Origin of the sequence: Streptomyces sp. NBC_01803, from assembly GCF_035917415.1 — a bacterium.
GTDB lineage: Bacteria > Actinomycetota > Actinomycetes > Streptomycetales > Streptomycetaceae > Streptomyces.
Genome location: NZ_CP109073.1, coordinates 913194 through 1028536, shown reverse-complemented (window position 1 = coordinate 1028536; position 115343 = coordinate 913194). Strand labels below are relative to the sequence as shown.

Sequence of the window (115343 nt, the reverse complement as noted above, 5' to 3'; positions counted from 1 at the left end):
CTCAGCGAGCCGATCCGGGCTGCCCCTGGTGGTCCCGATTCGGCTGGAAGCGCGGGCGCTGGAAGCCCAGGCACGTGCGGGTACCTTGCCACCGCTGCTGCGCGAACTGGTTCGCACCCCGCCCCCGCGGCAGTCCGTCGACGGTGCTGTGCAGTCCGCCGGTCAGTCCTCCCTCGCCCAGCGGCTCGCCGGACTGACCGACGACGCGCAGCATGAACTGTTGCTCGACCTGGTGCGCACGAGTGTCGCCACCGTCCTCGGCCACGAGTCGGCCGAAAGTGTCGATGTAAGGCGGCAGTTCACCGACCTGGGCTTCGACTCACTCACCTCGGTGGAGCTGCGCAATCTGCTGAACACGGCGTCCGGCCTGCGCCTGCCCGCGACCCTCGTGTTCGACCACCCGACGCCCATCGCCCTGGCCGACCACCTGGTGGGCGCCCTCGGCGGCACCGCCGCACGGACGGCGGACAAGGGCGCCGCCCTCGTTCCGGTGTCGTCCTCCGTCGATGACCCGATCGCGATCGTCGGCATGGGCTGCCGATACCCCGGCGACGTGTGGTCCCCCGAGGACCTGTGGCGGCTGGTGGCCGGCGGCAGCGATGCCATCGGTGGCTTCCCGACGGACCGGGGCTGGAACGTCGACGCGCTGTACCACCCCGACCCGGATCACGGGGGCACGAGTTACACCCGCGAGGGCGGATTCCTCTACAACGCGGGGCAGTTCGACCCGGCGTTCTTCGGTATCTCGCCGCGCGAGGCGCTGTCGACGGACCCGCAGCAGCGCATGCTGCTCGAAGTCTCGTGGGAGGCAATGGAACGGGCGGGCATCGACCCCACTTCGGTGCGGGGGAGCCGGACCGGCGTGTTCGTCGGCGTCATGTACCACGACTACGGCACGCGCGCCTCGCTTGCCCCCGATGCCTTCGAGGGGCAGCTCGGCATCGGTTCGGCGGGCAGTGTCGCCTCGGGGCGGGTGGCTTACACGTTTGGGCTTGAGGGTCCTGCGGTGACGGTGGATACGGCGTGTTCGTCGTCGTTGGTGGCGTTGCATCTGGCGGCGCAGGCGTTGCGGCAGGGCGAATGCACCATGGCCCTGGTGGGCGGCGTCGCGGTGATGGCAACGCCGAATGTCTTCATCGAGTTCAGCCGCCAACGCGGTCTGGCCGCCGACGGCCGATGCAAGTCCTTCTCGGCGGCTGCGGATGGGACGGGCTGGTCCGAGGGTGTCGGCATGCTGCTTGTGGAGCGGCTCTCCGACGCGCGCCGCATGGGGCATCCGGTGTTGGCGGTGGTGCGGGGTTCGGCGGTGAATCAGGATGGTGCGTCGAATGGTCTGACGGCTCCGAATGGTCCGTCGCAGCAGCGGGTGATCCGGCAGGCGCTGGCGAACGCCGGGTTGTCGGCGGCGGATGTGGATGCGGTGGAGGCGCATGGCACGGGTACGTCGCTGGGTGACCCGATCGAGGCCCAGGCGCTGATCGCCACCTATGGCCAAGAGCGCGCGGAGGGCCGGCCGTTGTGGCTCGGCTCGATCAAGTCGAACATCGGGCACACGCAGGCCGCCGCCGGCGTCGCCGGAGTCATCAAGATGGTGATGGCGATGCGGAACGGTGTCCTGCCATCGAGTCTGTACGCGGACGAGCCGTCGCCGCACATCGACTGGTCGGCGGGCGCGGTGCGGCTGTTGTCGGAAGCCGTTGCCTGGCCGGAGAACGGCCACCCGCGCCGGGCGGGCGTGTCCTCCTTCGGCGTGAGCGGCACGAACGCGCATGTGGTGCTGGAGCAGGTCCCGGCCGAGCCGGTTGAGTCGGCCGGGGTGCCGGCCGGGGTGAGGCCGAGCAGCGATGAGTCGACGGCACCTGTGGTGCTGTGGCCCCTGTCGGCGAAGGACGAGGCGGCGCTGCGTGCCCAGGCTCGGTGCCTGCGGGATCACGTTGCCGAGCAGGGCGAACTGCGTCCGGTCGATGTGGGCTACTCGCTGGCGACGGCGAGGGCCGCGCTGGAATTCCGTGCTGTGGCAGGCGGCCGGGACCGGGACGAACTGCTGGAAGCCTTGTCCGCTATCGCCGATGGGCGGCAAGCGGCGGGAATCGCCCGCGGCCTCGCCGTGCCGGGCCGGAAGAGCGCCTTCTTGTTCTCGGGGCAGGGGAGTCAGTGGGTGGGGATGGGCCGGGAGTTGTATGGGGTGTTTCCGGTGTTCGCGGATGCTTTTGATGAGGTGTGCGCGTGTGCGGACGCTTTTTTGGGTCGGTCGTTGCGGGGTGTGGTGTTCGGGGGGGCGGGGGAGGGGCTTGGCGGTACGGGGTTTGTGCAGGTGGGGTTGTTCGCGGTTGAGGTGGCGTTGTTCCGGTTGCTGGGGTCGTGGGGTGTGCGGCCTGATGTGGTGGCGGGGCATTCGGTGGGGGAGTTCGCGGCGGCTTGTGTGGCGGGGGTGTTCTCGTTGGGGGATGCGGTTCGTCTGGTGGTGGCGCGTGGGCGGTTGATGGGTGAGTTGCCCGCGGGTGGGGTGATGGTGGCGGTTGCGGCGTCGGAGAGTGATGTGGTGCCGTTGCTGGCGGGTTTCGGGGATCGGGTGAGTATCGCCGCGGTGAATGGTCCTGCTTCGGTGGTGGTGTCGGGGGATGCGTCGGCTGTGGGTGAGGTGACGGCCGGGCTGAGGGGCAGGCGGCTGGCGGTGTCGCATGCTTTCCACTCTCCGTTGATGGAGCCGATGCTGGCCGCGTTCCGTGCGGAGCTGGAGTCGGTGGCGTTCCACGCGCCCACGCTGCCCGTCGTTTCGACCCTGACGGGTCGCCTGGTGGCGGATGAGGAGCTGACCGCCCCTGACTACTGGGTGCGGCAGATCCGCGAGCCGGTCCGTTTCGCGGATGCTGTTGAGGCTCTGGTGGGTCAGGGTGTGAGCGCGTTTGTGGAGATCGGCCCGGGTGGGACCCTTGCCGCCCTGGCGAAAGAGATCCTGGACGGGGACGCCACCGTCGTTCCGTTCCTCCGCCCGGGGCGCCCCGAGGACGTCAGCGTGGCCTCCGCCATCGCCGAGCTGCATGCGTGCGGGGTACGGGTGGACTGGGCGGGGGTCTTCGCGGACAGCGGTGCTCGGTATGTCGACCTACCGACCTACGCCTTCCAACGGCAGCGTTACTGGCTGGAGAGCCGAACGATGTCGGACGACCTGACGGGCGCGGGGCTTCGCTCGGCGGACCACCCGCTGGTTCGGGCAACGGTGGCGGCTGCCGACGACGGAAGCGTGCTGCTGTCCGGCCGGCTGTCGCTGGCCGAGCAGCCGTGGTTGGCCGATCACGTGGTGATGGGTGCCGTATTGGTGCCGGGGACGGCACTGGTCGACCTGACCCTCCGCGCCGCGCAAGAGGTGGGATGCGACCGCATCGAGGAGCTGACCTTTGAGAGCCCGCTGTTGGTGCCCGAGCAGGCGGCGCTCCAACTCCAGGTCCTCGTGGACAGCAGTCACACGGTGCACGTGTACTCACGCCCCGACAGTGCCGAGCCATCCGACCCATGGACGCGCCACGCCACAGGTGTGGTCTCCGAGGCACAGGGCGAAGCGCCGAGCGCCCTCGAACCGTGGCCGCCCGTGGGTGCGGAGCCGGTCGAGATTGACGGCCAGTACGACGGGTTGGCGGAACTGGGGTTGGTGTATGGGCCGGTGTTTCGTGGGTTGCGGGTGGTGTGGCGGGTGGGGGAGGAGGTTTTTGCTGAGGTTGGGTTGCCTGAGGGTACGGATGTGGCTGGTTTTGGTGTGCATCCGGCGTTGCTGGATGCGGCGTTGCATGGGCTTGGTTTGTTGGGTGGGGATGGTGGGGCCCGGGTTCCGTTCTCGTGTGCGGGTGTGAGGGTGTTCGCTTCGGGTGCGTCGGTGTTGCGGGTGCGGTTGGCGCGGGTTGGTGTGGATGCGGTGTCGCTGGTGGCGGTGGATGGTCGTGGTCTGCCGGTGGTGGTGGTGGAGTCGCTGGTGTTGCGGCCGGTGTCGGCTGAGCAGGTTTCGGCTGCGGGTGGGGGGATGGACTCGGCGTTGTTCCGGGTGGCGTGGCAGGCGCTGCCGGTTGCTGAGGCGGTGCCGGTGGTTGAGGCGGTGCCGGTGGTTGAGGCGGTGCCGGTGGTTGGGGCGGTGCCGGTGGGGGTCGGGGTTTCCGCGGGTGTGCCGGGCCCGGGCGGTGTTTCTTCCGGTGGTTCCGGTGGTTCCGGTGGTGTGGTGGTGGTGTCGTGGCCTGGGTTTGAGGGGGCTGAGGCGGGTGTGTTGTGGGCTGTTGATGTGGTGCGGGGGTGGCTTGGGGGTGAGGGGTCTGGTGCTGGGCGGTTGGTGTTTGTGACGCGGGGTGCTGTGTCGGTTGGTGGTGAGGGTCCGGATGTGGTGCAGGCGGGGGTGTGGGGTCTGGTGCGTTCGGCGCAGTCGGAGCATCCGGGCCGGTTTGTTCTGCTGGATCTGGACCGGGACACGGAGCTTGGGTCGGTGTTGCCGGCGGTGCTGGTTTCGGGTGAGTCGCAGGTTGCTGTGCGGGGTGGTGGGTTGTGGGTGCCGAGGCTGGTGCGTGGGCCGGTTGTGGGGGGTGGTGGTTCTTCGTTTGGTGGGGGGCCGGTGCTGGTGTCGGGTGCGTCGGGTGCGCTGGGCGGGTTGGTGGCGCGGCATCTGGTGGTTGCGCATGGGGTGGGTGAGCTGTTGTTGGTGGGTCGTCGGGGTGTGGGTGAGGAGCTGGTTGGTGAGTTGGTGGGTCTGGGGGCGCGGGTTGAGTCGGTGGCGTGTGATGTGGGGGACCGGGAGGCTTTGGCGGGGGTGCTGGCCGGGCGTTCTTTGAGTGGTGTGGTGCATGCGGCGGGGGTTGTTGAGGATGGTGTTGTCACTGGTCTGTCTGCGGAGCAGGTTGGTCGTGTGTTGCGGGCGAAGGTGGCGGGGGCGTGGAATCTGCATGAGCTGACCGCGGGTATGGGGTTGTCGGCGTTTGTGGTGTTCTCTTCGGCTGCGGGGATTTTCGGGAGTCCGGGTCAGGGGGCTTATGCGGCGGGGAATGCCTTTGTGGACGCGCTGGCCCAGTACCGGTATGCCAGTGGTCTGCCCGCTACCTCTCTCGCCTGGGGCCCGTGGGCGAGCAGTGAGGGGATGGCGGGTGGTGAGGTACTGGAGCGGATGGCCCGCAACGGGGTGACCGCGCTGTCCGACACCGAAGGACTCGCCCTCTTCGACACCGCCACCGGTACGGGCATCACCGACCCGCTTGCCGTCCCCATCCGCCTCGATCTTCCGGCATTGCGGGCCCGCGCCGCGACGAGTCCGCTTCCCGCGCTGCTCAAAGCGCTGGTCCGTGTTCCGGTGCGGCGCCAGATCGCGGCCGGGACGGCCACGGTTCCCGACCTGTCCCAGCGGCTGGCCGGCCTCCCCGATACCGAACAGCACAAACTCCTCCTCGACATCGTCCGCGAACAGGTCTCGGCGGTGCTCGGTATTCCCTCCTCCTACTCGGTCCGGCCGGGACAAGCGCTGCGGGATATGGGATTCGATTCGCTCACGGCGATCGAGTTGCGCAACAGGCTGGCCATGGGAACGGGGCTGCGGTTGCCGAGCACCCTGATCTTCGACTACCCGACCCCCGGCGATCTGGTCGAGCACCTTCGAACCGAGTTGGCCCCGAGCCGCTCCCAGGTTTCCGCTGTCCTCGGTGAGTTGGACCGGCTGGAATCGGCGCTCCTCAACACCGCACCCGACGACGACGGACGAACGGCCATCACCTCCCGTCTTCGCTCACTGATGACGCGCTGGGTGGATACGGAGCCTTCGTCGGCGGAGGACGACGAGAACCCCACAGCTCGTGACGCCGTGGAACTCGAAACCGCCAGCGATGACGAGGTATTCGAGTTCATCGGCAAGGAATTCGGCATCTCCTGACGGAATCGGCCGGGCTCCAGCCGGCCCGGCCATTTCCGCCCCCCACACTCACCTCTTTCGGTAAGGGGCACCCCTGGTGAACAACGAGCAGAAATTGCGCTACTTTCTCCGGCGAGTGACGACGGAGCTGCACGAGGCCCGGGAGCGACTTCAGGAGATCGACGAGGCGCAGCGCGAGCCGATCGCGATCGTCGGGATGAGCTGCCGCTATCCCGGCGGCGTGCGTTCGCCCGAAGACTTGTGGGAACTGCTCATGAAGGGTGGTGACGCGATCTCCGGGTTCCCGACCGACCGTGGCTGGGACCTGGAAGCGTTGTACGACCCGGACCCGGACACGCGGGGAACGACCCATGTGCGCGAGGGCGGTTTCCTCGATGGCATCGACATGTTCGACGCCGACCTCTTCGAGATCTCGCCTCGCGAGGCGTTGAGCATGGACCCGCAGCAGCGCATGCTGCTGGAGGCGTCGTGGGAGGCCATCGAACGCGCCGGGATCGACCCGGCCTCGTTGAAGGGCACCCGGACCGGCGTGTTCGCGGGCGTCATGTACCACGACCACGCCACCGTGCTTCAGCAGGCGGCGGAGGACGTCGAGGGCTATATCGGCACGGGCGGCGCGGCGAGCGTGGTCTCCGGGCGGGTGGCTTACACGTTTGGGCTTGAGGGTCCTGCGGTGACGGTGGATACGGCGTGTTCGTCGTCGTTGGTGGCGTTGCATCTGGCGGCGCAGGCGTTGCGGCAGGGCGAATGCACCATGGCCCTGGTGGGCGGGGTCACCGCTATGACGACTCCGACATCCTTTGTCGAGTTCAGCCGTCAGCGGGGTCTGGCGGCGGATGGCCGGTGCAAGGCGTTTTCGGCGGCTGCGGATGGGACGGCGTGGTCCGAGGGTGTCGGCATGCTGCTTGTGGAGCGGTTGTCGGATGCGGTGCGCAGGGGGCATCCGGTGTTGGCGGTGGTGCGGGGTTCGGCGGTGAATCAGGATGGTGCGTCGAATGGTCTGACGGCTCCGAATGGTCCGTCGCAGCAGCGGGTGATCCGGCAGGCGTTGGCGAACGCCGGGTTGTCGGCGGCGGATGTGGATGCGGTGGAGGCGCATGGCACGGGTACGTCGCTGGGTGACCCGATCGAGGCCCAGGCGCTGATCGCCACCTACGGGCGGGAGCGGTCTGCCGAATGGCCTGTCTGGTTGGGGTCGTTGAAGTCGAACATCGGGCACACGCAGGCGGCTGCGGGTGTCGGTGGTGTGATCAAGATGGTGATGGCGATGCGGCACGGCGTGCTGCCGCGCACGCTCCACGTCGATGAACCGTCGCCGCATGTCGATTGGTCGGCGGGGACGGTGCGGTTGCTGACCGAGTCCGTCGCCTGGCCGGAGACCGGCCACCCGCGCCGGGCCGTCGTCTCGTCGTTCGGGTTCAGCGGCACCAACGCCCACGTCATCGTTGAGCAAGCCCCGACGCAGGTTCCCCCGGTAACGGCCGTGCGTGCTCTTCCTGCGACGCGCACGCTGCCGCTCGTGCTATCGGGCAAGAACGCGACAGCGCTTCGGGCCCAGGCCGAACGCCTGGTCGCACATGTTGAGAACCATCCCGAACACGAACTGCCCGACCTCGCACTGTCTCTCGCCACGACCCGGAGTGCCCTCGACCACCGGGCGGCGGTGATCGCTTCGGATCACGGCGACGTGAAGCGAATTCTCAACGCCCTGGCCGATGGCGATCCGACGAACGGCCTTGTCACCGGCGTGGCGGCGCCTGGGCGTCGGGTGGGGTTCCTGTTTTCGGGGCAGGGGAGTCAGTGGGTGGGGATGGGCCGGGAGTTGTATGGGGTGTTTCCGGTGTTCGCGGATGCTTTCGATGAGGTGTGCGCGTGTGCGGATGCCTTGTTGGGTCGGTCGTTGCGGGGTGTGGTGTTCGGGGGGGAGGGGGAGGGGCTTGGCGGTACGGGGTTTGTGCAGGTGGGGTTGTTCGCGGTTGAGGTGGCGTTGTTCCGGTTGCTGGGGTCGTGGGGTGTGCGGCCTGATGTGGTGGCGGGGCATTCGGTGGGGGAGTTCGCGGCGGCTTGTGTGGCGGGGGTGTTCTCGTTGGGGGATGCGGTTCGTCTGGTGGTGGCGCGTGGGCGGTTGATGGGTGAGTTGCCCGCGGGTGGGGTGATGGTGGCGGTTGCGGCGTCGGAGAGTGATGTGGTGCCGTTGCTGGCGGGTTTCGGGGATCGGGTGAGTATCGCCGCGGTGAATGGTCCTGCTTCGGTGGTGGTGTCGGGGGATGCGTCGGCTGTGGGTGAGGTGACGGCCGGGCTGAGGGGCAGGCGGCTGGCGGTGTCGCATGCTTTTCACTCTCCGTTGATGGAGCCGATGCTGGCCGCGTTCCGTGCGGAGCTGGAGTCGGTGGCGTTCCACGCGCCTGCGTTGCCTGTCGTTTCGACCCTTTCGGGTCGCCTGGTGGCGGATGAGGAGCTGACCGCCCCGGACTACTGGGTGCGGCAGATCCGGGAGCCGGTCCGTTTCGCGGATGCTGTTGAGGCTCTGGTGGGTCAGGGTGTGAGCGCGTTTGTGGAGGTCGGCCCGGGTGGGACGTTGGCGGCGTTGGCGCGGGAGTTGGTGGATGAGTCGGCGGTCGTGGTTCCGGTTCTGCGGAAGGATCGGGCGGAGGATGTCGCGCTGGCGGGGGCTGTTGCCGAGTTGCATGTGCGCGGTGTGGGCGTGGACTGGGCGGGGGTCTTCGCGGACAGCGGTGCTCGGTATGTCGACCTACCGACCTACGCCTTCCAACGACGGCACTTCTGGCTGGAAGCCCGACGAGTCAGTGGTGACCTGACAGGGGCCGGTCTGGAGGCGGCGGATCACCCGCTGCTCGGTGCCGCCGTGATTCTGCCTGAGGGTGAAGGCGCGGTTCTGACCGGTCGGTTGTCGTTGGCCGAGCATCCGTGGTTGGCGGATCACGTAGTGATGGGCTCGGTACTCGTGCCGGCGACGGCCTTTGTCGATCTCGTCCAGCATGCCGCCCGGGAGATGGCCTGTGACCTTGTTGACGAGCTGACCTTCCAGAGCCCGCTTGTCCTTGTCGAGGACGAGTCCGTTGAGATCCAGGTTCGCGTCACTCCCACTGCCCCTGATGACTGCTGGACCGTCAAGGTTTTTTCGCGGCGTGTGGGTGGGGAGTGGGTGTGTCACGCGGTGGGTTCGGTGTCGGCCGGGTCTGGTGCGGGTGGTGGTGTGGGGTTGGAGTGGCCGGTGGTGCCGGCGTCGGGGGTGGACGTTGGCGGGGTGTATGAGGGGTTGTCCGGCGCGGGGTTGGTGTATGGGCCGGTGTTTCGTGGGTTGCGGGTGGTGTGGCGGGTGGGGGAGGAGGTTTTTGCTGAGGTTGGGTTGCCTGAGGGTACGGATGTGGCTGGTTTTGGTGTGCATCCGGCGTTGCTGGATGCGGCGTTGCATGGGCTTGGTTTGTTGGGTGGGGATGGTGGGGCCCGGGTTCCGTTCTCGTGTGCGGGTGTGAGGGTGTTCGCTTCGGGTGCGTCGGTGTTGCGGGTGCGGTTGGCGCGGGTTGGTGTGGATGCGGTGTCGCTGGTGGCGGTGGATGGTCGTGGTCTGCCGGTGGTGGTGGTGGAGTCGCTGGTGTTGCGGCCGGTGTCGGCTGAGCAGGTTTCGGCTGCGGGTGGGGGGATGGACTCGGCGTTGTTCCGGGTGGCGTGGCAGGCGCTGCCGGTTGCTGAGGCGGTGCCGGTGGTTGAGGCGGTGCCGGTGGTTGGGGCGGTGCCGGTGGGGGTCGGGGTTTCCGCGGGTGTGCCGGGCCCGGGCGGTGTTTCTTCCGGTGGTTCCGGTGGTTCCGGTGGTGTGGTGGTGGTGTCGTGGCCTGGGTTTGAGGGGGCTGAGGCGGGTGTGTTGTGGGCTGTTGATGTGGTGCGGGGGTGGCTTGGGGGTGAGGGGTCTGGTGCTGGGCGGTTGGTGTTTGTGACGCGGGGTGCTGTGTCGGTTGGTGGTGAGGGTCCGGATGTGGTGCAGGCGGGGGTGTGGGGTCTGGTGCGTTCGGCGCAGTCGGAGCATCCGGGCCGGTTTGTTCTGCTGGATCTGGACCGGGACACGGAGCTTGGGTCGGTGTTGCCGGCGGTGCTGGTTTCGGGTGAGTCGCAGGTTGCTGTGCGGGGTGGTGGGTTGTGGGTGCCGAGGCTGGTGCGTGGGCCGGTTGTGGGGGGTGGTGGTTCTTCGTTTGGTGGGGGGCCGGTGCTGGTGTCGGGTGCGTCGGGTGCGCTGGGCGGGTTGGTGGCGCGGCATCTGGTGGTTGCGCATGGGGTGGGTGAGCTGTTGTTGGTGGGTCGTCGGGGTGTGGGTGAGGAGCTGGTTGGTGAGTTGGTGGGTCTGGGGGCGCGGGTTGAGTCGGTGGCGTGTGATGTGGGGGACCGGGAGGCTTTGGCGGGGGTGCTGGCCGGGCGTTCTTTGAGTGGTGTGGTGCATGCGGCGGGGGTTGTTGAGGATGGTGTTGTCACTGGTCTGTCTGCGGAGCAGGTTGGTCGTGTGTTGCGGGCGAAGGTGGCGGGGGCGTGGAATCTGCATGAGCTGACCGCGGGTATGGGGTTGTCGGCGTTTGTGGTGTTCTCTTCGGCTGCGGGGATTTTCGGGAGTCCGGGTCAGGGGGCTTATGCGGCGGGGAATGCCTTTGTGGACGCGCTGGCCCAGTACCGGTATGCCAGTGGTCTGCCCGCTACCTCTCTCGCCTGGGGCCCGTGGGCGAGCAGTGAGGGGATGGCGGGTGGTGAGGTACTGGAGCGGATGGCCCGCAACGGGGTGACCGCGCTGTCCGACACCGAAGGACTCGCCCTCTTCGACACCGCCACCGGTACGGGCATCACCGACCCGCTTGCCGTCCCCATCCGCCTCGATCTTCCGGCATTGCGGGCCCGCGCCGCGACGAGTCCGCTTCCCGCGCTGCTCAAAGCGCTGGTCCGTGTTCCGGTGCGGCGCCAGATCGCGGCCGGGACGGCCACGGTTCCCGACCTGTCCCAGCGGCTGGCCGGCCTCCCCGATACCGAACAGCACAAACTCCTCCTCGACATCGTCCGCACCCACGTGAGTGCCGTCCTTGGCCACACGCCGGACGTTGTGCAACCGGGGCAGAACTTCCGTGAGTTGGGGTTCGACTCGCTGACCGCGGTCGAACTGCGCAACAGGCTCGGTGCGGCCACTGGTGTTCGGCTTCCCGCCAGTCTCGTCTTCGACTATCCGACCCTCGATGCGCTGGGCGTTCACCTCAAGGAGCGCTTGGTCGGGTCCCAGCAGGCCAGTGCCGCAGCGGCCGTCGTGGCCTCGCGGGCCTCACGGGCCTCGGCGGACGAGCCGATCGCGATCGTGGGGATGAGCTGCCGTTACCCAGGTGGGGTACGGACACCGGAGGAGCTGTGGAAGCTGATGACCTCCGGTACGGACGCGATCTCCGAGTTCCCCACCGACCGTGGGTGGGACCTGGCGGCGCTGCGGGGCGGTGACGGTGACGGCACTCGTTCGAGCACGACCACCAAGGGCGGATTCCTCTACGACGCCGGGGACTTCGACCCCGCTCTCTTCGGTATCTCGCCGCGTGAGGCGTTGGCGATGGATCCGCAGCAGCGGCTGCTGCTGGAGGCGTCGTGGGAGGCGTTCGAGCGCGCCGGGATCGACCCGACATCCGTGAAGGGCACCCCGATCGGTGTGTTCGCCGGAGTGATGTACCACGAGTACGGCTCCTGGCTGCAATCCGTTCCCGAGGACATCGAAGGCTTTATGGCTACCGGCAGTTCGGGAAGCGTGATGTCCGGGCGGGTGGCTTACACGTTTGGGCTTGAGGGTCCTGCGGTGACGGTGGATACGGCGTGTTCGTCGTCGTTGGTGGCGTTGCATCTGGCGGCGCAGGCGTTGCGGCAGGGCGAATGCACCATGGCCCTGGCCGGTGGCGTCACGGTCATGGCCAGGCCGGCGGCCTTTGTCGAGTTCAGCCGTCAGCGGGGTCTGGCGGCGGATGGCCGGTGCAAGGCGTTTTCGGCGGCTGCGGATGGGACGGGCTGGTCCGAGGGTGTCGGCATGCTGCTTGTGGAGCGGTTGTCGGATGCGGTGCGCAGGGGGCATCCGGTGTTGGCGGTGGTGCGGGGTTCGGCGGTGAATCAGGATGGTGCGTCGAATGGTCTGACGGCTCCGAATGGTCCGTCGCAGCAGCGGGTGATCCGGCAGGCGCTGGCGAACGCCGGGTTGTCGGCGGCGGATGTGGACGCGGTGGAGGCGCATGGCACGGGTACGTCGCTGGGTGACCCGATCGAGGCCCAGGCGCTGATCGCGACGTATGGCCAGGAGCGTGCTGGTGATCGGCCGGTGTGGCTGGGGTCGTTGAAGTCGAACATCGGGCACACGCAGGCGGCTGCGGGTGTCGGTGGTGTGATCAAGATGGTGATGGCGATGCGGCACGGCGTGCTGCCGCGCACGCTGCATGTCGATGAGCCGTCGCCGCATGTGGACTGGTCGGCTGGTGCTGTCAGTCTTCTGACCGAGGACGTGGCCTGGCCGGAGACCGGCCACCCGCGCCGAGCTGCCGTCTCGTCGTTCGGGTTCAGCGGGACCAACGCCCACGTCATCGTTGAGCAGCACCCGGTTGAAGCCGTTGAGCGACCCGATCGTGAGGTGGGCACGGTTCCGTGGCTGCTGTCGGCCAAGGACCCATCCGCGTTGAGGGAACAGGCTCAACGGCTTCTCGCACACGCCGAGAACCTGACCTCCGACCAGGCCGTCGCGGACATCGCGTTGTCGTTGGCGTTGTCGCGTGCTCATGTGGAGCATCGGGCGGCTGTGGTGGGTTCGGATGTGGATGGCCTGTTGAGTGGTCTGCGGGCGTTGGTGCGGGGTGAGTCGGCCCCCGGCCTGGTGCGCGGAACCGCCGTTCCCGGTGGCCGTACGGCGTTCCTGTTTTCGGGGCAGGGGAGTCAGTGGGTGGGGATGGGCCGGGAGTTGTATGGGGTGTTTCCGGTGTTCGCGGATGCTTTTGATGAGGTGTGCGCGTGTGCGGACACCTTTTTGGATCGGTCGTTGCGGGATGTGGTGTTCGGGGGGGAGGGGGAGGGGCTTGGCGGTACGGGGTTTGTGCAGGTGGGGTTGTTCGCGGTTGAGGTGGCGTTGTTCCGGTTGCTGGGGTCGTGGGGTGTGCGGCCTGATGTGGTGGCGGGGCATTCGGTGGGGGAGTTCGCGGCGGCTTGTGTGGCGGGGGTGTTCTCGCTGGGGGATGCGGTTCGTCTGGTGGTGGCGCGTGGGCGGTTGATGGGTGAGTTGCCCGCGGGTGGGGTGATGGTGGCGGTTGCGGCGTCGGAGAGTGATGTGGTGCCGTTGCTGGCGGGTTTCGGGGATCGGGTGAGTATCGCCGCGGTCAATGGTCCTGCCTCGGTGGTGGTGTCGGGGGATGCGTCGGCTGTGGGCGAGGTGACGGCCGGGCTGAGGGGCAGGCGGCTGGCGGTGTCGCATGCTTTTCACTCTCCGTTGATGGAGCCGATGCTGGCCGCGTTCCGTGCGGAGCTGGAGTCGGTGGCGTTCCACGCGCCCACGCTGCCCGTCGTCTCGACCCTGACGGGTCGCCTGGTGGCGGATGAGGAGCTGACCGCTCCCGACTACTGGGTGCGGCAGATCCGCGAGCCGGTCCGCTTCGCGGATGCTGTTGAGGCTCTGGTGGGTCAGGGTGTGAGCGCGTTTGTGGAGGTCGGCCCGGGTGGGACGTTGGCGGCGTTGGCGCGGGAGTTGGTGGATGAGTCGGCGGTCGTGGTTCCGGTTCTGCGGAAGGATCGGGCGGAGGATGTCGCGCTGGCGGGGGCTGTTGCCGAGTTGCATGTGCGCGGTGTGGGCGTGGACTGGGCGGGGGTCTTCGCGGACAGCGGTGCTCGGTATGTCGACCTACCGACCTACGCCTTCCAACGACGGCGTTACTGGCTGACGGCCGGGCCGCAGCACGGTGATCTGTTCAGCGCTGGCCTGGAGGTGGCCGGACACCCGCTGCTTGGCGCGGCGGTGGCGCTCCCGGAAGGTCGAGGTGCCATTCTCACGGGTCGGTTGTCGTTGGCCGAGCATCCGTGGTTGGCGGATCACGTAGTGATGGGCTCGGTACTCGTGCCGGGCATGGCGCTGGTGGATCTCGCCCTGCGTGCCGCACGCGAGGTCGGCTGCGATCACATCGAGGAACTCACCTTCCCCAGCCCCTTGGTGGTTCCCGAGCATGACGCGCTGGAGATCCGGGTGACGGTGGGCGATGTCGACGAGTCGGCATCACATGCGGTCAAGGTTTTTTCGCGGCGTGTGGGTGGGGAGTGGGTGTGTCACGCGGTGGGTTCGGTGTCGGCCGGGTCTGGTGCGGGTGGTGGTGTGGGGTTGGAGTGGCCGGTGGTGCCGACGTCAGGGGTGGACGTTGGCGGGGTGTATGAGGGGTTGTCCGGCGCGGGGTTGGTGTATGGGCCGGTGTTTCGTGGGTTGCGGGTGGTGTGGCGGGTGGGGGAGGAGGTTTTTGCTGAGGTTGGGTTGCCTGAGGGTACGGATGTGGCTGGTTTTGGTGTGCATCCGGCGTTGCTGGATGCGGCGTTGCATGGGCTTGGTTTGTTGGGTGGGGATGGTGGGGCCCGGGTTCCGTTCTCGTGTGCGGGTGTGAGGGTGTTCGCTTCGGGTGCGTCGGTGTTGCGGGTGCGGTTGGCGCGGGTTGGTGTGGATGCGGTGTCGCTGGTGGCGGTGGATGGTCGTGGTCTGCCGGTGGTGGTGGTGGAGTCGCTGGTGTTGCGGCCGGTGTCGGCTGAGCAGGTTTCGGCTGCGGGTGGGGGGATGGACTCGGCGTTGTTCCGGGTGGCGTGGCAGGCGCTGCCGGTGGTTGGGGCGGTGCCGGTTGCTGAGGCGGTGCCGGTGGCTGAGGCGGTGCCGGTGGTTGAGGCGGTGCCGGTGGGGGTCGGGGTTTCCGCGGGTGTGCCGGTGGGGGCTCCCGGTGTTTCTTCCGGTGGTTCCGGTGGTTCCGGTGGTGTGGTGGTGGTGTCGTGGCCTGGGTTTGAGGGGGCTGAGGCGGGTGTGTTGTGGGCTGTTGATGTGGTGCGGGGGTGGCTTGGGGGTGAGGGGTCTGGTGCTGGGCGGTTGGTGTTTGTGACGCGGGGTGCTGTGTCGGTTGGTGGTGAGGGTCCGGATGTGGTGCAGGCGGGGGTGTGGGGTCTGGTGCGTTCGGCGCAGTCGGAGCATCCGGGCCGGTTTGTTCTGCTGGATCTGGACCGGGACACGGAGCTTGGGTCGGTGTTGCCGGCGGTGCTGGTTTCGGGTGAGTCGCAGGTTGCTGTGCGGGGTGGTGGGTTGTGGGTGCCGAGGCTGGTGCGTGGGCCGGTTGTGGGGGGTGGTGGTTCTTCGTTTGGTGGGGGGCCGGTGCTGGTGTCGGGTGCGTCGGGTGCGCTGGGCGGGTTGGTGGCGCGGCATCTGGTGGTTGCGCATGGGGTGGGTGAGCTGTTGTTGGTGGGTCGTCGGGGTGTGGGTGAGGAGCTGGTTGGTGAGTTGGTGGGTCTGGGGGCGCGGGTTGAGTCGGTGGCGTGTGATGTGGGGGACCGGGAGGCTTTGGCGGGGGTGCTGGCCGGGCGTTCTTTGAGTGGTGTGGTGCATGCGGCGGGGGTTGTTGAGGATGGTGTTGTCACTGGTCTGTCTGCGGAGCAGGTTGGTCGTGTGTTGCGGGCGAAGGTGGCGGGGGCGTGGAATCTGCATGAGCTGACCGCGGGTATGGGGTTGTCGGCGTTTGTGGTGTTCTCTTCGGCTGCGGGGATTTTCGGGAGTCCGGGTCAGGGGGCTTATGCGGCGGGGAATGCCTTTGTGGACGCGCTGGCCCAGTACCGGTATGCCAGTGGTCTGCCCGCTACCTCTCTCGCCTGGGGCCCGTGGGCGAGCAGTGAGGGGATGGCGGGTGGTGAGGTACTGGAGCGGATGGCCCGCAACGGGGTGACCGCGCTGTCCGACACCGAAGGACTCGCCCTCTTCGACACCGCCACCGGCACGGGCATCACCGACCCGCTTGCCGTCCCCATCCGCCTCGATCTTCCGGCATTGCGGGCCCGCGCCGCGACGAGTCCGCTGCCCGCCGTCATGCGGGGCCTCGTTCCGCAGCCCGTTCATCGGGCCGCCACGTCCGGCGCGGAGGCGCGCGGTGCGCTGGCGGAGCAACTGGCGGACGTGACGGGGGAGAAGCGATACCGCATCCTGCAACGTGCTGTCCAGGGCGAGGTCGCCGCCGTGCTGGGACACGCTTCCGCCGATGCCATCGGGCCCGGTCAGGCGTTCCAGGACCTCGGCTTCGACTCCCTCACCGCTGTGGAGCTGCGCAACCGCCTTTCCCACACGACGGGGCTGCGCCTGCCGGCCAGTCTCCTCTTCGACTATCCGACCCCCGCGACGCTCGCCGAGCATCTCGACGCCGCTCTGCCGGTGCGTGAGCGAGGCAGCGGTCCTTCGCTTCTCGAAGAGATCGACCGGCTCGAAGCGGCCCTGTCCGCGCTGGCGGTGCGTGCTCGCGCCGACCACCGGACGCGCGGCACGGTCGCGACCCGGCTGGAGGGTCTGCTCTCCAAGTGGCGGACGGGCGACGCCGATCCGCACGGCGGCACCGACGATCCCCGGGACTCGGCCCAGACGGTGGAGACCGCGACCGATGACGAACTCTTCGACCTGCTCGACAACGAGCTCGGTAGCTGAGCCACAGGCGCCGGCGGACCTCCGCACGCGCTGACAAGCACCGAACACCCCCTCCCCCTGCGGACACCCGCTGCCCCTCGGCTGCCCCTCGGCTGCCCCTCGGCACACCCACGGCACACCCTCGGCCCGATGAGGAACCGATCACGTATGACTGACGACAGCAAACTCCGCGACTACCTCAAGCGTGCCACTGTCGATCTGCGACAGGTGCGTCAGCGCCTGCGTGAGGCGGAGAGCCGTAATCACGAGCCCATCGCCATCGTCGGAATGAGCTGCCGCTATCCCGGCGGGGTCACGACGCCTGAGGAGTTGTGGCGACTCGTGGCCGAAGGCCGCGACGCGGTCTCCGGGTTCCCCACCGACCGTGGCTGGGATCTGGATGCCCTCTTCGCTCCTGATCCTGAGGCACCGGGCACGAGTTACACCCGCGAGGGCGGATTCCTGCACGATGCCGCCGAGTTCGATCCGGCTTTCTTCGGGATCGGCCCGCGCGAGGCGCTGGCGATGGATCCGCAGCAGCGGTTGTTGCTCGAAGCCGCCTGGGAGTCGGTGGAGCGGGCCGCTATCGCGCCGACGGCGTTGCGCGGCAGCCGGACCGGCGTGTTCGTCGGCGTGATGTACCACGACTACGTGGCGCGACTGGCCCGTCGGCCCGACAACCTTGAGGGATACATCGGCACGGGGAACTCAGGCAGCGTCGCCTCCGGCCGGATCGCCTACACGCTGGGTCTCGAAGGGCCGGCCGTCACGCTCGACACCGCCTGTTCGGCTTCCCTGGTCGCGATCCACCTGGCCGTCCAGGCCCTGCGGCAGAACGAGTGCGAACTGGCCCTGGCCGGTGGTGTGACGGTGATGGCGTCACCGAGCACGTTCATCGAGTTCAGCCGGCAGCGCGGGCTCGCGCCGGACGGCCGGTGCAAGGCGTTCTCCGAGGCGGCGGACGGTACCGGGTGGTCCGAGGGCGTCGGCATGCTGCTGGTCGAACGGCTCGCGGACGCCCGCCGCAACGGGCACCCGGTGCTCGCCGTCATCCGGGGCTCGGCCGTGAACCAGGACGGTGCGAGCAACGGGCTGACCGCGCCCAACGGCCCCTCCCAGCAGCGCGTCATCCACCAGGCGCTGGCCAACGCCCGCCTCACCGCCGCTGACATCGACGCCGTCGAGGCCCACGGCACCGGCACCGCGCTCGGTGACCCGATCGAGGCGCAGGCGCTTCTCGCCACCTACGGGCGTGAGCACGGTGACGAACGGCCGCTGTGGCTGGGCTCGTTGAAGTCGAACCTGGGCCACACCCAGGCCGCGGCCGGCGTGGGGGGCGTCATCAAGATGGTGATGGCCCTGCGGCACGGCGTCCTGCCGCGCACCCTGCACGTCAACGAGCCGACACCGCACGTCGATTGGGCGTCCGGCGGGGTCCGGCTGCTGACCGAGACGGTGTCCTGGCCCGAGACCGACGCCGAACGGCCGCGCCGCGCCGCCGTCTCCGCGTTCGGGGTCAGCGGCACCAACGCCCATCTTGTCCTGGAACAGCCGCAGGAGGAGTCGGACACCGCCGAGCGTGCGGAGGCGGACCGCCGTCCGCTGCCGGTGATCCCGTGGGTGCTGTCGGCCCGGGACGAGGACGCCCTCGCGGCCCAGGCCGGACGGCTGCGCGACCACCTTGCCGAGCACCCGGATCTGGACCCGGCCGATGTCGGGTTTTCGCTCGCCACCTCCCGCGCCATGTTCGGCCGCCGCGCCGTCGTGTTCGGCGCCGACCCGTCCGTCCTGTCCGGCCTGGCCGGCAACTCGCCCGCGCCCGGCGGCGCGGCGCTGGTCAGCGGCACGGCCGAGAACGCAGCCGCCCGCCAGGTGGCGTTCGTGTTCCCCGGCCAGGGCTCGCAGTGGCCCGGGATGGCCCTGCGGCTTCTGGACGAATCCCCGGTGTTCCGCGACCGCCTGCACGCCTGCGCCGACGCCGTCGCCCCGCATGTGGACTGGTCGTTGCCCGACGTGCTGCGGCAAGTGCCGGGCGCTCCCGGGCTGGACCGCGTCGATGTCGTGCAGCCCGTCCTGTTCGCCGTCATGGTGTCCCTTGCGGAGCTGTGGCGTTCGCACGGCGTCCACCCGGCCGCCGTCGCCGGGCACAGCCAGGGCGAGATCGCCGCCGCCTGCGTGGCCGGCGCGCTCTCCTTGGACGACGCGGCCCGGGTGGTCGCCCTGCGCAGCCAGGCCCTGATCGCGCTCGCCGGGCGGGGCGGCATGATGTCCGTCGCCCTCCCGCTGGAGCGCCTCGGCCCGCGCCTGGAGCCGTGGGGCGAGCGGCTCTCCGTGGCCGCCGTCAACAGCCCTTCCTCTGTTGTTCTTTCCGGTGATCCCGAGGCGCTGCGTCACCTGCGCGACGAGTTGACCGCCGATGAGGTGCGCGCCCGGCTGATCGCCGTGGACTACGCCTCGCACGGCCCGCAGGTCGAGGCGGTACGCGACCGCGTCCGCGCCGACCTGGCGGACATCGCGCCGCGCTCCGCCCCCGACGTGCTCTTCTACTCCACGGTCACCGGCGAGCCGCTGGACACCGCCGAGTTGGATGCCGATTACTGGTACCGGAACCTGCGGCGGACCGTCCGCTTCGAGCAGGTCACCCGGGCGCTGGTCGGTGACGGGCACGGCTCGCTGATCGAATTGAGCCCGCACCCGGTGCTCACGGTGGGGATGCAGGAGACTCTGCACGCGATGGGAAGCCCGGCGGTCGCGCTGGGCACGCTCCGCCGGGAGGAGGGCGGACTCGACCGGTTCCTGCGGTCGACCGCCGAGGCACACGTGAACGGTGTCGCCGTCGACTGGCGGGCCGTGTTCGCGGGCACGGGCGCCCGCACGGTTCCGCTGCCGACCTACCCGTTCCAGCGGCGCCGGTTCTGGCTGGACGCTCCGCCCGCCGCCGGGGACGCGGCCGGTCTGGGCCTGGCCGCGGCGCACCACCCGATGCTGGGCGCGGTCGTCACCCCGGCCGACGCCGATGGCCTGGTCCTGTCCGGGCACTTGTCCGCCCGCACCCACCCGTGGCTGGCCGACCACGTGGTGCTGGACACCGTGCTGCTGCCGGGCACGGCCTTCGTCGAACTCGCGGTCCAGGCAGGCGATCACGTCGGCTGCACCCGGTTGGAGGAGCTGACGCACCATGCGCCGCTCGTCCTGCCCGAGCACGGTGGCGGGGGCGTCGCCGTGCAGGTGTCGGTCGCAGGGGCCGACCCGTCGGGGCGGCGGGCGTTCGGCGTCTGGTCACGGCCGGACGACGCGCTGCCCGACGCCGCCTGGACGTGCCACGGCACCGGCGTACTCGCCCCCGGCGTGGGGGAGTCGGACGAGCGGGCGGGGGAGGGGACGGACGAGTTGGCCGTGTGGCCGCCGCCCGACGCGACGACCATCGACCTCACCGGCTTCTACGACCGGCTCGCCGAGCGGTCGTTCGGCTACGGCCCGGCCTTCCGCGGGCTGCGGGCCGGGTGGCGGCGCGGTGACGAGGTGTTCGCCGAAGTCGCCCTGCCGCAGGGCGTGGACGCGGTGGGGTTCGCGCTGCATCCCGCGCTGCTCGACGCCGCCCTGCACGCCGTCGGGTTCGGCCCGCTCGGCGACACCGAAGGCGGCCGGCTCGCGTTCGCCTGGGAGAACGTGCGCCTGCACGCCGCCGGGGCAACGGAGTTGCGCGTCCGGCTCGCCCCCGCCGGGCCGGACCGGGTGGCGCTGACGGCCGCCGACGGAACGGGCCGCGCCGTGCTGTCCGTGTCCGCGCTGACCTTCCGCACGGCGGCTCCCGAGGACCTGCGGGCGGCCCGTGCCACGCGGCACGACGCGCTGTATCGCGTCGACTGGACGCCGCCGCGGCCGGACGCCGCCGCGGCCGTCCCCCACAACGCGCGCTGTTGGGCCGTCCTCGCCGATCAGGACGGCCTCCGGGCAGCGGCGCGCGCGCTGCGCGCCACGTCGCACCCCGATGTGGCCGCGCTCGCGGAGGCCGTCACCGCGTCGGGCACCACCCCGCCCGACGCGGTGATGGCCGAGATCCCGCGCACGCCCGGCGACGGCGGCCCGGAGTCGGTGCGTGCCACGGTCCGGCGGGCCCTCGCACTGCTGCGCTCGTGGCTCGCGGAGGAACGGCTCGCCGCGTCCCGGCTGGTGCTGCTGACGCGCGGCGCGACGCCGCCCAACGCCGGGGCGGCGGGCGGTGATCTCGGCCACGCGGCCGTCTGGGGCCTGGTCCGCTCGGCCCAGTCCGAACACCCCGACCGGCTTGTCCTGGTGGATGTGGACACCGAGGAGCACGGGGAGCACCGGGAGCACGGGGAGCACGGGGAAGGCGAGGGCGTCTACGGTGCGGTCGCCGCTGCCGTCGCCACCGGCGAACCTCAACTCGCCCTGCGCGCGGGCGGAGACGGCGCCCACGAGGTGCTGGTGCCGCGCCTCGCGCACGTTCCCGCCGACAGCCCGGGGGAGGGGGCCGCCGCGGTCGGGGCCGCGGCGCCGCTCGATCCGGACGGTACCGCGCTGATCACCGGTGGCACGGGCGCGCTCGGCCGCCTGGTCGCCCGCCACCTCGTCACCGTCCACGGCGTACGCCACCTGCTGCTGACCAGCCGCCGGGGCCCCGACGCCGAGGGCGCCGACGCGCTGCGCGAAGAACTCGCCGCGCTCGGCGCCGAGGTGACCATCGCGGCCTGCGACGCAGCCGACCGGGCCGCGCTGGCCGACCTGGTGAACGGCATCCCCGGGGAACGGCCCCTGACCGCCGTCGTGCACGCGGCGGCCGTGGTCGCGGGCGGCCTCGTCGAAACGCTCACCGACGACGAACTCGACCGCGTACTGCGGGCGAAGGCCGATACCGCCTGGCATCTGCACGAGCTGACCCGGGAGTCGGGCGGCGGCCCGGCCGCGTTCATGCTGTTCTCCTCCCTCGCCGGGATCGTCGGCGGCGCCGGGCAGGCCGCGTACGCGGCGGGCAACGCGTACCTGGACGCCCTCGCCCACCACCGGGCCGCCGAGGGCCTGCCCGCCGTCTCCCTCGCCTGGGGCGTGTGGGCCGAGCGCGGCGAGCAGACCCGCCTGGCGGCCACCGACCTTGCCCGCATGGCCCGTTCCGGCGTCGTGCCGCTGCCCGTGGACGAGGCGCTGGCGCTGTTCGACACGGCGCTCACCGCCGGAACGACCGACCCCGCGCTGGCGCCCGTCCGGCTCAACTTCGCCGCGCTGCGCGCCCAGTCGGACGCGACGGGCGGGGTGCCCGCACCGCTGCGCGGCCTGATCCGCACTCCGGGGCGCCGCCTCGCCGCCCGGGGCGCGGACGCCGGACACACCGGGGAAGCACGGCGCCTGGCCTCCCTGGCCCCGGACGAGCTGCGCGATCACCTGCTGGACCTCGTGCGCGCCTGCGTCGCCGCCATCCTCGGCCACGACGCCCCGGACACCGCCGCCCAAAGCATCGCGCCGACACGGGCGTTCAGGGAGCTGGGCTTCGACTCCCTCGCCGCCATGGAGCTCCGCAACCGGCTCGGCGCCGCGACCGGACTGCGGCTGCCGCCCACCGTCGTCTTCGACCACCCCACGCCCGCCGCCCTCGCCGCCCACCTGGCGACAGCGGTCGGCGGCGCGGCCGGCGCGCGGGCCGGTGCCGCGACCACGGCACCGGCCGGTGCCGGGAGCGCGCGGACCGACGACGACCCGATCGTCATCATCGGGATGGCCTGCCGCTTCCCCGGCGAGGCGCACAGCCCCGAGGCGCTGTGGCGGTTGCTCGCCGACGGCGGCGAAGCCATCACCCCGTTCCCCGCCGACCGGGGCTGGGACCTGGACGCGCTGTACGACCCGGACCCCGGCGCCCCTGGCCGCTGCACTGTCCGCGAGGGCGGATTCCTGCACGACGCGGGCGAGTTCGACCCCGAGCCGTTCGGCATCTCACCGCGCGAGGCACTCGCCATGGACCCGCAGCAGCGGCTGCTGCTGGAAGTCACCTGGGAGGCCGTCGAACGCGCGGGCATCGCCCCGACCGCGTTGCGCGCCACCCCGACCGGGGTCTTCGCCGGGACCAACGGCCAGGACTACACGGCCGGTCTGGCGCAGCCGGGCGGCGACGGCCGGACCGGCGCCGACGAGGGCCATCTGCTGACCGCCAACTCCGCGGCTGTCCTCTCCGGCCGGATCGCCTACACGCTCGGGTTGGAAGGACCGGCGATGACGGTGGACACGGCCTGCTCGTCGTCCCTCGTCGCGCTGCACCTGGCCGCTCAGGCGCTGCGCCGGGGCGAATGCTCCCTCGCGCTCGCGGGCGGCGTGACCGTGATGGCCACGCCCGGCGCGCTCATCGGGTTCAGCCGGCAGCGCGGCCTGTCACCGGACGGCCGCTGCCGCGCGTTCGCCGCTGACGCCGACGGCACCGGTCTGTCCGAGGGCGCGGGCGTGCTGCTGCTCGAACGGCTGTCCGACGCCCGCCGCAACGGGCACCCCGTGCTCGCGGTGGTGCGCGGCTCGGCGATCAACCAAGACGGCGCGAGCAACGGGCTGACCGCGCCGAACGGCCCCGCCCAGCAACGTGTTATCCGCCAGGCGCTCGCCGACGCGGGACTGACGGCCGCCGACGTGGACGCGGTCGAGGCACACGGCACGGGCACCCGGCTGGGCGACCCGATCGAGGCCGAGGCGCTGATCGCCGCCTACGGCCAGGACCGGCCCGCCGAACGGCCGTTGTGGCTGGGGTCGGTGAAGTCGAACCTGGGCCACACGCAGGCCGCCGCCGGGGTGGCCGGGGTCATCAAGACGGTGCTGGCCCTGGAGCACGAGGAGCTTCCCCCGACCCTGCACGCAGCCGAGCCCTCCCCGCACGTCGACTGGACGGCCGGAGCCGTGAGGCTGCTGACGGAAGGTCAGGTATGGCGGCGGCCGGAGGGCGGCGGTGCGCGCCGGGCCGGGGTGTCGTCGTTCGGAGTCAGCGGCACCAACGCCCACGTCATCATCGAGCAGCCCCCCGAACCCCCGGCCCACGCGGCGCACTCCGGCGACAGCGACAGGGACAGCGACAGGGACAGCGACGGCGACGGCGACGGCGACGGTGGCGGTGGCGGTGGCGCGCTCGCACCGGTCCCGGTGCCGTGGGTGGTGTCCGCCATGACGCCCGGGGCGCTGCGCGCCCAGGCGGCCCGGCTGCACACGCACCTCGGCGCCGCGACACCCGGTCGGCGGCACCCGGCCGATATCGGCCGCGCCCTGGCCACCACCCGGGCCGCGCTGCCCCAGCGGGCGGCCGTCGTCGCCGCCGACCGGGACGGGCTGCTGGCCGGGCTGGCCGCTCTCGCCCGGGGCGAGACCCCGCCCGGCACCGCCACCGGAACGGCCGCGCCGGACGGGCGCGTCGCGTTCGTCTTCGCCGGTCAGGGAGGCCAGCGTGTCGGCATGGGCCGCGAGTTGCACGCCGCGCATCCCGTGTTCGCGGAGACGTTCGACGAGGTATGCGCCGCGCTCGCCCCGCACCTGGACAACGAACGGCCCCTGCGCGACCTCGTCTTGAGCGCGGACAAGGATGACGACACCGCGCTCAGCGAGACCGGGTGGGCCCAACCCGCCCTGTTCGCCCTGGAGGTGGCGCTGTTCCGGCTGCTGCGCTCGTGGGGCGTGCGGCCCGCGCTGCTCACCGGTCACTCCATCGGCGAACTCGCCGCCGTCCACGCCGCCGGGGCCCTCTCCCTCCCCAACGCGGCTCGCCTGGTGGCGGCCCGGGGCCGGCTGATGCAGGCCCTGCCGCCCGGCGGCGCCATGGTCGCCGTGCGGGCCTCGGAGGCCGACGTGCTGCCGCTGCTGGTCGGCCACGAGGAGCGGGTGGGCATCGCGGCGATCAACGGCCCGGCGTCCGTGGTGCTTTCCGGCGAGACCGAGGCGGTCACGGCGATCGCGGCCCGTCTCCCGAGCGCCAAACGGCTCGCCGTGTCCCACGCCTTCCACTCACCGCTGATGGAGCCGATGCTCGCGGAGTTCCGCGCGGTCGCCGCCGGCCTGACGTTCGCCGAACCCCGCGTCGCCGTCGTCTCCACCGTCACCGGCCGGCCGCTGACCGCCGCCGAACTGGCCGACCCCGACCACTGGGTGCGGCATGCGCGGCAGACTGTCCGGTTCGCCGCCGCGCTCGACGCGATCGCCGCCGTTCCCTCCCTCGCGGCCTGCGTCGAGCTCGGCCCGGACGGCTCGCTCAGCTCGCTCGCCCGGGACATCCTGGGCCGGGACGTGGCCGCCGTGCCCCTCCTGCGTCCCGGCCGCCCCGAGGACCTGTCCGCGACTACGGCCATCGCCCGGCTCCACGTGTCGGGCGTCGGCGTGGACTGGGACCGGTACTTCACCGGCCGTGGCGGCACCACCGCCCATGTCCCCCTGCCAACCTACGCCTTCGAGCACAAGAGCTACTGGCTCTCCGCCCCGCCGCCCGGCCCCGCCACCACGCCCCCCGCCGACGCCGCCGAGTCGGCGTTCTGGGACTCCGTCGAGCGCGCCGATGTGGCGGCGTTGACGGAGCAGCTCGACGTCCCCGGCGACACCCGGCTCGACGCCCTGCTGCCCGCCCTCTCCGACTGGCGACGGCGACAGCGAGACCGCTCGGCCGCCGACCGCCGGCGCTACCACGCCGTGTGGCGGCCGGTCCCCGGCGACCGGAACGCGCCGTCCCTGACCGGTACATGGGTGCTCGTGACCCCCGACGGGCCCGAACACGAACCGACTGTCGCAGCCGTCGAGGCGGCCCTGACCGCGCACGGCGCCGACGTCGTGCGGCTCATCACCCGCGTCGGCGACAACCCGGCGGCCCTGGCCGAACGGCTCCGGTCGCACACCGACACCAGTACCGACGCCGATGCCCTCGGGGTGCTGTCCCTGCTCGCGCTGGACGAGTCCCCCCACCCCGCACACCCCGCCCTGCCCACCGGCCTGGCGCTGAACACCGCGCTCATCCGGGCCCTGGAGGGCGTGCCCGCCCGGCTGTGGTGCGTGACACGCGGCGCGGTCGCCATCGGCCGCTCCGACCGTGTGACCAGCCCGGGCCAGGCCATGATGTGGGGACTCGGCCGGTCGGTCGCGCTCGAACTCCCCGACGTCTGGGGCGGAGTGATCGACCTCCCGGAGGCGCACGAGCTGACCGGACACGCCGCCCGTCGACTGGCCGCCGCGTTGAGTGGCGGGAAGAGCGGAAACCGCGGGAAGAGCGGGAAGAGCGAAAACACCGGGCACAGCGGTAACAGCGGGGTCGGCGAAGACCAGATCGCCGTCCGGGCGTCCGGTGCCTTCGCCCGCAGGCTCGTGCGCGCACCACGCGCCGCGCGGCCCGGCGGCGCGGCGTGGCGCCCGCGCGGCACCGTACTGATCACCGGCGGCACCGGCGCGCTCGGCGCCCGGGTCGCCCGCCTGTTGGCGAACGGCGGCGCCGCGCACCTAGTGCTGACGAGCCGTCAGGGAACGGGTGCGGCCGGTGCCGCCGAGCTGGCCACCGAGATCAAGGCCCACGGCACCCGGGTGACCATCGCGGCCTGCGACGTGTCCGACCGCGACGCGCTGGCCGCGCTCCTCACCGCGCACGGCGACGGCCTCACCGCCGTCGTCCACGCGGCCGGGGCACCGCAGTTCAGCCCGGTGCGGGAGCTCTCCCCGGACCGACTGGCCGCCGTGCTCGCCGCCAAGGTCGCCGGCGCGGCACACCTGGACGAACTGCTGGGCGACCGGCCGCTGGACGCCTTCGTGCTCTTCTCCTCCGTGGCCGGGGTCTGGGGCAGCGGCAACCAGGGGGCGTACGCCGCCGCCAACGCCTACCTCGACGCCCTCGCCGAACAGCGCCGCGCGCGCGGCCTGTCCGGCACCGCCGTGGCCTGGGGTCCCTGGGCCGGCGGCGGCATGGCGGGCGGCGAGGACGCCGAGGCGCATCTGCGGCGCCGGGGTCTGCCCGCCATGGCCCCGGAGACCGCGCTCGCCGCCCTCCAGCAGGCCCTTGATCAGGACGAGACAGCGGTGACCGTCGCGGACGTCGACTGGTCGCGGTTCGCACCGTCGTTCACCATCGCCCGGCCGAGCCCGCTGCTGTCCGAGCTGCCCGAGGCCCAAGTCGCCGGCGAGACAGACCGCGAGGCGGAGACGGAGGAGTCGGCCGTCCTGCGCGAACGGCTCGCCGCCCTCCCCCGGCCCGACCGCGATCGCACGCTTCTCGACCTCGTGCGCACCGAGGTCGCCGCCGTACTCGGCCACCCCGACGCCCAAGCCATCGCGCCCGCCCGGGCGTTCCAGGAGCTCGGCTTCGACTCCCTGACCGCTGTCGAGCTGCGCGACCGGCTGACCACGGTCACCGGCCTGAGCCTGCCCACCACGCTTGTCTTCGACCACCCCAACGCCACCGCGCTCGCCGCCCACTTGTCCGCCCGGACCGGTGACGAGGCGGCCCGCCCGGCAACCACCGTGGCGCGCGCGGCCACCGCCGCCGCGCCCGCCGACGAGCCGCTCGCGATCGTCGCGATGGGATGCCGCTTCCCGGGTGGCGTTCGCACGCCCGACGACCTGTGGGAGCTGCTGGCGTCCGGCGCCGACGCCGTCTCCGGCTTCCCCACCGACCGGGGCTGGGACCTGGACACCCTCCACCACCCCGACCCGGAACACCCGGGCACCACCTACGTCACCGAGGGCGGATTCCTGCACGACGCGGCCGAGTTCGACGCCCCGTTCTTCGGGATCTCGCCTCGCGAGGCGCTGGCCATGGACCCGCAGCAGCGGCTGTTGCTGGAGACCGCGTGGGAAACGCTGGAACGTGCCCGCCTCGACCCAGCCACCCTGCGCGGCACCAGGACCGGAGTCTTCATCGGCTCCGGCCACCAGGGCTACGGGGCCGGGCTGCGCGCTCTGCCCGAGGGCGTCGAAGGCCATCTCCTGACCGGCAGTTCGAGCAGCGTCATGTCCGGACGCATCGCCTACGCGCTCGGGATCGAAGGCCCGGCGGTGACTGTGGACACCGCCTGCTCGTCCTCGCTGGTGGCGCTGCACCTGGCCGGCCAGGCGCTGCGGCAGGGCGAATGCACCGTGGCCCTGGTCGGCGGTGCCTGCGTGATGTCCAGCCCCAACGCCTTCGTGGAATTCAGCCGCCAGCGCGGCCTGGCACCGGACGGCCGGTGCAAGCCGTTCGCGGCGGCGGCCGACGGCACCGGCTGGGGCGAGGGCGTGGGCATGCTGCTCGTCGAGCGGCTGTCCGACGCGCGGCGCGCCGGGCACCCCGTTCTCGCGGTGGTGCGCGGATCGGCCGTGAACCAGGACGGCGCGTCCAACGGCCTGACCGCGCCCAACGGCCCCGCCCAGCAACGTGTCATCCGGCAGGCCCTCGCCAACGCCCGTCTCACCGCCGCCGAGGTGGACGCGGTGGAGGCGCACGGGACGGGAACAGCCCTCGGTGACCCCATCGAGGCCCAGGCGCTGCTGGCCACCTACGGCCAGGAGCGGCCGGGCGAACGCCCGCTGTGGCTCGGCTCGTTGAAGTCGAACATCGGCCACACCCAGGCCGCGGCCGGAGTCGCCGGGGTCATCAAGACGGTGCTCGCACTGCGCAACGGCCTGCTGCCGCGCACCCTGCACGTCGACGAGCCCACCCCGCACGCCGCCTGGGCCTCCGGCGCGGTCCGGCTGCTGACCGAACCCGTCCCATGGCCGGAGGGTGAACGGCCGCGCCGCGCCGCCGTCTCGGCGTTCGGCGTCAGCGGCACCAACACCCACGTGATCATCGAAGAGGCCCCCGCCGAGACGGAACGCCCGGCTCCGGCGGCCGGGATCGCGGTGCCCCCGCGCCACATCGCCTGGGCGATCTCCGGAGCCGACGCGCCCGCGCTCCGCGCACAGGCCCAACGGCTGCTGGCCCACGCCCACGCCCATCCCGGCCTGCCGGTGGGCGACCTCGCCCACGCCCTGGCGCGCGGTCGCACGGCGATGCACCACCGGGCCGTCGTCGTCGGCCGCGACCGCGCCGGACTGCTCACCGGCCTGGAAGAGCTGACGAAGCACCAGCAAGGCACCCTCCCGGCCGGCCTCGTGCGCGGGACCGTGGGCGGCGGACGGCTCGCGCTGCTGTTCTCCGGGCAGGGCGGCCAACGGCCGGGCATGGGCCGCGACCTGCACGCCGCGTACCCGGCCTTCGCCGACGCTTTCGACGAGACGTGCGCCCACTTCGACAGCCATCTCGAACGGCCCCTGCGCGACATCGTCTTCGGGGACGACCCGGCCGCTCTGGATCAGACCCTCTCCACCCAACCGGCCCTGTTCGCCGTCGAGGTGGCGCTGTTCCACCTCCTCGCGTCCTGGGGAGTCCGGCCCGACCTGCTGGCCGGGCACTCCATCGGGGAGCTGGCCGCAGCCCACGCGGCGGGTGTCCTGCGGCTCCCCGACGCCACCGCGCTCGTCGCCGCCCGCGCCCGGCTGATGCAGAACCTGCCCGAGGGCGAAGGAGCGATGATCGCCGTCGAGGCATCGGAGGCCGAAGTCACGCCACTGCTCGCCGCCTGCGCCGACCGGGCGGGCATCGCGGCGGTCAACGGCCCCGCGTCCGTGGTCATCTCCGGAGCCGACGATGCCGTGAGCCACGTCGCGGACCTCCTCGCGGACCAGGGACGACGGGTCAAGCGGCTGTCCGTCTCGCATGCTTTCCACTCGCCGCTGATGGAGCCGATGCTGGCCGAACTGCGAGCGGTGGTACGTGAGATGCCGTTCCACGCGCCGACCGTGCCGCTCGTCTCCACTCTCACCGGACGCCCGGCCGACGCGGCGGAGCTGCGCGACCCCGAACACTGGGTGCGCCACGCCCGGTGCGCGGTCCGCTTCCACGACGCCGTGCGCGCGCTGGCCGACGAGGGCGCCACGACGCTGCTGGAGCTGGGACCCGGCGCCGTGCTGACCGCCATGGCCGAGGAAGCCCTGGACGACCGCGCGCCCGCCGTCACCGCCCTGCCCACCCTGCGCCCCGACCGCCCGGAAGAGGAGACCCTCCTCACGGCGCTCGCCGGTCTGCACGTGCGGGGGCTGCCGTGCGATCTGGCCCAGGCCCTCCCCACCGCCACCGGCGGTGAGACGATCGACCTGCCGACCTACGCCTTCCAGCGCCGCCGTTACTGGCTCGGCGGCGGTGACTCGACCGGCCAGAGCGAGCAGAGCAACCAGACCGGCGAAACCGGCCGGGGCGGGGACGCGGGGCAGGCGGCCCCGGCGGACGCCGACTTCTGGCAAACCGTCGACCACGGCACCCCGGAAGCGCTCGCGGAACGGCTCGGCATCGGCACCGGGGCGCCCCTGGGCGACGTGTTCACCGCCCTGTCGGCATGGCGCCGGGAGAGCAAGGACCATTCGACACTGGACGGTTGGCGCTACCGCGTCACATGGAGGCCGATCACCGGACCCGCTCCCGCCGGGGCGGGAACACTCCACGGAACCTGGCTGCTCGTCACATCGGGTACGCCCGACCAGGACGCCACCGTGGCGGCGTGCGCCGACCTCCTGCGGGCGCGCGGCGCGCGGCCGATCCCGGTCCGCGTCACCGACCAGGGCGCCGGCCGGGCGGCCCTCGCCGCCCTCCTCGCCGAGGCGACCCGACCGAACGGCACCACGCCCCCGCCGGTGACCGGCGTGCTGGCCCTCCCCGCCCGCGACGGGCGCGAGTCGGCTCTGTTCGTGGCCCAACTCGCCCAAGCTGTCAGCGATATCGGCATGGCCGCCCGGCTGTGGTGCGTCACGCGCGGCGCCGTCTCCATCGGCCCCTCCGACCCCCTGCGCCACCCGGAGCAGAGCCTGGTGTGGGGCCTCGGGCGCGCCGCCGCCCTCGAGGAGCCGCAGCGCTGGGGCGGCTTGATCGACCTCCCTGACGCCGATGCCGATGCCGACTCCCACTCCGTGAGCCCGCGCGCGCTCGGCCGCCTGGCCGATGTCCTGGCGGACGGCGAGACGGAGAACGACCAGTACGCGATCCGCGACTCGGGGGTGTTCGTGCCCCGCCTGACCCGTGCGCGGACGACGCCGAAGCCGACGCCGAAAGCGAAGGGGAACGGGTGGGTGCCGCGCGGCACCGTGCTGATCACCGGCGGTACCGGCGCCCTTGGCGCCCACGCGGCCCGCTGGCTCGCGGACCGGGGCGCCGAGCACCTGGTTCTCACCAGCAGGCGGGGCGGCGCGGCTACGGGCGCCGCCGAGCTCCGCGCCGACCTCGAAAAGCGCGGCGCCCGCGTCACCATCGCTGCCTGCGACGTCGCCGACCGCGACGCCCTCGCCGAACTCCTGGACGAACTGGGCGAGTCCGACGCCCCGACCGCCGTGGTGCACGCGGCCGGCCTGCCCCAGTTCACGCCGCTCCACGACACGGGCCCGGCCGAACTCACCGCCGTGCTCGCCGCGAAGGCCACCGGCGCCGCCCACCTGCACGAACTCCTCGGTGACCGGCCGTTGGACGCCTTCATCATGTTCTCCTCCGTCGCCGGGGTGTGGGGCAGCGGCAGCCAGGCCGCGTACGCGGCGGCCAACGCCTACCTCGACGCCCTGGCCCACCACCGCCGCGCCCGGGGCCTGCGCGCCACCTCGATCGCCTGGGGACCCTGGGCGGACGGCGGCATGGCGACGGACCACGGAGCCGAGGAACACCTCAGGCGGCGCGGACTGAACGCCATCGCGCCCACGCTCGCGATCGCCGCGCTCCAAAGCGCCCTGGACCGGGACGAGACCACCGAGGTCGTCGCGGACGTGGACTGGCTCCGCTTCGCCCCCGCGTTCACCATCGGCCGTCCGAGTCCGCTCCTCGACGGGCTCCCCGAGGTGCGCACGGCCCTTGCCGCCACCACGGGTGCCGGCACCGGCGGAGACGAGTCCGGCACCGCCGACGACGGAACGAGCGAACTCGCCCGGCGCCTGGGGCGGATGGCCCCTGCCGAGCGACGGGAGATCCTGCTCGGCATCGTGCGGGCCGAAGCCGCCGCGGCCCTCGGCTACGCGGAAGCCGACGCGATCGAACCGGAACGCGCCTTCCGCGACCTGGGCTTCGACTCGCTCACCGCGGTCGAGCTCCGCAACCGCCTCGCCACCGTGACCGGTCTGCGCCTCCCGGCTACCGCTGTCTTCGACCACCCCACCCCCGACGCCCTGGCGGACCACCTGCGCGCCCGACTCGCGCCGGTGAGCACCGGCACGGCAGCGGACCGGGAGCCGGGCGGGGCGGAGGAGAACGAGATCCGCCGCGTCCTGGCGTCCATCCCGCTCCACCGCCTCAGGGAGGCCGGAATCATGAACGCCCTGCTCCGCCTGGCTGCCCCCGCCCCCCGGCCGGAACACCCCCACACCGGAACCGACACGGATTCCATCGCGGCGATGGACGTCGAAGAGCTCGTCCAACTGGCCCTCGGCGACAGCGAATCCTGACGAACGCCTGAACAGGGAGCACACCTTGACCATGTCTGACGACCGCCTCATTCAGGCACTGCGGGCTTCGCTGCAGGAGACGGAGCGCCTGCGGCGAGAGAACCAGCACCTCACGGACGCCTCCCGTGAGCCGATCGCCATCGTCGGAATGAGCTGCCGCTTTCCCGGAGACGTCCGATCCCCGGAAGACCTCTGGGAATTGGTGGCGAGCGGGCGGGACGCCATCGGCCCGTTCCCGGAGAACCGGGGCTGGGACCTCGACGGGCTCTACGACCCGGATCCGTCGCGGCCCGGTACCTGTTACGCACGCGAGGGCGGATTTCTCTACGACGCACCGGAATTCGACGCCGAATTCTTCGGGATCTCGCCGCGCGAGGCGCTGGCGACCGATCCCCAGCAGCGGCTTCTGCTGGAAGTGGCATGGGAGGTGTTCGAGCAGGCCGGGATCGACCCGACGACGCTGCGCGGCTCCCGCACCGGCGTGTTCGCCGGAAACAGCGGGCAGGACTACGCGCGCCTGTCCGCGTCACCGGACGACTGCGACGGATACCTGGGCATCGGCAACATCGCGGCCGTGATCTCCGGCCGCCTCGCCTACGTCTTCGGCCTCGAAGGCCCGGCCGTGACCGTGGACACCGCCTGCTCGTCGTCGCTGGTCGCCCTGCACCTCGCGGCCCAGGCACTGCGCCGCGACGAATGCTCGATGGCACTGGTCGGCGGCACCACCGTGATGTCGACGCCCGGTGCTTTCATGGAGTTCAGTCGGCAGCGCGGCCTCGCGCCGGACGGCCGATGCAAGGCGTTCGCGGCCGGCGCCGACGGCACCGGCTGGTCCGAGGGCGTGGGCGTGCTGCTCGTGGAGCGGCTGTCCGATGCCCGGCGCAACGGGCACCGCGTGCTGGCCGTGGTGCGCGGCTCCGCGATCAACCAGGACGGTGCCTCCAACGGCATGACCGCGCCCAACGGCCCCGCCCAACAGCGCGTCATTCGTCAGGCGTTGGCGAACGCCGGGCTGTCTGCGGCCGATGTGGACGCGGTGGAGGCGCACGGCACGGGCACGTCGCTGGGTGACCCGATCGAGGCCCAGGCGCTGATCGCCACCTACGGACAACACCGCCCGGCCGAACGGCCCCTGTGGCTGGGGTCGTTGAAGTCGAACATCGGGCACACGCAGGCCGCCGCCGGGGTGGGTGGCGTCATGAAGATGGTCATGGCGATGCGGCATGGGCTGCTGCCGCGCACGCTGCACGCGGACGAGCCGTCGCCGCACGTGGACTGGTCGGCGGGGACAGTCCGGTTGCTGACCGAGCCCGTCGCCTGGGCGGAGAACGGCCACCCGCGCCGGGCCGCCGTCTCGTCCTTCGGCGTCAGCGGCACCAACGCCCATGTGATCCTGGAGGCGGAGCCGCGGAACGCGCCGGAGGCGTCCGCTCCCGCCGCCGAGCCGTGTCCCGTGCCCTGGCTGCTCTCGGCCCACAACGCCGACGCGCTGCGCGAACAAGCCGCACGCCTTCGTGCGTTCGTGACTGGCCGGCCCGACCTCGACCCCGCCGACATCGCGCTCTCGCTGGCCACCACTCGCGCCGCCCTGCCCCACCGCGCCGCGGTCACCGGCACCGACCGTGACGAACTGCTGCGCGGCCTCGAACACCTCGACATCCAGGGCGTCGCGCGGCGCAAGGGCAAGAAGACGGCGTTCTTGTTTTCGGGGCAGGGGAGTCAGTGGGTGGGGATGGGCCGGGAGTTGTATGGGGTGTTTCCGGTGTTCGCGGATGCTTTTGATGAGGTGTGCGCGTATGCGGATGCCTTGTTGGGTCGGTCGTTGCGGGGTGTGGTGTTCGGGGGGGAGGGGGAGGGGCTTGGCGGTACGGGGTTTGTGCAGGTGGGGTTGTTCGCGGTTGAGGTGGCGTTGTTCCGGTTGCTGGGGTCGTGGGGTGTGCGGCCTGATGTGGTGGCGGGGCATTCGGTGGGGGAGTTCGCGGCGGCTTGTGTGGCGGGGGTGTTCTCGTTGGGGGATGCGGTTCGTCTGGTGGTGGCGCGTGGGCGGTTGATGGGTGAGTTGCCCGCGGGTGGGGTGATGGTGGCGGTTGCGGCGTCGGAGAGTGATGTGGTGCCGTTGCTGGCGGGTTTCGGGGATCGGGTGAGTATCGCCGCGGTGAATGGTCCTGCTTCGGTGGTGGTGTCGGGGGATGCGTCGGCTGTGGGTGAGGTGACGGCCGGGCTGAGGGGCAGGCGGCTGGCGGTGTCGCATGCTTTTCACTCTCCGTTGATGGAGCCGATGCTGGCCGCGTTCCGTGCGGAGCTGGAGTCGGTGGTGTTCCACGCGCCCACGTTGCCTGTCGTTTCGACCCTTTCGGGTCGCCTGGTGGCGGATGAGGAGCTGACCGCCCCGGACTACTGGGTGCGGCAGATCCGGGAGCCGGTCCGCTTCGCCGACGCCGTGCAGGCCCTGACCGACCGGAACGTCACCGCGTTCGCCGAGATCGGCCCCGGCGGCACCCTCGCCGCGTTGGCGCGGGAGCTGGTGGACGAGTCGGCGGCCGTGGTTCCCGTCCTGCGGAAGGATCGGCCGGAGCGTCTGTCCGTCACAACGGCCCTGGCCGAGCTGCACGTTCACGGAGTGCCGGTCGGCTGGGCGGACGTGCTCGCCGGAACCGGCGCCCGGCCCGTCTCCCTGCCCACCTACGCCTTCCAACGAAAGCGCTACTGGCTGGACCCCACGACCCCACCCGGCGAACGTCCTTACGCGCCGGGCGACAGTGAGCCGGCGGAGGCCGACTTCTGGGCCACCGTCGAACGCGAGGACCTGGAGGCGTTCACCGAGCACCTTCACCTCCCGGGCGACGCCACGCTCCCCGCCGTGCTCCCCGCCCTGTCCACCTGGCGCCGCCGACGTCGCGAGCGGACCACCGTCGACGGCTGGCGCTACCGCGTCGCCTGGAAGCCCGCCCCCGCCCCCGCCCCCGCGCTCGGCACGGCCGAGCCGACCGGCCGCGCCTGGCTCGCCGCGCTGCCCGCCGACTGGGAGGACGACCCCTGGACGTCCGCCGTCGTCCACGTGCTCCAGGACCGGGGCGCCGGGGTCGTCCCGCTGGCCGTCGCCCCGGGAACGGACCGCGCCACGCTTGCCGCCCAACTCGCCGCCGTCACCGGGACCGTCGACGGCGTGCTGTCACTCCTCGCCCTCGACGAGAAGCCGCACCCCACCCGGGGCGCGGTGGCACCGGCCGGGCTGCTGGCCAACCTCACGCTGATCCAGGCACTCGGCGACGCGGGCATCGACGCGCCCCTGTGGTGCGCGACGCGCGGCGCGGTGTCCATCGGCCCGTCCGACCCGCCCGCCACCGTGGCGCAGGCCCAGACCTGGGCGCTGGGCCGGGTCGCCGCCCTCGAACACCCACAACGCTGGGGCGGACTCGTGGACTTGCCCGCCACGCTGGACGAACGCGCCGCCCGCCGCTTCACCTCCGTGCTCACCTCGGGCGCCGCGCCCGAGGACCAACTCGCCATCCGGACCTCGGGCGTGTACGTCCGCAGACTGATCCGCGCACCGCACGCCCCGCAGACCCCGGACACCACCGCCCCGCGCGGCACGGTGCTGGTCACCGGCGGAACGGGCGCGCTGGGCGGGCATGTCGCCCGCTGCCTGGCCGCGAACGGCGTCGAACACCTCGTCCTCACCAGTCGGCGCGGTCCGGACGCCGAGGGCGCCGCCGAGCTCACCGCCGAGTTGGAGGGCCTGGGCGCGCGAGTCACCGTCGCCGCCTGCGACATGGCCGACCGGGACGCCGTCGCCGCGCTGCTCGACCGGATCGGTGACGGCCTCACGGCCGTCGTGCACGCCGCCGGGGTCGGCACGCCCGGGATGCTGGCCGACACCACCGCCGACGAGTTCGCCGCCGTGCTGGCCGCCAAGGCGACCGGTGCCGCGCATCTGGACGAACTGCTGGCCGACCGGCCGCTGGACGCCTTCGTCCTCTTCTCCTCCATCGCGGGCGTGTGGGGGAGTGGAGGTCAGGCCGCCTACGCCGCCGCCAACGCCGCCCTCGACGCGCTGGCCGAACAGCGCCGGGCACGGGGGCTGGTCGCCACCGCCATCGCCTGGGGGCCGTGGGCCGACGGCGGTATGGTCACGGACACCGGCGCCGAGGACCGGCTGAGGCAGCGCGGTCTGCCCGCCCTGCCCCCGGAGTCCGCGCTGACCGCGCTGCGCGCCGCCCTCGACGCGGACGAGACCAACGTGACGGTCGCGGATGTCACATGGGAACGCTTCGCTCCCTCCTTCACCCTGCTGCGGCCCAGCCCGCTGCTGTCCGACCTGCCGGAGGCGCGGGCCGCGATCGACGCGACGGCCGACGCGAGCACACCCGGAGGCGCGGACGGGGCCGGTGCCGAAGTGCCGCCCTTTGTGCGGAGCTTGACCGAGCTGCCCGAGACCGGGCGGCGGCCCGCCGTGCTGGATCTGGTGCGCGGCACGGCGGCCGTCGTCGTCGGGCACCGCGACACGGCGGCCATTCCCGCCGAACGGGCGTTCCGTGAGCTGGGTTTCGACTCGCTCACCGCCGTCGAACTGCGCGACCGGCTGGCCCGTGCCACCGGGCTACGGCTTCCGGCCACCCTCGTCTTCGACCACCCCTCGCCCGCCGCGCTCGCCACCCATCTGTACGCCGCGCTCACCCCCGACGGCGCGGCGGCGACCGCCGCCGTCGCACCGGCCCCGGCGGCCGAGGACCCCATCGCGATCGTCGCGATGAGCTGCCGCTACCCCGGCGGCGTCGGCACGCCGGAAGACCTGTGGCGGCTGGTCGCCGACGGGCGCGACGCCGTCTCCGGCTTCCCCACCGACCGGGGCTGGGATCTCGATGCCCTCTACGACCCCGACCCGGACCGGCCCGGCTCCTGCTACGCGCGCGACGGCGGATTCCTCTACGACGTGGGCGAGTTCGATCCCCTGTTCTTCGGGATCTCCCCGCGCGAGGCGCTCGCCATGGACCCGCAGCAGCGAGTGCTCCTCGAAGTCACGTGGGAGGCACTGGAACGGGCCGGGATCGACCCGGCGTCGGTCAGCGGCAGCCGGACCGGCGTGTTCGTCGGCACCGGCTACCAGGACTACGCCGCGCGGCTGGTGAACGCGCCGGACGACCTCGAAGGCTATGTGGGCACGGGCAGTTCGGCCAGCGTCGTGTCGGGCCGCATCGCGTACACCTTCGGCCTCGAAGGCCCGGCGGTGACCGTGGACACCGCCTGCTCGTCCTCGCTGGTGGCGCTGCACCTGGCCGCTCAGGCGCTGCGGCAGGGCGAGTGCGCGATGGCCCTGGTCGGCGGAGTCACGGTGATGTCGAGCCCCAGCGCGTTCATCGAGTTCAGCCGCCAGCGCGGCCTGGCCGCCGACGGGCGCTGCAAGTCGTTCGCGGCGGCGGCCGACGGCACCGGCTGGGCCGAGGGTGCCGGGATGCTGCTGCTGGAACGGCTGTCGGACGCCGAACGCAACGGGCACCCCGTGCTCGCGGTCGTGCGCGGCTCGGCGATCAACCAGGACGGCGCGTCCAACGGCCTCACCGCCCCCAACGGCCCCGCCCAGCAGCGCGTCATCCGCCAGGCCCTCGCCAACGCGGGCCTCGCACCGGCCGAAGTGGACGCGGTCGAGGGGCACGGCACCGGCACGGTGCTGGGCGACCCGATCGAGATCCAGGCGCTGCTGGCCACCTACGGCCAGGAGCGGCCGGGCGAACGCCCGCTGTGGCTCGGCTCGTTGAAGTCGAACATCGGCCACGCCCAGGCGGCGGCGGGGGTCGGCGGCGTCATCAAGATGGTGCAGGCGCTGCGCAACGACCTGCTGCCGCGCACCCTGCACGTGGACGAGCCGTCGCCGCACGTCGATTGGTCGGCGGGCGGCGTGCGGCTGCTGACCGAGCCCGTGCCATGGGGGCGGAACGGCCACCCGCGCCGTGCCGGGATCTCCTCTTTCGGCGTCAGCGGTACCAACGCGCACGTCATCGTGGAGGAACCCCCCACCCCCGCCCCGGCATCGGAGCCGGCGGAGTCCGCCGACCCGGTCGCCGATCCGCCGCCCGTCGTGCCCTGGCCGCTCTACGGCGGCAGCGCCGACGCCCTGCGCGCCCAGGCCGCCCGGCTACTGGCCCGGCTGGCCGGGGAACCCGACCCCGGCCTCTCGGCGCACGAACCCGCCGACGTGGCCTGGTCCCTGGCCACCACCCGGGCCGCGCTGGAACACCGGGCCGTCATCGTCGGCGGACCCGACCCGGCCGCCGCGCTCGACGGGCTGCGCGCCCTGGCGGCGGGGGAGCCCCACGCCACCGTGGCCCAGGGCCGCGTTGTCCAGCCGCCCACCATCGCGTTCCTCTTCTCCGGGCAGGGCAGCCAGCGGCCCGGCATGGGCCGCGAACTCTACGCCGCCTACCCGGCATTCGCGGACGCCTTCGACGCGGCGTGCGCCGAGCTCGACCGCCACCTCGAACGGCCGCTGCGCGACGTCGTCTTCGGCGCCGACGCGGGGACGCTCGACGAGACCGGCTGGGCGCAGGCCGCCCTGTTCGCCGTCGAGGTCGCGCTGTTCCGGCTCGCCGAATCGTGGGGCGTGCGCCCGGCCGCGCTGGCGGGCCACTCCATCGGGGAGTTCGCCGCCGCGCACGTCGCGGGCGTCTGGTCCCTCGCGGACGCCGCCCGGCTCGTCGCGGCACGCGGTCGGCTGATGCGGGCGCTGCCGCCCGGCGGCGCGATGGTCGCGGTCGAGGCGGCCGAGGACGAGGTGCGGACGCTGGTCGCCGACCACGCCGGGCCGGTGAGCCTCGCGGCGGTCAACGGGCCCTCCTCCGTGGTCGTCTCCGGGGCGGAGCACGCCGTGCTCGACCTCGCCGGCACCCTCGCGGCACAGGGTCGCCGCACCAAGCGGCTGGCGGTCAGCCACGCCTTCCACTCGTCGCTGATGGACCCGATGCTGGACGAGTTCCGCGCGGTGGCGGCCGGGGTGACGGGCCACGCGCCCCGCGTCCCGATCGTCTCCACCCTCACCGGACGCCCGGTCGGCGCCGAGGAGTTGGCCGATCCGGACTACTGGGTCCGGCACGCCCGGCACGCCGTGCGGTTCCACGACGCGGTCCGCGCCCTGACCGACGGCGGCGCCACCGCGTTCCTGGAGATCGGCCCCGGCGGCGTCCTCGCCGCCCTCGCCCAGAGCGCCCAGAGCGCCCAGAGCGCCCACGGCGCCCCGGACGCGCGCGACGTACGGGACGCGCGCGACGTACGGGACGCACGGGACGCGGCAGGCGGCAGGGGCGGTGAGCCGGTCGCCGTGGCCACCCTGCGCCCGGACCGGCCCGAGGCCGCCTCGTTCACCGCCGCGCTCGCCCAGCTCCACGTGCTGGGCGCGCCGGTGGACTGGACCCGTCCCCTCGCCGCGCACCGGCCGCGCCGCGTGGACCTGCCCACCTACCCCTTCCAGCGGCAGCGGTACTGGCTCGACACCCGCCCGCCGGCCGGCGACCTCCACGGCGCCGGGCTGCGGTCGGCCGGCCATCCGCTGCTGGGCGCCGCCATCACGCTCCCCGACGGCGACGGCGCGCTGCTCACCGGGCGGATCTCCCTGGTGGACCAGCCCTGGCTGGCTGAACACCGCGTCGGAGGCAGGGCGTTGCTGCCCGGTACCGCCCTGGTCGACCTCGCCCTGCGGGCCGCGCGGGAGGCCGGCGCCGGACAGGTCGAGGAGTTGATCCTGGACACCCCGCTGGTTCTCCCCGAAGAGGGCGGCACCCAGCTACAGATCACGGTCGGCGGCGCGGACGACACCGGGCGCCGCCCGATCCGCCTCCACTCCCGGCCCGACGACGGCGACCCGGCCGCGCCCTGGACCCGGCACGCCTCCGGCACCCTCGCCGAGGCCGCGCCGAGTCCGGTCGCCGGGCCGGGATCCGACCTCGCCGCCTGGCCCCCGCCCGCCGCCGAGCCCGTCCCCGCGCACGACTGCTACGACCGGCTCGCGGCCCTCGGCTTCGGCTACGGACCCACGTTCCAGGGACTGCGCGGGCTGTGGCGGCGCGGCGACGAGGTGTTCGCCGAGGTCGCGCTGCCCGACGGCACCGCCGTGGAGGGCTTCGGCGTCCACCCGGCGCTGCTCGACGCGGCCCTGCACGCCGTCGGCTGGGGCGGGTTGCTGCCCGACACCGGCGAGGCGCGGGTGCCGTTCTCGTTCACCGGGGCCGCCCTGCACGCCACCGACGCGACCGCGCTCCGCGTCCGCCTCGCGGCGGCCGGGCCGGAGGCCGTGACGCTGCTGGCAGCGGACAGTGCCGGGCGGCCCGTCGTCCACGTCGACGCCCTCCGGCTGCGTCCCGCACCCGCCCCGGCCGGCGCGACACGTCCCGCGCCCGACGCCCTGTTCCACCTGGGCTGGACGCCGCTGCCGCTGCCCGGCGGGAGCGAACAGCAGACGGAACCGCTGCCGCGCTACCGGGCGTTGGCTGACCTGACCGCCGATCTCGACGCGGGCGCGACACTGCCCGCCGCTGTCCTCATCCCCCAACTCCCCGGCGATCAGGGCGCCGAGGGCGCAACCCGGCCCACGCCCGAGGCCGCGCACCGGGCGACCCGGAACGCGCTCGCCCTCCTCCAGGGCTGGCTCGCGGACGAACGGCTGGCCGCCACCCGCCTGGTGCTGGCCACCAGCGGTGCCGTCGCCGTCAGCCCGGCCGACCCGGCGCCCGACCCGGCGCGGGCCGCCGTCTGGGGCCTGGTGCGCTCCGCGCAGTCCGAGCACCCCGGCCGCCTCGTGCTGGCCGACCTCGACGGGCACCCGGCGTCCGCCCGCGCGCTGTCCGCCGCGCTCGCCCACGACGAGCCGCAACTCGCCCTGCGGCAGGGCAGCGCGTACGCGCCACGCCTCACCCGACCCGAGACCGGTGACCTGCTCGTCCCGGAACCCGGCGCCTCCGCATGGCGGTTGACCGCGACCGGCGGCGGAACGCTCGACGCGCTGGCCCTGGCCGACAACCCGGCCGCCACCGCCCCCCTGGGCGAGGGCCAGGTCCGCGTCGCGATCCGCGCCGCGGGCGTCAACTTCCGGGACGCGCTGATCGCCGTCGGCATGTACCCGGACGAGACGGCCCGGCTCGGCAGCGAAGGCGCCGGAGTCGTCGTGGAGACCGGCCCGGGCGTGACCGGACTCCGGCCCGGCGACCGGGTGTTCGGGATGATCGCCGAGGCGTTCGGCCCGCTCGCGGTGGCCGATCACCGGATGGTGACGCGGATGCCCCGCGGCTGGACGTTCGCCGAGGCGGCCTCCGTTCCCATCGTCTTCCTCACCGCCTACTACGCGCTGGTCGACCTGGCCCGGCTGCGGCCCGGCGAATCCGTGCTGATCCACTCCGCCGCCGGGGGCGTCGGGATGGCCGCCACCCAGCTCGCCCGGCACCTGGGCGCCGAGGTCTACGGCACCGCGAGCCCCGCCAAATGGGCGGCACTCGAACCGCTCGGCCTGGACCCCGGTCGCCTCGCGTCCTCCCGCACCCTCGACTTCGAGGAGCGCGTCCGGGCGGCGACCGGCGGACGCGGCGTGGACGTCGTCCTCAACTCCTTCGCCGGGGACTATGTGGAGGCGTCCCTCCGCCTCCTCGGCGGCGGTGAAGGCGGCCGTGGTGGACGCTTCCTGGAGCTGGGCAAGACCGACATCAGGGACGCCGTCGAGGTCGCCGCCGCCCAACCCGGCGTCCACTACCGGGCGTTGGACACCATCGAGGCGGGGCCCGACCGGATCGGCGCCATGCTCACCGAGCTGGTGGGGCTCTTCGAACGCGGCGCACTGCGACCGTTGCCCCTCACATGCTGGGACGTGCGCGAGGCCCGGGAGGCGCTGCGCCACCTCAGCCAGGCCCGGCACACCGGCAAACTCGTCCTCACCGTCCCGGCCGACCCCGCCGCCGACCCCGGGGGCACGATCCTGATCACCGGCGCGTCCGGCGCCCTCGGCACGCACGTGGCCCGCCACCTGGTGACCGAATACGGCGCCCGCCGCCTACTGCTGGCCAGCAGGCGCGGCCGGGACGCGGCGGGCGCGGACGCGCTGCGCGACGAACTCGCCGCGCATGGCGCCGAGGTGACGTTCGCCGCGTGCGACGTCGCCGACCGCGACGCGCTGGCCGCGCTGCTCGCCGCGCACGGCGACGGCCTGATCGCCGTCGTCCACGCGGCCGGTGTGCTGGACGACGGGCTGATCGGCGCGCTCACCCCGGACCGGCTGGCGCGCGTGCTGCGGCCCAAGGCGGACGCGGCCTGGCATCTGCACGAGCTGACCCGGCATAGGGACCTGTCGGCGTTCGTGCTGTTCTCTTCCGTCGCCGCCACACTCGGCAGCGCGGGGCAGGGCAACTACGCGGCGGCCAACGCCTTTCTCGACGCCCTCGCCGCGCGGCGCCGCGCCGAGGGGCTGCCCGCCGCGTCGCTCGCCTGGGGTCCCTGGGCGGACGGCGGCATGGCCGGGGCGCTGACGGAGCGGCAGCGCGAGCGGATGGCCCGCTCCGGCCTGGTGTCGTTCGACGCGGCCGAGGGCCTGGCACTGTTCGACGCCGCGAGGACCGGCCCGGCCGCCGTCGCCGTCCCGGTGCGGTTCGCCGCCACCCCGGCGAACGGTCCCGCGCGCGGGACCGGGGACGTGCCGCACATCCTGCGCGGGCTGGTGCGCGGCCGGTCCGTCCGCCGCGCCACCGCCGCCGACGCGCCCGGTGGTAGCGGTCCTGAAGTGCTGCGGCAGCGGCTCGCCGGACTGGACGAGGCCGAGCGCGGACGCCACCTGCTCGACCTGGTCCGCACCCAGGTGGCGGCGGTCATCGGCCTCCCGGGACCGCAGAACGTCGAGGAGGAACGGGAGTTCAAGGCCCTGGGCTTCGACTCCCTGACCTCCGTGGAGCTGCGCAACCGGCTGGCCGCCGCCACCGGCCTCCGGCTCCCCGCCACCCTCGTGTTCGACTTCCCGACACCGCTGGCCCTCGCCGGACGCGTCCGCGATGACCTCGCCCCCCGGCCGGCCGACCAAGCGGCCTCCGTGTTCGGCGAGATCGACCGCCTGGAAACCGCCGTCGCCGCGCTCGGCGCCGACGACCCCGGCGTCCGCACCCGCGTCCGGGCCAGGCTCGGCGGCCTGCTCGCTCTCCTCAACGGCTCCGGCCCCGGGCCCGAGGGCGCCGACGACGGCGGGGCGCCGAAGAACACCGACGAGCAACTCCAGACAGCCACCATCGACACCATCTTCGCGCTGGTCGACCAGGAAATCGGCAGGTGAAAGGCAACATGCTGGAGCGGAACCACCAGTCCGACCAGAACGGGCCCAACGGACCCGACGAGCGGAGCCGGGAGAGCCGGGAGCGGCAGGAGCGGCAGGAGAACGAACAGCGGCTGCTCGACTACCTCAAGCGTGTCACCGCCGACCTCAAGCAGACCAAGTCGCTGCTCCAGCAGGCCGAGGCCAAGGACACCGAGCCCATCGCGATCGTCGCGATGAGCTGCCGCTACCCCGGCGACGCCGACACCCCCGAACACCTGTGGCGGCTGGTCGCGAACGGCACCGACGCCGTCACCGGCTTCCCGACCGGCCGGGGCTGGGACCTCGACGCGCTCTACGATCCCCAGCCCGGCCGCCCCGGCACCTGCTACACCCGCGCGGGTGGATTCCTGCACGACGCCGACCGGTTCGACGCCGCGTTCTTCGGTATCTCGCCGCGCGAGGCGCTCGCCATGGACCCGCAGCAGCGGCTGCTGCTGGAGATCACCTGGGAGGCGTACGAGCGGGCCGGCATCGACCCGGCCACCCAACGCGGGTCCCGCACCGGCGTGTTCGTCGGCCTCGCCTACCAGGGCTACGCCACTGACGGCGAGAACCTGGAAGAGCTGTCCGGGCACCTGCTCACGGGCACCGCCCCCAGCGTCGCCTCGGGCCGCATCGCCTACACCTTCGGCCTCGAAGGCCCGACCGTGTCCGTCGACACCGCCTGCTCGTCCTCCCTCGTCGCGCTGCACCTCGCCGTTCAGGCGCTGCGGCAGCGCGAGTGCGCCATGGCCTTCGCGGGCGGCGTCGCCGTCATGGCCGCCACCGGCATGTTCACCGAGTTCAGCCGCCAGCAGGGCCTGGCCGCCGACGGCCGCTGCAAGTCGTTCGCGGCGGCGGCCGATGGCACCGGCTGGGGCGAGGGCGCCGGGATGCTGCTGCTGGAACGGCTCTCCGACGCCCACCGCAACGGGCACCCCGTGCTCGCCGTGGTGCGCGGCACCGCCGTCAACCAGGACGGCGCGTCCAACGGCCTCACCGCCCCCAACGGCCCGGCCCAGCAGCGCGTCATCCGCCAGGCCCTCGCCAACGCGGGCCTCGCACCGGCCGAAGTGGACGCCGTCGAGGCGCACGGCACCGGCACCGCGCTCGGTGACCCCATCGAGGCCCAGGCGCTGCTGGCCACCTACGGCCAGGAGCGGCCCGCCGAACGCCCGCTGTGGCTCGGCTCGTTGAAGTCGAACATCGGGCACACCCAGGCCGCCGCCGGGGTCGGCGGCGTCATCAAGATGGTGCAGGCGCTGCGCAACGACCTGCTGCCGCGCACCCTGCACGTCAACGAGCCGACCCCGCACGTCGACTGGGCCTCCGGCAGCGTCCGGCTGCTGACCGAGCCCGTGCCATGGGCGGAGAACGGCCACCCTCGCCGCGCCGGCATCTCCTCCTTCGGCGTCAGCGGCACCAATGCCCACGCCATCGTGGAACAGGCCCCCGCCGCACCCGAAGTCCCGGTGGAGCGAGTGGAGCGACGGCGCTTCACCGCGCACGACACCCCGATCGCCTGGCCCGTCTCGGCCCACAGCGCCGCCGCCCTGCGCGGCCAGGCCGAACGGCTGCTCGCTCACCTCCTCGCCATCCCCGAGCCGGACGCCGCCGACATCGGTCACACGCTCACGACCGGCCGCGCCGCCCTGCCCCACCGCGCCGTGATCACCGGCCGTGACCTGGCCGGACTCACCGCCGGCCTGCGCGCGGTGGCCGAGGGCGCCCCGGCGCCCGGCACGGTCACCGGCCGGACCGGACCGGCGGGCGGTACCGCCGTGCTGTTCGCCGGGCAGGGCGGCCAACGCCCCGGTATGGGCCGGGACCTGCACGCGGCGTTCCCCGTCTTCGCCACCGCGTTCGACGAGACGTGCGCCGAACTCGACCGCCACCTCGACCGGCCACTGCGCCCGGTCCTCTTCGGCGACGACGCCGCGCTCCTCAACGGCACCGGATACGCCCAACCCGCCCTGTTCGCGGTCGAGGTGGCGCTCTACCGGCTGGTCGAGTCGTGGGGCGTGCGGCCGGCGGCGCTGGCCGGTCACTCGGTCGGGGAGTTCGCCGCCGCCCACGCCGCCGGAGTGCTGTCGCTCGCGGACGCGGCGGCGCTGGTGGTGGCCCGGGGACGGCTGATGCAGGCCCTGCCACCGGGCGGCGCCATGGTCGCGGTCCGGGCATCCGAGGAGGAAGTCCGGCCACTGCTCGCCGAGTACCCGGACACGGCGGCCATGGCCGCCATCAACGGCCCCGCGTCCGTGGTCATCTCCGGTACCGAGGCGACCGTGGCGGAGATCGCCGACAAGCTCGCCGCACGCGGCTGCCGCACCCGGCGGCTCGCCGTGAGTCACGCCTTCCACTCCCCGCTGATGGACCCGATGCTGGCGGAGTTCCGGTCGCTGGCCGGCAAGGCCGTGTTCCACGCGCCCACCGTCCCGGTCGTCTCCACGCTCACCGGTCGCCGGGTCACCGCCGACGAACTGGCCGACCCCGCCTACTGGGTGCGCCAGATCCGCGAGCCGGTCCGGTTCGCGGACGCGGTGGCGACGCTCACCCGCGAGGGCGTGACCCGGCTGGTCGAGGCCGGTCCCGGCGGCGGACTCGCGGCACTCGCCCGCGACATCGTGCCGGAGGACACGGGCGTCGTCCCGCTGCTGCGCACCGATCGGCCCGGCCCCGAGGCCGTCACCGCCGCCTTCGCCGCGCTCCACGTCCACGGCGTGCCGTTGGACTGGGCCCCGCTGTTCGCCGCGCACCGGCCGCGCCGCGTCGAACTGCCCACCTACGCTTTCCAGCGCGGCGGTTACTGGCTGCGGAGCGTCCCACGCGATGCCGCCGACGCCGAGTTCTGGGAGTCGGTGGAACGCGAGGACCTCGCCGCCCTCACCGAACGCCTCCAGGTTCCGGACGACGCCCCGCTCCGTTCCGTCCTGCCCGCGCTCTCCACCTGGCGACGCCGCCGCCGGGCCCGCTCCACCGGGGACGACTGGCGCTACCGCGTGACCTGGACGCCCCTCGACACCACGCCGCCGACCGCCCGCCCGGCCGGGCGGTGGCTGGTCGCCGTGCCCGCCGGACGGGACGGCGACGACCATGTGGCGGACATCCTGCGGGCGGTGGGGTCACAGGGCGCGGACATCGTGCCGGTCGCCGTCGGTCCGGGCGATGGTCGGGGGGTGGTCGCGGCCCGGTTGGGCGGGTGTGGGGATGTGTCTGGTGTGTTGTCGTTGTTGGCGCTGGATGTCGATGGTCTGGTGTTGACGCTTCGGCTGGTTCAGGGTCTGGCGGATGGTGGGCGGGACGCGGTGCCGTTGTGGTGTGTGACGCGGGGGGCGGTGTCCACTGGCCCGCTGGACCCGCTCGCGTGTCCGGAGCAGGCGCGGGTCTGGGGTCTGGGTCGGGTGGCCGCGCTGGAACTCCCCAGTGTGTGGGGCGGGTTGATCGACCTGCCCGAAACGCTCGACGAGCAGGTCGCCGCCCGGCTGGCCGCCGTCCTGACCGGCGCCACCGGTGAGGATCAGGTCGCGGTGCGCGCCTCGGGCACGTTCGCCCGTCGTCTGGTGCGCGGTGGGGTGGACGGGCAGGCCGCCGGGTCCGGGTCTGGGTCCGGGTCTGGGGCTGGGTCTGGGGGGGTGTGGCGGGCGCGGGGGACTGTGCTGGTGACGGGTGGTACGGGGTTCATCGGGGGCCGGGTGGCCCGGTGGCTGGCCGGGAACGGGGCTGAGCATGTGGTGTTGACGAGTCGTCGGGGTGCGGTGGCCCCGGGCGCGGATCGGCTGCGGGAAGAGCTTGTGGCGGCGGGTGCTCGGGTGACGATGGTGGCGTGTGACGTTGCCGACCGGGGAGCGGTGGCGGCGCTCCTGGCCGAACACCCGCCCACCGCTGTCTTCCACACCGCCGGCATCGACACCCCCGCCCCCCTCGCCGCGGTCTCCCCCGCCGAACTCGCCCGGGTGCTGGCTGCCAAGGCCACCGGCGCGGCTCACCTGGACGAACTCCTGGGTGACCGGCCGCTGGACGCTTTCGTCCTCTTCTCCTCCGGCGCGGGCGTCTGGGGCAGCGGTGGTCAGGCCGCCTACGCCGCCGCGAACGCGCACCTCGACGCGCTGGCCGAACACCGCCGTGCCCGGGGCCTGACCGCCACCGCCGTCGCCTGGGGCCCCTGGGCCGACGGCGGCATGGCGGGCACGGCCGACGTCGCGGACCAGCTCCGCCGGCGCGGCCTGCGCACCCTGCCGCCCGACGCCGCCCTCACCGCCCTGGGCACCGCGCTCGCCCGCGACGACACCGCCGTCACCGTGGCCGACATGGACTGGGGACGGTTCGCCCCCACCTTCACCGCGGGCCGCGTCAGCCCTTTCCTGGGCGACCTGCCCGAGGTCCGCGCCGCCCTCCACTCCGCCGACGAGGGCGAGAACGGAGGCGGCGGCGACCGCGAGGCCGTCGCCGCACTGCGCGCGGCCCTCACCGCCGCCGACCCGGCCGACCGCGACCGCACCCTCATCACCCTGGTCCGCGAGCACGCCGCCGCCGTCCTCGGCCACGCCACCCCCGACCAGGTCGAACCCGCCCGCCCCTTCCGCGAACTCGGCTTCGACTCCCTCACCGCCGTCGAACTCCGCGACCGGCTCGCCCACGGCACCGGCGTGCGACTCCCCGCGACCCTGGTCTTCGACCACCCCACCGTCACCGCTCTGGCGGGCCACCTCCGCGCCGAACTCCTTGGCGCCGAGCAGGAGAAGACGCCCACCCACGCCCCCCGCCCGGCCGCCGACGAGCCCATCGCCATCGTCGCGATGAGCTGCCGCTACCCCGGCGGCGCCGACAGCCCCGAGGCGCTGTGGCGGCTCGTCGCCGACGGCACCGACGCCATGTCCGCCTTCCCCGCCGACCGGGGCTGGGACGTCGAGACGCTGTACCACCCCGACCCCGACCACCCCGGCACCACCTACGCCCGCGCCGGTGGCTTCCTCTATGAACTGGCCGACTTCGACGCCGCGTTCTTCAGCATCTCGCCCCGCGAGGCCCTGGCGATGGACCCCCAGCAGCGGCTGCTCCTGGAAACCGCCTGGGAAGCGTTCGAACGTGCGGGCATCGCCCCGGCCGCCGCCCACGGCAGCCAGACCGGCGTGTTCATCGGCTCCGGCTACCAGGACTACCTCAGGCGCCATCTCGACATCCCCGACGACACCCAGGGCTACCTGAGCACCGGCAACGCGGCGAGCGTCGTATCCGGGCGCATCGCCTACCAGTTGGGACTGGAGGGCCCGGCCGTGACGGTGGACACCGCCTGCTCCTCCTCCCTCGTCGCCCTCCACATGGCTGCCCAGGCGCTGCGGCAGGGCGAGTGCGCGATGGCGCTGGCGGGCGGTGTGACGGCCATGTCCAGCCCGGGCCCGTTCGTCGAATTCAGCCGCCAGCGCGCCCTGTCGGCCGACGGCCGCTGCCGCGCGTTCTCCGCCGACGCGGACGGCACCGGCTGGGGCGAGGGCGCCGGGATGCTGCTGCTGGAACGGCTCTCCGACGCCCGGCGGAACGGGCACCCGGTGCTCGCCGTCGTGCGCGGCTCCGCGATCAACCAGGACGGCGCGTCCAACGGCCTGACCGCCCCCAGCGGCTCCGCGCAGCGCCGGGTGATCAGGGCCGCCCTCGCCAACGCGGGTCTCACGGCGGCGGAAGTGGACGCGGTCGAGGGGCACGGCACCGGCACGGTGCTGGGCGACCCGATCGAGGCGCAGGCGTTGCTCGCCACCTACGGACGCGAACGGCCCGCCGAACAGCCCCTGTGGCTCGGCTCGTTGAAGTCGAACATCGGGCACACCCAGGCGGCGGCCGGGGTCGGCGGCATCATCAAGATGGTGCAGGCGCTGCGCAACGACCTGCTGCCGCGCACGCTGCACGTCAACGAGCCGACCCCGCACGTCGACTGGACCTCCGGCGCCGTCCGGCTGCTGACCGAGCCCGTCCCCTGGCCGGCCGACGGCCGCTCGCGCCGGGCCGCCGTCTCCTCGTTCGGGATGAGCGGCACCAACGCCCATGTCATCATCGAGCAGGCCCCCGCACCGGATGCCGAGGACGCCGAGGACGCCGAGGACGCCGGGGACACGGCAGACACCGGAAACACGGGAGACACCGGGAGCGCCCGCGACGCGGCCGAACGGGAGCGCTCGCCGCTCGATCCGGTGGTCGTGCCCCTCGTGCTCTCCGGCCGCTCGCCCGCCGCCCTCGCCGAGCAGGCGCGGCGGCTGGCCGCGCTCGCTCCCGGCCTCCGCCCGTGCGACGTGGCCCACACCCTCGTCACAGCGCGCGGCCTCTTCGAGCACCGGGCGGTCGTCGTGGGCGGCGACCAGGCCGAACTTGGCTCCCGCCTCGGCGCGTTGGCGGCCGGAGCGGAAACCGAGGGCATCACGCGCGGCGCGGTGCCCGCCGGGGCGGGGGAGCGGCGAGCGGTGTTCGTCTTCCCCGGGCAGGGCTCGCAGTGGGCCGGGATGGCCGTCGATCTCCTCGACACCGCTCCGGTGTTCCATGACCGCATGGCCGCGTGCGAACGCGCGCTCGCCCCGCACGTCGACTGGTCGCTCGACGCCGTCCTCCGACAGGCGCCGGGAGCCCCGGAGTTGACCGCTGACGATGTCGTGCAGCCGGTACTGTGGGCCGTGATGGTGTCGCTGGCCGAGTTGTGGACAGCCTGCGGTGTGCGGCCGGCGGCCGTCGTCGGGCACTCGCAGGGCGAGATCGCCGCCGCCTGCGTCGCCGGGGCGCTGTCCCTGGACGACGCCGCCCGGGTGGTGGCGCTGCGCAGCCGGCTGCTGGCCCGCCTCGCGGGCCGGGGTGGTATGGCCTCCGTCGCCGCCTCGCTCACCGCGACCACCGAACGCCTCGCGCCGTGGAACGGCCGGCTCGCCGTCGCCGCCGTCAACGGCCCGACATCGCTGGTGGTGTCGGGTGACGCGGACGCGCTCGACAGGTTCCTCGCCGACTGCGCCGCCGACGGGGTGCGGGCCAAGCGTGTCCCCGTCGCCTACGGGTCGCACTGCGCCCACGTCGAAAGCATCCGTGAGGAGCTGACCGGGGCGCTCGCCGGGATCACACCCACCGAGCCGCGTGTGCCGTTCCGCTCCACCGTCGCCGGCGTCGAGGACGGCACACCGCCCGACGCCGCCTACTGGTACCGGAATCTGCGCGAGACCGTTCGCTTCGAGGACACCGCCCGCCGGCTGCTGGACGAGGGGCACACCGCCTTCATCGAGATGAGCCCCCACCCGGTGCTGACCCTCGGCCTCCAGGAGATCGCCGAGGAGAGCGCCGAGGAGATCGCCCCGGACAGCGCGGAGGGGACCGGTGGCCAACGGCGGGCCGCCGTCGTCATCCCCTCCCTGCGGCGCGGCGAGGGCGGCCCGGCCCGCTTCCTCACCTCGCTCGGCGAGGCACACGTCTCCGGGGTCGCCGTCGACTGGCCCACCGTCCTCACCGGCTGGGGCGGTCGGGTGGTCGAGCTGCCCACCTACCCGTTCCAGCGCCGCCGTTACTGGCTGGACGCGGCCCCCGCCCCCACAGTCGCCGCCCCCGGCGCGGCAGTGCCATCCACGGACGCCGCCTTCTGGTCCGTGGTCGAGCGGGGCGACCTGAAGTCCCTGGCCGAGGAGTTGCGCCTCGACCCGGACGGTGACGTCTCGCTGCGCGCCGCGCTGCCGGCGCTGGCCGACTGGCGTCGGCGGCGCGACGACGAAGGCGCCGTCGACGCCTGGCACTACCGCGTCACCTGGCGCCCGCTGCCTGAGCCCGCCGCGACGCCCCCACCCCTCGACGGCACCTGGCTCATCGCGCTCACCCCCCGTCAACAGGGGGACCCCACCACCGAATCGGTCGTCGCGGCGCTCACCGCGCACGGAGCCGAACCCGAGTTCCTGACCGTGGACCCGGGCGATGATCGGGGGGTGGTCGCGGCCCGGTTGGGCGGGTGTGGGGATGTGTCTGGTGTGTTGTCGTTGTTGGCGCTGGATGTCGATGGTCTGGTGTTGACGCTTCGGCTGGTTCAGGGTCTGGCGGATGGTGGGCGGGACGCGGTGCCGTTGTGGTGTGTGACGCGGGGGGCGGTGTCCACTGGCCCGCTGGACCCGCTCGCGTGTCCGGAGCGGGCGCGGGTCTGGGGTCTGGGTCGGGTGGCCGCGCTGGAACTCCCCAGTGTGTGGGGCGGGTTGATCGACCTGCCCGAAACGCTCGACGAGCAGGTCGCCGCCCGGCTGGCCGCCGTCCTGACCGGCGCCACCGGTGAGGATCAGGTCGCGGTGCGCGCCTCGGGCACGTTCGCCCGTCGTCTGGTGCGCGGTGGGGTGGACGGGCAGGCCGCCGGGTCCGGGTCTGGGTCCGGGTCTGGGGCTGGGTCTGGGGGGGTGTGGCGGGCGCGGGGGACTGTGCTGGTGACGGGTGGTACGGGGTTCATCGGGGGCCGGGTGGCCCGGTGGCTGGCCGGGAACGGGGCTGAGCATGTGGTGTTGACGAGTCGTCGGGGTGCGGTGGCCCCGGGCGCGGATCGGCTGCGGGAAGAGCTTGTGGCGGCGGGTGCTCGGGTGACGATGGTGGCGTGTGACGTTGCCGACCGGGGAGCGGTGGCGGCGCTCCTGGCCGAACACCCGCCCACCGCTGTCTTCCACACCGCCGGCATCGACACCCCCGCCCCCCTCGCCGCGGTCTCCCCCGCCGAACTCGCCCGGGTGCTGGCTGCCAAGGCCACCGGCGCGGCTCACCTGGACGAACTCCTGGGTGACCGGCCGCTGGACGCTTTCGTCCTCTTCTCCTCCGGCGCGGGCGTCTGGGGCAGCGGTGGTCAGGCCGCCTACGCCGCCGCGAACGCGCACCTCGACGCGCTGGCCGAACACCGCCGTGCCCGGGGCCTGACCGCCACCGCCGTCGCCTGGGGCCCCTGGGCCGACGGCGGCATGGTCGACGACGCCGCCGCCGAGCACATGGCGAAGCGCGGACTGACGACGATGCGCCCGGAGTTGGCCCTCCTCGCGCTGCGCCGGAGCCTGGAGCGTGACGAACCCACCGCCGTCGTCGCCCCCATCGACTGGGAGCGCTTCGTGCCCGGCTTCACCATGGCCCGGCCCAGCCCCCTGCTGGCCGACCTGCCCGAGGCCGCCCGGGCCCTCGCCACCGACCGGCCGGATGACGAACCCGGCCGGGAGCGGGACGGCGCCCACGATGGGTCCGGACCGGCACTCGCCCGCCGCCTCGCCGCCCTGCCGGCCGCCGAACACCGGGCGCTCCTCGTGGACTTCGTACGGGCCGAGGCCGCCGCCGTGCTCGGCCATGACAGCCCGGACGCCGTCGGCGCGCACGACGTCTTCCTCGAACTCGGCTTCGACTCCCTCACCGCCGTCGGCCTGCGCAAACGCCTCGCCGCCGCCACCGGCCTGCGGCTGCCCGGCTCCCTGGCGTTCGACCACCCCACCCCGGCCCGGATCGCGGACCGGCTGGCGGTCCTGCTGGCCGGTGGGGAACGCGCCGCGCTCCCCACTGCCGCCATCGCCGCCGCGCCGGGCGACGAGCCGACCGACACCCTCGCCGCCCTCTACCTCAGCGCCAACGACAGCGGTCAGTACGGCGCGGCCCTGGACATGGTGCGCAGCGCCTCCCGCCTGCGCCCCACGTTCACCACCGCCGCCGAGATCGACGGCCTGCTCACCACCGTCCGCCTGGCCGGGGGCGAGGCCCACGGCCCGGGCCAACTGATGTGCATCGCCGGGTACATGGCTCCCTCAGGAGCCCACCACTACGCCCGCTTCGCCGCCGCGGTCGGCCCAACGCGCGCCGTCCGGGCGCTGCGCCTGCCCGGCTTCGCGCCCGGCGAGCCCCTCCCCGCCCACGTGGACGCGCTGACCGACGCCCTGGCCGAGGCGATCACCCGCCAGGTCCCCGCCGACGAACCGGCCGTGCTCGCCGGGTACTCCGCGGGCGGCTGGGTCGCTCGCGCGACCGCCGAACGGCTCGCGGCCCTCGGCCACCCGGTCGCCGGGGTCGTCATGATCGACTCCTTCAGCCGGAGCGTGCCGATGGGGGAGCGGTACGCCTCCGCCGCCGTGCGGGGCCAGACCGACCGGTTCGACTTCGTCACCGGTCTGGGCACCCAGCTCACCGCCATGGGCGGATACCTGCGCGCCTTCGACGGGTTCACCCCCCGGCCGATCGCCGCGCCCACACTCGTCGTCCGCGCCGCCGACTGGATGCCGTCCGAGGAGGGCGGCGGCGACGACCGGCCACCACCACCCGAATGCGCCGACATCGTTGTCGAAGTACCTGGGGATCACTATTCGTTGATGGAACACCACGCCCCCACGACCGCCGCCGCCGTCACCACCTGGCTCGCCGGGCTCGGTGACTGAGAGGAACAGCGACCGCATGACTGACCACCACTCCGGAGCGCCCGGCTCCGGCGACCCGGGCACCGGCGACAACACCCGCTGGATCCGCCGGTACAACCCGCGCGAGGACGCCGCGGTGCGCCTCGTCTGTATGCCGCACGCGGGCGGCTCCGCCAGCTACTTCCTGCCCGTCGCCCGCGCCATGCCCGCCACGGTCGACGTGCTCGCCGTCCAGTACCCGGGCCGCCAGGACCGGTTGCGCGAGCCGGCCGTGGGCACGATCTCCGAGCTCGCCGACGCGGTGTTCGCCGCGCTGCTGCCCTGGGCCGACCGCCCGCTCGGGCTCTTCGGGCACAGCATGGGCGCCGCCGTCGCGTTCGAAGTCGCGCGCCGCTTCGAGCGGGAGAAGGGCCTGGTGGCCGCGGCGCTGTTCGCCTCCGGACGTCGCGCGCCCTCCACCCACCGCGTCGAGACCACGCACCTGCGTGACGACGACGGCCTGCTGGACGACATCAGGCAGCTCAGCGGCACCGACGCGGCCGTCCTCGCCGACGAGGAGATCCTGCGGATGGTGCTGCCCGCGGTCCGCGTCGACTACCGGGCCATCGAGACGTACGTCCCCGAGCCCGGCCCGCCGCTGCGCTGCCCCGTGCACGCCCTGGTGGGCGACGCCGACCCCAAGGCCACGGTGGAGGAGGCGGAAGCCTGGCGCGACGCGACGGAGGGGCCGTTCGAACTGAAGGTCTACTCCGGCGGTCACTTCTACCTGGTCGACCACCAGACCGACGTCCTGCACCGGATAGCCAACGCCCTGTTCGCCCCGCCGACCTGACGCCACCACACCGCGAGAGGCCCCGCTGTGGACGACGTGGAAAGCCGCACCGACGACAGGACCGACCCCGAGGACACCACCGCCGGGACCACGACGAACCGGCCGCTCGAAGAGCCGCCCGGCAGCGTCTCCGAGTCGGAACGGCTGCTGTTCGGCGGCCCGTTGCTCTACGACGGCGGGGGGCGCAGCCACGAGGGCTCCTACGCCTCGCTCAGCCTGTGGGCGATGGTCAAGACCCTGCCCGCCCTGGTCTTGACCACCGTCCGTCTCGCCCGCGAGGCGGACCGGGCGGCGCTGCGGCTGGTCGCCGCCGCCGAGGCCGGTCGCGGCATCGCCCAGGCCGTCGGCCTCGTCGCCGTCAACACCGTGCTGGCGGCCGTGCTGGCGGCCGGCGACCCGGACGACCGGCTCCGCGACGCGCTGCCCTCCCTCACCGTGGTCGCCGTCACCGCGCTGCTCACCGCGCTCTGCTCGGCCGTCTCGACCTACGGCTCGGGCCGACTCGAACCCAAGGTCGAACGAGTCGCCACCGAACGGTACTTGGCGCGCGCCGCGGAGGTGGAGCTGGCCGCGATCGAGGACGACCAGTTCCACCGGCTGCTGGACACGGCCCAGTACGGCGCCGTATCGGCTCGCCACATGATCGACTACTGCGTCCAGGTCATCAACGCCCTGCTGTCGCTGGTCGCCGCCGCGAGCGTGCTCACCGTCCTGCACCCGGTGCTGCTACCGCTGCTCGCCCTGATGACCGTGCCCAGCATGTGGAGCACGCTGATCACCACCCGTCGCCGGTACCGGTCGTTCCGCGTCTGGGTCCAGCACGTGCGGGCCAGCCGTCTGCTCAGCAGCGAGCTGACCGCGACCGAGACAGCCGCCGAGGTCCGCGTCCACCATGTGGGGCCGTTCCTGCTCAAGCACTTCCGCGCGATGTCCGCCAACTCCGAGGCAGAGCAGACCCGTCTGGCCCGGCTCGACGCCCGCACCGGACTGTGGGCGTCGACCTGGACCGGCCTGGCCGGCACCGCCACCTACCTCACCCTCGGCGCGCTTGCCTGGAGCGGCGCCCTGGCCATGTCGGTCGCCGGCACGGCCGTCCTCGCCATCCGCACCGGCTCGGCCAGCCTCAGCGGCATGGTCCACTCCATCAACAACCTCTACGACGAAAGCCTGTTCGTCGGCGACCTGGAGCTCCTGTGCGTCCAGGCCGCCGACTGGGCCATCCCCACCGGCGGCCGGCCCGTTCCCCCGGAGCCGCGCGAGATCACGTTCGGGAACGTCACCTTCCGCTACCCGGGCACCGACGCCGAACCCGCTCTGGACGACGTCTCGCTCACCATCCCCGCCGGCCGGATCACCGCCCTCGTCGGCGAGAACGGCTCCGGCAAGAGCACCCTGGTCAAGCTCCTGGCCGGCCTCTACCTCCCCGAGAGCGGCCACGTCACCTGGGACGGGGTCGACACCGCCGAGGCCGACCGGCACCAGCTCTTCGCCCGGATCGCCATGGTCGCCCAGGACTTCAACCGCTGGCGGTTCACCGCGCGCGTCAACGTCACCATCGGTGCCTCCGGCACCCCCATCGACGGGGAACGCCTGCGCGCCGCCGCCCGCCACGCGGGCGCCGACACCGTCGTGGGCGGCCTGCCGCGCGGCTGGGACACGCTGCTGGCGCGCGGTTACCAGGGCGGACACCAGCTGAGCGGCGGCCAGTGGCAGCGCCTGGGCATCGCCCGCGCCCACTACCGCGACGCCCCGGTCCTCATCGTGGACGAGCCCACGGCGGCGCTCGACGCCAAGGAGGAGCAGCGGGTCTTCGACCAGATCCGTGAACTGGCGGCGGGCGGGCAGACGATCATCCTCATCACCCACCGGATGGCGTCCGTCCGGCACGCCGACCTGATCCACGTCCTGCACCACGGCCGCCTGGTCGAATCCGGCAGTCCCGCCGACCTGTTGGCCCGCCCCGACGGACAGTTCCGCGAGCTGTACGCCATCCAGGCCGCGCAGTTCGGCCGGGAGCCGAGCGCCGTTGAGGCGGACCGCTGAGCCGCTGCGCCGCACGTGGCCGTCCACCCCGACACACGAGCTTCACCGCGGTCCAGATCCCGTTAACGTTCGGGTGCGACGATGACGGGCGTGACCAGGGGATACGCCCGCGTCGTGCGGTACCACGCCGATGCGCCGCTCGCGTGCGGCGCCCGCTGTTGAGCGCGACCGCCTGAGCCGCCCGCTCCTCCGCCCCACCCGCTCCCCGTCCCACCCCGTTAAGCCCGGTCAAGCCCGCCCCGCCGCGCGGTCGCCCGCGTGCCCGACCCCGGGCTTGCCCGTACCCCGCACACCGTTCCCGATTTCACAGGAGTCCGTTCCATGGTGAGATTCGCCCTGCGCCCCTTCGCCCTGCGCTTCTTCGCCCGGCATTCCTCCGTCCTGGCGTCCGCCGTGGCGCTCGCCGCCGTGGCCACGGTCGTCGCGCCGTCCGCCGCCGGCGCCGACGACACCGCGCGCCCCGGCTCGCGCGTCGATGTGGCACTGGAGTGGTACGACGTCACCGCGCAGACCGTCGCGACCGCCGGAGCGCCCACCCAGGTCACCAACAGCCGTACATGGGCGATCAGTTGGCTGGCCGCCGCGCGGGTGCTCGACGACGGGCCCCCGGATGGCGTCAGCCGCCCGGACTACCAGGATGCCGCCGTCGCCGGAGCCGTCCACACGGCCCTGACCACGCTGGCACCGGCCCGCGCCGGCGAGCTCGACGCCGCCCTCCGGCGCACCCTTGACCGCGTCCCCGACGGCCCCGCCGAGGACCTCGGGCTGGCCGCCGGGCGCGCCGAGGCCGAGAGTGTGCTCGCCGACCGCGAGGGAGACGGGCTCGACGCCGCCTCGGTCAACGCCCCGTACGCCACCCCCGCCCCGGCTCCGGGCGTCTGGCAGCCGACACCGCCCGCCTACGGCCCGGCCCTTCAGGCCGGCAACCGATCCGCCCGCCCCTTCCTCCTCGACAGCCCGGACCAGTACCGCCTGCCCGCCCCGCCGCCCGTCGGGTCCGCCCGGTACGAGGCGGACCTGGCCGAGGTCCGAGCCTACGGCGCCGCCGACAGCACCGTCCGCACCGCGCGGCAGACCGAGACGGCGTCGTTCTGGTACGGCTCCTCGCTGACCCTCTACACCGAGCCGCTGCGCGTCGCGCTGGCCCGCTCCGGGGAGTCCCTGCCCGAACGGGCCGCGCTGGTCGCGCTGTTCCACACCGCGTCCGTCGACACCCAGATCGCGACCTCCGACAGCAAGTACGCCTACGTGACCTGGCGGCCCGTCACCGCGCTGCAAGCGGAAGGCGACACCGACTGGACGCCGCTGCACGTCACGCCCTCCCATCCCGACTACCCCAGCGGCCACAACACTTACTCCGGGGCCGCCGAAGGCATCCTGACCGCTCTCGCCGGCCCGCGCACCGCGCCGTTCGAGCTGACCAGCACGACCGCGCCCGGCGTCACCCGCACCTACACCACCTGGCGCCAACTCACCCAGGAGAACGTCGACGCCCGCGTCTGGTCCGGCATCCACACCAGGACCGCCGACACGGCGGGCGTGCGGCTCGGTCTCCAGGTCGCCGCGCACACCCTGCGCCACGCGGACGAACTCCTCGGCTGACCGGCCGGCGAGCGCTCCGCCCCAACGACGGATGAACGGAGGAGACGGCGTCCCCGTGCGGGGACGCCGTCTCATCAGCCGGAAGGCCCGTTGACGGCTTCCGGCCTCCGTGCTTGCATCGAACCCATGCCTGGCGCCCAGCCCCTGACCCGCCGCCGCTGCGTGGACTTCGTCCGCGTCGCCGCCGCGATCTGTCCGGTCTGCCGCTGACCCGCTGCCCCCACCCGCTGCTCCTACCCGCCGCGCGCGTCCGGCGCGGGCGTCCGGCGCGGGCGTGCGCCGTCGGCCGACCCTCTCTTTCCCGGCCGGGTCACCCCTGCCCCGATCCCGGCGCCGGCCCGGGCTCTTCGGCTGCCCGCCCCTCTCCCCGCTCCCTTCGACGCGCACGGGAGCCACTCGCGTCTCCGAGGCCACCCACTCCCGCTCATCCCCCCGTCCCCCGTCCCACGCGCTCCGCCCCGCCCCGCTCCGCCCCTCTCCCCGCTCCCCAACACAGAGGTGTTCCCATGGCCGTTGTCCTGTCGATATCCGGGAGTCCGTCTCCCACGTCCCGCACCGCCCGCCTGCTGCGCCATCTCGACGGTCAACTCGCGCTCAGAGGCCATGACATCGTGCCCCTGGACGTGCGGGCGCTGCCGGCCGAGGCGTTGACGGGGGCTGATCCGGGGCATCCGGCGATCGTGGAGGTCGCCGGGCTGCTGGCCCGCGCGGACGGCGTCGTCATCGGCACCCCCGTCTACAAGGCGGCCTACTCGGGGCTGCTGAAGTCGCTGCTGGACCTGCTGCCGCAGTACGCCCTGACCGGCAAGACGGTCCTGCCCCTGGCCACCGGTGGCACCACCGCTCACGTGCTCGCCATCGACTACGCCCTGCGCCCCGTCCTGTCCTCCATGGGTGCCACCCACATCACCCCCGGCTGGTTCCTCCTGGACCGCGACATCACCGCCACACCCGACGGCGGCATCACCCTCGAACCGGCCGCGGCCGAGCCACTGACCCAGGTCGTGGAACAGTTCTCGGCCGCCCTGGAACGCGCCACACTCCTCGCCTCCCCCTCCTGATCGGCCGGGCGGTGGGGCGGCCGGGCGGCGTGCCCGCCCCGCCCCACGCCGAAGGCCCGGCGATTCCCGGTGCGGAACGGGAATCGCCGGGCCTTCGGCGTGCCGGGGACGCGGCGGCGAGGTCAGGACACGGGCAACGACACCGGCGCCGGAGACGGTTCCGGCTCCCGCTCCGCGAACTGGCTGACCGGGCGAGGCAGTCCGTAGTGGTCGCGCAGCGTCGTGCCCGTGTACTCGGTGCGGAACAGACCGCGCCGGCGCAGGATCGGCACCACCTCGTCCGCGAACACGTCGAACCCGCCGCCCAGCCACGGCGGCATGATGTTGAAGCCGTCCGCCGCTCCGTTCTCGAACCACTCCTGGATCTCGTCGGCGACCTGCTCCGGCGTGCCCGTCACCACCCGGTGGCCGCGCGCGCCCGCGAGCCGGTGGAGCAACTGCCGCACCGTGGGCTTCTCCCGGTCGATGATGTCCAGCACCACCTGGAAGCGGCTGCTGATGCCACGCTCGCCGCCGGTCTCGATCACCTCGCGCGGCACCGGCCGGTCCAGATCCGATTCCTCGAACCGCACTCCCAGGAAGCGGTGCAGCAGCGCCAGTGAATACGCGGGCTGCGTCAGCTCGTTGAACTCCTCGTGCAGCGCCCGCGCCTCGGTCTCCGTCGAGCCGATGAACGGACTGATCCCCGGCAGGATCAGCACCTGCTCCGGATCGCGGCCGGCCGCACGGACCCGCCGCTTCAGATCGCCGTAGAACTCCTGCGCGTTGGCGAGCGTCTGGTGCGCGGTGAACACCGCCTCCGCCCACGCGGCGGCGAAGCCGCGCCCGTCCTCCGAGGAGCCGGCCTGCACATAGACGGGCCGGCCCTGCGGACCGCGCGGAAGGTTCAGCGGCCCGCGCACTGACAGATGGCGGCCCTTGTGCTCCACGGGGTGGACGCGGTCGGTGTCGGCGAACAGCCCGGACACCGGGTCCGCGACCAGCGCGCCGTCCTCCCAGCTGTCCCACAGCCGGGTCACCACGTCCACGAACTCCCGTGCCCGCTCGTATCGTTCGGCGTGCACGGGGTGGGCGTCCAGACCGAAGTTGGCCGCCGCTTCCGGCGCCCCGGTGGTGACGATGTTCCACCCGGCCCGGCCCCGGCTGACGTGGTCGAGAGAGGCGAACAGCCGGGCCAGGTTGTAGGGCTCGGTGTAGGTGGTGGAGGCGGTGGCGATCAGGCCGATGCGCTCGGTCGCCCCCGCGATGGCCGCCAGCCAGGTCAGCGGCTCCAGCCGGAACCGGGCCGCGTAACGCACGTTGTCCGCCAGCGACGGGCCGTCGGCGAAGAAGATGCCGTCGAACGTGGCCGCCTCGGCCCGCCGCGCGAGGTCGCGGTAGTGGTCGATGTCCACGATCCGGTCCAACTCGGTCCCGGGGTAACGCCACGCCGCCTCGTGGTGGCCGCCCGGATAGATGAACAGGTTGAGGTGGAGCTGGCGGGGAGCCGGCGGGGTCATGAGTCATCGCCTTCGTCAGGAGCGGCGGCGTCCTCCCGGAGATCCGGGTCGACGCCGAGAAGAGTGAGCAACCGGGCGCGCAGGGCGGCGTACGCGGCGCTGCCGGGGGAGCGGGGTGCGGGCAGAGCGACCGTCAGGTCAGCGGCGATCCGGCCCTCCTCCAGCACCACCACGCGGTCCGCCAGCGCGATCGCCTCGTCCACGTCGTGCGTCACCAGCAGCACGGCGGGCCGGTGCAGCTCGCACAGCTTCCGCAGCAGCGCGTGCGACTTGATCCGGGTGAGCGCGTCCAGCGCGCCGAACGGCTCGTCCGCCAGCAGGAGGTCGGGGTCGCGGACGAGTGAGCGGGCCAGCGCGACGCGCTGCTGCTCACCGCCGGACAGCTCCACCGGCCAGGCGTGTTCCCGCCCGGCCAGGCCGACTTCGGACAGCGCGGTCCGACCCCGTTCCGCCGCGTCCGGACCCCTCAGCCCGAGCACGACGTTCTCCAGCACCCGCTTCCAGGGCAGCAGCCGGGCGTCCTGGAAGACGACCGACACGTTCTCCGGCGCGTCGAGATCGTCGAACGCCGTCACCTCCCGGTCGATCCCGGCCAGCACCCGCAGCAGCGTGCTCTTCCCCGAGCCGCTGCGCCCGATCAGCGCGACGAACTCGCCCGGGGCGATGGACAGATCGAGACCGTCCAGCACCCGGCGGTCGCCGAACTCCCGCACCAGGCCGCGCAGTCGAAGACCGCCGAGGGCCGTCAGTCCGCCAGTGTGCGTCGCCATGACAGCGCCCTCCTCTGCACCAGCCGCACCAGGGCGTCCGAGATCAGGCCCAGCAGCCCGTAGACGACCAGGCCGACGATGATGACGTCCGTCTGCCCGTAGGTCCGTGCCAGCTCCATCATGTAGCCGATACCGCTGGTGGCGTTGACCTGCTCGACCACGACCAGCGACAACCAGGCGGCCGTCACCGCGAACCGCATGCCCAGCAGGAAGCCGGGAAGCGCGCCGGGCAGTACCACGTGCCGTAGGAATCCCGCCCGGCTCAGCCGCAGCGTCTCCGCCAGCTCGACGTACCGGCTGTCGATCGCCCGCAGCCCGTTGTGGGTGTGGATGTAGACGGGCACGAGCACGCCGAGCGTGATGGTGATGACCTTCATCGACTCCCCGATGCCGAACCAGAGGATCAGCAGCGGGATCATGGCCAGGGAGGGGATGGACCGTTTGATCTGCACCGGCCCGTCGATGACGCCCTCGCCCAGCCTGCTCAGTCCGGCGATCACCGCGAGCACCAGCCCGGCGCCCGTCCCGAACGCCAGCCCCAGCAGGGCCCGTCGGGTCGAGGCCCACAGGTGCTCCTGCAACCGCCCTTCCTGGAACAGGTCGTTGGCGGTGCTGACGACATCCCAGGGGGCGGACAGATTGCGAGCGTCGATCTGGCCGGTGGCCGAGCCGATGGACCAGACGGTGATCAGCAGCAGCGGGCCGATGGCCCAGCCGTAGGGGATCGGCCGCCCGGGCCCGAGTCGCCGTCGGCGGCCCGGCGTCCGGGGCACGAGGCGCGGCCGTGCCGTCAGGGCCGGAGCCGCCCTCCCGGCAGCGGCAGCAGCGGCAGCGGTACGCGCCGGGTCAACTGCCGGGTTCGCCGCCGGGTTCACTGCTCGGGCCTTCGCGTCCGTCGCATGGGCGCTCATGAGGACCCTCCGATCGCGTCCGCCCCGACCGGCTCGTAGCGCCGGTCCCAGAGGGTCTCGGCGTCGAAGGACTCGTTGCCCAGCTCGTCCGCGAGCAACTCGATGGTCTCCTGCTGGCGTTCGATGCCGTTCGACCAGTCGGCCGGGATCTCCGAGGTGCCGCTCTGCTCCACCAGATACGCACCGTCCTCGTAGGACAGACCCTGGTCCTCGACGTAGTACCCCTGGATCCACTCCTCCGGATGCGTGTCGATCCAGACCTGCGCCCGGGCCCAGACTCCGACGAACTGGCGGATGGCCGCCGCCTTGTCGGGATCGCTGACGGAGGAGGTCGGCACCCACAGATGGCCCGCGTCGTCCCGCAGCCCGTGCGGGAGGGTCTTGCCGCCCTCCGGCCCGTACTGCTCGGCGTAGTGCCGGATGTAGACCGAGCCGAGCGGCGCCGCGTCCACCTCGCCGTTGCCCAGCGCGGTCGGATAGACGTCGCCCGTGCTCGGGATCTCGACCAACTCCACGTCGTCGGTGGTCAGTCCGGCCTGGTCGAGGATGCGCAGCACCAGGGCGCCCTGGGCCTGCCCCGGGCTGAACGCGATGCGCTTGCCGCGCAGGTCCTCCAGCGTGTCGATGTCGGCGCCGGGCGCGATGCCCAGTTCGTAGATGGGGTGGTCGACCGGGTCCTCGTGGTAGACGGCGGCGACCAGCTTGGTGTCGAGCCCGGTCCAGTGCGCGTGGATCGAGGGGATCTCGGCGGCCGAGCAGACGTCCAGCGAGTTGGCCCGGAACGCCTCCGAGCACTGCGGGCCGCCGCTCAGGTTGGCCCACTCGACGTCGAACGTCAGCTCGTCGATCAGCCCGGACAGCTCCAGGGCGACCTGGATCTCGGGGGTGCCGATGGTGAGACGCGTCGCCGGGTCGACCGTCTCGGCGATCTCGGTGCCCGCGAGTTCCTCGTCGCTGGCGGCGGACGCCTGGCCGTCGTTCGCGCAGCCGGTCAGCAGCAGAAGGGGTGAGAGCAGGGCGGCACCGAACGCCAAACGTCTTGGAGCGCGCCGGGGGAGGGACATGAAGCTGATTTTGGGCATGGGTTTTTCCTGTGGTTCAGGGAGCGTACGCGGGGACGGGAAAAGCTCCGACATCCGGCGGAAAAGGGAAAAGAGCGAAGCGGGGAAAGCGCGAGGGGATCCCCGCAAAGAATCCGCGGCGTCAGCGTGGACGCGCCGCCGGAGACGGAAGAGAGCGGATCTCCGCCGGGCGGAAAGGGGAAACGGTCAGCGACACAGGGCGGTCGCGACGCGCATGAGATCGACAGCGCGTCGCTCTGTGAACTGCTCGGACTTCCGCATGAGGGGAACGTAGCGAACACGTGGACGAATGGTCAAGGTGCGCCCGCGACGCGATCGGAGCCCATGTCATAAGAGAGAAACATGAATTCACACGGCGCCGGCCGACTCGTCAGGTCACCGCGCGGATATGTACGCCGGACAACGGAACGTGAAATGTGCGGCGGCGCGGTCGGCGTGTGAACGCCTTGCCAGGGCGGCCTCCACTGGAGGAGAGCGTGGCCGCCGGTTCCGGTACCGCGCCGCCCAAGGAGCGTATTCCGTGACCAGCGGCTTGTCACACGTGCTGTGATGGATCGGTTATTCATAGTGACATATGACCGGCCCCTGGACGGGGAGTCAGCGGCGCCGGCGAGCTCGCCGGAGTCTCGGCCCAGCGGCCCAGCGGCCCAGCGGCCCAGCGGCCCAGCGGCCCAGCGGTACCTGATGGTCGGGGTGCCGGTCCACGCCGCTCCGGGGAGACGACGGCGCGGACCGGCCGTATCAGGGCCGGAACGGTCCGGTTCCCGCGCCCGTCCGCCCGAGTACCCGGGCGATGGCAGCCAACTCCTCCTCACCCAGGTGAAGATGTCCGGCCCCTGCCCAGTCCGCGACCTGCGCCGGTGTCCGCGCGCCGACGATCGCGCCCGTGACGCCGGGCCACGCCAGCGTCCAGGCCACCGCGACGGCCGGCACCGGAACGCCGCGTTGCTCCGCGATCGTGCCCAACACGTCGGCCACCGCCAGGTTCTCGGGCAGCCGGTCGGTGAAGTCCGGGTGCGCGCGCCGCCAGTCGTCCGCCGGCAGCGCGGCGACGCGCTCCGCCGAGAACGCCCCGGTCAACAGGCCCGACGCCATGGGCGAGTACGCGATCACGGCCGTGCCGTGCTCCCGCGCCCACGCCACCTCGGGCGCCGCGCTCCGGTCGAGCGCCGAGAACGGCGGCTGGATCGCGTCCACATGCGCGATGGCCTCGGCCTCCGCCAACTGCGCGACGCCGTGGTTCGACAGCCCGATCGCGCGCACCTTCCCGGCCTGCCTCAGGTCGGCCATGACCTGCCAGTACTCGGCCAGCGGCGTCGCGTTGGGCGAGGCCGTGCCGTCGCCGCCGAGCGTGTCCCAGTCCAGCGACTCACCGGTGTCCGGCCAGTGCACCTGATACAGGTCGATATGGTCGACGCCGAGCCGCCGCAGGGACGCGTCGACCTCGCGGCGAACGCTCTCCGGCCGCATGATCCGGTACGGCGCGGACAGCGGCTGGGCCTCGTTCCACACCAGTCCCGCCTTGGTGAACACGTACGGCCGCTCGTCCGGCGGCAGCGACGCCAGGGCCCGGCCGACCACGGTCTCCGAGTGGCCGAGGCCGTAGACGGCCGCCGTGTCGATCCAGTTGACGCCCAGCGCCACGGCCCGCCTGATCGCCGCGACCGACTCCGCGTCGTCGGTCGCGCCCCAGGTGAAACGCCATCCGCCACCGCCGATGGCCCACGCACCGAACCCGGTGCGGCTGATCTTCATGTCCGCGAGGGAGTTCATGACACTTACTGTGCGGAGGCACGCGCACACCTGCCCAGAGCCTTGCCATCCCTAGGACCGCCAGGGCCAGGCTGGCCGCCGTCCCCCGTGCCGCCCAATGCCATCCCCCGTGCCGTGCCCCGTGCCGCCCAACGCCGCTCCTCGCCAGTCGCGAACGTCGCTCGGGGTATCCGCGGACGCGACGATCATTGGGTCCCAGCTCGTGTCTTCCGCAGACCGGAGGGGCGGTTACTCCTCGGCGAGTTCACGGACGACCGCCATGTCGCTGAAGGGAATCAGCTCCCCGCCGACGAGTTGGTCCGGCTCGCTGCCCCGCCCGGCGACGAGGACCACGTCGCCCGGCCCGGCGGCGCCCAGCGCGAAGCGGATCGCCCGGCGCCGGTCGGTGATGCGCTCGAAGGGGGTGCCCGTCGCTGTCAGGCCCGGCACGACATGGTCGAGGATCGCCTCGGGGGCCTCGTAGCGCGGATTGTCCGAGGTGAGGACGCACAGGTCCGACAGCTCCCCGGCGATCTTCCCCATGATGACGCGCTTGGTGACATCGCGGTCGCCGCCGCAGCCGAAGACGGTGATCACCCGGGCGGTGGCGTAGCCCCGGATGGTCGTCAGGACCTTCTCCAGGGAATCCGGGGAGTGGGCGTAGTCCACGACCACCGAGGCGCCGCGCGGGGTGTCGTAGCGCTCGAACCGGCCCGGGACGGGCGGCATCCGGTCGAGCGCGTCGACCAGCGCCCCCAGCTCGTGACCCAGGACGTGGCAGGCCGCCACGGCGGCCAGCGCGTTCGCCACCGAGAACCGGCCCGGAACGGGGATCGCCGCCGCGTATTTGCCGCCGTCGTGGTGCAGCGTGAAGCGGGTGCCGGCGGCGTCGACGGTGAGGTCGGTCGCCCGGTAGTCCGCCTCGGCGTCCAGGGCGTACGTGGTCACCGCGCCCGGCATCAGCGCCTGGATCCGGGCGCTGACCGGATCGTCGGCGTTGACGACGGCCCGGCGGCACAGCCCCTGGAAGAGCCGGAGCTTGGCGTTCGTGTAGTTCTCCATCGTGCCGTGGTCGTCCAGGTGGTCCTGGGTCAGGTTCGTGAAGACCCCGACATCGAGGAACGCCCGGTCGACCCGGTGGGTCAGCAGGGCCATGGAGGTCGCCTCCAGCACCACGCTGGTCGTCCCCCGGTCGCGCATGTGGCCCAGCAGGTACTGGAGGTCCGGCGATTCCGGCGTGCTGAGGACGGACGGCGGCATCGGGATGGGCTCGCTGCCGATCCGGCTGCCGGACGTCCCGATGACCCCGACCCGCGCGCCTTCGGCGGCCTTCAGCACCGACTCGACCATGTAGGAGACCGACGTCTTCCCGTTGGTGCCGGTGATCGCCACCATCTCCATGGCCCGGCCCGGCTCGCCGTGGTAGCGGGAGGCGACGACGGGGGCGGCCCGGCGGGTGTCCGGCACCCGCACCACGCACAGGTCGTGCGGCAGATCGCGGAGTCCGGGCACCTCACCCTCGATCATGACCGCGACCGCGCCTCGCCGGAGGGCCCGTTCGATGGACTCCGGCCCCCCTTCGTGGTGACCCGGTACCGCGATGTACAGCGAACCGGGAGTCAGCCGGTGGGCGTCGAAGCTCATCCCTCCGGTGATCCGGGTCCCCGGGTCGCCCTGGAGAAGGAGGTGGTCGTGCCCGTCCAGTAGTTCGTTCAGCTTCACAACTGTCCCCTCGGAGGCGGCGCCGGCGCGGTGCGCGCGGCCACGGCCTCTCGGCGGGGACCGACGGCCCGTCGGGCACCGCGGTGATGACCATGACCTGGCTCGTCCGGTACCCGGGCTGTCCGGTACCCGACTGTCGGGGATCTCGCTCGTGTCTGTCCGCCGGCGTGGTCGGGCGGACGCGCGAGGAGCGGAGTCACAAGAAAGCGATCTGGAACGCCGGCGCTGCCCGCCGGGGCAGGATGTGTCGGGTCAACACCCGGTCCGGAAGGGGACCAGGACTGTCAGGAGACTCCGGAGCGGCGGCGACATCCGTGCGCTCCAGGCCGGGAGGCATGGACGGAAACTCGCACGGGGCTCGGCCAGCATACATCCGTTCATGTCCATTTCGGACACCGCGGCGGTCGTCCCTAGGACCGCCAGGGCCAGGCTCCCCGCCGGGTCGGCGCGGGATACTGGACGCATGGCCAAAGAGCTGGGCGAATTCCTCAAATCCCGCCGGGCGCGTGTGCGGCCCGAGGATGTCGGGCTGCCCGACCTGGGTGGGCGGCGGCGCGTGCCCGGGCTGCGGCGCGAGGAGCTGGCTCAGCTCGCGGGCGTCAGCGCCGACTACTACATGCGGCTCGAACAGGGCCGGGGCGGCGGTGTCTCGGAAGAGGTGCTGGACGCCCTCGCCCGCGCGCTGCGGCTGGACGACGACGAACGCGGCTATCTGTTCGGGCTGGCCAGGCCGCGCCGGGCCGCCCGTCGTCCGCGCCGCGCGCGCCGGGCGGTCAGCCCCCGGCTGCGTTTCCTGCTGGACTCCATGCGCGACGCCCCGGCGTACGTGATCGACCACCGCACCGACATCCTCGCGTGGAACCGGATGGCCGCCACCCTGATGCTCGACTTCGGCACCCTCGCCCCCGACGAGCGGAACTGGGCGCGGCTGTGCTTCCTGGACCGGCGCGCCACCGAGATCTTCCCCGAGTGGGAGCACAAGGCCCGGGAGACCGTGGCGTACTTGCGGCTGCACGCCGTGGACCACCCGGACGACCGGCGGCTGGCCGAGCTGGTGGGCGAGCTGTCGCTGAAGAGCGAGCTGTTCCGCCGCTGGTGGACCGACCACAACGTGCGGGAGAAGACGCACGGCGAGAAGCGGTTCCACCACCCGGTCGTCGGGGAGCTGTCGTTGACGTTCCAGACGCTGTCGGTGCTGGGGGAGGATGACCAGGTGCTCGTGGCATACGCGCCCGAGCCCGGCTCCGCCTCCGAGGACGCGCTGCGGCTGCTCGGCATGGTCGACGCCGAACGCCTTTGATCCGGTGGCGAGTCGACCCGCTCGCCGCTCCTCGCACAGAACCTGGGAAAGACGCTGTTTGTCCCCGGGACGGTCGGGCAGGCGCATTGACGTGCTTCGGACGGCAGGCACACCCGCGGGAGCCCCATGGCTCCGGGCGAGTGCGGCCTGTGGTCCGTGTGCTCCCGCGGTGACCCAGTGAACGAGCAGGGACACCCAGCAGGGAGCTGAAAGCCGATGCCCACGACCCACGTCAGGAAGCCCCGTCGCCAGCACCCGCACGACGACGCCCCGAAGACCGCGGAGGCGTTCCGCAGGCTCGTGGCGATGGACCCGGGTCCCGAACGCGACGCGCTGCGCGACGAGATAGTCCGCGCCTGGATGCCGATGGCGGGCCGCCTCGCCCGGCAGTACCGCAACCGCGGCGAGAACCTCGAAGACCTGGAGCAGGTCGCCCACTTGGGCCTGGTGAAGGCCGTGCGCCGCTATGACCCCAGCTACGGCACCGCGTTCGAGAGCTACGCCGTGCCCACCATCGTCGGCGAGATCAAGCGCCACTTCCGCGACCACCTGTGGGGCATGCATGTCCCGCGCCGCGTGCAGGAGTTGCGCAACCGGGTGCGCGTCGCCCACAACGAGCTCTCGCACACCCTCGACGGCCGTCGCCCCGACACCGAGGAGCTGGCCAAGGCCGCCAACATGACGCGGAAGGAGGCCCAGACGGGCCTCGAAGCGATGAACAGCTTCACCGTGCTGTCCCTCGACGCCGAGGTGGCCGGCTCGGACGAGGGCTTCTCGCTGCTGGACACCCTGGGCCGCACCGATCCCGGCTTCGACCACGTCGTGGAGCGCGAGTCGGTCCGCACCCGGCTGCGGGAACTGCCCGAGCGCGAGCGGCAGATCCTCTACCTGCGCTTCTTCCGCGGCATGACGCAGAGCGGCATCGCGGAGCAGATCGGGATCTCGCAGATGCACGTCTCGCGTCTGCTGAACCGCACGTGCTCGCGCCTGCGTGAACAGGTGGAGGCCGGCGGTGCAGGATGACGGCATGCCGAGACCGAGGCCGCGCGACGAGACACCGCCCGAACGTGACGACCGGAACTTCGCGGAGCTGCTCCAGGAGCTGCGGGTCACCCAGACCGGGGTGCAGATCCTCTTCGCCTTCCTGTTGACGCTGGCGTTCACCGCCCGCTTCCCGTCCCTGGACGACGTCCAGCGCACCACTTACGTGGTCACGCTGCTGCTGGCGATGACCGCGACGGTCCTGTTCACCGCTCCCGCGGCGCTGCACCGGCAGCTGTTCCGGCGCGGCGCCAAACGGGAGATCGTGGAGGTCTCCTCCCGGCTGACGACGGCGGGGCTGGGCGCGCTCGCGCTGGCCCTGGCCGGCGCGCTGATGCTGGTCGTGGACGTGGCGGTCGGGCGGAGCGCGGGGATCGCGACCGCCGTGTGGGCGTTCCTGCTGTGCTCCGCGCTGTGGGGCGTGCTGCCCCACGTGGTCAGGCGGCGCGCAGGGCGAGGGCGATATGCCGGGAAATCCGCTCGACCGCGCTCGCCTCGGCCAGCCCGAAGTCACGACGGCCCCCGGCGCGGAGCAGAGTGACGACCCCGAGCACCGCCCCCGACGGCAGCCGCAGCGGCACGCAGAGCAGCGACGACGCCTCCGTGAGCGCCAGCACCGGAACGCCGTTCCCCGCCTCGCCCAGCGCGTGCGCGTCCTCCGGCCGGATCTGGAGGGCCGAGCCGCCCGCGCCGGCCGCCTCGCTGATCAGCGGCGCCCCGGCGGGGTCCTGCGCCGCGAGCGCCGCCGCGTCGCCGGCCCCTGGCCCCGACCCGGGCGCCAGGACGGCGACCCGCCGGAGCTGACCGCCGCCGGGCACGGCCCGGTCCGCGATCACCCAGTCCGCGAAGCGGCCGTGCAGCACCGCGCAGGCACGCTCCAGCGGCCCTTCCCCGGCCGGACCGGAACCGGACGCGGACAGCAGCGCCGTCGTCACGTCATCGACCAGGTCCATCAGCTCGACCCGGCTGCTGACCTCGGCCGGGTCGGGCGGGCCCACGGCCTCCACCGGAAGGGGCGGCGCGGCCACCCCGGCCCCCGGTCGCTCGGCCGTCGGCTGGCAGACGGCGAGCACGGAGGTGCGCCGATGTCCCGGGGGCCGCACGGCGGCCAGCGTCACCCACAGCCGCCCCGGCCGTTGCGCGTCCCCCGACTCGGCCGCCAGCCCGCGCATCAGCTCGACGGCCAGGGTCCGGTTGCCCTCGTGGCGGGCCACGGCGGCGACCTGGCCGCGGAAGGCGGCCCGGCCCTCCAGCGTGAACGAGGCGGTGATCGAACGGCCGGCGGCGTATCCGGCGCGCAGCCCGAAAAGCTGGCTGGCGGCGAAGTTGATGCGGCTCACCACGCCCTCGCGGTCCAGCAACAGGACGGGGACGGGCAGCCGTTGGAAGATGGCCCGCAGCAACTGCTGTTCCTTGGTGTCGGTGGCACGGCCCGACTTCCGCTGTTGGGCGGTCAGACGTTCATAGCGCGGCCACAACAGATCAGAGACATACTGAAGTTCGAAAAGAGCGGCATCGAGATTGGCCGGCCCCCCGCCTCCCGGCAGGGCGCGCGTCGCGCGCAGCTCCGCCACCCGCTTGCGGAAGTCCGCGAGCTCGGTGCCGTATTCATCCTCGTCGGCCATACCGGAACAGTAATCCTCACCAAGTCGGATAAGGGTAGCGTCAATCGTTTCGGTGCAAACTGCCCGGGAAGGCGACGGTCATGCCCGACAGCACACATGAGCAGCCGACGGACATCTCCGCCCGCGCTCTGGTCAAGCTCGCGGAGCGGGCTGCCCTGTGCACGCCCGCGGCCTGCGGCGCGGCGGCGACCGTCGGTCCCGACGACGACCTCGGCGGACCCGCGACCAGGGCCGCCGTCACCCATCCCGACCTGGCCCCGCTCGTCACCGTCCAGTGGACGTCGGGCGAGGGCCCCATCGCCGCCGCGGTGCGCACCGGGGAGCCGGTCGGCGCGGACGACCTGCTGGCCGAGCGGCGCTGGCCCGACTATCGCGCCATGGCGCTGGACGCCGGAGTCCGGTCCACCGCGACCCTGCCCTTCCACCACGACGGGCTCACCGTGACCGTGACCGTCTGCGGCTTCCGGCCCGGCCTGCTGGACGACCGGACCCGCGCCACCGCCACCCTGATCGGCGACCTCGCCACCCGGACCCTCGCCCGCGACCAGGCGTACGAACGTGCCCTGACCGAGGTGGACCAGCTCGACAGCGCGCTGCGCTCCCGCCCGGTGATCGACCAGGCGTGCGGCATCCTCATGCACGTCCTCGGGTGCGACGCCGACACCGCCTTCGACCTGCTGCGGCGCCAGTCGCAGCGCACCAACAGCAGACTGGCCGAGCTGGCCGACGGCGTGGTGCGCACGAAGGGGCGCGGCATCGAGGCGAAGCTCGCCCGCCTCACTCCCGCCCGCTGAGGCCCCGGCTCGCCGAGGTCCCGGCCCGTGCGGCCCGAGGCCCGACCGTCCGGCCGCCCTCCGCCGAGCCGGCCGCGCCTCCGACCGACCCCTGGGCGTTTCTTCCGCCGCACGGTCAGCGAGCCGGGTTCGGCGCGCAGCGCCGGGCCGGGACCGTTCTGGCGCACCCTGTACGGCGACTCGGGCCGGGAGGGGCACCCGCCGGTGGCGATCGTGTTCACCGGCCCCGGGCGCGCGCGCCGGCCCGCCGGGCCCGGCCGGACGCGCCGAGCGCATGGGAAGGCCGGGGACGGGTACTCGCCACCATCACATTCCCGCGTCTAGGAGGTGCGCATGAGCCGGCCCCGGATCGTGATCGTCGGGGCGGGATTCGCCGGTTACCGGACCGCGCGGCAGCTTTCCCGCACGATGGGGAAGCGCGCGGACATCGTGCTGCTGAACCCGACCGATTACTTCCTCTATCTGCCGCTGCTGCCCCAGGTGGCCGCCGGAATCCTGGAGCCACGCCGGGTCACCGTCTCGCTCACCGCGACGCTGCCGGGCACCCGGCTCGTGCTGGGCGAGGCCACCGGCGTGGACCTCGACGCCCGCCGTATCCGTTTCACCGGCCCCGAGGGGCACCACGGCGAGCTGGACTACGACACCCTCGTCCTGTCCGTCGGCAGTGTCAGCCGGCTGCTGCCCATCCCCGGCGTGGCGCAGTACGCGCGCGGCTTCCGGGGCCTGCCCGAGGCGCTGTACCTGCGCGACCACATCGTCCGCCAGCTGGAGCTCGCCGCCCACGCCGACGACGAGGAGGAGCGCCGGGCGCGCTCCACGTTCATCGTCGTCGGCGCCGGCTACACCGGCACGGAGGTCGCGGCGCAGGGCGCGATGTTCACCGACTCGATCGTCCGCCGGGAGCGGGCCGAGGGCCTTCGCCCGCGGTGGATGCTGCTGGACATCGCGCCGCGCGTGCTGCCCGAGCTGGACGAACGGCTGTCGCGCACCGCCGACCGGGTGCTGCGGCAGCGCGGCGTGGACGTGCGGAACAAGATGTCGGTGAAGGAGGCCAAGCCGGACGGTGTGCTGCTGGACGACGGGGAGTTCGTCCCGACCCGCAGCCTGATCTGGTGCGTCGGTGTCCGGCCCGACCCGTTGGTCTCCAACGTCGGACTGCCGACCGAGCGGGGTCGGCTGTGCGTCGACGCCTTCCTGAACGTGCCGGACCACCCGGAGGTCTTCGCCTGCGGCGACGCCGCCGCCGTGCCCGACCTCACGCAGCCCGGCAAGTACACCCCGATGACCGCCCAGCACGCCTGGCGGCAGGGCAAGACGGCCGCGCGCAACATCGCCGCCCGCTACGGCATGGGGGAGCGCGGCGCGCACGAGCACCACGACAAGGGCTTCGTCGTCGACCTCGGCGGGGTCAAGGCCGCGGCCAACCCGTACCGGATTCCGCTGTCCGGGCCGCTGGCCGGTGCCGTCACGCGGGGCTACCACCTGCTGGCGATGCCGGGCAACCGGTTCCGCGTCGCCGCCGACTGGCTGCTGGACGCGGTGCTGCCCCGGCAGGCCGTGCAGCTGGGCATGGTCCGCTCCGGCTCCGTTCCGCTGGACACCGCCTCGCCCGAGCTGGCCCGCACCCCCATGGAGTGACCCACCCGCAGGGAGTGCGTGGAGTGACCCACCCGCGTTTCTCGCGCGTTCTCGGGTTCTCCGCGCCGAGAAGCACCGAGAAGCACCGAGAAGCACCGAGAAACCCGGGAAACGCCGAGAAACCCGGGAAACGCCGCGACGCGGAGGCGGGGTGCCCGGGGGACCCGCAACCCCCTGGCACCCCGCCCGCTCGGCTCTCTCGCCGTTCCGCACGGTGCCGCCCGGCTCCCTCAGGAGTCCGGTGCCGCCCGGCTGATCTCGGCGAGTGCCGAACCCGGCTCCTGGTCCTGTGCCAGGTCACCGAGGCTCACCACCCCCACCACCCCGCGCCCGCTGACGACGGGCAGTCTGCGCACCGCGTGGTCACGCATGAGGCGCGCCGCCGTGCCGACCTCCTCCTCGGGGGCCACGCACACGGGGTCGGGGGTGCACACGGCCTGGCACTCGACGGTGAGCGGGTCCAGTCCCTCCGCCACCGCGCGCAGCGCGATGTCCCGGTCGGTGACGACACCGAGCAGTACGCCGTCCAGCGCGACCAGGACATCGCCGATGTCCTGGGCCCGCATGAGCTGCGCCGCCTCCACGAGCGAGGCGTCGGGCCCCAGCGACGCGACCGCCGGTGTCATGACTTCGTGGACGAACTGGGCCATGCTGACCGCCTTTCCTGCGTGCCTTTCCTGCCGTGCGCTTCGAGCACCACGCGGCAGTACCCCGCGAGCCCCGGACTATGCGCGTCGTCCGGTGCTCGCGGGAGAAGCGGGGGAGCGGGAGAAGCGGGGGAGCGGGAGAAGCGGGAGAAACGGGGAGCGGGGGAGGAAGCCATGCCCGCATCAGCCGGGAACGCGGTCGCTGTCCCGGTCCCAGGTCCGGTGGCAGGCGATGACGTCCGCGAACGCCGCGGCCACCTCGGCGACCCGCGCGCCGTCCGTGGCACTGATCACGCCCTGGTCGTCCACCAGGCCGTCGCTGTCCCCGTCCCCGTCCCTGTCCCCGGCGGAGCCCTCGGTCCCGTCGCCGCCGTCCGCCGCGAGCCGCAGCCCGGGCAGGCCGAGGCCGCGCACCAGCTCCACGCCCGCGCCCAGCGCCGCGATGGCCTTTCCGTGCTTGAACGCCTCGATGACGTAGTGCCGGGCCAGGCCGTCCTGGCCCAGCGTGCGGGCGCTCTCCTCGCCGCCCGGCACGCACACGGCGTCGTACAGCACCGACGCCATGGTGCTCATCGCCCGGTCCACCGCGACCGTGCCGCCGCCGGCCGCGCGGATCTCGCCGTCGTGCGGGGCCAGCACCTCGGGGATCGCGCCGCCGCCCGACAGCGCGCCGCGCAGCGCCGACACGTCGTCCCCGGCCACCCCGTCCGCCACCAGGAGCGCGATCCGGCGGGTGGCGATCGACTCGGCCGGGCTCTCGGCCAGGCTGAGGGCCGGCGACGTGCGGCCGTGGTTCTCGGTCACCGGTGCCTTGGGCGGCGCCACCCCGATGCCCTCGGCCACCAGGGTCGCCAGCGTGTGGTCGACGTGGTTGAGCCGGTCGACCGTGCGCTCCCGGATCTCGCGGGTGCCGACCTTGCCCAGTTCGAAGCGGAACGCCGCGACGATGTGCTCCTTCTCCCAGGAGGCCATGCTGTTCCAGAACAGCGTGGCCTGGCTGTAGTGGTCGGAGAAGCTCTCGCTGCGCTTGCGGATCTTCGCGCCGTCCACCCGCTCCTGGTAGTGGACGTACGCGCCCGCGTCGGGCGAGGCGAGCACCGGGCAGCCGCCGGACAGGGAGTTGGGCGCGTAGGCGGTCCGCCCCGGGTGGATCCGGTGCTGGCCGTAGCCGTCGCGCTGGTTGTTGCGGACCTTCGCCACCGGCGCGTTGACCGGGAGCTGTTCGAAGTTCGGGCCGCCCAGCCGGATCAACTGGGTGTCCAGATAGGAGAAGTTGCGGCCCTGGAGCAGCGGGTCGTTGGTGAAGTCGATGCCGGGCACGATGTGCGCCGTGTGGAAGGCGATCTGCTCGGTCTCGGCGAAGAAGTTGTCCGGGTTGCGGTTCAGCGTCATCTTCCCGACGGGCCGCACCGGCACCGTCTCCTCGGGAATGATCTTCGTCGGGTCCAGCAGGTCGAAGTCGAACCGGAACTCGTCCTCCTCCGCCACCAGTTGCACCCCGAGCTCGTACTCGGGGAAGTCGCCCGCCTCGATGGCCTCCCACAGATCGCGCCGGTTGTAGTCGGGGTCCTTGCCCGCGATCGTCTGGCACTCCTCCCACACCAGCGAGTGGGTGCCCAGCACCGGCTTCCAGTGGAACTTCACGAACGTGCCGCGCCCCTCCGCGTTGACGAGACGGAAGGTGTGCACGCCGAAGCCCTGCATCATCCGGTAACCGCGCGGCAGGGCCCGGTCCGACATCAGCCACATCAGCATGTGCGTCGACTCCGGCTGGAGCGACACGAAGTCCCAGAACGTGTCGTGCGCGGACTGCGCCTGCGGGATCTCGTGGTGCGGCTCGGGTTTCACCGCGTGCACGAAGTCGGGGAATTTGATGGCGTCCTGGATGAAGAACACCGGCATGTTGTTGCCCACCAGGTCGTAATTGCCCTCCCTGGTGTAGAACTTGGTGGCGAACCCGCGCACGTCGCGGACGGTGTCCGCCGAGCCGCGCGACCCGGCCACCGTCGAGAACCGCACGAACACCGGTGTCTCGCGGTCCGGCCCCTGGAGGAAGTCGGCCCGGGTGTACTCCGCGAGCGATTCGTACGGCCGGAACACGCCGTAGGCGCCCGCGCCCCGCGCGTGCACGACCCGCTCGGGTATTCGCTCATGGTCGAAGTGGGTGATCTTCTCGCGGAAGTGGAAATCCTCCATGAGCGTCGGGCCGCGTTCCCCGGCGCTCAGCGAGTTGTCGGTGTCGTCGACGCGCGTGCCGAAATTCGTCGTCAGCGGGCCGTCCTGCGGCCGGTCGCGCAGTGGATCGAGCTGCTCCTGCTTGCCCCGGGATCCCTCAGCCGACATCTGCTCTCCTCACGATCGTGCGTGCCGCATTTCGGGCATTCCGCCTGGAGTGCCCCACCGACTACCCGCCCACGGCGGTCCGAACCACGCCGTCCTCCAGCGTGCCGGGCACGGGCGGCCCCGGCACGCCGAGCGCCTCCGGCAGCCGGTCCGCCGGATCGGCCGCCACCACCAGCGGACGCCGCCGCCGCGCCGCCCCCGCGCCCCGGTCCAGACACCACGCCAGCCAGGCGTCCAGCCGGGCCGGCGCCACCCGCTCGGCCGACACCAGCGCCGGCCAGCGGCAGGCCCGCGCCTGCGCCGACACCTTCGCCCCGCCGCGCACCGGGTCGATCACCAGCGGCGGCACCCCCACCCGCAGCGGCAGCACCAGCCCGTGCAGTCGGTCGGTCACCACCGCGTCCAGCCGTTCCACCACCGACAAGAACTCCTCGGCCGTCCCGCACAGCAGCCCGTCCTCCCGGTCGAGCCGGGACTCCAGCGCCACCGGCGCGCAGCGCGCGCCCGCCAGCCAGCTCCGCACGGTCCCGGCCACGCTGTCGTGCGCCCGCCGCTCCCCGTACTCCCGCTGGCCGCGCGTGAGCAGCACGCCTACCACCGGCACGCCGGGCCCGCGCGGCGCGCGCATCGCCAGATCCTGCTCGGGCACCCGGTCCGCGCCGTCCCGCGCCAGCACCTCGTGGAAGCCCGTCACCGCCGGATCCGCCGGATCGATCACCGAGACGCCCACCGCCACCCGGCGGCAGTGCGCGAAACGGCCGTGCAGCCCGGCGATGAGCGGACCGTGCAGCGGCCCGCAGACGAAGACCAGCCGCGTGTACTCCCCGGGCCGCGCGTCGCCCAGCGCGAGCCCGCCCGGCTCGAACCGGGGACTCCAGGCGACGTCGTAGGGCACGCCACGCGCGTCGAGCACCTGCCGCACCCGGCTCAGGGCCAGCACGTCCCCGGCTGTCGCCTCCCCGTCCAGAAAACTGAACCACCCTGTCACCAGGGTCCGTCCGACTTCGCTCGTCATCCGCCCCGAGTTACCCGCCGTGACCGCGTGAAACGTTTCGCGTGCCGCCGCCGGGGCACTCGGCGCCCGTGCCACCCATCAGCCCCGAGCCCACCGCCCCCATCGGCGTGGTCATCGCCACGCGCGACCGAGCCCCCTCCTTGCTGACCACCCTGGAGAGGCTGACGGCCTTGCCCGAACGGCCCCCGGTGATGGTCGTGGACAACGGCTCCGAGGACGGCACCGCGGACCTGGTCGCCGAACGTTTCCCCGCCGAACGTTTCCCGGCCGTACGGGTCCTCCGCCTGCCCGTCAACCGCGGCCCGCTGGCCCGCAACCTCGGCGTCCGCGCGCTGCCCGCCCGCTACATCGCCTTCAGCGACGACGACTCCTGGTGGGCGCCCGGCGCGCTGAGCGCCGCCGTCGACCTGATGGACGCCGAGCCGCGCATCGGTCTGCTCGCCGCCCGCATCGCCGTCGGCCGGGACCTCAGCCCCGACCCGATCAACGAGGTGCTGGCCGCGTCCCCCCTCGACACCGCCCCCGGCCTGCCGGGACCCGCCGTGCTCGGCTTCCTCGGCTGCGCCGCCGTGGCGCGCCGCTCCGCGTTCCTCGCCACCGGCGGTTACCACCCGCTGATGTGGATCGGCGGCGAGGAGACACTTCTCGCCTACGACCTGACGGCCGCCGGATGGCACGTCTGCTACGCGCCGCAGGTCACCGCCGTCCATCACCCCGCCGACGCCCCCAGACCCCACCGGGTGGCCTACACGCGCCGCAACGAGGTCCTCACCGCCTGGCTGCGCCGCCCCTTCCCGGTCGCGCTGCGCCAGACCGGGCGGCTGGCCCGCGACGCCCGGGACGACGCCACCGCGCGGCGGGCCCTCGGCCAGCTCCTGCCGCGCCTCCCCGCCGCCCTGCGCGGCCGGCGGCGGCTGCCCGCCGCCGTGGAGGCCGAGGTCCGCCGACTGGAGGGCGCCCATGCCGCCGGATGACCGCACATCGGTGGTGATCATCACCCACAACCGCAGGGCCGAGCTGCTCCACACCCTCGACCGGCTCGCCGAGCTGCCCGAACGCCCCCCGATCCTGATCACCGACAACGGCTCCACGGACGGCACCGCCGAGGCCGTCGCGGCCCGCCACCCGGCGGCCCGCGTCCTCAGCCCCGGCGCCAACCTCGGCGCGATCGGCCGCAACCTCGCCGTCCGCGAGGTCACCACCCCCTACCTCGCCTTCTGCGACGACGACACCTGGTGGGCGCCCGGCTCCCTGGCCGCCGCCGCCGACCTCCTCGACGCCCACCCCCGCGTAGCCGCCGTCACCGCCCGCATCGTGGTCGAACCGGCCGGCACCGAGGACCCCATCGTGACGGAGCTGCGCCACTCGCCGCTGCCCCGCCCCGGCTGGCTCCCCGGCCCGGCCCTCGGCTCCTTCCTGGCCGCCGCGACGGTCCTGCGCACCGACGCGTTCCGCGCGGCGGGCGGCTTCTCGCCGCGCCTGTGGCTGGGCGGCGAGGAAGAGCTGCTGGCCGCCGACCTGATGGCGGCCGGCTGGTGGCTGGTCTTCGACGGGAGCCTGACGATCCATCACGCGGCCTCCGGCCTCCGCGACCCCACCCGCCGCCGAGCGGACGGCATCCGCAACACCCTCTGGTTCACCTGGCTCCGCCGCGCCCCCCGGCCGGCCCTGCGCCGCACGGCCCACCTGTTGCGCACGATCCCCCGCGACACGACCTCGGCGGCAGCGGTGGCCCGCGCGACAGCCGGCCTCCCCTGGCTCCTCCGCGAACGCCGCCCCGTCCCCCCGGAGGTGGAGGCCCGCCTCCGCACCCTGGAAGAGGCCCAACGCACGTCGAACGCACGGCGCTACGTGGGCTGACGGCCAGGGCCCCGGCGAACCCGGCCCAGCGGCGGGGTGCACTCAAGGCGCACTGGCTCGCGGGTCCATTCCGGCCGGAGGTCGTCACGCCAGGCGGGCCCGAGGAGGTGTACGTCGGCACCGGCGGCTTTCGCCCCTACGGCGACTGCCCATAACCAGCGTTCGATCTCGCCGTATCCGGCTGGGGGAAACGCGTAGCTGCCGGGGAAGTCGTAGACGCCGACCAACACTTATGCCTCCGAGGGCGCTCCGTCCGCCGTGATCCGGCGCGCACGCGGTATAGCGGGCGGGGCGGCGCGAGAATAATCGGGAATCACACCTCCTCACCCGGGACCGTCGCCTTCACGCTGGGACTGCTGCGTCTCGATGAGGAGGGAAACGTCATGCCACGACGGCTTCGGTTGCTGGGAAGCACCTCGGGAATCGGTGACTGTCCGACGCTGTACGAGGATCTGGAGACGGGAGAAGTGCTCGTCCAGGGACAGGCGGTGACCGACGCCGGTGAAGTGGCACAGCTCAAAGCCGTCAAAGAAGGTGAAGGCTTCGTCGTGGTCCCGCGCCGGCTACTGGCCGACTTCGCGCCCAGGACGGCGGAACGCACGCCCGAGTTCGTTCCCCAGGAACAGATCAACGAGTTCGTCAACGACGGTTTCGAGCACACCGCCTGGCGGCTGGAGACCCGGACCGGATACCTGACAGATCAGCGGATGCCCTCCTATGAGGAATTCTTGCGGACGGGCGATACGGCTGGCGAGGTGGGGCACCCATGGTTCCGAAACGTCCGTCGGATGACCGGCAACGGTAAGCGTTTCGAACGCGTGCGGCTCGTGGACGATCCGCTGACCACCGGGCAGCGTTATCTTCTGGCCTGCGGCAGGACCAACGTGGTGGCGGGCGAGGACATCCGCTGCATGTGGCGCTCGGACGCCGAGCGGCTCGGGTTGAACCTCTGGGACTTCTGGCTGTTCGACTCACGCACGGTCGCCCGCTTTCACTTCGAGGGCGAGCGCACCATTGGCATGGAACTGATCACCGAACCGGCGGAGGTGCTGCGCGCTTGCCAGGTGCGCGACGCCGCATGGCATCACGCGGTGCCCTACGAGGAGTTCGAGGCTCGGGTACCGTCCGCTGAGTGAGTACCGACTTCCAGCGAGCCCGAGCGTCCCTCGCCGCGCGGTTGCGTGAACTGCGCGTCGAGGCCGGGCTCACCGGACGGCAGTTGGCCGACTGTCTGGGGTGGACCCAGTCAAAGATCAGCAAGCTGGAAAACGGCAGACAGACGCCGACAGTCGCGGATCTCGCCGCCTGGGCGGAAGCCACTGGCGATCCCGGAGCGTCGGCGGAACTGGCCGGTCGGCTGCGGGGCCTTGAGACCCAGTACCGGTCATGGCGGCGCCAACTCGCCGGAGGATACCGTTCGGTCCAGGAGGCGCACGGTGCGCAGGCCCGTCAGACCCGTGTCCGCCGGAGCTTCGACCCGACCCTCGTTCCTGGCCTGTTGCAGACCGCCGACTATGCCCACGGGGTGCTCACCCGCTACGCGGCGCTCCACACCGCGCGACGCGACATCGAGGCGGCGGTGCGGGCACGCATGCGCCGTCAGGACATCCTTGAAGAGTCCGGCCGCACTTTCCACTTCCTCCTCTGGGAGGGCGCGCTGCGCGCACGGCCCTGCACCTCTGACGTTCTCTCGGCCCAACTCGAACACCTCGCCACCCGGCTCGGCCCAGGACATGTACGCCTGGGCGTGGTGCCCTTCGCCTCGGACATGAACGTCCCCGCAGGCGTCGGTTTCTCACTCCATGACGATCGGCTGGTGATCACCGAGACCTGGCACGCGGAGATGTGGCTGGACGATCCGGCGGACGTGGCCGTCCATGTCTCCGCCTGGGAAGCACTGGAAAGAAACGCGGCCTACGGCGCCGAAGCCCACCGCCTGATCCTCCAGGCACGACGTGCCGTGTCCGCCGGTGAATAGCCGCAGATGAGACTTCGGTTGGCTGATGAGTCGTCTCACCTGCAGTCAACGCGCCACGCGAACTTCATCCTGTGGCGGGCCTGGCCGCCGCCTTCGTCGCGACGACGTAGACGCTTCCCCACTGGCGCTTGGGATTGGCGAGGCTCGGGTCGAACGGCCATGGGTCCACTGTGGCGAATTCGCCCGTGGCGAAGAGGCTCACGAGCTTTTCGTGGTCGTAGGCCCAGTAGTGGGGGCTGTAGGTGTCATCGTCGACCTGGTCCCGGAAGACGTAGTTGATCAGGTCGAGGTAGGTGTTGATGTCGTCGAGGCAGTTGCGTTTGGCGTACCAGCGGCTGATCATTTCGGGGGCTTGATCGACGTGAGCGGGGTACTGGCTGAGGACGAACGCCGCGTCGGGTACGCCTGTGATGACCAGGCCCCCTGGAGCGAGGACGCGGTGTGCTTCGCGGACGTAGTGCTTCGCAGAGCATGGGTAGTCGATGTGCTCAAGGAAGTGTTCGGAGAAGAGCACTTCGACGCTGCCAGATTCGCGACCGCCTTGCCGGACGCCACGCTGGCCATTTTGCTGTAGTGGGAGAGGTCTCCGCGGATCGTGCCGGCCGGAGCCTCGTTGGGGTAGGTGCTGCCGACAATCTTGCGAACGGTGGCAACGGCGTCGAAGCCCTCCAGGACGAAGGCGATGACTGGGCCCTGCTGCATGAACGCGGCCGTGAAGTTGTAGACCTCAGATCCGAGACGCTCCTCGAGGTCGAAGTAGTGGCGCCTGGTGAACTCGGCGTTCATCCGCTTCATCTTGATCCCGATGATTTTCAGGGCCGCGTCTTCGAAGCGGGAGATGATCTTCCCGGCGAAGCCCCGTACCACCGCGTCGGGCTTGAGGAGCACGAGAGTGCGCTCCGCCGTTGATTCCTGCTCCTGGGCCATCGGTTCTCCTTCAGCCATCGCGCAAGCGACATGACGAATGTTCAGCGTGCTCAGGCACAGAGGTTACCCGCGGTGGTCGAAGGTCTCGTTCCCGCCGCACGAGGCTTGCAGGGGAGCGGGCGAGGGTAGGTCTCGGAGGCTCGCGGTGGGGGCGGAGACGAACCGTGTGAGGATGAGTCAACCGCGTCTCGCCCAGCTCCACCATGCAGGTACGGTGCACTTGGGATGCACCGGCCACGCACTCCGCAGACGACGATGTGCCGGGAGTCCGTTCGTGGAAGTGATCGACCTCTGGAACGGTCGCTATGCATGCGCTCTTCAGGCCGCTCTCCGTCAGACGAACGAGGGCTTCGCCGCTCACCTCGGCATCGCATCGCGCACGGTCGCCACCTGGCACGCCGACCCCGACATCGTGCCCCGCACAGAGATGCAACAGCTCCTTGACGACGTGTACGAGCGGGCCACGACGACAGTTCGGAAACGCTTCGTGCTGCTGGCGCCGGGCCGAACCTCGGGGACGGAGGCGAGCCCTGGTGTCGTGGTGCCGCAGCCGTTGCGTGTCGCCCTCGCGGTGGTCGTCCGCGAGCGCGAAGTCCTCCTGGTATGCCGACGCGATGATGACGGTTCCGGAATCACCTGGCAGTTCCCGGCGGGGGTGATCAAGCCGGGGGTACGGCCTGAGACTGCCACGGTGCGTGAGACGCTCGGCGAAACCGGTGTCCGCTGCGCCGTCCGCCGGAGTCTCGGCACGCGTCTCCACCCGGTCACCGGCGTGCACTGCGCGTACTTTCTGTGCGACTTCCTGGCTGGTGAGGCGCACAACCGTGACACCGACGAGAACGTGGACGTGGTGTGGGCCGCGACGGGCTCGGTAACCCGATTCATACCAGCCGATAGGATCTTCCCTCCGGTCCTGGCAGCTTTGGAGGAGTACGGATGACACAGCAGGCCGCCGAAGACCGCCCGGGTATCGCCGCCGCCATCGTCGTCCAGGACGGCCGGGTCCTGATGGTTCGGCGTCGGGTAAGGGAGGGCGAGCTCTCCTGGCAGTTTCCCGCCGGGAAGATCGAGCCCGGCGAGTCGGCCGAGCAGGCGGCCGTTCGGGAGACCTGGGAGGAGACGGGCCTGACGGTCAGCGCGGAGAAGCTCCTCGGTGAACGGGTCCACCCCAAGACCCACCGTCTGATGTCCTATACAGCGTGCGGTGTCGTCTCGGGGACCGCGCATGTCGCCGATCAGGATGAGCTCGCCGAGGTCGTCTGGTGTGCTCTCGCGGACATCCCTGTGTATGTGCCCTACGGCCTGTTCGAACCGGTCCAGGCGTACCTGGACGCGACGCTCGGAAGCTGATGCGGGCGGTCAGGCGCGGGCGCCGCCCCGTCCCACCGGGGGCAGCGCCCGCATCGGGCAGGGGATCGCCTTCCTCGCCGGAGTTCGTTGACCAGATGCGGATCAATGGGTTCGTCCGCGAAATCGGCGACGACTCCCCGGAACAACGGCCATATGATCACCGACGCCCTGCGGACTTCCTCCACGGCCGCCTCCTTCAGGAGCGCGATCACCCCGTGTTCCTCCGAGTTCTCATGGCCGCCGGCCGGTTCGTCGCTGGCAGCTGGGGGCGATGACTCTCGGCTCACGTCGTACGTCGCGCAGGTGACCGGCGGGCGCGGCTGCCACGATCAACTCGGGCAGGGCGGGGGTGAAATGGCCATCAACGACGGCTCGGCCCAGGGCGTACGGGAAGGTGTCGGCGTCGGGAGCGCTCAGTGTCACCCCTCACCCGTGCGGGCGACACCCTTACCGCGGTCCCGACGTCGACCACGCGACCGTCATACCTCGCAGTTGATGGGAGGATTGTTGTATTGGGTGAAACAGTCGTCGAAGCCGGGGCCGCCGTCGAGGACGCCGTCGTTGACGGTCATCTCGATCCAGTCGTCCCCGCCGCCGCCGCTGACCCGGCCGTTGTTCTGCTGCAAGAGAAGGATGATGTCGGCGCCGTCGCCTCCCTTGATCCGCCCGCTCGTCAGGAGAGTGCCGGCGGGGTAGATCTCGTCGTCGCCTTCGTTGCCCTCCAGCAGGCCGGCGTAGGGGAATCCCTCGATGACCTGGATGTAGTCGTGCTCCCGGCCACCGCTGATGACGCCGCTCGGGGCCACGGCGCCCGCCCACACGGAGACGTGGTCCTCGCCGTCGCCTCCCCGGATGGCGCCGTACACGGTGCCGAAGGACTCGAACGTGTCGTCGCCGTTCTGGCCGTTGAGCACGCTGGATTGCCCGAGGACGCCCGACTCCTCGAACGTGATCGTGTCCTGGCCGTCGCCGCCCCTGACCTGGCCCTCCACGATCCAGCCCAGGGTGATGGTGTCGTCGCCCGCGCCGGCGTCCACGATCTCGCCCAGGGGCAGGCCGTGGTCGGTGCAGGTGATCGTGTCGTCGCCCGGTGTTCCCGTGTACCCGGGCACGCCGTTGACATAGCAGGTGCTCTCGTCCTGCGCCGCGGTCGCCGGGCCGGCCAGCGGCAGCAGCGATCCGGCGGCGATCGCTGTCAGGCAGGGGGTGAGACGTCGTCGCCAGTGGCGCTGATGCGGCATGGTCATGTCCTTTCCGTCGCCTGTCGGTTATGCCGAAGCACCGATGACGGGAAACGGGCGCACTGCCGCAGAGGGGGCACGTCCCCGCATGGCGGGCGCGGGCGCGCGCCCTGACCGTGTGGGCAGGCGTCGCGCACGCCTGAGGCGTAGGCAGGGAACGTCGGGCACGCCCGCCCGGATCGCTCCGGAACGGCGGCCGGACCAGGACCGCTGCGCGGAGTACCGCTGCGGGAGTGCCGCTGCGCGGTGCGATCAGGCTCAGGCGAGGTCGGTGAGGATCTCGGAGACGGCACCCGGGCGTCCGGGCCTCAGGAGCTTCTCGAAGATGGTCAGAACCAGTTCGTCGGTCTCGTCCAGGGAGCGGTGGTCGTCACGGCTGACGTGGCCGGCCTGGGGGCCGAAGCCGTGTTTGACGAACGACGCGATCCGGGCGCCGTCCCGCATCGCGTCGGCGGTCTTTCCCCCGGTGTGAAGGAACGCGTAGTGCCGACCGCGGACAAGGGCGCGACCGGCTTTCTCCCGGCGGCGACCGTTGACGGTGCCGTCGCTGACGAACGCCTGCTGGTCGTGCGGATCGAGCGTGATCCCGGCGGGCTCACGGGCCAGCAGGGAGGGCCCGTTCTCCTCGAAGGCGCGGCTCATGACCGCGTTCTGCCGCTTGGCGAACCAGCCCGTGAAGTGCTGAACGGGCTCGATGGCGACGGACGCCCGGACTCGGCCGGCGGGGTCGATCACGTCGACGCGGGTGCGTGCCTCATCGGCCTCGACACGCCAACCGGTGCGGGTGGGCCGACGCCAGAGAGGTATGTCCGTCATGGTCACAGCCTCTCAGACGGCCGGGCGGCCGTGCGGCCGGGCCGGGCGGCCCGGGAGGCCCGGGAAGCTGCTCCCGGAAATCGATGAGGTCGCCCGGGTCGTCCGGTGCGCCCTCGCGGGGACCCCCGCGTCCGTACCAGGACGGGACGCCGGGGAGCCGATGCGGGCGGTCAGGCGCGGGGCGCCGCCCCGGCTCACCGGGGCGGCGCCGCGTGGGGGAGGCCGGTCAGGCTGTCGTCACGCTTTCCGGCTGCGGGGTGGTCGGTTCGTCGGGCGTGGCCGGTGGCTGGGTGCGGCGCTTGCGCACGCCCCACGCGGCCAGGGCGAGCAGCAGCAGGGCGATGCCGATCAGCGACAGGGGGGCCACGACGCCGAGCAGCGTCAGCGCCAGCGAGATCTCCTTCGCCGTATCCGCCTGGTTCTCCTTGGTCTCATCCGTGGCCGTCACCCGGACGTCGGCGATCGGGAACAGCGCCGTGCCGTCCTGCGTGGTGGCCATGATGTTCTGACCGTGGGAGCCGTCCATGATCGTGCCGGTGCCCGAGTCGATCCACAGCACCAGATCGGTCGTCGCCGCGTAGGACAGCGGCACCATCTCCGGCAGCGTCGCCGGGTCGACGGTGCTTCCCGGGACCGAGGCGAGGATGCCGCCCACCGCGTCACGCGGGAGGGCCTGCGGAAGCTCGCCCGAGTCGGCCATCGGCCCCTCGGCGTGGATGGTGTAGCCGTAGACGGTGCGGCCGTCCCGCTTCTCCGTCCCGGTGTAGACGGCGTCGACCTCGGTGCCCGTCGTGTGGTCCCACCACCGGTAGTCGTGCTTCTCCGGCTCCAGCGGGAACCCGATCACCAGGCCCTCGTGCGGGGAGGCGTCGACGCCCTCGGGGGCGGGGCGGGCCTCCAGGCTGACGCGGTCCACGGCCCAGTGCTCCTCGGAGCTGGTCAGCTCCTGACCGTCGGGACCCAGCAGCACCCGGCTGTCGGAGAAGACGGCCGTGTCGCCGTCGGTGGCGGTCACCTTGATGTGACGGTCCATCAGCACCGGCACGTCCACGAGGAAGGCGTTGGCCAAGTCGCCGCTGGCCAGGGCCTGTTGGTTGAGGATGGTGGCCGTGCCCTCGTACTGGGGATTCTCGTTCACATCGTCGGGGACCTGATGCACGGCCGGGAGGACGGCGAAACGGGCCACGGCCGCGAGGACGAGGAGCAGGGCGGCGAATCCGGTGAGGATCCAGGTCGATCTTCGCATGGGGGTCTCCCGGTGGGGACGCGGGTAGGGGATGCGATCACGATGAGCGAAATGAAGAGATCGACGGTTCAATTTATGGTGAGCGCCGAGTGGCGTCAATAAGCCGGAGTTTTTTCCTCGCCGGTTTGCGTGGTGGTGGGCGAGGGTATTCGGATGCCTATTGCTGTCACGCTCACTGTGTGCTTTATTCGCAGGTCAGAAGCGGGAATCGGCAATTTTCCAGCGTGACAATCGCCCATTCCGGGAGAACTCGCGAATGATGCGGAAAAGGCCGCGGCACCGTTCCGAAAGGAATGTTCATTCTCCCGCGGAAAAGGCGGGCGGCGGCAGCGCCGCCAGGGCGGCCAGCACCTCGGCCTCCCCGATCGCCAGCAGTCGTTCGTCCGGACCGGTGCCGTGCGGGTCGCCCGCGTGGGGCACCTCGGGATGCCACAGCGCGCGGTGGAACGGGGAGTCCGGCGGTCCCCACCGGGCGGGGGAGACCGGGCCGAACAGCACGACCGACGGAGTGCCCAGGGCGGTGGCGAGGTGCGCGACGCCGGTGTCCCCGACCAGCACCGCACGCGCGGCGGCGAGCAGCGCCGCCAGCGCGGGGAACGGCAGGACGGTCGGGCCGGCGAAGACGGACGAGGCCCCCAGGTCCGCCGATCGTGCGACGTGGGCGGCGAGTTCGCCCTCGTCCGGGCCGCCGGTCACCACCACCCGGTGCCCGTCGCGGGTCAGCGCGCGGCCCACGGCGGCGAACCGTTCGGCCGGCCAGCGGCGCGCCCCGGCGTCCGCGCCCGGGTGCAGCACGACCGCGCCCGGCGCGGGCGACGGCCACGGCGGCGCGGCGACGCGCAGGTCGGCCGGGTCGGCCGGGACGCCGTACCAGGCCAACAGGCGGCACCAGCGGTCGCGTTCGTGTTCGTGTTCGCGTTCCTCTTCGTGCGCGTCCGCGCGCCGGTCCGGGCCGGACGGGTGCGCGAATCCCCAGACTTGTCCCGGGTTCAGGGTCAGCAGCGGGCGCAGGCTCTCCGGGCCGCTGCCGTGCAGGTCCACCGCCAGCTCGGGCGGGGGACCCGACCACGGGACGGAGGTCGGCACGGCCCGGCCCGGCGCGGCGGCCGGGATCAGCTCGTCCACCGCGCCGGTCGCCGCCACGGCCTCCGCCAGCCAGCCCGGCGCGGCCAGCAGCAGCCGGTGCCCGGGGAACGCCCGGCGCAGCCCGCGCAGCGCGGGCACCCCGGTCAGCAGATCGCCCAGCCCCAGGGCGCGCAACGCGACGAGGCGCGGCGTCACGACGTCATGGACGCGGCCCGCCGGGCCAGCTCGGTCGTGGAACGGCCGTCCAGATACGGCAGAACGAGCGTCTGCCCGCCCCACTCGCGCAACGCCGCCGCCTCCGGCAGGTCACGGACGCTGTAGTCGCCGCCCTTGACCCACACATCCGGCCGCAGTCGCCGCAGGAGCGCCTCCGGCGTGTCCTCGTCGAACTCCACGACCGCGTCCACGCAGCCCAGCCCGGACAGCACCCGGAGCCGGTCGGCCGCCGTGTTGAACGGTCGGCCCCGGCCCTTCAGCCGGCGCACCGAGGCGTCGGAGTTGACACACACGATCAGGCAGTCGCCGGTGCGCCGCGCGTCCTCCAGGAACTGCACGTGCCCGGCGTGCAGCAGGTCGAAGCAGCCGCCCGCCGCCACCACCGTGCCGCCCCGGGACCGGACCGCCTCGATCAGCGTCCGGGCGTCGCCCGTGGGCGCCGCCGGAGCCGACGCCGCCGGAGCCGACGCCGGGGACCGGTCGCGCCAGGGCGCCAGCGAGGCCAGGCCGCCCGCGCCCACGAAACAGGTCGCCGCCTCGGTGGCCCGCCCCACCGCGTCGGACGGCAGGCCGCCGTCGGCCAGCACTCCCGCCGCCGTCGCGGCGAAGCAGTCCCCGGCTCCGCACGGATCGCCGTCGTGGCCGGCGACGGCCGGCACGTAGAGCGGGTCGTCACAGTTGGCCCGCGCCAGCACCGCGCCCCGGCCGCCCAGCGTCACGGCGACCGACGCCGCCCGCCAGCGTTCCGCCAGCAGCGCGCCGCGCCGGCTGTGGGCGTGCGGCGAGTCGTCGTCCTCGCCGTGCGGCCGGGCGTCCGGGCCGCAGAACATCCGGGCCTCCCGCTCGTTGGGCGTCACCAGCCGGGCGCCCGGCACGGGCGGCAGGCCGCGCGGATGCGGGTCCCACACGACCGGGACCCGTCGCGCCGCCTCGGCCAGCAGCTCGCGAACGGCCGCCGCCGCGCCCTGACCGTAGTCGGCGACCAGCACCGCCCCGGCGCTCCGCAGTGCCTCACGCACCGCCGGCCCCGGCGGGCCGGGCGTGCCGCCGCCGCTGTCGAAGCGGACCACCGGCCGGCCGCCGGCCAGCACCCGGGACTTCACCGGCAGCGAGCCGTCCAGGGGCAACTCGGCCAGCCGCACCCCGGGCGGCAGCATGGCGCGCACCGCCGCGCTCGCCTCGTCGCCGCCCAGCGCGGCGACGAGCACCACCGCGCGCCCGTCCCGCGCGGCCAGCGCGGCGGCGAGCCCGGCGCCGCCGGGGCGCCGGCGCTCGGCCGCCACCTCCACGACCGGCACGGGCGCGTCCGGCGCCAGCCGGGTGGCGTCCCCTTCGACGTCCCGGTCGAGCAGCACGTCGCCCACCACGACGATCGGCCGCCGCGCGCCGGAGGCGGACGCGGACGCGGCCCCGGTCACGACACCTCCCGCCGGGTGAGAACGGCGGGCGGGCGGGAGACCCGCGCCGCCGGGGTGCCCTCGGCCAGCGCCTCGTCGAACGCCTCGCACAGCACGTGCAGCGCGACGAGGTGCGCCTCCTGCACGGTGGCGGAGCTGGGGGAGGAGATGCTGAGGACCGCGTCGGCCTGGTTGGCCAGCGGGTTGGGCGCCGGTCCGGTCATGGCCCACACCCGCAGCCCGGCGGCGCGCCCGGCGGTGGCGGCGCTGAGCAGGTTGTCGCTGCGGCCCGAAGTGGACATCAGGACCAGCACGTCACCGGGCCGGCCGTGGGCGGCGACCTGGCGGGCGAAGACCTCGTCGAAGCCGTAGTCGTTGCCGATGGCGGTGACGCTGGAGGTCTCCGCGTGCAGGGAGATGGCGGAGAACGGGGGCCGGTCCTTCGCGTAGCGGCCGACCAGCTCGGCCGTCAGGTGCTGGGCCTGCGCGGCGCTGCCGCCGTTGCCCGCGGCCAGCAGCCGACCGCCCAGCGGCAGGACCCCGGCCAGGTGGCGGCCCCACCGCACGGCCCGGTCGAGCCCGTCGTCGTTGTCGCGGAAGTCCCGCAGGGCGTCCTGGAGGGACACGCAGTGGTCGTGCGCGGCGCGCGATGCGTGCATGGGCGAACTCCTCCGATGGTTCAAGGTCGTTCGGGTCAATCCGTCGGGGTGGCGGCAGGGGTGGTCCGGCGGCGGGCGTTCAGGCGCCGCTCACCGGGGCGGGGTGGCGGCTGGCGATCTCGCGGTAGACCTCCTCGGTGGCGGCGGCCACGGCCGCCCACCGGTAACGGGTGAGGACCCGGCGCCGGCCCGCCGCGCCGCGCGCGGCCCGCTCGGCCGGCGAGGCCAGCAGCGCGGCCACCGCGTGGGCCAGCGCGGCCGGGTCGCCGGGCGGCACCAGCCGCCCGGTGGCCGGGTCGGCCACCGTGTCCCGCTGCCCGCCCACCGCGCTCGCGACCACCGGCACGCCGCAGGCCATGGCCTCCAGCGGTACGATGCCGAACGGCTCGTAGTCGGCCGGGCAGAGCACCAGATCGGCACCGCGCAGCAGCGACGGCACCTCGGCCCGCGCCACGCCGCCGGTGAACCGGACCCGGTCCGCCACGCCGAACGACCGCGCGACCTCGCGCAGCCGCCGGATCTCCGGGTCCGCGTCCAGCTCCCCGGCCCCCGGCCCGCCCGCGATGACCAGCTCGGCGTCCGGGATCTTGGTCAGCGCCTCGATGGAGAGCTGGGCTCCCTTGCGCGGCACGAGCCGGCCGAGCTGGAGCAGCCGGTACGGGAACGCGCCGCGCGGCGCGGCCGGCCCGTCCGGCGTGAACCGTTCGGGATCGACCCCGCACGGCACGACGCTGATCCGCTCGGGCGGCAGGCCCATCCCGGTCAGCTCCTCGACCTCGTCGCGGCAGGTGGCCACCGTGCGGTCGCAGCTCAGACCGACGTACCGCTCCCAGGTGGTCCGGTCGGACGGGCTGGTGTCGGCCGCGCCCTGGTGCCGTCGCTTGACGGTGCCCAGCGCGTGGAAGGTGTGCGCGAACGGGATGCCCAGTGGCTGGGCCGCCTGGAGCGTGGCCACGCCCGACATCCAGAAGTGCGAGTGCGCGACATCGGGTGCCGCCGCGGCCCACTCCCGTTCCAGTACGGCCCCGAACTGTGGCATGAACGGCAGCAGCCGGTCCTTGGGCACCGCCTCGGCCGGGCCGGCCGGGACGTTGCGCACGGTCACGCCCGGCCGAAGCCGTACGGCCGCCGGCAGCGAGGTGGAGTCGCGCCGGGTGTAGACCGTCACGGTGTGGCCGCGGTCGGCGAGCTCGGCGGCCAACTGCGCGACGTGCACGTTCTGGCCGCCCGCGTCCTCACCGCCCAGGGCGGCGAGCGGGCTGGCGTGCTCGGAGACGAGGGCGATCGAGAGCCCTTCCCCCGCACGGGGCCGCTCGGCCGGACCTTCGGCGGGCCGCTCGGCGGACTGTCCGGCGGGTCGCCCGGCAGCACGTTCCCCGGGTCGCCCGGCAGCACGTTCACTGGGTCGCTCGGTGGGTCGCTCGGTGGGTCGCCTCATCAGCGGATCACCTCCTCCATCAGCAGGTCCCAGTCGTCCAGGAATCTCTTCAGCCCGTACCGCTCCAGCGCGGCGTGCCGCGCCGCCCGGCCCGCCTCGGCCGCCGCGTCCGGGTCGCGCAGATACCCGGCGGCGGCCCGGGCGAGGACCTCCGGGCGGGTGGAGAGCACCCCCGCGTCCGGCGGCACCGCGTCCACCGCCTCGGTGGTGGCCAGGCCGACGATCGGCATGCCGAGGTGCATGGCCTCGATGAGGGACAGGCCCAGCGACGTCCAGCGGACGGGGTGCGCGTACACCCGGCGCCTGGCCATCTCGTCGTGCAGCTTGCTCTGTGGAAGGTCGTAGGAGCGGCAGCGGTCCCAGGGCAGACCCAGCCGCCGGGCCAGCTCCTCGGTGCCCATGCCGAACACGTCCAGCGGCGCCGCCTCCGCCAGCCCCGGCAGCAGGTCGGTGCCGGTGGTGCGCCCGCGCCGCAGCGGCTCGTTGACGACGACGGCGGCGCGGGCCAGCTCGCCGGTCCAGCGGTGGCCGGGGTCCACGACGCCGTGCTCGATGACGGCGGTGCGCGTTCCGCCGTTGTCCCAGAACAGCCGGTTGAAGTGGGTGACGTGGACCAGCGTCAGGTCGTCGCGGTCGGCGCAGGGGTGCCGCGTGTCGGGCACGTCGCCGTCCGGCGCGTTGTGCTCGACGTACACGGCCGGCACGTCCCGGCCGGGGCGCCGGCCGCCGAGCCAGCGCTCGGCCAGCTCCGCCTCGTTCGGCCGCTGGAGGATCACCAGGTCCACCGGCGCGTCCCGCAGCTCCTCGGGCGGCAGCTCGGTCACGGACTCCGGCCAGGCCCAGGTCCTGGCCCGGCCGCGCCCGTCCGGGCCGCGGTCGGGCAGCACGGGGACGAGGTAGGAGTGGGTGCCCTGGACGAATGACGTCGTCCAGGAGCCGTGCACGTGCCACAGCAGGATGTTCATGCGGGCGCCTTCCGTCCGGCGCGGTCCGGCCCTCCCGCACGGTCGGGGCGGGGGCCGCCGACCGTCAGTGCCGCGACCGCGCTGAGAACCTCGTCGTCGGTGATGGAGTCCAGGCAGGGATGGCCGGCCACCGGGCACAGCCGGGCCCGCGTACCCGCGCACGCGGTGTCCTGGCGGCCGAGCCGCAGGTGCGGCACGCGGTAGGGCAGCCAGCGGTCGGCGCTGACGACGGGCGAGAAGAGGCTGACGATCGGGGTGCGGACGGCCGCCGCCAGGTGGGCCGGGCCGGTGTTGCCCGCGATCACCACCTTCGCCCCGGCCAGCACTCCGGCCAGCTCCGGCAGCCGGGTGCGCCCGCCCAGGTCCAGCGCGTGCCGCCCGGCGACGCGCCGGGTCAGCGCCTCCTCGCCCGGACTGCCCGTGACCACGACCCGGTGGCCGGCCGCGGCGAGCGCGGCGACGGCCCGCTCGGAGCGGGCAGGCGACCAGGTCCTGGCGGGCACGGCCGCGCCGGGGTGCAGTACGACGTACGGGTCGGCGCCGGTCAGGTGCGCGGTGTCGGGGTGCGGGCGGACGCGCAGCGCGCCGTCGTCGCCGGGCGGCAGGGAGAACCCGGCCGCCTCCGCCAGCTCCAGCGCGGCGGCGGCCTCGTGCCGGTACGTCGCGCGACGGTGACGGAGCTGGAGCAACGAGCCCGGGTAGTCCTCGCTGTCCGCGCCGATCCACGGCACACCGGCCATCTTCAGCAGCAGCGCGGCGGGCAGCGGGCTCTGGTGGAACGACGCGAGGATCAGCGCCCGGTCGTACCGCCCGGTGGCCAGCCGTTCCACCAGGGCCGCGATGTCCTCGCGCCGCAGCGGGGGAGGTGACAGGCTCACCCACGGCGCGTCGAAGACGACCAGGTCGTCCACGCCGGGCAGCAGCCGTCCGGCGGACTCGCCCTGCGGGCCGCACAGCAGTGTCACGGTGGACGAGCCGGCCGCGATCGCGCGGACCGCCGGGCCGGCCAGCAGCACGTCGCCCGCGCTGTCGAGCCGGACCACCAGGGTGCGGGGGGCTTCGCTCACGCGCCACGCTCCTCACCCGGGTCGGCGCCCAGCAGGGCGCGGACCGCCGTCAGCACGTCGGGCGCCCACTCGTGGGCGCCGACGATCTCCTCGCGCCGGGTGACCGGCGTCGGGACCAGCACGCCGCGCGCCCCGGCCGCCCGGGCCGCCGCCATGTCGCTGCCGATGTCGCCGACGACCGCCGTGCGCGTGGCCGGCACACCCAGCCGCGCGCACGCCGCCTGGACCAGGCCGGGGGCGGGCTTGCGGCACGCGCAGCAGTTCCAGGGGGCGTGCGGGCAGATCGCCCAGACATCGAACGGGCCCAGCAGCTCCTCGACGCGCCGCCGGACCGCCTCGACGCCGTCCCGCCCGAAGTAGCCGCGCGCCGCGCCGGACTGGTTGCTGACCACGCCGATGGCGACGCCCCGCGCCCGGAGGGCGTCGAGGGCCTCGCGGACGCGGGGGAGCGGCCGGACCAGGGCGGGGTCGGCGTTGTAGGGCACGTCCTCGATCAGGGTGCCGTCGCGGTCGAACAGCACCGCGGCCGGCCCGGCGGCCCGCGTGGGCCGCTCGCCCGGGAGCGAGCCCGGCCCGGCGGACAGCAGCCAGGGGCCGTCCGCCGCCCCCGGGGGCTTTGACCACCTTTCCGCGGGTATCGAGGCTTTAGTCATGAACAACTGAGTTGCCCGAATTTGCCGTCTCAAACGGTGAGACCCCCACACTGTCCCCACCAGGCGGAACGGGCCGCCGCCCGGCAGCGGCCGGGCGGACGTTCCGGTGCCGCACCTGACCGGCCAGCCAGTGCCATACGGCGACCGGCGGGATCGCCGCACTGGTCAGGGCCATGCGGCGGACCTCCTCGGCGGTGCGCGGCCCCGGCCGAATCCGGGCCGCCGCGAACTCGGCGGTCCCCGCCAGCCACACCCCCGCGCCCCCGGCCACGAGCCACGACCGCCGCCCCGCCACGCCGGCCAGCGCCACGAGCCCGGCGCCGGTGATCGCCAGATGGCGGCGCAGCCGGCCGCGTGGCGCCTCGGCCCGCGCCCACCAGTCGCGGCCGTGCAGGCGGCGCATGAGCACGTCGTCCGCGTTGCCCGCCTGGGTGCGCAGCGACACCCATGGGTCGGCGGGGCGGACCGGGTGTGTGGTCCGCCGCTCGCCCACCGCCAGAATCCAGCCCGCCCCCAGCACGCGCAGCGCCAGATCCGCGTCCTCCCGGAACGCCCGGGGGAAGCGTTCGTCGAAGCCGCCGACCGCCTCCAGCGCCTCCCGCCGGTAGGCCATGTCGGCGGTGATCCAGCGGGCCGTCGCGAGGCCGGCCGTGTTCCGCTCCCAGTCGGTGGGGCGCCGGTCGACCGGCAGCGGCACCGTGATCCGGGCCTGCACGGCCGCGATGTCGGGGTCGGCGGCGGTCAGGTCGGCGGCGAGCGCGGTGGCCCAGCCGGGCTCCGGCACCACGTCGTCGTCCAGGAACGCGATCCACGGCTCGGGCGCGCGCCGCCAGCCGACGTTCCGCGCGGCGGCCGGTCCGGCGCCACGGCCGGGGACCGTCTCCACCAGGTGGCGCAGCGCGTAGGGCACGGCGACCGGCAGCGGCGTCGGGTCGTGCGGCGGCCGGTCGTCCACCAGCACGATCCGGGCCGGTGGCGGTCCCTCGTCACCGGCCAGCGCGGCCAGCACCCGCCCGAGGCTCGGCCGCCCGAGGGTCGGGATGACGACCGCGTAGTCCGCGAGCGACCCGGCGTCCACCCCGGCCCCGCTCACGGAGTCTCCTGGCCGGCGTCACCCGTGCCGCCCGTGTCGCGCGAGTGGCGCGTGCCGTCCGCGCCGCCCGCGCCGTCCGTGCCGCCCGCGAAGAACGCGCCGCGCCGGACCACGAAGGGGCCGATCGCCAGCAGGTCGACGGGGGAGGAGCCGAAGCACTCCAGCGCGTCCCGGGGATCGTCCACCATCGGGCGGCCCGCCGTGTTGAGGCTGGTGTTGACGACCACCGGCAGCCCGGTCAGCTCCTCGAAGACCGCCAGCATCCGTCCGACCAGCGGCTCGGCGGCCGGGTCGACGGTCTGCACCCGCGCCGTGCCGTCCACGTGCGTCACCGCCGGGACGCGGTCCCGCCACGCCGGGCGCACCTCGTGCACGAACAGCATGTACGGGCTGGGCAGCGGTCCCTCGAAGACCTCGGCCGCCCGCTGGGCCAGCACCATCGGCGCGACCGGCCGGAACTGCTCGCGGCCCTTGATGTCGTTCAGCCGCTCCAGATTCCCCGACTTGCCCGGGTGCGCCAGGAGCGATCGGTGCCCCAGCGCCCGGGGACCGAACTCCGACCTGCCCTGGAACCACGCGACGACCTGGTTCTCGGCCAGCGCCCTCGCGACGGTCGCCGCGACGTCCTGCGGCCGTTCGAACGGCACGCCCGCCGTCTTCAGCCACGCCTCCAGCTCCGCGTCCGACCAGCCGCGCCCCAGGTCGGCGCCCGGCATCGGCGCGACCGGCGCCGGGTCCGCGACGGCCGCGTGCAGCAGCGCGCCACCGAGCGCGGTGCCCGCGTCCCCGGCGGCCGGCTGCACCCACACCTGGCGGAACGGTCCCTCGCGGGCAATGCGGGAGTTGGCCACGCAGTTGAGCGCCACGCCGCCCGCCATCGTCAGGATGTCGTCGCCGGTCCGGCCGTGGATCCAGCGGACCAGATCGAGCAGCGTCTCCTCCAGGCACGCCTGCGCGCTGGCCGCCAGGTCCGCGTGTTCTCGCGTCCACGCCTCGGCCGGGCGGCGCGGCTCGGTGAACTCCGTCCACGGCACGCCCGCCGCCACGAAGCCGCCGTCACCGGTCGCGTGCACGTGTTTCCGCAGCTCGGGCAGGTAACGGGGGCTGCCGTAGGACGCCAGCGCCATCACCTTGTACTCGTCGCTGGACCGCAGGAAGCCGAGGTGCTCCGTGAGCTCCTCGTAGACCAGGCCCAGCGAGTGCGGCAGCTCCTGACCGCGCAGCGGCTCCAGCCGGTCCCCGACGCGCCGCGCGGCCAGGTGCGAGGCGGACTCGCCCCGGCCGTCGAGGACGAGCACCGAGGAGTTCTCCGCGAACGGCGCGGCGAACGCCGACGACGCCGCGTGCGCCATGTGGTGCGGCACGAACCGCACCTGTCGCGGGTCCAGGCCCGGCAGCGCGGTGGCCAGGAAGTTCGGCGCCTCCCTGGCATAGGCCAGCCGCAGGTGGTCCCACGGATCGTGCAGGCCCATCGCCTCGGCGGGCCGGGCCAGCGCCGGGTCGAACGAGTAGGTGACGGCGTCCAGGTCCTCCGGCCGGAGCCCGGCCTGCCCCAGGCACCAGGCCGCCGCCAGCTCCGGAAGCTCCCAGGCGGCGAACGGGACCGGCCGCTTGCCGTGCTTGCGGCGCGAGAAGCGTTCCTCCTCGGCCGCCGCGACCGTGCGGCCGTCGATGACGAGGGCCGCGGCGGGATCGTGGAACAGGGCGTTGATTCCGAGTACGCGCATGAAGGCCCTCCGGGCTCATGGTTCGGGGCAGCGGTTCGGGGAGCGGTCCGGGGAGCGGTCGGGACCGCGGTTCAGGCGGCGACGGGCGCCCGGTACCAGGCGATGGTGCGGGCCAAACCCTCCTCGGCGGGGACCTCCGGTTCCCACTGGAGCTTGCCGCGCGCCAGCGTGATGTCGGGGCAGCGCACGGTCGGGTCGTCGGTGGGCCGTTCGATGAGCCGCACCGTGGAGTCCGAGCCGGTCAGGCGGATGACCAGGCGGGCCAGGTCGCCCATGGTGATCTCCACGGGGTTGCCGATATTGACGGGCCCGCGCAGGTCGGAGGCGGCCATCGCCAGCACACCGCGCACGGTGTCGTCCACATAGGTGAGGGAACGGGTCTGCCGCCCGTCCCCGGTGACGGTCAGCGGCTCGCCGGCCAGCGCCTGCCGGATGAACGTCGGCACGGCCCGCCCGTCGTAGCCGCGCATGCCGGGGCCGTAGGTGTTGAACAGCCGCACGATGCCGGTGTCCGTGCCGTTCACCTCGGCCTCGGCCGTGGTCAGCGCCTCGCCGAACCGCTTGGCCTCGTCGTACACGCTGCGCGGCCCGACCGGGTTGACGTGCCCCCAGTAGGACTCGCTCTGCGGGTGCTGGAGCGGGTCGCCGTACACCTCGGAGGTGGACGCCAGCACGAAACGGGCCCCGTGCTCGCGGGCCAGGGCCAGGGCGTTGCGGGTGCCGAGGCTGCCGGTCTCCAGCGTGTGCAGCGGCAGCCGCAGATAGTCGGCCGGCGAGGCCGGCGAGGCGAAGTGCAGGACGAGGTCGACCTGCGAGGACCTGACCTCGAACGGCCGTACGACGTCGGCGTGCCTGACCGTGAAGCCGGGGCGATCCCTCAGATGGGCTGTGTTCCGCGGATCCGCTGTGCACATGTCGTCAATGCAGGTGACAGTCGCTCCCCGGTCGAGCAGCGCGGTGCACAGGTGCGAACCCAGGAATCCGGCTCCGCCGGTGACGACGGCGTGTCGAAACCGCATGTCATCTCCTTTCGTCAACGACCGCCTCCAAGTACCCCCCCGAAAATCGGGCAAACGGGGTGTTCTGTCGAGGGCGGGCGGGTACCCGGACAGCTCCCCGTGTGAAAGGACCGGTGCCGATGTCAACGGAGAACGCCGCCGATCAGCCGGCCGCGCGCGCCGGCGGGCCGCGCGCCGAGGGGCTGCGGGTCGTCGTGGTGGGCGCGACGGGCAACGTCGGAACCCACCTCATCAGAGCGCTCGCCGGCGACCCGGCCGTGACCTCCGTCGTGGGCCTCGCCCGGCGCGTCCCCGACTGGCCGGTCGAGAAGACCACCTGGGCGCCGGTCGACCTGCGGGACGGCGAGACGGCGCAGGCGGAGCTGACCGAGCACTTCCGCGACGCCGACGCCGTCGTGCACCTGGCCTGGATGATCCAGCCCGCCCGCGACCCCCTGATGACCTGGCGCACCAACGCGCTGGGCACCACCCGCCTGCTCAACGCCGTCGCCGCCGCCCGCGTCCCGGCGCTGGTCGTGGCGTCCTCCGTCGGCGCCTACTCGCCCGGCCCCAAGGACCGCGCGGTCGACGAGAGCTGGCCCACGCACGGCTGGCCCGACGCCCCCTACAGCCGGGAGAAGGCGTACGTCGAACGGCTGCTGGACGCCTTCGCGTACGAGCGGCCCGACACCCGCGTGGTCCGCATGCGGCCGGGCTTCCTCTTCGCCCGCGAGTCCGCCGCCGCGCAGCGCCGCCTCTTCCTCGGCCCGCTGCTCTTCGGCCCGCTGGTCCGCCCCGAGCTGACCCCGGTCGTGCCCGACGTGCCGGGGCTGCGGTTCCAGGTGCTGCGCACCAGCGACGCGGCCGAGGCGTACCGGCTGGCCGTCACCCGACCGGTGCGCGGCGCGTTCAACCTGGCCGCCGACCCGGTGGTCGACGCCGCCCTGCTGGCCCGGCTGTTCGACGCCCGGGTGGTGCGGATGCCGCGCGGTGTCCTGCGCACGGCCCTGGCCGCCGCGTGGCACGCGCGGCTGGCGCCCGCCCAGCCGCAGCTCTTCGACGCGCTGATGCGGCTGCCCGTCATGGACTGCTCGCGCGCGGTCGGCGAGCTGGGCTGGAAGCCGCGGTTCACGGCGGAGGACGCCATCCGCGACCTGATCGACGGCCTGCGGCACAACGAGGGCATGGTCACCCCGCCGCTGCGCCCGCGTCTGCGGCACGGCCGCTTCTCCGAATTCGCCACGGGCGTCGGCCAACGCCCCTGAGCAGCACCGCACGCGACCTCCGGAAGGTGAAGCGAGATGAGCCAGAAAGTCGCCGACCACATCCTCGCCCGGCTGCGCGAGTGGGACGTCGACGTCGTCTACGGCTACCCCGGCGACGGCATCAACGGAATCCTCGCCGCCTGGGGCCGGGCGGCGAACCAGCCCCGCTTCGTGCAGGCCCGGCACGAGGAGATGGCCGCGTTCCAGGCCGTCGGCTACGCCAAGTTCAGCGGGAAGCTGGGCGTGTGCGCCGCCACCTCCGGGCCCGGCGCCATCCACCTCCTCAACGGGCTGTACGACGCGGCCCTCGACCACGTGCCCGTCCTCGCCCTGGTCGGGCAGACCGACCGCAGCGCCATGGGCGGCTCTCACCAGCAGGAGGTGGACCTGCACGCCCTGTTCAAGGATGTCGCTATCTACCTGGAGACCGTCAACGTCCCCGAGCAGCTGCCCAACGTCCTGGACCGCGCCATCCGCACCGCGTCGGCCCGCCGCGCGCCGGCCGTCGTCGTCGTCCCGGCCGACGTGCAGGCCCTCGACTACGAGCCGCCGGCCCACGCCTTCAGGATGGTGCCCTCCAGCCGGGACTTCAGCGGCTGGACCACGGCCCCCACCGACGACGCCCTGGAGCGCGCCGCCGAGGTCATCAACTCCGGGGAGAACACGGGGATCCTCATCGGCCAGGGCGCCGCCGGGGCGCGTGCCGAGGTCGAGGAGCTGGCCGCCACCCTGGGCGCCGGCGTCGCCAAAGCGCTGCTCGGCAAGGACGCGCTGCCCGACACACTGCCGTTCGTCACCGGCACGATCGGCCTGCTCGGCACCCGCCCCTCCTACGAGTTGATGCGGGACTGCGACACGCTGATCGCGATCGGATCGAGCTTCCCCTACAGCCAGTTCCTGCCGGAGTTCGGCAAGGCCAGGGGCGTGCAGATCGACGTGGACCCGGGGCTGATCGGCATGCGTTTTCCGTACGAGGTGAACCTCGTCGGCGACGCCCGCACCACCCTGCGCCGGCTGCTGCCGCTGCTGCACCAGAAGGCCGACGCGCGGCAGCGACACGAGCGGATCGCCGCCGCCATGGACCGCTGGCACGACGCGCTGGCCCGGCAGGCCGAGTTGGTCTCGGCCGATCCCATCAACCCGCAGTACGTCGCGCACTGCCTGAACCCGCTGTTGCCGGACAACGCGATCCTCACCGTCGATTCCGCCTCGGTGACCAACTGGTATGCCCGGCACATCAGCATGCGCGGCACGATGCGCGGCTCGGTCTCCGGCACGCTGGCGAGCATGGGCTGCGCGGTGCCGTACGCGATCGGCGCCAAGTTCGCCCATCCCGACCGGCCGGTGGTGGCGCTGGCCGGGGACGGCGCGATGCAGATGAATGGCATGGCCGAGCTGATCACGGCCGCCAAGTATCGGCACGCCTGGCAGGATCCGCGGCTGGTCGTCGGCGTGTGGAACAACCGCGACCTGAATCAGGTGACCTGGGAGATGCGCGCCATGTCCGGCGCCCCGCAGTTCCTGCCGTCGCAGGAGCTGCCCGACGTGTCCGTGGCCGCTTTCGCGCGGACGCTGGGCCTGTCGGGCGTGCGGGTGGAGCGGCCGGAGGACGTGGAGGCGGCCTGGACCGAGGCGCTGTCGGCGCCCGGCCCGGCGGTCGTGGAGTTCATGACCGACCCGGCGATCCCGCCGATCCCGCCGTCCGCGACCTGGGAGCAACTGGAGTCCACGGCCAAGGCGTTGCTCAAGGGCGACGCCGACCGGGGCCCGGTGATCAAGAAGGGCATCAAGTCGAAGCTCCAGGAGCTGCTGGCGGGCGGCGACGAGTCGGCGCACGAGCCGGAACACCGCCGCTCCGGGCGCCGGAAGCACTGACCGCCGCCGACCTTTCCCGATGGAGGAACACACGTCATGTCAATGACCGCGAACCCCCAGGATCCCACCGAGCGTCACCCGCGGCCGGAGTTCCCCCAGCAGACGCAGGAGCCCCCGGGCGACACCGAGGAGATGGCGCCCCGCCCGGACCACGGCGAGGACTCGTACCGGGGCTGCGACCGCCTGCGCGATCGCCACGCGCTCATCACCGGCGGCGACTCGGGCATCGGCCGCGCCGTGGCACTGGCGTTCGCCCGGGAGGGCGCCGACGTCGTCTTCAGCCACCTGCCCGAGGAGACGGGGGAGGCCGAGGAGACGTCCCGGCTGGTGACCGAGGCGGGCCGCCGGGCGGTCGCGCTGCCCTGCGACATCCGCGAGGAGGACGAGTGCCGCCGCCTGGTGGAGCGGGCGGTCACGGAGTTCGGCGGCCGGATCGACATCCTCGTCAACAACGCGGCCTACCAGATGGCCCAGCCGGAGAGCATCGAGAAGATCACCACCGAGCAGTTCGACCGCGTGATGCGGACCAACCTCTACGGGATGTTCTGGCTGACCCGCATGTGCCTGCCCCACATCCCGGCCGGCGGCAGCGTCATCAACACGACCTCGGTGCAGGCATATCAGCCCAGCCCGCCGCTGCTGGACTACGCCATGACCAAGGGCGCGATCGTCACGTTCACCAAGGGCCTGGCGGCGCACGCCGCCCAGCACGGCATCCGGGTCAACGCGGTGGCCCCCGGCCCGGTCTGGACCCCGCTGATCCCGGCCACGATGCCGGACACCACCGAGTTCGGCGCCTCCTCCCGCCTGGGCCGGCCCGCCCAGCCGGCGGAGATGGCGCCCGCGTACGTCTTCCTCGCCTCCCAGGACGCGAGCTATGTGACGGCGGACATCATGAACGCCACCGGCGGCCAGCCGCTGCCCTGACGCCCCCGAGGAGCACCCCATGCCCCACCACGGAGAGAACCCCCCGGTCGAGAACTACGACGGCCTCCCCACCGGCGAGATCAAGCACCGCATCAAGGCCCTGTCCCCGCCCGAGCTGGACAAGCTCCTGCACTACGAACACACCCACGCCGACCGCCCGGCGGTGACCCGCCTGATCGAATCCCGCCGCAAGGAGCTGAGGACGACCGACGCCACCCCCACCCCCGGCGGCGAAGCCCCCCGCCCCGGCGGCGCGACCCCCAAGGGCACCTCCCCCGTGACCCCCGACACCTCCCCCGAACCGTTCTCCGCGCCACCCCACGGCACCCCCCACCAATCGGGCCAACCGAAGAGCAACCGCCACTGAAACGAGGACCGTTCCGTCCCCGTCGGAGCGACTTCGGCCGGGGCGAGGAGGTCGGCGCCCCGCGCGGAGGCCCTCACCACCCGGCTCGCCGCATGTGCCCCGGGCCGTGAGGCCCGTCAGTCCCGTGACGGCGGGTGGATCACCACCAGGGCCACGCCCGCCAGCAGGACGTCGCGGGCGAGGGAATCGGTGAGGACACCGCCCGGCAGGGCGCCCGCCGCGATGGCGCCGCCGGTGCCGCACCAGACAGACGGCGAGGCACGGTCGCGCTCGGGGCCTTCGGCGAAGCTCGTGTCGAGCACGGCGAAGCTCGCGTTGAACACGAAGCTCGCGTTGAACACGGTGAGGGTGGCGGGCATGAGCAGCGCGCCCGCCCAGATCCTGGCGCGGGCGGCGACCAGCCAGGCCGGGGTGTCCCCGTGCCGCCCGGTCGCCCCGGCCGCCGCCCATCCGGGCCGCCGTATTCTGGCGGGGTGTCCCCGGCCTGGCTGGTCGGGTGAGCGAGGCCAGCCCGTCTGAGCCCGACCGGGCGAAGACCCCCGTGCGTCCCGTGCGCGAGGCGCGAGGCGCGAGGTCAGCCCCTGCTGACCGAGAACCGCAGACCGAAGTGGTTCAGCGTGGCCGGGACCGGCTCCCGCGGGTGCGGGCGCATTCGGGAGTCGAGGGTGAACGTCCGACCCGACAGCAGCACGCCGAGCCAGGTGCTCGCGGTCAGCAGCACCACGTTCTCGCCGGGGCACGCGGCGGGGCCCGCGCTGAACGGGACGAGCGCGGGGTTCCGTTCGGCGCGTCCGTCCAGCCAGATGTCGGGGGCGAAACCATCGCCGTGAGGGCCACTCGGCTCGGCCCGGTGGAAGTACGGGGTGAACGCCGCGAACGCCGTCCCGGCCGGGACCGTCGCGTCACGCCACCGGGTCGGCTCGGTGCCCTCGCGCAGCAGCACCGGAGTGGTCGGCCACAGCCGCACCGACTCCAGCACGCAGGCCCGCAGGAACGGCAGCGGCTCGGGACCCGCCAGATCCGCGCCGGTCAGCTCGGCCCGCGCGCGGGCGGCGGCCTCCGGATGGCCCGCCAGCAAGGCCAGCGCCCGCAGCGTGACGATGCCCGCCGCGTCGAAGGCGAACAGCCAGTGCGGCACCTGGCCCACCGGATCGGTCTCCACATCGGTGTCACCCATGTGGAGCTGCCCGGCCAGTGTGTCGGCCCCGGCCTGAAAGGCGTACCGCTGGAGCCGCACCAGGTACTCCGCCCGCGCCAGCCGGAGCCTGGGATGCGGCAGCGACCAGCTGCCCGCCGCGCGCAGCCCGGCCAGCCGGTCGGTCAGATCGTCGTCGTCGCGCGCCGCGTCGCCCAGCACGATCCGCCGCACCGAACGCCACCAGCCCGCCGCGAAGGCGTCCCAGTCGAGCCCGCCGGCGGTGGCGGACCGTTCCGCCACGTTCGCCGCTTCCTCGCACACCCGCCCCGCCACCGCGGGCGCCACCCGGTGCAGGGGGTGAGGCGTGTCGAGGGCCAGCTCGTTGAGGTGGCGGCGCGCCTCCCGGGGCGCGCCCCGGGAGATCAGCGAGCCGTGCGGCTGGAACCGGCCCAGCGCCCGCCGCTTCTCCCACGTCGACGGGCTGAACGGATCCGGCGTCTCGGCCAGCACCCGCGCCAGGTCGTCGCTGTCCAGCAGCAGCACGAGCGAGCGCCCGCGGGCGGGCAGCCACAGCGGTCCGGCGCCGTACCGGGCGCGCAGGTCCCGCAGCATGTCGATGGCGCGGCGGTCCGTCTGGTACCGCTCGGCGGTGGCCATCGCCCAGCGGCGGCGCTGGATCAAGCCCTCGGCGAGTGCGGGCAGCAGCAGCTTCGCGGCGGCGCGCGCCTCGTCGGCGGTCCTGACCCTGGGGAGCTCTCCGGTGGGCGGCTCTCCGGTGGGCGGAGCCCCGGCGTGGCTGGTCGGCGGAGCGATGTGGTGCGGCGGCATGGCGTGCGTTCCCCCTGTCAGGCGGCTGTGCGTTTGGCGGCGGGCCGGGTCCCCCGGTCACCACCCTCGAAACGGTCGATCCCGCCGCCCGCGCGAACGGCACCGCCCGCGCCTTGAGGGCGCTGCGGGCCGTCGAGGCCGCCCGTGCCCTCGCCGCCGGGTCCGAGGGGCGCCCCGTCCGGACCGCCCTCCACCTCGGCGCGGATGCGCTCGCACGCCCGGCTCAGCAGCCGCGAGACATGCATCTGGGAGATGCCGAGCTGCCGGGCGATGCGGCTCTGGGTCATGCCGTGGAAGTACCGCAGATAGAGAATCTGCCGCTCCCGCTCCGGCAGCGCGCGCAGCGGGCTCTTCACCGACTCGCGGTCCACCACCCGGTCGAAGCCGGGCTCGGGCGCGCCGAGCGTGTCCAGCAGGGAATAGTCGCCGTCCGCCCCCGGGAGTTCGGCGTTCAACGACAGGGTGCTGAAGCTTTCCAGCGCTTCGAGACCGGTCCTGACCTCGTCCTCGGTCAGGCCGCTGTGCTCCGCGATCTGCTCCACGCTCGGCCCCCGGTCGTCCAGCCGGTAGGTGAGCTGCCGGCTGGCCGCCCGTACCCGGTTGCGCAGCTCCTGGGTACGCCGGGGCACGTGCAGCCCCCACATGTGGTCGCGGAAGTGCCGCTTCACCTCGCCGACGATGGTCGGCACCGCGTAGCTCTCGAACGGCCGCCCCCGGCTGGGGTCGTAGCGGTGGACCGCCTTCACCAGCCCGAGCGCGGCGACCTGCTCCAGGTCCTCCAGCGCCTCACCCCGGTCGCGGAAGGTCCGGGCCAGGCGGTCCGCCATCGGAATCCAGGCGCAGATGACATCCCGCCGCAGCTGCTCCCTTTCCGGGCACGGCGGCAATTCAGCGATGCGCTCGAATTGCCGACTCGTGTCCGGGGCGTCGTCATGCGGATGACGCCTTTTTCTCGGTGGGGACGGCGACTGAGGCCGAGGATGGGGATGGGGATGGGGATAAGGCTGTGCAGGTGTATTCATCAGTTCGTGCTCTCCCAGGTGAGGGTGGGCGTGCGATTCCGCTCTGCGCTCGCCACGGGAAGAGGCCGCTGCCACAAGTCTGCCCGCTAACCGGTCACCGCACATCTCGGGCCGGGAGAAACGCGCGGGCCGGGGGTTTTCCCCCTCCCCGGCTGGTTACCCGCACTGTTCACAGACCACGTCAACCGTGAAAAGGAGCGCATCCCATGGCACGCACGGTAGCCGAGCTGATGACCCGCGAGCCGTCCACGGTCGGGGAACAGGACACGGTGGCCAGGGCCGCTCAGCTCATGAAGGACAACGACACCGGGAACGTGGCCGTCGTCGAGGACGGGCGTCTCGTCGGCATCATCACCGACCGCGACATCGCGGTCCGCGTGGTGGCCGCCGACCGCCCCGCCGCCACGCGGGTCGGCGAGGCCGCCAGCCACGAGCGGCTTGTCACCATCAGCCCCGAGACCACGCTCGGGCAGGCCGCGTCCGTCATGCGCGAGAAGTCCGTGCGGCGGCTCCCCGTCGTGCGCGACGACACGCTGGTGGGCATCATCAGCATGGGCGACCTCGCCATCGAGGCGGACTCGGAATCCGGCCTGGCCGACATCTCGGCGGCCGAGCCCAACGCCTGACCCCGCACCGGAGAAAAGAGTGACATCGTGTCCTACGGCACCTTTCTCTCCCATGTGAGAGAGCGCGGTGAATATGCCGCCGACGAGGCCGAGCAGATCGTCCAGGCCGTTTTCGAGACGCTGAGCGAACGCCTGCCCGCCGGTTCCGCCGAGCACCTCGCGGATCAACTCCCCAGCCCACTGGCCGATATTCTCGAAACCGCCGACGAAACCGGCCGCAGCTGGGGCGTCCACGAATTCATCAGCCACGTCGCCGAGAAGGCCGACGAGGACGAGGAGACAGCGGAAATGGACACGCGCATCGTGTTCTCCGTCATCTCCGAGCAGGTCGCCGGGGGAGAGATGAACAAGCTGCTCAGCCAGCTCCCCTCCGGCTACGCCGAGCTTTTCGGCTACTCGGAGCTGGCCTGAACACCCATGCCCACGCCACCGCGCCGCGTCGCGTGGTGGTGGTGGGCGCGACCGGCAACATCGGCAGCCGCCTCGTGCGGCTGCTCGCCGACGACGAACGGGTCGGCTCCATCCTGGGGCTGGCCCGCCGGCGGCCGGAGTGGACGCCGCCGAAGACGACATGGGTGCCTGTGGACGTCACCACCGACCCCGGGCTGCCCGCGCTCTTCGCAGGCGCCGACGTGGTCGTGCACCTCGCCGTCCTCTTCCAGCCCTCGCGCCACCCCGACATCACCTGGCGCACCAACGTCATCGGCAGCGAACGGGTGTTCCGGGCCGTCGCCGAGGCGGGCGTTCCGGCGCTGGTGCACGCCTCGTCCGTCGTCGCCTACGGGCCTGGCCCCAAGGACCGGCCGGTGGACGAGAGCTGGCCGACCGACGGCTGGCCCACCGCGCCCTACCCGCGCGAAAAGGCGTACACAGAACGGCTCCTGGACGTCTTCGAGCACCGGTACCCCGGCGTCCGGGTGGTCCGCCTGCGCCCCGGCATCGTGATCGCGGCGGAGTCCGCGCCGCAGCAACGCCGGGTGTTCGCGGGGCCGTTCTTCCCCGCCCGCCGCCCGCCCCGGCCGCTGCGCTTCGTGCCCTCGGTGCCCCGGCTGCGGTTCCAGGCCCTGCACGGCGACGACGCGGCCGACGCCTTCCACCGCGCCGTGCTTCAGCCGGTCCACGGGCCGTTCAACCTCGCCGCCGATCCCGTGATCGACGCCGACCTGCTCGCCCGGATCAACGACGCCCGCCCGCTCCCCGTCCCCTACCGCGCCGCCCGCGCGATCGTGGATCTGGCCTGGCGCGCGCGCCTGCTGGCCACCTCGGCCGACATGTTCGACGCGGTGCTGGCGCTGCCCCTGATGGACACCACCCGCGCCCGCCTGCGGCTGGGCTGGACCCCGCGCCACTCCGCGACCGACGCCATCACCGACTTCCTCGGCGGCCTGCGCCAGGGCGGCGCCGACACCCCACCCCTGCGCCGCAGCCTCCCCCGGGGCGGTCGCCTGCGCGAGGTGTCGACGGGGACGGGAGAACACCAGTGAGCGGCGTACGCCGGGCGGTCGGGTGTCGGGTCGTGGGTGGTCCGCGGGTTCGCCCGGTGGGTGGAGAAGCGAGCGGGGAGGCACGGTGAGTGGCGCGCCCGATGTCATCGTGGTGGGGGCCGGGCCCAACGGGCTCGTCGCCGCCAATCTTCTCGCCGACGCCGGCTGGCACGTCCTGGTCCTGGAGGCCGAGGACGAGCCCGGCGGCGCCGTCCGCAGCGACCGGGGCGTCCACCCGGACTACATCAGCGACATGTTCAGCGCCTTCTACCCGCTGGCCGTCGCCTCCCCGGCCCTCACCGGCCTCGACCTCGAACGCTGGGGCCTCACCTGGAGCCACGCCCCGGCCGTGCTCGCCAACCCCCTCCCCGACGGCCGCTGTGCCGTCCTCTACCGCGACCAGGAGCGGACCGCCGCCAACCTGGAGACGTTCGCCCCCGGGGACGGCGAGGCGTATCTGCGCCTGCTGGAGCGCTGGGACCGCCTCGATCCCGACCTGCTCCGCGCGCTGCTCACCCCCTTCCCGCCCGTCCGCCCCGCCGCCGCCCTGCTGCGCCGCGCCCGCGCGGCGGGCGGCTTGCGGCTGCTGCGGACCCTGACCCTGTCGGCCCGGCGCCTCGGCGAGGAGGAGTTCCACGGACCCGGCGCCCCGCTGCTGCTCACCGGCTCCGCCCTGCACGCCGACTTCTTCCCCGAGTCGTTCGGCAGCGGCCTCTTCGGCTGGCTGCTGGTCATGCTCGGCCAGCAGCACGGCTGGCCCGTCCCGGTCGGCGGCGCCGGGCAGCTCACGGCCGCTCTCGTGCGCCGCCTGGAGGCGCGCGGCGGCACCCTGCGGCTCGGCACCCCCGTGGCGGAGGTCGTGGTCCGCGACGGCCGCTGCCTGGGCGTGCGGACCGCCGACGGCGAGCCGCTGTTCGCCGCGCGCGCCGTCCTGGCCGACGTGCCCGCGCCCGCTCTCTACGGCGGCCTCGTCGGCTGGGACCACCTGCCCGCCCGGCTGCGCGACGACATCCGGCGCTTCCAGTGGGACCACGCCACCCTCAAGGTCGACTGGGCGCTGTCCCGCCCGATCCCGTGGGCGTCGCCCGAGGCCGCCGAGGGCGGCACGGTCCACATCGCCGACAGCGTGGACCACCTGACGCGCCACTCGGCCGACCTGACCACCGGCGTCCTTCCCGAGCACCCCGCCGCCGTGCTGGGCCAGATGACGACCGCCGACCCGACCCGTTCCCCGGCCGGCACCGAATCGGCCTGGGCCTACGTCCACGTGCCCCGGGGCATCCCGGCCGCCGTGCTGCGCGGCACGATGGCCGACCGGCTGGAGGCGGCGGTGGAACGGCTCGCCCCCGGCTTCCGCGACACCATCCGCGACCGGCGCGTGCTGGCCCCCACCGACCTCGAAGCGCTCGACCGCGGCCTGGTCGGCGGCGCGCTCAACGGCGGCACCGCCTCGCCCCACCAGCAGCTCTTCTTCCGGCCCGTGCCGGGCTCCGGCCGTCCCGAGACGCCCGTCGCCGGGTTGTTCCTGGCGTCCTCCTCCGCCCACCCGGGCGGCGGCGTGCACGGCGCGTGCGGGGCCAACGCCGCCCGCGCCGCCCTCAGAAGCCAGTGGCCGGTGGTGCGGCACCTACGCCGCGCCCGGGCCGTTCGCCGCACTCCGCCCAACCCTTCCGACCCTTCCGACCCTTCCGAGAGGACCCGGACATGGCCATCAGATCAGTCCTGATCAGGCGTCCGCCGGACGCCGTGTGGGCCGTCCTGCGTGACGGCCGCCGCTACGCCGACTGGGTCGTCGGCACCCACGCCTCCGAGCCGCTGGACGACGCCTGGCCGGCGGTCGGCGCGGCCATCGAGTACACCGTCAAGGCCGGCCCCCGGCAGCTCAGCGGCCGGACCGTCGTCCGGGCCCACGAGCCCGGCCGCCGACTGGAACTGGAGGCGAAGAGCGGGCTGTTGGGCACCGCCCGCATCGCCATCGAGGTCCGGCCCTGGGGCGAGGAGACCTTGGTCATCCTTGACGAGCACCCGCTCACCGGCGCCGGTGGCAAGCTCCACAACATGGCCTCCGACACGCTGCTCCAACTGCGCCACCGTCGCATGCTGCGGAAACTCGCCCGCGTCGTGGAATCGGATTCCCCCGCCGAGCCCGAACGGGCAACCTCGGGAGACTGAACGGCGGGTCAGCGGAATGCCCCGGTGGAACACCGGTGCCAAGGGAGGCCGCCACCCACCCTGGAGGTCCTGATGTCGCCGTGGTGCCGCGTGAGCGGCGCGACGACCTCGTCGTCCCGGGCGTTTCCCGCGTCGTGCGCGGTCTGGTCCGTCTGTGCCATCGGTGGGCCTCCCCGGGGGTGTTGACTCGTCAGCGTTCGCGCGGCGCGGGGACGGGGTGCCAAACTCCCGAGCCCACACCACCGTGATCGATCGCTTCGACCTGTGGGGATCCGCGGCGACTCCCGCAGCCGCGGCAGGAATCCGGCGTCCTCCGGGTCCCTGGCGTCGAGGTCGCCGAGCGTCTCCTCGGCCGCCTCCCCTCGGCGAGACGGTCGGCCACCATGTCCTCGGCGCCGTCGAACAGAAGGCCATGGGCGAGAAGAGCTGACCCGGCCGCCCGGGGCCGCCCGGCCGGCCCGGTGGCAGCGCGGCGTGTGTACACGCCCACGAAGGAGTCATACCCGCGCGCCGCGCTCCCCCGTCGGTACAACGGGCCGCGAGTCACCGAAAGGACCGTCCATGGCGACCCTCACCGCACCGCGGACCGCGAAGCCCCCCCAAGAGCCCAGGACCACCGGGCAGATCGTCGTCGCGTGGCTGACCACCACCGACCACAAGAAGATCGGCTCGATGTACCTGATCACTTCCTTCCTCTTCTTCATCGTCGGCGGTGCGCTCGCGATGGGCATGCGCATCGAACTGGCCCGTCCAGGCGTGCAGTTGCTCTCCGCCGAGCAGTACAACCAGTCGTTCACCATGCACGGCTCGATCATGATGCTGCTGTTCGCCACCCCGCTGTTCGCCGGGTTCGCCAACGCCATCATGCCGTTGCAGATCGGCGCTCCCGACGTGGCGTTCCCCCGGCTGAACATGCTGGCCTACTGGATGTACCTCTTCGGCGGGCTGCTCGTCGTCAGCTCCTTCCTCACCCCCCAGGGCGCCGCCGACTTCGGCTGGTTCGCCTACAGCCCGCTCAACGACCGCACGCACACGCCGAGCCTGGGCGCCGACATGTGGATCATGGGCCTGGCCCTCTCCGGCTTCGGCACCATCCTCGGCGCGGTCAACTTCATCACCACGATCATCTGCATGCGCGCGCCCGGCATGACGATGTTCCGGATGCCGATCTTCACCTGGAACATCCTGCTCACCAGCGTGCTGGTGCTGCTGGCCTTCCCGGTGCTCGCCGCCGCCCTGTTCGGGCTGGCCGCCGACCGGCTCTTCGGCGCGAACATCTTCGACGCGGCGAACGGCGGTGCCCTCCTGTGGCAGCACCTCTTCTGGTTCTTCGGCCATCCGGAGGTCTACATCATCGCGCTGCCGTTCTTCGGCATCATCACTGAGATCATCCCGGTCTTCGCCCGCAAGCCGATCTTCGGCTACATCGGCCTGGTCGGCGCGACCATCGCGATCACCGGCCTGTCGATGACGGTCTGGGCGCACCACATGTTCGCCACCGGGGCCGTGTTGCTGCCGTTCTTCTCCCTGCTCTCCTTCCTCATCGCGGTGCCGACCGGCGTGAAGTTCTTCAACTGGATCGGCACCATGTGGAAGGGATCGCTCTCCTTCGAGACGCCCATGCTGTGGTGCGTCGGCTTCCTGGTCACCTTCCTCTTCGGCGGCCTCACGGGCGTGCTGCTCGCCTCCCCGCCGCTCGACTTCCACGTCACGGACAGCTATTTCGTGGTCGCCCACTTCCACTACGTGGTGTTCGGCACGGTCGTCTTCGCGATGTTCGCCGGATTCCACTTCTGGTGGCCGAAGTTCACCGGCACCCGGCTCGACGAGCGGCTCGGGAAGATCCACTTCTGGACGCTGTTCACCGGCTTCCACGGCACGTTCCTGGTCCACCACTGGCTGGGCGCCGAGGGCATGCCCCGGCGGTACGTGGACTACTTGGCGGCGGACGGCTTCACCGCGCTCAACATGGTCTCCAGCATCGGCGCCTTCCTCCTCGGCCTGTCCACGCTGCCGTTCGTCTACAACGTCTGGAAGACCGCCAAGTACGCGCCGAAGATCGAGGAGGACGACCCCTGGGGGTTCGGCCGTTCCCTGGAATGGGCCACCTCCTGTCCGCCGCCGCGCCACAACTTCGTCTCGCTGCCGCGCATCCGCTCCGAGGCCCCCGCGTTCGACCTGCACCACCCGGGCATCACCGCGCTGGACCAGGCACGGCAGACCGGGCGCCGCGATGTCGCGGAGTCCGTCTCCGAGGCGCCCGGCACCCGGGAGAGCTGACATGCGCGCCACGCATCAGCGGCGGGACGACGCCGCAGAGGGCATCGCCCAGCTGGAGGGCTATCTGCTCTGGCAGGCCGAGCTGAGCAACGCCCGCGCCGAGGCGGCGGCGTTCGCCGACGCGCTGCCCTGGCTCACGGACGCCCAGCGCGCGGAGCTCACCACCCGGTACGCCGAGGACCGCATCCGGCTGGCCCGCCGCGTCCTGGCCGGCGTCGCCGACCGCTGCCGCGTCCTGGAGTCGGAGTACACCACCCGTTACCGGGAGCTGCGGCACCGGCTGCTCTGCGCGGCCGGCTGCGTCCTGCTGGCCGCCGTCAGCCTGTCGGCCGGCCTGCTGCTGGTCGCCGCCCGGAGCTGAGGCGGGTGTGACACCACTGAGCCGGGTACTCGCGTTCCGTATCCGACCGGAGGTGAGTCCCCATGAAGGCTGTGGTGTGGCACGGCAAGCGCGATGTGCGGGTCGAGGACGTGCCCGACCCGGTGATCCAGGAGCCCACGGACGCGGTGATCCGCATCACCTCCACCGGTCTGTGTGGCTCCGACCTGCACCTTTACGAGGTGCTGTCACCGTTCATGACCCCGGGCGACATCCTCGGCCACGAGCCGATAGGTGTGGTGGAGGAGGTCGGCTCCGAAGTCACCGACCTCGCCCCCGGCGACCGCGTGGTGGTGCCGTTCCAGATCGCCTGCGGCTCGTGCTTCATGTGCGAGCGCGGGCTCCAGACCCAGTGCGAGACGACGCAGGTCAGGGAGCACGACATGGGCGCCCGGCTGTTCGGCTACACCAAGCTGTACGGAGCCGTGCCGGGCGCCCAGGCGGAGTACCTGCGGGTGCCGCAGGCCCACTATGGACCGATCAGGGTGCCGGAGGGCGTCCCCGACGACCGCTACGTCTACGTCTCCGACGTGCTGCCCACCGCCTGGCAGGCCGTCGCCTACGCCGACGTGCCCAAGAACGGCACGCTCGTCGTCCTCGGCCTCGGCCCCATCGGCGACATGTGCTGCCGCATCGCGCTGCACCAGGGCGCCGAGCAGGTCATCGGCATCGACTTGGTGCCCGAGCGGCTGGCCCGCGCCCGCTCCCGGGGCGTGGCCACCCTGGACCTGACCGAGCACGACGACATCGCCACCGCCGTGCGCGACCGCACGGCCGGGCGCGGCGCCGACTCGGTGATCGACGCGGTGGGCATGGAGGCGCACGGCAGCACGGCCAACAAGATGCTCCAGGACTTCGCCGGGCTGATGCCGGCCAAGATCGCCGAGAGGCTCGCCTCCCGGGTCGGCGTCGACCGGCTGTCGGCCCTCTACACGGCCATCGATTTGGTGCGGCGCGGCGGCACGATCTCGCTCAGCGGGGTCTACGGCGGCATGGCCGATCCGATGCCGATGCTGACGATGTTCGACAAGCAGATCCAGCTCCGCATGGGTCAGGCCAACGTGCGGCGCTGGGTGCCGGACATCCTGCCGCTGCTGGCGGGTGACGACGACCCCCTGGGCGTGGACGGCTTCGCCACCCACCATCTGCCGCTGGCGCGGGCGGCCGACGCCTACCAGATGTTCCAGCACAAGGACGCGGGGAAGATCCTGATGCGGCCCTGAGCCGCCCCGCGGCCCCGCGCCGGCCCGCCGCGAGCCTTCGCGGACCGCGTGTGAGCAAGGGCACTCACCGGGCTGAAGGCCAGGTGGGACAAGGGACGCGGCCCCCCGGTGACCCCCGTCGGTGATCTTGGACTTCCCGGCGGGGGTCCGCTCTGTCATGGTGGGCATCGCCGCCGGGCGCCGCACGGCGCCGGCGCTCTCTCCCTCTTCCCCCCACCCCCCCTTTTTCATGCCTGCACTCACCTCCGCTCGGCCCGCCGCCCGCCGCAGCCCCTGGCGCTGTCTGAGCCACCCCAGCATGCGCTGGTGGTCCCTGGCCAACCTCCTGTCCAACGCCGGCACCTGGATGCAGCTCACCGTCCAGAACCTGCTGGTGCTCCAGGTCACCGGCTCCGCCGCGACGACCGGTGTCTCGATGGCCGTCCAGGCCGGGCCGGGGCTGCTGCTCGGGCTGATCGGCGGCGCCGCCGTCGACGCCTGGCCGCGCAAGCTCACCGCGGCGCTCAGTCAGGCCGCGCTGGCCCTGGTCGCCTTCGCCACGGCCGCCCTGGTGGCGTTCGGGCTGCTCAACGTGCCCGCGCTGTTGGTGCTCGCCGCCGTCACCGGCGTGATCGCCACCGTGGACGCCCCGGCCTGTTCGCTGCTGGGCAACGACCTGGTGCCCACCCGGGACGTCCCCTCGGCCATCGCGCTGGGCTCCGCCGTGCACAGCGTCGGCCGGCTGGCCGGCACCGCCCTGGCCGGGGTCGCGGTGGTGGTCTTCGGCACCGCGTCCGCGTTTGTCGCCAACGGGCTGTCCTTCGCCTTCGTCGCCGCCGTCATCCCGTTCCTCCGCCTGGTGGACAAGCCGACCGAGGCGGCGTCCGAGGCGCCCGCACGGCCGGCCGAGGCGTCCGCACGGCCGGCCGAGGCGTCCGAGGCCAAGCCCGTGCGGGAAGGGCTGGGCGCGCGGGAGGGGCTGCGGTTCTTCCTGGGCCGTCCGCGCCTGGTCGCGCTGGCCGCGATCACCGGGCTGAGCGCCGTGTTCGGGCGGAACTACACACTGACGCTCGCGGTGCTGGTGACCGGCCCGCTGGCGGCCGGTGCCGGGGCCTTCGGCACCGTCTCCACCGCCCTGGCCATCGGCGGCATCGGCGGCGCCGTACTCGCGGGTATGCTCCAGCGCCCGTCCGTGCGGCTGGTCGCGGCGATGGCCGCCGCCGGCGCCCTGCTCCAGATCGCCGCCGGGCTGTCCCCGACGCTGGGGCTGCTGATCCTGCTGGTGATCCCGATGGCCGTGGTCGAGTCGGTCTCCGACACGGCGGGCACCACCGTTCTCCAGACGGACCCGCCGGCCGCCATGCGCGGTCGCGTGCTGGGTGTGTGGCGGAGCATGAGCACCGGCTGGGGCCTGATCGGCCCGCCGCTGATCGGCCTGCTGATGGAGCTGGCCGGCGCCCGTGCCGCGCTGGTCATCGGCGGTGTGGTCATCGCGACGGCCGCCGGAGCCGGCCTGCTGGCCCACGCCCGCCCGGCCGAAGCCGCCCGCGTCACACCGGTCCCGGCCCCCACCCACGCCGCCGACCTCACCGCGGTGGCCTGACCAACTCGCCCGACGCCTGCGCTGCCCCGCCGATCGGCGGGGCAGCGGGCTCGTGCCGGGGGTGCTGGGACATGTGGACCCACGGCTCTTGTCGCTT

Annotated in this window: 62 protein-coding genes and 4 pseudogenes (1 of these 66 only partly in view); 35 read left to right on the top strand and 31 right to left on the bottom strand. The window is 73.1% G+C overall.

Features of this window, described 5'->3' with window-relative positions:
* The 10 genes and pseudogenes from OIE51_RS04160 to ssuE form a co-directional block, all read left to right on the top strand.
* Positions 1 to 5893 carry the 3' portion of a type I polyketide synthase gene (locus OIE51_RS04160; protein WP_326595590.1) on the top strand. It extends 15881 nt beyond the left edge of the window, so 5893 of the gene's 21774 nt are visible here — the last part of the coding sequence; the start codon falls outside the window, past its left edge; its stop codon occupies positions 5891 to 5893.
* Between the two features lie 76 nt (positions 5894 to 5969).
* Positions 5970 to 16592: a type I polyketide synthase gene (locus tag OIE51_RS04155; RefSeq protein ID WP_326595588.1), complete on the top strand. Its 10623-nt coding sequence runs from the start codon at positions 5970 to 5972 to the stop codon at positions 16590 to 16592.
* Between the two features lie 129 nt (positions 16593 to 16721).
* Positions 16722 to 16790: pseudogene (locus OIE51_RS26845) on the top strand (polyketide synthase docking domain-containing protein); the annotation flags it as partial.
* Positions 16791 to 16799: 9 nt separating this feature from the next.
* Positions 16800 to 32009, top strand: a complete 15210-nt coding sequence (locus OIE51_RS04150; protein WP_442812034.1) for a type I polyketide synthase — start codon at positions 16800 to 16802, stop codon at positions 32007 to 32009.
* A gap of 25 nt (positions 32010 to 32034) precedes the next feature.
* On the top strand, positions 32035 to 43299 hold the full coding sequence (locus OIE51_RS04145; RefSeq protein ID WP_442811858.1) for a type I polyketide synthase: 11265 nt from the start codon (positions 32035 to 32037) through the stop codon (positions 43297 to 43299).
* On the top strand, positions 43296 to 53705 hold the full coding sequence (locus tag OIE51_RS04140) for a type I polyketide synthase (protein ID WP_326595584.1): 10410 nt from the start codon (positions 43296 to 43298) through the stop codon (positions 53703 to 53705). The genes OIE51_RS04145 and OIE51_RS04140 overlap by 4 nt, the downstream gene beginning before the upstream one ends.
* Positions 53706 to 53721: 16 nt before the next feature.
* Positions 53722 to 54516 (top strand): thioesterase II family protein, encoded by a 795-nt coding sequence (locus tag OIE51_RS04135; protein ID WP_326595583.1) that lies wholly within the window; start codon positions 53722 to 53724, stop codon positions 54514 to 54516.
* A 27-nt stretch (positions 54517 to 54543) separates the two neighbouring features.
* Entirely contained in the window at positions 54544 to 56559 is a 2016-nt protein-coding gene (locus OIE51_RS04130) for an ABC transporter ATP-binding protein (RefSeq protein ID WP_442811857.1), read from the top strand.
* A 321-nt stretch (positions 56560 to 56880) separates the two neighbouring features.
* Positions 56881 to 58161, top strand: a complete 1281-nt coding sequence (locus OIE51_RS04125) for a phosphoesterase PA-phosphatase (RefSeq protein WP_326595581.1) — start codon at positions 56881 to 56883, stop codon at positions 58159 to 58161.
* Positions 58162 to 58667: 506 nt separating this feature from the next.
* Complete coding sequence (gene ssuE, locus OIE51_RS04120; protein ID WP_326595579.1) at positions 58668 to 59222, top strand: NADPH-dependent FMN reductase; 555 nt, start codon at positions 58668 to 58670, stop codon at positions 59220 to 59222.
* 122 nt (positions 59223 to 59344) lie between these two features.
* Here the strand turns inward: ssuE and OIE51_RS04115 are convergent, their stop codons facing one another.
* From OIE51_RS04115 to OIE51_RS04090, 7 genes are all read right to left on the bottom strand, one after another.
* Positions 59345 to 60721, bottom strand: coding sequence for an LLM class flavin-dependent oxidoreductase (locus OIE51_RS04115; protein ID WP_326595578.1), 1377 nt, complete (start codon positions 60719 to 60721; stop codon positions 59345 to 59347).
* The gene (locus OIE51_RS04110; protein WP_442812033.1) at positions 60718 to 61446 is read right to left on the bottom strand and encodes an ABC transporter ATP-binding protein; all 729 of its coding nucleotides are present in this window, start codon (positions 61444 to 61446) and stop codon (positions 60718 to 60720) included. The genes OIE51_RS04115 and OIE51_RS04110 overlap by 4 nt, the downstream gene beginning before the upstream one ends.
* 20 nt (positions 61447 to 61466) lie before the next feature.
* Positions 61467 to 62264: an ABC transporter permease gene (locus tag OIE51_RS04105; RefSeq protein WP_326595574.1), complete on the bottom strand. Its 798-nt coding sequence runs from the start codon at positions 62262 to 62264 to the stop codon at positions 61467 to 61469.
* A 134-nt stretch (positions 62265 to 62398) separates the two neighbouring features.
* Positions 62399 to 63484: an ABC transporter substrate-binding protein gene (locus tag OIE51_RS04100; RefSeq protein WP_326595572.1), complete on the bottom strand. Its 1086-nt coding sequence runs from the start codon at positions 63482 to 63484 to the stop codon at positions 62399 to 62401.
* A 186-nt stretch (positions 63485 to 63670) separates the two neighbouring features.
* Entirely contained in the window at positions 63671 to 63745 is a 75-nt protein-coding gene (locus tag OIE51_RS26840; RefSeq protein ID WP_442812032.1) for a putative leader peptide, read from the bottom strand.
* A gap of 480 nt (positions 63746 to 64225) precedes the next feature.
* Entirely contained in the window at positions 64226 to 65257 is a 1032-nt protein-coding gene (locus OIE51_RS04095) for an aldo/keto reductase (protein ID WP_326595570.1), read from the bottom strand.
* Positions 65258 to 65485: 228 nt separating this feature from the next.
* On the bottom strand, positions 65486 to 66958 hold the full coding sequence (locus OIE51_RS04090) for a UDP-N-acetylmuramoyl-L-alanyl-D-glutamate--2,6-diaminopimelate ligase (RefSeq protein WP_326595569.1): 1473 nt from the start codon (positions 66956 to 66958) through the stop codon (positions 65486 to 65488).
* A gap of 463 nt (positions 66959 to 67421) precedes the next feature.
* Here OIE51_RS04090 and OIE51_RS04085 point away from each other — a divergent pair, with 463 nt between their 5' ends.
* The 3 genes from OIE51_RS04085 to OIE51_RS04075 all read left to right on the top strand — a co-directional run bounded on the left by OIE51_RS04085 (position 67422) and on the right by OIE51_RS04075 (position 69840).
* A complete protein-coding gene (locus OIE51_RS04085; RefSeq protein ID WP_326595568.1) occupies positions 67422 to 68258 on the top strand; it encodes a helix-turn-helix transcriptional regulator in 837 nt (278 codons plus the stop codon).
* A 216-nt stretch (positions 68259 to 68474) separates the two neighbouring features.
* Positions 68475 to 69281, top strand: coding sequence for a SigB/SigF/SigG family RNA polymerase sigma factor (locus OIE51_RS04080; protein ID WP_326595567.1), 807 nt, complete (start codon positions 68475 to 68477; stop codon positions 69279 to 69281).
* A 4-nt stretch (positions 69282 to 69285) separates the two neighbouring features.
* Positions 69286 to 69840 (top strand): DUF6328 family protein, encoded by a 555-nt coding sequence (locus OIE51_RS04075; RefSeq protein WP_326595565.1) that lies wholly within the window; start codon positions 69286 to 69288, stop codon positions 69838 to 69840.
* Here OIE51_RS04075 and OIE51_RS04070 read toward each other — a convergent pair.
* The gene (locus OIE51_RS04070; RefSeq protein WP_326595564.1) at positions 69737 to 70924 is read right to left on the bottom strand and encodes a PAS domain-containing protein; all 1188 of its coding nucleotides are present in this window, start codon (positions 70922 to 70924) and stop codon (positions 69737 to 69739) included. The genes OIE51_RS04075 and OIE51_RS04070 overlap by 104 nt on opposite strands.
* Positions 70925 to 71004: 80 nt before the next feature.
* Here OIE51_RS04070 and OIE51_RS04065 point away from each other — a divergent pair, with 80 nt between their 5' ends.
* Both OIE51_RS04065 and OIE51_RS04060 read left to right on the top strand, forming a co-directional pair.
* The gene (locus OIE51_RS04065; protein WP_326595563.1) at positions 71005 to 71718 is read left to right on the top strand and encodes an ANTAR domain-containing response regulator; all 714 of its coding nucleotides are present in this window, start codon (positions 71005 to 71007) and stop codon (positions 71716 to 71718) included.
* A 333-nt stretch (positions 71719 to 72051) separates the two neighbouring features.
* The gene (locus OIE51_RS04060) at positions 72052 to 73356 is read left to right on the top strand and encodes an NAD(P)/FAD-dependent oxidoreductase (protein WP_326595562.1); all 1305 of its coding nucleotides are present in this window, start codon (positions 72052 to 72054) and stop codon (positions 73354 to 73356) included.
* 230 nt (positions 73357 to 73586) lie between these two features.
* Here OIE51_RS04060 and OIE51_RS04055 read toward each other — a convergent pair whose 3' ends face one another.
* From OIE51_RS04055 to OIE51_RS04045, 3 genes are all read right to left on the bottom strand, one after another.
* Positions 73587 to 74006, bottom strand: coding sequence for a CBS domain-containing protein (locus OIE51_RS04055; RefSeq protein ID WP_326595561.1), 420 nt, complete (start codon positions 74004 to 74006; stop codon positions 73587 to 73589).
* Between the two features lie 180 nt (positions 74007 to 74186).
* A complete protein-coding gene (locus OIE51_RS04050) occupies positions 74187 to 76346 on the bottom strand; it encodes a catalase (RefSeq protein WP_326595559.1) in 2160 nt (719 codons plus the stop codon).
* A 61-nt stretch (positions 76347 to 76407) separates the two neighbouring features.
* Positions 76408 to 77361 carry a polysaccharide pyruvyl transferase family protein gene (locus OIE51_RS04045; protein ID WP_326595557.1) on the bottom strand — a complete coding sequence of 318 codons (954 nt, stop codon included), beginning with the start codon at positions 77359 to 77361 and terminating at the stop codon, positions 76408 to 76410.
* A gap of 68 nt (positions 77362 to 77429) precedes the next feature.
* Here OIE51_RS04045 and OIE51_RS04040 point away from each other — a divergent pair, with 68 nt between their 5' ends.
* From OIE51_RS04040 to OIE51_RS04025, 4 genes are all read left to right on the top strand, one after another.
* Positions 77430 to 78335, top strand: coding sequence for a glycosyltransferase family 2 protein (locus OIE51_RS04040; protein ID WP_326595554.1), 906 nt, complete (start codon positions 77430 to 77432; stop codon positions 78333 to 78335).
* A complete protein-coding gene (locus tag OIE51_RS04035; protein WP_326595553.1) occupies positions 78322 to 79221 on the top strand; it encodes a glycosyltransferase family 2 protein in 900 nt (299 codons plus the stop codon). The genes OIE51_RS04040 and OIE51_RS04035 overlap by 14 nt, the downstream gene beginning before the upstream one ends.
* A 383-nt stretch (positions 79222 to 79604) precedes the next feature.
* Positions 79605 to 80357, top strand: coding sequence for a DUF6879 family protein (locus tag OIE51_RS04030; RefSeq protein WP_326595552.1), 753 nt, complete (start codon positions 79605 to 79607; stop codon positions 80355 to 80357).
* Entirely contained in the window at positions 80354 to 81199 is an 846-nt protein-coding gene (locus OIE51_RS04025; protein ID WP_326595551.1) for a helix-turn-helix domain-containing protein, read from the top strand. Before OIE51_RS04030 ends, OIE51_RS04025 begins: the two co-directional genes overlap by 4 nt.
* Before the next feature lie 64 nt (positions 81200 to 81263).
* Here the strand turns inward: OIE51_RS04025 and OIE51_RS04020 are convergent, their stop codons facing one another.
* The 3 genes and pseudogenes from OIE51_RS04020 to OIE51_RS04010 form a co-directional block, all read right to left on the bottom strand.
* A complete protein-coding gene (locus tag OIE51_RS04020; protein WP_326600816.1) occupies positions 81264 to 81542 on the bottom strand; it encodes a hypothetical protein in 279 nt (92 codons plus the stop codon).
* Between the two features lie 120 nt (positions 81543 to 81662).
* Positions 81663 to 81713 (bottom strand): annotated as a pseudogene (locus OIE51_RS04015) (hypothetical protein); the annotation flags it as partial.
* 11 nt (positions 81714 to 81724) lie between these two features.
* Positions 81725 to 82126: pseudogene (locus OIE51_RS04010) on the bottom strand (nucleoside-diphosphate kinase); the annotation flags it as partial.
* Positions 82127 to 82400: 274 nt separating this feature from the next.
* Between OIE51_RS04010 and OIE51_RS04005 the strand changes: the two are divergent.
* Both OIE51_RS04005 and OIE51_RS04000 read left to right on the top strand, forming a co-directional pair.
* On the top strand, positions 82401 to 83066 hold the full coding sequence (locus OIE51_RS04005) for an NUDIX hydrolase (protein WP_326595550.1): 666 nt from the start codon (positions 82401 to 82403) through the stop codon (positions 83064 to 83066).
* Positions 83063 to 83476: an NUDIX hydrolase gene (locus tag OIE51_RS04000; protein ID WP_326595548.1), complete on the top strand. Its 414-nt coding sequence runs from the start codon at positions 83063 to 83065 to the stop codon at positions 83474 to 83476. Before OIE51_RS04005 ends, OIE51_RS04000 begins: the two co-directional genes overlap by 4 nt.
* Before the next feature lie 479 nt (positions 83477 to 83955).
* Here the strand turns inward: OIE51_RS04000 and OIE51_RS03995 are convergent, their stop codons facing one another.
* From OIE51_RS03995 to OIE51_RS03935, 13 genes are all read right to left on the bottom strand, one after another.
* Complete coding sequence (locus tag OIE51_RS03995; RefSeq protein WP_326595546.1) at positions 83956 to 84723, bottom strand: hypothetical protein; 768 nt, start codon at positions 84721 to 84723, stop codon at positions 83956 to 83958.
* A gap of 252 nt (positions 84724 to 84975) precedes the next feature.
* Complete coding sequence (locus tag OIE51_RS03990) at positions 84976 to 85533, bottom strand: hypothetical protein (protein ID WP_326595544.1); 558 nt, start codon at positions 85531 to 85533, stop codon at positions 84976 to 84978.
* Between the two features lie 226 nt (positions 85534 to 85759).
* Entirely contained in the window at positions 85760 to 86779 is a 1020-nt protein-coding gene (locus OIE51_RS03985; RefSeq protein WP_326595542.1) for a porin PorA family protein, read from the bottom strand.
* Between the two features lie 297 nt (positions 86780 to 87076).
* On the bottom strand, positions 87077 to 88060 hold the full coding sequence (locus OIE51_RS03980) for a glycosyltransferase family 9 protein (RefSeq protein ID WP_326595540.1): 984 nt from the start codon (positions 88058 to 88060) through the stop codon (positions 87077 to 87079).
* On the bottom strand, positions 88057 to 89499 hold the full coding sequence (gene rfaE2, locus OIE51_RS03975) for a D-glycero-beta-D-manno-heptose 1-phosphate adenylyltransferase (protein WP_326595538.1): 1443 nt from the start codon (positions 89497 to 89499) through the stop codon (positions 88057 to 88059). Before rfaE2 ends, OIE51_RS03980 begins: the two co-directional genes overlap by 4 nt.
* Positions 89496 to 90137: a D-sedoheptulose-7-phosphate isomerase gene (locus tag OIE51_RS03970; protein WP_326595536.1), complete on the bottom strand. Its 642-nt coding sequence runs from the start codon at positions 90135 to 90137 to the stop codon at positions 89496 to 89498. Before OIE51_RS03970 ends, rfaE2 begins: the two co-directional genes overlap by 4 nt.
* A 79-nt stretch (positions 90138 to 90216) precedes the next feature.
* A complete protein-coding gene (locus tag OIE51_RS03965) occupies positions 90217 to 91575 on the bottom strand; it encodes a glycosyltransferase (RefSeq protein ID WP_326595534.1) in 1359 nt (452 codons plus the stop codon).
* On the bottom strand, positions 91575 to 92540 hold the full coding sequence (locus OIE51_RS03960) for a glycosyltransferase (protein ID WP_326595532.1): 966 nt from the start codon (positions 92538 to 92540) through the stop codon (positions 91575 to 91577). Before OIE51_RS03960 ends, OIE51_RS03965 begins: the two co-directional genes overlap by 1 nt.
* Positions 92537 to 93607, bottom strand: coding sequence for a glycosyltransferase family 9 protein (locus tag OIE51_RS03955; protein ID WP_326595531.1), 1071 nt, complete (start codon positions 93605 to 93607; stop codon positions 92537 to 92539). The genes OIE51_RS03960 and OIE51_RS03955 overlap by 4 nt, the downstream gene beginning before the upstream one ends.
* Positions 93604 to 94260, bottom strand: a complete 657-nt coding sequence (locus OIE51_RS03950; RefSeq protein ID WP_326595529.1) for a D-glycero-alpha-D-manno-heptose-1,7-bisphosphate 7-phosphatase — start codon at positions 94258 to 94260, stop codon at positions 93604 to 93606. The genes OIE51_RS03955 and OIE51_RS03950 overlap by 4 nt, the downstream gene beginning before the upstream one ends.
* Positions 94253 to 95353 (bottom strand): glycosyltransferase family 2 protein, encoded by a 1101-nt coding sequence (locus OIE51_RS03945; RefSeq protein ID WP_326595528.1) that lies wholly within the window; start codon positions 95351 to 95353, stop codon positions 94253 to 94255. The genes OIE51_RS03950 and OIE51_RS03945 overlap by 8 nt, the downstream gene beginning before the upstream one ends.
* Positions 95350 to 97080 carry a carbamoyltransferase family protein gene (locus tag OIE51_RS03940; RefSeq protein WP_326595527.1) on the bottom strand — a complete coding sequence of 577 codons (1731 nt, stop codon included), beginning with the start codon at positions 97078 to 97080 and terminating at the stop codon, positions 95350 to 95352. Before OIE51_RS03940 ends, OIE51_RS03945 begins: the two co-directional genes overlap by 4 nt.
* Before the next feature lie 71 nt (positions 97081 to 97151).
* Positions 97152 to 98099 (bottom strand): NAD-dependent epimerase/dehydratase family protein, encoded by a 948-nt coding sequence (locus OIE51_RS03935; RefSeq protein WP_326595526.1) that lies wholly within the window; start codon positions 98097 to 98099, stop codon positions 97152 to 97154.
* A 119-nt stretch (positions 98100 to 98218) separates the two neighbouring features.
* On the opposite strand from OIE51_RS03935, the gene OIE51_RS03930 reads away from it, so the two are divergent.
* From OIE51_RS03930 to OIE51_RS03915, 4 genes are read left to right on the top strand one after another with little or no spacing between them, the layout of a single operon-like run.
* Positions 98219 to 99343 (top strand): NAD-dependent epimerase/dehydratase family protein, encoded by a 1125-nt coding sequence (locus OIE51_RS03930; RefSeq protein ID WP_326595525.1) that lies wholly within the window; start codon positions 98219 to 98221, stop codon positions 99341 to 99343.
* A 36-nt stretch (positions 99344 to 99379) separates the two neighbouring features.
* A complete protein-coding gene (locus OIE51_RS03925; protein WP_326595524.1) occupies positions 99380 to 101218 on the top strand; it encodes a thiamine pyrophosphate-requiring protein in 1839 nt (612 codons plus the stop codon).
* Positions 101219 to 101254: 36 nt separating this feature from the next.
* On the top strand, positions 101255 to 102145 hold the full coding sequence (locus OIE51_RS03920; protein WP_326595523.1) for an SDR family oxidoreductase: 891 nt from the start codon (positions 101255 to 101257) through the stop codon (positions 102143 to 102145).
* Positions 102146 to 102164: 19 nt separating this feature from the next.
* Complete coding sequence (locus OIE51_RS03915) at positions 102165 to 102512, top strand: hypothetical protein (protein ID WP_326595522.1); 348 nt, start codon at positions 102165 to 102167, stop codon at positions 102510 to 102512.
* Between the two features lie 116 nt (positions 102513 to 102628).
* Here OIE51_RS03915 and OIE51_RS03910 read toward each other — a convergent pair whose 3' ends face one another.
* The gene (locus OIE51_RS03910) at positions 102629 to 102871 is read right to left on the bottom strand and encodes a hypothetical protein (protein ID WP_326595521.1); all 243 of its coding nucleotides are present in this window, start codon (positions 102869 to 102871) and stop codon (positions 102629 to 102631) included.
* Here OIE51_RS03910 and OIE51_RS03905 point away from each other — a divergent pair.
* Positions 102870 to 103031, top strand: a complete 162-nt coding sequence (locus tag OIE51_RS03905) for a hypothetical protein (protein ID WP_326595520.1) — start codon at positions 102870 to 102872, stop codon at positions 103029 to 103031. The genes OIE51_RS03910 and OIE51_RS03905 overlap by 2 nt on opposite strands.
* A gap of 55 nt (positions 103032 to 103086) precedes the next feature.
* On the opposite strand, the gene OIE51_RS03900 is transcribed toward OIE51_RS03905, so the two are convergent.
* Together OIE51_RS03900 and OIE51_RS03895 are read right to left on the bottom strand one after the other, a co-directional pair.
* The gene (locus OIE51_RS03900; protein WP_326595519.1) at positions 103087 to 104478 is read right to left on the bottom strand and encodes a cytochrome P450; all 1392 of its coding nucleotides are present in this window, start codon (positions 104476 to 104478) and stop codon (positions 103087 to 103089) included.
* Positions 104479 to 104666: 188 nt separating this feature from the next.
* Positions 104667 to 105500 (bottom strand): annotated as a pseudogene (locus OIE51_RS03895) (SigB/SigF/SigG family RNA polymerase sigma factor); the annotation flags it as partial.
* Between the two features lie 206 nt (positions 105501 to 105706).
* On the opposite strand from OIE51_RS03895, the gene OIE51_RS03890 reads away from it, so the two are divergent.
* The 5 genes from OIE51_RS03890 (at position 105707) to OIE51_RS03870 (ending at position 109782) form a co-directional block, all read left to right on the top strand.
* Positions 105707 to 106126, top strand: coding sequence for a CBS domain-containing protein (locus OIE51_RS03890; protein ID WP_326595518.1), 420 nt, complete (start codon positions 105707 to 105709; stop codon positions 106124 to 106126).
* Between the two features lie 27 nt (positions 106127 to 106153).
* On the top strand, positions 106154 to 106537 hold the full coding sequence (locus OIE51_RS03885; protein ID WP_326595517.1) for a DUF2267 domain-containing protein: 384 nt from the start codon (positions 106154 to 106156) through the stop codon (positions 106535 to 106537).
* A 41-nt stretch (positions 106538 to 106578) separates the two neighbouring features.
* Positions 106579 to 107610 (top strand): NAD-dependent epimerase/dehydratase family protein, encoded by a 1032-nt coding sequence (locus tag OIE51_RS03880; RefSeq protein ID WP_442811856.1) that lies wholly within the window; start codon positions 106579 to 106581, stop codon positions 107608 to 107610.
* Positions 107611 to 107695: 85 nt separating this feature from the next.
* On the top strand, positions 107696 to 109336 hold the full coding sequence (locus OIE51_RS03875) for a phytoene desaturase family protein (protein WP_326595515.1): 1641 nt from the start codon (positions 107696 to 107698) through the stop codon (positions 109334 to 109336).
* Positions 109315 to 109782 carry an SRPBCC family protein gene (locus OIE51_RS03870; protein ID WP_326595514.1) on the top strand — a complete coding sequence of 156 codons (468 nt, stop codon included), beginning with the start codon at positions 109315 to 109317 and terminating at the stop codon, positions 109780 to 109782. The genes OIE51_RS03875 and OIE51_RS03870 overlap by 22 nt, the downstream gene beginning before the upstream one ends.
* An 8-nt stretch (positions 109783 to 109790) precedes the next feature.
* On the opposite strand, the gene OIE51_RS03865 is transcribed toward OIE51_RS03870, so the two are convergent.
* Positions 109791 to 109943 (bottom strand): hypothetical protein, encoded by a 153-nt coding sequence (locus tag OIE51_RS03865; RefSeq protein WP_326595513.1) that lies wholly within the window; start codon positions 109941 to 109943, stop codon positions 109791 to 109793.
* A gap of 400 nt (positions 109944 to 110343) precedes the next feature.
* Here OIE51_RS03865 and ctaD point away from each other — a divergent pair, with 400 nt between their 5' ends.
* From ctaD to OIE51_RS03845, 4 genes are all read left to right on the top strand, one after another.
* A complete protein-coding gene (gene ctaD / locus OIE51_RS03860; RefSeq protein ID WP_326595512.1) occupies positions 110344 to 112062 on the top strand; it encodes an aa3-type cytochrome oxidase subunit I in 1719 nt (572 codons plus the stop codon).
* Position 112063: 1 nt separating this feature from the next.
* Complete coding sequence (locus OIE51_RS03855; protein ID WP_326595511.1) at positions 112064 to 112423, top strand: hypothetical protein; 360 nt, start codon at positions 112064 to 112066, stop codon at positions 112421 to 112423.
* A gap of 62 nt (positions 112424 to 112485) precedes the next feature.
* The gene (locus OIE51_RS03850; RefSeq protein ID WP_326595510.1) at positions 112486 to 113664 is read left to right on the top strand and encodes a zinc-dependent alcohol dehydrogenase; all 1179 of its coding nucleotides are present in this window, start codon (positions 112486 to 112488) and stop codon (positions 113662 to 113664) included.
* Positions 113665 to 113893: 229 nt separating this feature from the next.
* The gene (locus tag OIE51_RS03845) at positions 113894 to 115246 is read left to right on the top strand and encodes an MFS transporter (protein WP_326595509.1); all 1353 of its coding nucleotides are present in this window, start codon (positions 113894 to 113896) and stop codon (positions 115244 to 115246) included.
* The last annotated feature ends 97 nt before the right edge of the window (positions 115247 to 115343 follow it).

Excerpts from the sequence above, each read along its gene's own strand:
- OIE51_RS04135 (WP_326595583.1), top strand. The coding sequence starts at position 53,722 with ATGACTGACCACCACTCCGGAGCGCCCGGCTCCGGCGACCCGGGCACC.
- OIE51_RS04125 (WP_326595581.1), top strand. The coding sequence starts at position 56,881 with ATGGTGAGATTCGCCCTGCGCCCCTTCGCCCTGCGCTTCTTCGCCCGG.
- ssuE (WP_326595579.1), top strand. The coding sequence starts at position 58,668 with ATGGCCGTTGTCCTGTCGATATCCGGGAGTCCGTCTCCCACGTCCCGC.
- OIE51_RS04115 (WP_326595578.1), bottom strand. The coding sequence starts at position 60,721 with ATGACCCCGCCGGCTCCCCGCCAGCTCCACCTCAACCTGTTCATCTAT.
- OIE51_RS04100 (WP_326595572.1), bottom strand. The coding sequence starts at position 63,484 with ATGCCCAAAATCAGCTTCATGTCCCTCCCCCGGCGCGCTCCAAGACGT.
- OIE51_RS04095 (WP_326595570.1), bottom strand. The coding sequence starts at position 65,257 with ATGAACTCCCTCGCGGACATGAAGATCAGCCGCACCGGGTTCGGTGCG.
- OIE51_RS04085 (WP_326595568.1), top strand. The coding sequence starts at position 67,422 with ATGGCCAAAGAGCTGGGCGAATTCCTCAAATCCCGCCGGGCGCGTGTG.
- OIE51_RS04080 (WP_326595567.1), top strand. The coding sequence starts at position 68,475 with ATGCCCACGACCCACGTCAGGAAGCCCCGTCGCCAGCACCCGCACGAC.
- OIE51_RS04075 (WP_326595565.1), top strand. The coding sequence starts at position 69,286 with ATGCCGAGACCGAGGCCGCGCGACGAGACACCGCCCGAACGTGACGAC.
- OIE51_RS04070 (WP_326595564.1), bottom strand. The coding sequence starts at position 70,924 with ATGGCCGACGAGGATGAATACGGCACCGAGCTCGCGGACTTCCGCAAG.
- OIE51_RS04065 (WP_326595563.1), top strand. The coding sequence starts at position 71,005 with ATGCCCGACAGCACACATGAGCAGCCGACGGACATCTCCGCCCGCGCT.
- OIE51_RS04060 (WP_326595562.1), top strand. The coding sequence starts at position 72,052 with ATGAGCCGGCCCCGGATCGTGATCGTCGGGGCGGGATTCGCCGGTTAC.
- OIE51_RS04055 (WP_326595561.1), bottom strand. The coding sequence starts at position 74,006 with ATGGCCCAGTTCGTCCACGAAGTCATGACACCGGCGGTCGCGTCGCTG.
- OIE51_RS04050 (WP_326595559.1), bottom strand. The coding sequence starts at position 76,346 with ATGTCGGCTGAGGGATCCCGGGGCAAGCAGGAGCAGCTCGATCCACTG.
- OIE51_RS04045 (WP_326595557.1), bottom strand. The coding sequence starts at position 77,361 with ATGACGAGCGAAGTCGGACGGACCCTGGTGACAGGGTGGTTCAGTTTT.
- OIE51_RS04035 (WP_326595553.1), top strand. The coding sequence starts at position 78,322 with ATGCCGCCGGATGACCGCACATCGGTGGTGATCATCACCCACAACCGC.
- OIE51_RS04030 (WP_326595552.1), top strand. The coding sequence starts at position 79,605 with ATGCCACGACGGCTTCGGTTGCTGGGAAGCACCTCGGGAATCGGTGAC.
- OIE51_RS04020 (WP_326600816.1), bottom strand. The coding sequence starts at position 81,542 with ATGATCAGCCGCTGGTACGCCAAACGCAACTGCCTCGACGACATCAAC.
- OIE51_RS04000 (WP_326595548.1), top strand. The coding sequence starts at position 83,063 with ATGACACAGCAGGCCGCCGAAGACCGCCCGGGTATCGCCGCCGCCATC.
- OIE51_RS03995 (WP_326595546.1), bottom strand. The coding sequence starts at position 84,723 with ATGACCATGCCGCATCAGCGCCACTGGCGACGACGTCTCACCCCCTGC.
- OIE51_RS03990 (WP_326595544.1), bottom strand. The coding sequence starts at position 85,533 with ATGACGGACATACCTCTCTGGCGTCGGCCCACCCGCACCGGTTGGCGT.
- OIE51_RS03985 (WP_326595542.1), bottom strand. The coding sequence starts at position 86,779 with ATGCGAAGATCGACCTGGATCCTCACCGGATTCGCCGCCCTGCTCCTC.
- OIE51_RS03970 (WP_326595536.1), bottom strand. The coding sequence starts at position 90,137 with ATGCACGCATCGCGCGCCGCGCACGACCACTGCGTGTCCCTCCAGGAC.
- OIE51_RS03965 (WP_326595534.1), bottom strand. The coding sequence starts at position 91,575 with ATGAGGCGACCCACCGAGCGACCCACCGAGCGACCCAGTGAACGTGCT.
- OIE51_RS03960 (WP_326595532.1), bottom strand. The coding sequence starts at position 92,540 with ATGAACATCCTGCTGTGGCACGTGCACGGCTCCTGGACGACGTCATTC.
- OIE51_RS03950 (WP_326595529.1), bottom strand. The coding sequence starts at position 94,260 with ATGACTAAAGCCTCGATACCCGCGGAAAGGTGGTCAAAGCCCCCGGGG.
- OIE51_RS03940 (WP_326595527.1), bottom strand. The coding sequence starts at position 97,080 with ATGCGCGTACTCGGAATCAACGCCCTGTTCCACGATCCCGCCGCGGCC.
- OIE51_RS03935 (WP_326595526.1), bottom strand. The coding sequence starts at position 98,099 with ATGCGGTTTCGACACGCCGTCGTCACCGGCGGAGCCGGATTCCTGGGT.
- OIE51_RS03930 (WP_326595525.1), top strand. The coding sequence starts at position 98,219 with ATGTCAACGGAGAACGCCGCCGATCAGCCGGCCGCGCGCGCCGGCGGG.
- OIE51_RS03925 (WP_326595524.1), top strand. The coding sequence starts at position 99,380 with ATGAGCCAGAAAGTCGCCGACCACATCCTCGCCCGGCTGCGCGAGTGG.
- OIE51_RS03920 (WP_326595523.1), top strand. The coding sequence starts at position 101,255 with ATGTCAATGACCGCGAACCCCCAGGATCCCACCGAGCGTCACCCGCGG.
- OIE51_RS03915 (WP_326595522.1), top strand. The coding sequence starts at position 102,165 with ATGCCCCACCACGGAGAGAACCCCCCGGTCGAGAACTACGACGGCCTC.
- OIE51_RS03905 (WP_326595520.1), top strand. The coding sequence starts at position 102,870 with ATGAGCAGCGCGCCCGCCCAGATCCTGGCGCGGGCGGCGACCAGCCAG.
- OIE51_RS03910 (WP_326595521.1), bottom strand. The coding sequence starts at position 102,871 with ATGCCCGCCACCCTCACCGTGTTCAACGCGAGCTTCGTGTTCAACGCG.
- OIE51_RS03900 (WP_326595519.1), bottom strand. The coding sequence starts at position 104,478 with ATGCCGCCGCACCACATCGCTCCGCCGACCAGCCACGCCGGGGCTCCG.
- OIE51_RS03890 (WP_326595518.1), top strand. The coding sequence starts at position 105,707 with ATGGCACGCACGGTAGCCGAGCTGATGACCCGCGAGCCGTCCACGGTC.
- OIE51_RS03870 (WP_326595514.1), top strand. The coding sequence starts at position 109,315 with ATGGCCATCAGATCAGTCCTGATCAGGCGTCCGCCGGACGCCGTGTGG.
- OIE51_RS03865 (WP_326595513.1), bottom strand. The coding sequence starts at position 109,943 with ATGGCACAGACGGACCAGACCGCGCACGACGCGGGAAACGCCCGGGAC.
- ctaD (WP_326595512.1), top strand. The coding sequence starts at position 110,344 with ATGGCGACCCTCACCGCACCGCGGACCGCGAAGCCCCCCCAAGAGCCC.
- OIE51_RS03855 (WP_326595511.1), top strand. The coding sequence starts at position 112,064 with ATGCGCGCCACGCATCAGCGGCGGGACGACGCCGCAGAGGGCATCGCC.
- OIE51_RS03850 (WP_326595510.1), top strand. The coding sequence starts at position 112,486 with ATGAAGGCTGTGGTGTGGCACGGCAAGCGCGATGTGCGGGTCGAGGAC.
- OIE51_RS03845 (WP_326595509.1), top strand. The coding sequence starts at position 113,894 with ATGCCTGCACTCACCTCCGCTCGGCCCGCCGCCCGCCGCAGCCCCTGG.